Genomic DNA, 111,193 nt, shown 5'->3' with positions numbered 1-111,193 from the left:
CCGACTGATGGTGGCGGCATCTTTGGCAAACCGGGCGAAGGAGAGCCGTTCATCGTACCGATGGCGATCCCCGGCGTGGCTGGTCCGTCCGCGATGGCGGCGCTATTGCTGCTGACCAACACGCAGCCAGGTCGTACTGCCGACTGGGTGATTGCGCTACTGCTGGCATGGCTTGCCACTTCGGTGATCCTGCTCAGCGCCACCTATCTGTTCCGCTGGCTCGGCGAGAGCGTGTTGACTGCACTGGAGCGCGTGATGGGCATGTTGCTGATTGCGTTGTCGGTGCAGATGTTCATGGCTGGCGTGGCGTCGTTCCTGCATCTGGCCGTCTGAACCTGATCGCCTGGAGCGGTGTTTCCACGGCATAGAGAGTCACTAGGCATCGATGTCATCGACCGCTTGTCACATTCGACCCTCACGATGGAGGAAGTCGATTCGAGGACGCGGTCATGCTGAGTATCGAGCAGTCTCTGGTCGAGCGCCTGCCCTGGCTGGCGCAATATCCCGGCATTCGTCGCCCGATGGCAGGTGTGCTCGGGCGACTGGCCGACGAGGATGGTTTCAATCGCGTACTGGATCGGGTCGGCACGGCTACCGGCTTTGATTTCGTCGAGCGCGTGCTGGACGTGCTCGGTACCAGCTATCACGTCAATTCACGCGAACGCGAGCACATTCCGGTGGATGGCCCGCTGCTGGTGGTGGCCAATCACCCCTTGGGTATGCAGGATGCGCTGGCGCTGCTGCAGTTGATCAGCTCGGTACGCACGGACGTGCGTATTCTCGGCAACGACTGGTTGGCAACGGTTCCACAATTGGGCCGGCTGCTGTTGCCGGTGGACGTGTTTGGCAAGGGGACTGCTTCACGTCTGCGTGGCATCTACCGTGCACTGGACAACGGCGAGGCGTTGATCGTGTTCCCGGCGGGCGAGGTATCGCGGGTGCGTGCCGATGGTGTGCGCGACGGGCGTTGGTCGGAGGGTTTTGCGCGGTTGTCGCTGCGCCGCAAAGTGCCGGTCTTGCCAGTCCATGTTGCCGCGCGCAATTCGACAATGTTCTATGGCATGTCGATGCTGGCCAAACCTTTGAGTACGGCGATGCTGCCGCGCGAGGCAGTGGCATCGGGTAGCCGTCGAATCGGTTTCAGCATCGGCGCGCTGATTGCGGCCAGTGAACTCGAGCAGCGCAGCGGGGGTTCGCCGACGCAGGCTGCCAAGCTCATGCGTCGGCATGTTTATCGGGTGGGACGGCATCGTGGCCTGATCTTTGGCGGGCAGGCACCGCTGGCGCATCCGGAACCAGCCGGACAGGTCGCTGCCGAACTGGCAAAGGCTGAGAAACTGACTGATCTCAACGACAGCAAGCAGCTGCTGTTGTTCAAGGGCGCCGTCGACAGCGTGGTATTGCGCGAGATCGGCCGGTTGCGTGAGTTGACTTTCCGCAAGGTCGGTGAGGGCACCGGTGCGCGGCGTGATCTGGATGCCTGCGATCCGCATTACGAGCATCTGGTGTTGTGGGATCCGCAGGCCTTGCGGATTGTTGGCTCCTATCGTTTTGGCCATGGTGGCCGGCTGCTTGCCGAGCACGGCATGGCCGGGCTGTATACCTCAAGCTTGTTCAATTACTCGCCGGCGCTGGAGTCCCGTTTGGCGCAAGGGCTGGAGCTTGGCCGTAGTTTCATCGCACCGGCGTACTGGCGCTCGCGTGCCCTGGACCAGTTGTGGCAGGGCATCGGCCTGTACCTGCAGCGCCATCCAGAGCTGCGTTATTTGTTCGGCCCGGTCAGCATGTCGGTGAGCTTGCCGCGTGAGGCGCGCGAATGGATTGCTGCGGCACATCAGCATTATTTTGGTGCTCCGGGGCTGGCGGCGGCGAGGCAGCCCTTCGTGGTTTCGGCTGAAGTAAGCCGCGGTGTACAGCTGGCACTGGAAGGCCTCGACGCCGCCGCTGGCCTGGGCAAGCTCAAGCATCATCTCGATGCGCTGGGTGTCAGCTTGCCGGTGCTCTATCGGCAGTATGTCGACTTGGTCGAACCCGCGGGCGTGCAATTCCTCGATTTTGGTGAGGATCCGGATTTCTCCGGCTGCGTGGACGGGCTGGTGATGCTCGATCTTGCCGCGCTCAAGCCAGCCAAGCGTGCGCGTTATCTGGGCAAGTCGGTCTGATTGCAGCCGTACTTCGGCAGGTCGGTGCGGTGATTGCCAGCCTCAGTACACGGAGATGGGTGGCGATCTCAGAAAGTGCTATCGGCGAAAGGACTGTCGCGCCCAGCGCTGACCATGATGTACGGGACATCAGGATGAGGACATGGCACTGGTCGTGGCGGTGCGTTATGGCCTGCCGTGGCAAATGGCATAGCCATTCAAGCCAATCGTCGACGACTGGAAATGTTGTAAAATTGTTGTAAGGTAAAACTAAGACAATAGCGGAGAGCTTTCAGCTATATGCCATTCGTGCGTGATTGGCACGGAATAATCACAAGTAATTTCGAAAAATTGACACTTTTGCCCGACTGCCGTGTTGGGTTTTTTTGTGCCCGCAATTTGCGTTTTTTCTTTCGCTTTTTATGAAAGACGTACGCACGAATTTACGATTTCGGCACTGATCAGATTGCTCTAACCCAGTTAACAGTGGCACTTGGAACGCTCCGAATTACCAAAGTTCCCCCTGCGTATGGTTGCTGGACGTGAATAAGCGAATAGGGATGTCCAGTGATTCGGAAGACCACGAAGAAGGCTGCTATGCGATCGGCCGTTGAACCGGTCATTCATTTGTTTGAACTTGCGAGATGGAATCCATAATGAAACGAACCTATCTATCGGCATCAATTGCGCTTGCTTGCTGCATGAGCATCGGTGCAGCCACGGCGCAGAGCGCGCCGGATCAGGCACCCGCGGCTGCCCCCCAGACGTCCGTACAGCGTGCCAGCGCATCGAGCACCTCCAACACAACTACCTCGAACGACACCAAGCGCGTACAGCAGCTGACGGCCGTGCAGGTGCAGGCCCAGTCGTTGTCGCTGGGTGGAGGCTTGATGTCGGTGCAGACCGCGCCCAAGGCAGTTTCCACGATCACCCGTGATGCGATCGAAAAGGCTGCACCGGGCGGCACGTTCGTGCAGATGATCGACAGCATTCCGGGCGTCGATGCTTCCACTGACGACTACACCGGCCTCGCCAACGGCAACTACAGCATCCGCGGCTTCACCAGCGACGAGATCGGTACCACCGTCAATGGCGCACCGATCAACGACAGCGGCAACTACAAGGTCTATTCGACCGAGTACGGCGACGCAGAGAACTATGGCGACATCACCGTGTTGCAGGGCTATCCGGACGTGGATACTCCGATCGGCGGCGCGGCCGGCGGTTCGATCGCCTGGGTCACCCTCGACCCCTCGCATACGGCCGGCGTGGACTTCAGCCAGACGTTTGGCAGCAATGATTACAGCCGCACCTTCTTCCGTCTGAATACCGGCGATACCGGTCCGGTGCGTTCGTGGTTGTCCTATTCCAACAACAGTGCCGACCTGTGGCGTGGTCCCGGCGACCAGAACGTGACCAAGGTGGACGGCAAGTCGCTGTGGACCATCGACGACAATAACTCGATCTCGGCATCATTCCAGTACAACCGCGAGTTCACCGACGAATACCAGAGTCTGACCAAGGCGCAGGCTCAGCAGGATTACAACCAGAGCTACAACCCGACACTGACGGGTAACACGACCACCGACAAGAATTTCTACCTGCTGCACACCAATCCGTTCCGCAGCTGGCTGGTCAGCATGGATGGCGAGTTCAAGCTGAGCGACAACCTGCGTCTCTCGGTGGTGCCTTACTTCCAGTACGGCTTCGGCGGCGGTGGCGGTGGCGCTGTATTCACTGAATCGACGTCGACGGTCAACGAGTATCAATACGCCAACCAGGATCTCAACGGCGACGGGATCATCGGTGGCAAGAACAACAAGGCTCTGGCGTATTCGCTGAATACCTCCTACACGATGCGCCCTGGTGTGATCGCCAAGTTGAATCAGGATTTCGGTGAGAACAACAGTCTCGAATATGGCGTGTGGTGGGAGCGTCCGCGTCAGGAACAAAGTGAGGTGTTCACGCCGACTGATCCGCTCACGGGTGTTCCCTCCGACAACTGGGCCCAGACGGACCTGATCCGCTATCCGAGCGGCGTGATACAGCGGGCCTACGACGAGTACACCACCACTGAAACGCGCAAGGTGTTCGCCACGGACACCTGGACGCCGAATGACCAGTGGACCATCACGGCGGGTGCCTCCTACCTCTGGGTGAACCGCACTGGCTTCGACTATGAGTACCCGGGTTCGGTAAAGGGCTACGACACGGAATACGGCATTGCCGGCGTCAGCGCGACTTTCCACAAGGTGAGCCCGACCGCCGGTGTCAAATATCAGCTGAACGAACAGAACCAGTTCTACTTCGGCTGGGGCAAGACATTCCGCGCACCGATCAATGGCGCCACCCTGCAAAATGACGCCTCGGCAAGTTATCCGGGCCAGACGGCGCCGGCGGCCAACTTCCTCAACAAGCCGGAGACGGCGAGCACGGCGGATCTGGGCTGGCGCTTCTACAACGACACGTTCTCGGCCAGCGTCGACGCCTACGCGTCCAATCTCACCAACAAGCAGATATCCGGCTTCGATGAAGTGAGCTTCGCGACGGTTTACCTGGCCTTGCCCGAAGTGCATATGCGCGGCCTGAATACCGAAGCCAGCTACAAGATCACGCCGAGCTGGACCGTGTATGGCTCCTACGCGTACACCAAGGCGACCCTGGAAGATAACCTCAATTCGGAAGGTGACGGCATCTACGATACCCAGGGCAAGACCCTGCTGAATACGCCGAAGAACATGGGCTTCGTGCGGGTGAGCTACGACCAGGGGCCGTTCTGGGCCAGCCTGGACGAGAAGTATCGTGGTCCGATCTGGGGTGACTGGTCCAATACGCAGCAGGTGGGCGGCTACGCCACGCTCAACCTGAGTGCTGGCTGGAAGTTCCAGGACTTCTCGTCATGGTTCACCAAGCCGTATATCAAGCTCAACATGTTCAACCTTGCCGATCGCCAGGCGCTCACCAACGCGAACAACATCACGGCGTTCCTCGCGGCCAATCCGACCAACATCAAGGACCAGAACGGCACGACCCTGTATGCGGCGGAACCCTACTACTCGCTGCTGGAGGGCCGTACGGTCATGGTGACTTTCGGCGCCTCGTTCTTCTAAGAAACAAAAAGCTCATACCCACGGCAGGCACTGCGTGGCTCATCAGGCCGGCGCCTTCGGGCGCCGGCTTTTTTGCGGGTGCTGCAACCCTTTGACAGAACTGCAAAAAATTACGAGTATGGCAAATACTTACGAATTTGTAATATTCTGCGCGTAACTTTAGGCCGATCTGGCGAAGCCAAGGTAGCCAGGCCTTAGCCAGCTTCTTTCAGGGAAACAAAACAAAAATCATCGTCTTGCAGAGAAATCTGACGGGCGAGTGGTTTCTTTGTCGCCTTGATTCGTTATTTCTTGCGAACCACCATAGGGTCGATGTTCGATGAAAAGTACTATTCGCACAAAGCTTCTGCCGCTGGCCATCGCTGGGCTGCTCGCCTCTTCACCGGTCCTTGCACAAGACACCTCCTCCGCGATCTCCGGTCGTGTGCTGGACGCCAACGGACAGCCGGTTGCCGGTGCCACCGTGCAGATCGTGCACGAGCCGTCAGGCACCACCAAGGTCACCACGACCGACGCCGATGGCCGCTATGCGGCACAGGGCCTGCGCGTGGGTGGCCCGTTCGACGTGACCGTCTCCAAGGACGGCGTGACCAAGGTCGAGCAGAGCAATGTCTACCTGCAACTGGCCCAGGAAACTCCGGTCAATCTGACCGTGAGTGGCGGCACTCAGGCGAAGGATGCGAAAGATCTGACTGGCGTGTCGGTGTCGGCCAATGCACTGGCGCAGACGTTCTCGTCGGACAACAAGGGCATCAGCACCAATGTCTCGCTCGCTGAACTGAACGCCCAGCCGACACCGGGTCGTTCGATCCAGAACATCGTGCGCATGGATCCGCGTGTAGTCATCACTGACCGCGCCCGTGGCGAAATTTCCGCCAACGGCCAGAACAGCCGCTACAACAACATTACCGTCGACTCGATCAGTGCCAACGATCCGTTCGGCCTGAATGCGAACGGCCTGCCGACGCTGGGCACGCCGATCTCGCAGGACACGATCCAGGAATACAACATCTCCACCGCGAACTACGACGTGGCCAACCGCCGCGGCCTGGGTGCCACGGTGAATGCGGTGACCAAGAGCGGCACCAACGATTTCCACGGTTCCGTGTATTACGTGTACCAGAACGACAAGATGATCGGCGACAACCAGACTGGCGCGCCGTACGCCGGATTCGCGCGTCAGTGGACAGGTGGCGCCACCGTTGGTGGTCCGATCATCAAGGACAAGCTGTTCTTCTTCGCCTCGTACGAAAAGAGCACCCAGATTGGTCCTGGCAGTCCATAAGGGCCGGCCGACTCCGGCGCGACCTCACCGATCGCTGGCCTGACTTCTGCGCAGGTGCAGCAGGTGCGTGACGCGGCGGCGACGTATGGCTTGACGGATATCGGCTCGGTCGGCGGCGGCAACTCGAACCTGCTCGACAAACGTTACCTGGCCAAGATCGACTGGAACATCAGCAACGACCACCGCGCCAGCTTCACCTATACCGAGACCAAGGAGACCAAGCCGATCATCACCGGCAGCACGACCAACCTGGTGCTCTCCAGTGGCTGGTACAAGACCGCCGTCGACAACAAGAACTATGCACTGCATTTCTACGATGACTGGTCGGACATGTTCTCCAGCGACACCACGGTGTCGTATTCCGACTTCGTGCAGAATCGAGGCCCCTACACCGGCACCCCGATGCCCGATATCAAGGTTTATCCGGTGGCGTACGGCGGCCCATCGGTGGAATTCGGTACCGAGTACTCCAGCCAGGCCAACGTGCTCAAGGTGAATACCCTGAATGCGGCGTGGGCCGGTACGCTGTTCCTCGGCGATCACACGGTGAAGGGCGGTGTCGATTTCGAGAAGGACAAGTACTACAACCTGTTCGTGCAGAACCTGTTCGGCAGCTACACCTTCGAAGATCTGAAGGGCAGCAAGAATACCGGCCTGCAGAATTTCCTTGCTGGCAACTACTACCAGTATTACTACAACCGTCCGGCCAATGGGCTGGATCTGGCACAAACCGCGGCCGCCTATGACCTGACCCAGTACGGTGTGTTCCTGCAGGACACCTGGCAGGTCAACCATAACTTGTCGCTGCAGTACGGTGTGCGTGTGGACATTCCGCTAATGAGCGACCGGCCGCTGTACAACGCTGCGTTTGCCGCAGCGCCGGGCGTCCCTGGCATGGGCAACAATCCGAACCAGGCCACGGGCGGTTTTGGCCGCACCAACCAGACCACGATCAACGGCAACCGCGTGGTGCAGCCGCGCATGTCGTTCAACTACGCTTTCGACACCGAGCGCATGATGCAGTTGCGTGGCGGCGCCGGCCTGTTCGTATCGAACCCGCCGGGCGTGTGGATCGGCAACATCTTCTCCAACTCGGGCATCACCCAGACGCAGTACAACTGCGGCCCGACGCAGAAGGCGCCGTGCAACGCCAACCTGCCGCCGTTCAGTCCGAACCCGTACGCGCAGAACAACGGACCCACGGGCTCCGGCGCGATGACAGTCAACACGATCTCGCCCGGGTTCCTGATTCCCAGTGCATGGAAGCTCAGCCTGGGCTTCGACAAGGAACTGCCGTGGTGGGGTCTGGTGGCTACCGCCGACTACGAGCACATCATTCAACGCGATGCGATCTGGTATCAGGCGATCAACCTGGGCGCACCCACCGGGCAGTTGCCGGATGGCCGCAACACCTACTACAAGCTGGTCAATGGCGACCCCAAGGCCACCGGCCAGCAGTCGGTCTACAACTCCAATGCGGCCTTCAGCGCAAATACGATCAATTTGGCGGACAGCAACCGCGGCAAGGCCGACAGCCTGACCCTGCAGTTGAAGAAGTCGTTCAGCAACGAGTGGTCCGGAATGGTCGGTTTCACGCTGAGTCGCGCGACCGAAGTGAATCCGGGCACGTCGAGCGTGGCGTCGTCGAACTACAAGTACAACTACGTCGCCAACTCGAACGAGAACGTGGCCAGTGTGTCGAATTACTCCGTGCCCAAGCGGGTGATCGCTGCACTGAACTGGCAGCATCACTTCTTCGGCGATTATGTGACCAGCGCCAGCGCGTTCTTCGATGGCCACTCCGCATATCCGTATAGCTGGTCGTTCGGCAATGATGCCAACGGTGACACCTTCACCAACGATCTGGCCTTCATTCCGAAGCCGGGTCAGGTGGAGTTCCGCCCAGGCACCAATCCGGCGTTGATCCAGGAGTTCTACGACTACATCCAGCACAACGACTACTTGAAGGATCATCAGGGCCAGATTGCCAAGCGCAATGGCGATCGCGCGGGCTGGATCAACCAGCTCGACCTGAGCTTCAGTCAGGAAATCCCGGGTCTCTTCAAGGGCAACAAGGGCCTGATCAAGCTGGATGTCTACAATTTCACCAACCTGCTCAACAAGAACTGGGGCATCGAGAAGCGTGTGGCGTTCCCGGGTGGCCGCGCACTGGCCGATTTCTACGGAGTCGATCCGACGACCGGCAAGTACATCTACAACATCGATTGCGGCGGTGCGGCCACCTGCACCAACTACAGCCAGAACGGTCACTACAGCCCGTTGGCTGTGCCCACCTATATCAACAACGGTGACGATCTGGCCCAGCGCTGGTCCGTGCAGTTGACGGTGAAGTACACCTTCTGATTCATCGGAAGTTAGATACAGCTGCCGGCGCCCTTGTGGGCGCCGGCTTTTTGTGCGCGCTTGACGGTGCTGGAGCGGCGCGTGAAGCTATCCGGTCGGCACACGATTGATGACGGAATATATGCCGCGAACCACGCGGTCAGGAGAATGATTCGGATGAACGATACAAACACCGCCACGCGCGACAAGTCAGCCACCGTCAGCGCGCGCATCTCGCCGGTCGGCGGGCTCGATATCCTTTCCCGCAACGAAGTGGTGCGCCTGCGCGGTGCGAGTGATTCGGGCCTGCATGCGCTGCTGCGCCGCTGCGCGCTGGCGGTGTTGACCTCGGGTAGCGTCAGTGACGATCCACGGGCGATCCTCGAGCAGTACCCGGATTTCGATATCCAGGTGCTGCAGCAGGATCGCGGCATCAAGATCGAACTCAGCCATGCGCCGGCGCAGGCGTTTGTGGATGGCCAGATCATCCGCGGTATCAACGAGTTGCTGGTGGCGGTGGTACGCGACATCGTTTACGTCTCGACCCAGCTGGAACAGATCGGCATCGACCTGGGAGGCTCGGCCGGGCTGACCCAAGGCGTGTTCGAGATCCTGCGCAATGCGCGTATCCTGAAGCCGAACATCGACCCCAACCTGGTGGTGTGCTGGGGCGGCCATTCGATCTCGCGTGAGGAATACGAGTACACCAAGCTGGTCGGTTACCAGCTTGGTCTGCGAGGAATGGATATCTGCACCGGTTGCGGTCCGGGCGCGATGAAGGGCCCCATGAAGGGCGCAACCATCGCACACGCCAAGCAACGCCGACGCAACAACCGTTATATCGGGATCACCGAGCCGGGCATCATCGCCGCAGAATCGCCGAATCCGATCGTCAACCACCTGGTGATCATGCCGGATATCGAGAAGCGGCTCGAGGCGTTCGTGCGCATGGGCCACGGCATCATCGTGTTCCCTGGTGGCGTCGGCACGGCCGAGGAAATCCTGTACCTGCTGGGTATCCTGTTGCATCCGGACAACGCTGGTACGCCGTTCCCATTGATCTTCACTGGCCCGCGGCAATCGGCTGCATATTTCGAGCAGATCGACCGTTTCTTGCGGCTGGCTCTCGGCGACGAAGCGGCGCAGCACTACCAGATCATTGTGGATGATCCGGCTTCGGTGGCGCGGGCGATGGTGAAAGGCATCGACAAGGTGCGCCACAATCGGCTGGACACCAAGGATGCGTTCTTCTTCAACTGGGCATTGCAGATCCCGTTGGTATTCCAGACGCCGTTCCGTCCCACCCACGAGGCCATGCGTGCATTGCAGATCCATCGCGATCGTCCGCGGCATGAACTGGCGGCGGATCTGCGTCGCGCCTTCTCCGGCATCGTCGCGGGCAACGTAAAGGAAGAGGGCGTGCAGGCGATCGAGCAGTCCGGCCCGTTCGAGATCGACGGCGATGCAGACATCATGCGTGCGCTCGACAAACTGCTGCAGGCGTTCGTCGAACAGCACCGCATGAAGCTACCCGGCGGCGCGATGTACGTGCCGTGCTATCGGGTCATCACGAGCTGATAATTCAGCCCGCTGATTCGCCCGCAATGGCTTGACAGCTGGTCGCAGCCCCGACAAACTACGCAGCTCACGCCCGAATAGCTCAGCTGGTTAGAGCACTTGACTGTTAATCAGGGGGTCGCTGGTTCGAGTCCAGCTTCGGGCGCCAGTTATACCAAGGCCTTGCAGCGATGCAGGGCCTTATTTTTGGCCGCTGTATAAATCAATCACCAGCAGGGGTTACCGGGTCTTGGTGACGCTTTTAACGATGCCGTCCAGTGTCGGGAACGAAATCGCAGCCTTTCGCTGATACAGGGCTGCGTCGGGGTGTACGCCGTCTGAAAGCATGGAGCGCCAATTGGGTATCTTCTGAATGGCCGTCCATTGGTCAATTACGACCAGGCCGGCATCTCGCCCTTGCGCCGCAACTCGACCGACGCGGGCATTCCAGAAATAGGCAACGGGGTTCGGTGTCTCGATCACGAAGATTTTGCCGTTTGCCTTGGCGATTGCCGAAAGCCTTGCGTAGCAGTCTGAAATGCCTGCGCCAGGACGAAGCAATACATCATTGATCCCCACATTCATCACAACGATGTCAGCGTTTGAGCGCTTCATTTCGACATCCCAAGCGTCCAGGCCGTGGAATGGCCTGCCTTGCAAAAAATCTAGGCAGCTCAGTCCGCTGACCCCTCGATTCTTGACAACGACATGCTCCCCCGCTTCATCGAACATGCGTTGAAGCTCGCCCGGCTCATTCGTCGGCGACTGCGAATACGCACCATGCAGGAGCGTCTTGCCCCAAGTTGTTGAGTCGCCGTACATGACAATTGTGACGGGCGTTTCGGCGCCAGCGTTTGCACTGAACAATAGCGCGGCGAGCAGAACGTGTGCTTGCCGATGTGGAATTCTCATGCTAATTCGCGGGCAAGCGGGCATGCCATCTTAGTCACCTTTCAGGTTGACGAGGCGCCGGCTACGCCTGCGGAGTGAGTGCCAGCATATCCCTATTACACCATCTGTCCTGCGGCCAGCGCCAAGACAGTTTCGGGGTGAGCTGCATGCACTGGCGATTCGCAGCGATCCAGCGGAATCATTAGGGTGCACGCATGCGCTGCGTTATGGTCAAAGTCCGTCAGATCGTATCGCGGCGAATCGGCTGCGATGCTTCCATCCGGCCTCGTGTACATCTTGGTTCTTAGCTGTATCTGCGCACCCCCATTCCGTATAAATCAACTCGCCAAGTCCTTGATAATCGCGTGCAGATCCAGGCGTTTTTGTGTAAATCGAACTGTCGCAATACGTTGAAATCTCTACTCGGGGGGCGCTGGCTCGAGTCCAGCTTCGGGCGCCAGATTGGCAAAAGCCGGCAGATTGCCGGCTTTTTGCTTTTCTGCGGTGAGGAATCCCGGTCAATTCATTTGCGCACAGTCAGCAGCCTGGCTGGCACTGGCCGGAGCGCCGCGGACGCGGCCGGAGTTGGAGACCACCACGCTGAGCGCCTGCTGTGCGCTGGAGCGCTGGCAGAACACCAGGGTGATGTTGCTGCCGCTTGCACTGCCATCGGGGCGAAAGCGCACGTAGTGCCGTCCACTGCTGCTCTGGATGATCAGTTTGCCGGCGTAACCGCTTCCGCTGTACAGCGGCCCGTGGTCGGGCTGATTGTTGTGATCGGCGTCGTGGCCAAGCAGCCAGCCGCTGTCCCAGCGCGCGGCGTCGATGCAACTGGTGCCGTCGCGGGTCGGGCAGAACACGGTGCTTTTCCCGGTGGTGATCGCGGCTTCGCGTGCGTGCTGCAATGCCGAGATGAAATCCGTTTGGGCGACCTGCAGCTGGTTTCGGCCCAATAGCTGCCGCAGGGGTGGAACGGCCACACAGGTCAGGGCCGTCACGATGACGAGCACCATGATCTGCTCGATCAGGGTCACGCCGCGCTGTTTGTGCTGCAGTCCGGAATTCCTGCGAATCCTCATGGCGTCATCCCTGCGCTGCCCGGGAGTTCCATGCTAGGGCGGTGCTGTGGCGCGGCCAGCAGCCTGGCAGTCGTGCGGATGTCGGGCTCTGCTGACGCCTGCTGTCAGCAGGCCCGATTTAAAATGCGCTGCCGCGCCCACACTTGTAGCCAATGACTGACCGCTTCCAGCTTGTTGCCCCCTACCAGCCTGCTGGCGATCAGCCGCAGGCGATCCAGCGGCTTTCCGAAGGTTTCGAGGCCGGGCTGGCCGCGCAGACCCTGCTTGGCGTCACCGGCTCGGGCAAGACCTACACGATCGCCAACGTGATCGAGCAGGTGCAGCGACCGACCATCGTGATGGCGCCGAACAAGACGCTGGCGGCGCAGCTGTACGGCGAGTTCAAGGAGTTCTTCCCGCACAACGCGGTGGAGTACTTCGTCAGTTACTACGACTACTACCAGCCGGAAGCCTATGTGGTGGCGTCGGATACCTTCATCGAGAAGGACGCCTCGATCAATGAGCACATCGAGCAGATGCGGCTGTCGGCGACCAAGGCCCTACTGTCCCGGCGCGATTCAATCATTGTGGCCACCGTGTCGGCGATCTACGGCCTTGGCAATCCGGAGGACTACCTGTCGCTGCGGCTGATCCTGGCCAAGGGCGAGCGCATCGACCAGCGCAAGCTGATCCATCAACTGACCGAGCTGCAGTACACCCGCAACGAGATGGAGCTGCGCCGCGGCATGTACCGCGTGCGCGGCGAGATCATCGACGTGTTCCCGGCCGAATCGGAGATCGAGGCACTGCGCATCGAGCTGTTCGATGGCGAGGTGGAGAACCTGTCGCTGTTCGATCCGCTCACCGGCGAGACGATCCGCAAGGTGCAGCGCTACACCGTCTACCCGCGTACGCATTACGCCAGCACGCGCGAAAGCGTGCTGAACGCGATCGAGACAGTCAAGGTCGAGCTGAAGCAGCGGCTGGAGCAGCTGTACAAGGACAACAAGCTGGTCGAGGCGCAGCGGCTGGACCAGCGCACGCGCTTCGACATCGAGATGATGGCCGAGGTCGGCTACTGCCAGGGCATCGAAAATTACTCGCGCCACCTGACCCGGCGCGAGCCCGGCGAGCCGCCGCCGACCCTGTTCGACTACCTGCCGTCCGACGGCCTGCTGGTGGTGGACGAGTCCCACGTCACCGTGCCGCAGCTGGGTGCGATGTACAAGGGCGACCGCTCGCGCAAGGAAACCTTGGTGGAATTCGGCTTCCGGCTGCCGTCGGCGATGGACAACCGGCCGCTTCGCTTCGAGGAGTGGGAACAACGCGTGCCGCGCTCGATCTTCATCTCGGCAACCCCGCGCGCCTATGAGCTGGACAAGTCCGGTGAGGCTGTGGTCGAGCTGCTTGTGCGCCCGACCGGCCTGGTCGATCCGGAAGTGGAGGTGCGCCCGGTGCGTACCCAGGTCGATGACCTGCTCAGCGAAGTGCACAAGCGCGTGGCGATCGGCGATCGCGTACTGGTCACTACGCTGACCAAGCGCATGGCGGAGAACCTCACCGAGTACCTGGCCGAGCACGACGTGAAGGTGCGCTACCTGCACTCGGACATCGAGACGGTCGAGCGCAGCGAGATCATCCGTGACCTGCGCCTGGGCGAGTTCGACGTGCTGGTGGGGATCAACCTGCTGCGCGAGGGGCTGGACATGCCCGAGGTGTCGCTGGTGGCGATCCTGGACGCCGACAAGGAAGGTTTCCTGCGTTCCACCGGTTCGCTGATCCAGACCATCGGCCGCGCCGCCCGCAACGTGCGCGGCAAGGCGATCCTGTACGGCGACCAGATCACCCGCTCGATGCAGGCGGCGATGGACGAGACCGCGCGCCGGCGCGAGAAGCAGCTGGCCTGGAACGAGCAGCAGGGTATCGTGCCGACCACCATCGTGCGACGTATCGCCGACATCATGGAAGGCGCGCGCAGCGAGGCGGGCAATCGCCGTGGCAGCAAATCCTCGCGCAGCCGCGCCGTGGCTGAACAAGCGGCCGATTACGCCGGGCTCAACCCGCAGCAGGCCGCCGGCGCGATCAAGAAGCTGGAAGCGCAGATGTACAAGCACGCGCAGAACCTGGAATTCGAGGATGCCGCCCGGTTGCGCGACCAGATCCACCAGCTGCGTGAACAGGCGCTGCGCTAAGCTGGTGGCCACTTGGGTGGGATATTGTCGAGCGTCGGCTACTCCCGTATAATCCGTGGCTCGCTCGGCAAGCCGATGCGAAATGGGCAGTTAGCTCAGCGGTAGAGCACTTCCTTGACATGGAAGGGGTCACAAGTTCGATCCTTGTACCGCCCACCACTTTGTTGCAGTGGCGTAGGCATCAATCCGATACAGGTTGCGACGCGGCTGTAAGCATGAAGTCCAAAAAAAGCCACCCCGAGAGGGGTGGCTTTTTTTGTTGCTGCGACTGCGGTGGGGCGCTTTCACGGCAGGTCATGGCGAGAAACGGAGGCCTCGATCGGCATGGCGGTCGGCGGTGCACCGGTATCCATGGCCGGCGGCCGGCGCCGATTGCCCCGATTCTCAGTGGTGAGAGTGCTTGGACGTCAGGCCGCCGGCAACCGTGTTTCGGACGTGCTGCTGCGTAAATCCCCCAGAAGACCTTCGTTATTCGTCCTCTTCCGGGTCCGGTGCGACATAGTCGGGATCTTCCGAATCACGTGCGTGCGTGATCGCATTGCGTATGCGAAGGTCCAGCCGATCCCAGGCGAGGATCACTTTGCCTGAGTGAACCGCTTTGACGGCCGAGAGTGGTATCACAAAGTCGCCGGCGTTCTCGATATAAATGACCAGCTCCGGCAGGCCGTGGCGAATCTCGCGGACTGAACCGACTCCCTCGTCGCCATCGGAGACGAATACCATGAATCCTTTTTCGATCTGTTCGTGCATGACTGATCCACCTGTAACCGGTTTGTAAACGAATCGCGTCCCGCGCTCACCTGGAAACAAATGATGCAGCTCCTGCCGCGCATGGCGCGAAACCGGGCTGATACCTCCTCCAGAAGCCTTCAACCAGCAAAACGCTTGATCCACGCGACATAGATGTCGACGAAGTCCTGCAGGAATTTCCGTGTACCGTCATTGTTGATCGTGCCGTCGTCGGCAATCAGTTCGTCCTTGAAGTGGATGAATACTTCCGGCTGGCCCCGCACGGGCACGTCGAGATAGGCCAGCACATTGCGCAGGTGTTGCTGTGCCAGCGCGGTACCCCCGGTGCCAATCGAGGCACCGATCACCGCAGCGGGCTTGCCGGCAAACGAGTTGGTGCCCCAGGGGCGCGATGCAATGTCGATGGCGTTCTTCAGCACGCCGGGTATCGAACGGTTGTATTCGGGCGTGACGAACAGCAATCCATCGGCTGACTCGACTTCTTTCTTCAGTCGGGTGGCGACGGCCGGATAGGCACCGTCGAAATCCTGCGAATAAAGCGGCAAGTCGTCGATGCGGACATGGTTGAAGGTGAGTTCGGTCGGCGCAAGCTTTTCCACCGCACGGGCAAGCCGGCCATTGAATGAATCCTTGCGCAGGCTACCGACGAAAACGGCGATCTTCAGCTGACTCATTTCCGATGCTCCCAGGGGTGATGTGGGTTGAACAGAAAGACTTGCCGGGATTGAATGCTGTTTGTCGCAGTTGGCCGTCCAATGTACTGCCGGACCGGGTTAAAGGCGGATGAAATTGCCGCTCCTTCGCGCGGGGCCCGGGCCAGATGTCGCCTGTGCTGCGGCATCGGCCGCCGCAGCATGTACTCTTTGCGATCAACCCCATGGCATCTGTCTTCCGTCCGCCTTCAACCAGTGAATCCACTCCATGCAAGCCATTGAAACCCTGATCGATGGCGCCTTCGAGCGCCGCAACGAGCTGACCCAGACCGAGATCGAGACCCATCTGCGGCCGGCGCTGGGCCAAGTCCTCGACCTGCTCGAATCCGGCGAACGTCGTGTCGCCGAACCGGACGGCCATGGTGGCTGGACGGTGAATCAGTGGATCAAGAAGGCGGTGCTGCTGTATTTCCGCATCAACGACAACCGCGTGGTCGATGGTGGCCCGGCGCAGGCGTTCGACAAGGTGCCGCTGCGCTTCGCCCATGGCAACGATGCCGAGTTGCAGAACCTCGGCGCACGCGTGGTGCCAGGCGCGCTGGTGCGCCGTGGTGCGCATATCGCAAAAGACGCTGTACTGATGCCGAGCTACGTGAACATCGGTGCTTACGTCGGGGCCGGCACGATGGTCGACACCTGGGCCACGGTCGGTTCGTGCGCGCAGATTGGTGCCGGCGTGCATCTGTCCGGCGGCGTCGGCATCGGCGGTGTGCTGGAACCACTGCAGGCGAACCCGACCATCATCGAGGACAACTGCTTCATCGGCGCGCGTTCGGAAGTGGTCGAGGGCGTGGTGGTGGAGCGCGGCAGCGTGATCGGCATGGGCGTGTTCCTCGGCCAGTCCACCCGCATCTACAACCGCGCTACCGGTGAAGTCAGCTACGGTCGCGTGCCGGCTGGCAGCGTGGTGGTATCGGGTAGCCTGCCGGCCAAGGACGGCAGCCACAGCCTGTACGCCGCGATCATCGTCAAGCAGGTCGATGCGAAGACGCGCAGCAAGACCAGCATCAACGAACTGCTGCGGAGCGGCGAATGAATCCCGTCTTGTATGGACTTCCCAACTGCGACACCTGCAAGAAGGCGCGCAACTGGCTGGCCCGTTTCGAGGTGGCGCATGACTTCGTCGATTACCGCGTGAACCCGGTGCCGGCTGCCACGCTAAAGGACTGGGCGGCGAAGCTGGGTGGCTGGGAGAAGCTGGTCAACAAGTCGTCCACGACCTGGCGCAACCTGCTGCCGCAGCGCAAGAACCCCGGCAGCGATCCGGAGTGGACGCTGCTGCTGAAGGAATATTCCGCGCTGATCCGTCGCCCGGTGGTGGTACAGCCCGATGGCTCAGTGAGCGTGGGCTTCACTGACAACGGCTTCAAGAAACTGTTCGGGCGCTGAGATGGCGATGCGGCTTTCCGGAGTCCTGCTGCTGACGGCGATCGCGCTGTGGCTGGCGCTGGTCGCGTTCGGCAACATCACTGACTACGGCAGCAACTGGGTCTTCGTGCAGCACGTGCTGGCGATGGATTCGATCTCCCCAGACGCCAGCATTCATTACCGTGCGATCCACTCGCCGCTGCTGCAACACGTCGCCTATGTGCTGATCATCGCCACCGAAAGCGTGGCCGCGCTGCTGTGCTCGATCGGGGCCTGGCGCATGTGGCGCGCACGTCGCGCACCGGCATCGACATTCCGTCGTGCCAAGCGCTTCGCGATCTACGGGCTGACTGTCGGCCTGATACTGTGGCTTGGCGGTTTCATGGCACTTGGTGGCGAATGGTTCGGCATGTGGATGTCCACCCAGTGGAACGGTCTAGAAAGTGCCTTCCGCTTCGTCGTCGTGTTGCTCGTCGCGCTGGTCTATCTCGGCCAGCACGATGACGAGCGCGACCAGCAATGACGGGCGTTGACATGGGCAACCACCCGGAACGCAGGTTCCGCAGCAACCTGCGCATCGAGCGCGACAACGCCGCGCTGTATGCGCGGCTGGCCGAACTGGCGACCGATCCGCGGCTGAGTCAGGTCTACCGCCGCATTGCCGCGGGTGAGCAGAGCAATGCGCAGTTCTGGGAAACGCGCCTGCGCGGTTTGGGCGAAGCGGTGCCACCGATCCGCATCGGCACGCGCGTGCGTGCGTTGAGCTGGTTTGCGCAGCGCTTCGGTACCGAGTTCGTGATGCCGACGGTGGTGCGGCTGGAACATGCCGACCACGCCGACACGCCGGTGGATCGCAGCGGTCATCGCGACCATTTCATTCCACCGCACGAACTCGGTGTGCATGGTCGCCGGCATCAAACGCAAAGCGGCAATACGTTGCGGGCGGCGGTGCTCGGTGCCAACGACGGACTGGTCTCCAACGTCAGCCTGGTGATGGGCATGGCCGGCGCGGCATCGGGGGATCGTGCCGTGCTGCTGGCCGGTCTGGCTGGTTTGGTGGCCGGTGCCTGTTCGATGGCGTTGGGCGAATGGTTGTCGGTGAACAGCTCGCGCGAGTTCTATCAAGCCCAGATCACCGAGCGGGCCGAGCGACTCGCAGTGGCACCGGAGGATGGTCTGCAGCACATCGCAGGCATCTATCGCGAGAAAGGGCTGGAGCCAGCCGCCGCCGAGCACCTGGCCGAGCATATTGCCGAGACGCCACGGGCGGCGCTGGACATGCTGGTGCGCGAGGATCTGGGCATCGATCCGGGCGAACTCGGTGGCTCCGCGTATGGCGCGGCGATTTCGTCGTTCTGCCTGTTCGCCTGCGGTGCACTGTTTCCGGTGGCGCCGTACTTCTTTCTCGGCGGGCACCTGGCGCTGTTGGCCAGCGCGTGCTCCACCGCCGTCGGGCTGATGCTGATCGGCATCGGCACCTCGTTGTTTACCGGGCGCAGCATGTTGTTCTCGATCGCGCGCCAGTTCGGCATCACTGCGGCCGCCGCGACGATCACCTATACGGTGGGTCACTTGCTGGGCGCGGCGATCGCGGGTTGAAGTGAGGTTTCGCAAGAAGTCGTCGTCAATCTGGCGTCATCCAAGTGGCTGCTTGAGGCAACCAGCAATGTCGTAGCATTTGCATTCCCTCAGCCCAGGAGAAACCCATGAGCGCTTCCTCGATCGTCGTCAGCAGTGTGGCTGAACTGGTTCGTGCTGCTCAGGATCCCGACATACGGCAGATCGTGGTTGATGGTGAGCTCGCCGAGGTGCCGGCGATCCGGCTGTTGCCAGGACAGGTGCTGTTGGGGCAGGGCGATGACGCGGCGCTGATCTTCGCAGCCGGCATTGATGGCCTGCAGTTGAGCACGGACAACGAGGTCCACGGCTTGCACCTCGTTGCCTCGCCGGACCGGCGCGCGATCCACAACGATACGCAGGTGGAAAGTCTCGGTCGGCTGGTGCTGGGTGAAGTGACTACGATCGGTCAGGTCCAGATCCTCGCGCGCGGCAGGGTGCGCAGCGGTCATGTCGAGGTCGCTGGCCTGGACATCGTAACTGCCGATGCGCGTGCGCAGACCGACCGGCCGCAAGGTTTTGGCGTGCATGTGCTGCAGGGTGCGTTCACGCTGTGGAACATGCAGGCCGACGCCACGGTGGTGATCAGTGCACGGTTGGTTGGCTTGTCCGCCGGACGTGCGGCGGCGCCGGTACTCGGCAGCGGCATCTTCGTCAGTGGTGCCGGTTTCGAGGGTGGCCGGCTCACCGTCTCGCTGCTGGAAACCGGCGAGATCCACAGCGATGGTCGCATCGCGCCGGGCACGCCGGACGTAATCACCGGCGGCGTATTCACCGTGTTCAATGCGTTCGTCGATACCGTGCGCAATCTGGGCCCGGTGGTGACTTACGGGCAGAACGACATGGTGCTCGACAACTGGGGTTCGGTGGATCACTGGGTCGCCGAGGAAAAGATCACTTCGTACGGCCCCAGCGGCATCGGCTTCGTCAACTTCGGCCTGGTCAACGAGCTGGAGGTCGAGGCACCGATCGAGACGTTCGGGCAGGGTGCGCGCGGTTTCAACGTTTATGCCGGCACCGTCAATCGTGCGGTGTTCGATCGCATCACCACCCATGCCGATGGAGCAGTCGGCATCCAGATCAGCCAGCCGATCGGCTATCTCAGCGTGCGCCGTGGGCTTGAGACCTTTGGTGGCACCGGCGACTCGCTGGTGAAGGGCGTGGTGTTGAAGCTCTCGGCCATTGCGCTCAGCGTCAAAGCCGGTGGTTCCGCGCGCGAGATCGACATCGACGGCGGCGTTACCACGCATGGCGATGGCGTTGCACCGCTGGAAATGCTCGGTGTGGTGGGACGGCTGAGCGTCGAGGGCGGGGTCAGCGCGAAGCAGGGGCATTGATCATCGCAGGGCGCCTCTTTCGGGCGCCCTTGTTATGCTGGCCGCTGTCAATCCAAAGCGCCTGGCGAGTGTCCATGTCCGAAGTCCTCGATCTCACCTGTGACCTGATCCGTCGTCGTTCGGTGACGCCGGAAGATGCCGGTTGTCTGTCACTGATTGGTGGGCGTCTGCAGCGTGCGGGCTTCCGTATCGAACACCTGTGCTACGGCGAGGTGGACAACCTGTGGGCCACGCATGGCATGGGTAGCCCGACGCTGGCCTTCCTTGGCCATACCGATGTGGTGCCGAGCGGGCCGGAAGCCTCGTGGCAGAGCCCGCCATTCGAGCCGACGATTCGTGATGACCGTCTATACGGCCGCGGTGCCGCCGACATGAAAGGTTCGGTGGCAGCGATGGTGGTGGCGCTGGAGCAGTTCGTCACGACGCATCCCGATCATCGCGGCCGGGTCGGCCTGCTGTTGACCAGCGACGAGGAAGGGCCGACCAATCTGGATGGCGTGCGCAAGGTGGTCGAGCACTTCCGCACTGTTGGCGAACGCATCGACTGGTGCGTGGTCGGCGAGCCGTCGGCGAAGGAAAAGCTGGGTGACCTGATCCGCGTAGGCCGGCGTGGCTCGCTGTCGGGTACTCTCAGCGTGAATGGCGTGCAGGGGCATGTGGCGTATCCGGAGAAGGCGCTGAACCCGATCCACGCGTTTGCACCAGCACTGGCCGAACTGGCGGCCGAGCGCTGGGATGAAGGCAATAGCGATTTCCCGCCCACCTCGTTCCAGGTCTCCAACCTCAACGCGGGCACCGGCGCCAACAACGTGATTCCCGGCGAGCTGAAGGCACTGATCAATTTCCGTTACTGCACGGCCAGTCATGCCGAGGATCTGCGCGCGCGCACCGAGGCGATCCTGCACCGGCACGGTCTGGACTTCGCCCTGGACTGGAACCTGTCCGGCGAACCGTTCCTCACGCCGCCGGGCGGCCTGCTGCGCGAGACAGTGGTCGGTGTGTGCCGCGATCTATGCGGCCTCGATCCCGAGCAAAGCACCGGCGGCGGCACCTCGGATGGCCGCTTCATTGCGCCAATGGGCGCCGAAGTGGTGGAAATCGGCCCGGTCAACGCGACGATCCACAAGGTTGACGAATGCGTTGCGGTGGAAGAGCTGGAACGTTTGCCGGCGATATACCGGGCGGTTTGTGAACGATTGCTGCAGCGTGAGGACTTGCGATAGGCACGTTCCACATTCATATGGCACTGTCCGCTCCTTCTATTGCATTGAGCTGTAAGGCGCGGATCAGGGCATGCCGGAAAGCATCGACGAGAAGGCATCGGAATCCAAGCCGGCATGGCACGTATCGTGGCCTGCGGACGAACTGGAACGCGTGCCCGTGTGCCCGCTCTGTGCCGGCAGCACGCGTGAATTGCTGCTTGGAAACCTGGTGGACAACGCATTCTTCGTTGCGCCGGGACGCTGGACGCTTTACCGCTGCATGAATTGCAGCAGCGCTTATCTGGATCCGCGGCCGAGCGAGGCGAGCATTGGCAAGGCTTACGGGGTTTACTACACCCATACCGTCGACGGACCACGGGACACACGAGGCCAGCCGGGTGCCGTGCGGCACCTGAAGATGGCACTGACAAACGGCTATCTGAATTCGCGTTATGGAACCCAGCGCCAACCGGCCACTTGGCTCGGTATCTGGGTGGCAAAGCTCCTGCCGCTGCGACGACAGAAGCGTGATGCCGAATTTCGTTATCTGCCGAAGCCCGGGCCGGGCCAGCGACTGCTGGATATCGGCTGTGGCAACGGCGACTTCCTGGCCAATGCGCGTGATGCGGGTTGGGAGGTGCTGGGCATCGATACCGATCCCAAGGCGGTGGCTGTCGCGAAACAGCGTGGCCTCGATGTCAGAACGGGCGGCATCGACCTGTTCGCAGGCGGCTCCGGCTGTTTCGATGCGATCACCTTGAGCCATGTGCTGGAGCATCTGCACGACCCAAGGCAGTTCATCCATGCCGTCCATCGCCTGCTGAAACCCAGTGGCGTGATCTTTGTCGATACCCCGAATATCCAAAGCCTCGGCGTCCGGCGCTGGGGCAGGAACTGGCGTGGTCTGGAAACGCCGCGGCACCTGGTGCTTTTCAGTCAGGCGGGCCTGGTCGGGCTTTTGAAGGCTGCCGGGTTCGAGAATATCGAGACGAAACGCCGCACAGCCGTCAGACGATCCATGTATCTGGCCAGCCTGCGGATGCAGATGGGGAAGTCGCCCGACGGATCGGAACCGCGCCGCCTGCCGCTGCTGCTGAGGTTCCGCTTGATGTGGCCGGTTACCCGCGTCCAGGACGATGAATTCCTGACGTTCCTCGCGCGGAAAGGCGGCGTGTGACTTGGTCGTTTAATGAGTCGACATGCGTCTTTGAGCATCCGCAGGACTCACGAAGCGCCAGGTTCCAGCGTCAGGGTGTGCTGTGCTGGTCCCGGCAATAAAGATGTGGGTCGCCCCTTGACCCAGTCGTCATGCCCTGCGCCGAAGTAGGGCGATAACGGGTTGTCGCTCTGGCCACCAGGCATTTCGAGAATGCCTTGCGCTTCGTGGCCCGGTGCCACGTCGAGGCGTTCGGAGGCACCGAAATCGGGGGAGGCGACGCGCGGCATGTTGTTGTCGCCGGGCAATGGTTGTTCGGGCATGTCGATCAAGCGACCGAGCCAGTGAGGCAGTGCGGCGGACAGCGGGTGGTTGATCTGGCTGCGGTTGCGTTCGCCCCAACTGCGTGCGGCGAGCCCGCCGGGTTGCTGGCCAAGATCGTTGGCGACCTGTTTGGCGGCGTCGACGAGCAGGGCATGCCAGTCGTGATATTTCGGATCGAGCAGCTGCGCCGGCTGCGCCTGGATCAGCGCCCAAACCGCCGCTTCGGCACTGTTCTCACTGGGCCAGCTGAAGTCACCGTAGCGATGCTTCACCTGCGCGACGAACGGTGCCAGCGCCGCGTCGCTGACCTGGCTGCGGAACGCGCGTACCAGCCGGTAGTCGACGCTGTCGATGGCGGCGTGGCCCAGCCAGTTTGCACTGAGCTGTCGCAGCTGTCGCAGCGCCGGATCGTGGCTGTCGGCCAGTGTCTGTTGCAGCAGTTGCTGCCAGCGGGTCAACAGTACGGCGCGGTTGTCGAGCTGGATGTCGAGCAGGTCGGCAGGGGCGAAACGGCCATGTGCGCGCAGGTCGTCGCGGATTTGCTGCGCGCGCGCGCCGAGGTCATGGCCACCGTCGCCAAGCAGGGCCAGTGCATCGCCATCGACGGTGCGGTTGTTGGCGGTCCACAGGCGACCTTCGGCCGGATTCTCGATGCGTGGGTACTGCGCGGGCGTGGCCCAGCCCTGCCAGCCAGTACCGGGCTTCGACCAGTCGGATGGCAACAGCGGATCGATGCCGGCGCGCAGCGGGATGCTGTTGCCGGCAATCGTCCAGCCGATCTTGCCGGCACTGTCAGCCACCAGCAGATTCTGCGGTGGCATGCCGAGCCGAGGAGCCACGCTCAATGCGCTGGCTACGTCGTGCATGTGCTCCAGTTGCATCAGCTCGACGTTGTAGCCGCGCGGCTGCGCACCAATCCAGGCCAGCGCCAGTGGCGTGCCGTCGACATCCTTGCCCATGATCGGGCCCCAGCGCGTGTCCTCGACCTTGAGCAAGGTGTCCGGCTTGCCTTTGACCTGGATGTGTTCGTCGTGAGTTTCGAGGCGGGCCCAGCCTTCCGGCACTTTGTAGCGGCTGGGGTCGGCCGGATCGCGCAGCACGCGCACCCAGTCGAGCCAGTCGCCATAGCTGTTGGTGAAGCCCCAGGCGATCTGGCCGTTGGAACCGACGATGACGGCTGGCGTGCCGGGTAGGCTGACGCCGTTGACGTCACGCAAGCCGTTCGGTGCGCCTGGATCGGGGTAACGCAGGCGGGTGCGGAACCAGATGTTCGGCACACGCAGGCCCAGGTGCATGTCGTTGGCGAGGATCGCCGCCCCGCTGTCGGTGAGCGAGCCGGCGACGGCGAAGTTGTTGCTGCCTGGGCGTGGCGCATCGAGTGCCGGCGCCAGCATGGTGGCCACGCTGGCGGATGATCCGGTCGGTGCGAGATGGCGCAGGTCGAACACGTCGGCGTCGGGGATTACCGGTGCATGTGACAGCTCACCGCTCAGTGGTGCTTCCCAGTCCGGATCCGGTGCCAGCAGGAAATCCACCAGCGGGCCGGGCAGCACCGCGCGCATATGCGCGATGCGCAGTTCGCGTTCGTTGCGGCCATCGCTGTTGAGGTCGAGATACATCGCGGCGATTACCAGTGCGCTGTCTTCCGAGCGCCACGGTTGCGGCTTGCTGCCTAGCAGCAGGTATTCCCACGGTTGCACGCGCAGGTCGGCGAGTCCGGCATTGACGCCGTCGCGATAGCGGTCGAGTTGGAGTTTTTCCGCCGCTGGCAGTTGCGCGTAGGCGGCCTCGACGACCGCGCGCAGGCGATGGCGGCGATGGTTGAGATCGAGCTTGAGCGCCGCGGGTCCGACCAGCGCAGACAGTTCGCCGGCGGCCATGCGGCGCATCAGATCCATCTCGAAGTAGCGCTCCTGCGCATGCACGTAGCCGAGCGCGTAGCTGATGTCGGTGCGGTTTTTCCCTTCGATGGTGACTGTGCCCAGCGCGTCACGGCTGATGTTGACAGGTGCCGAGAGGCTCGCTATCCGGCGTACGCCGTTGAGTTGGGCACGGCTGCCGGCTAGCAGGTACCAGCCGGTGAAAAAGGCGGCTAGCAACAGGACCAGCAGGGTGAACAGAAGGGCGCACAGGATGCGCCAGCGCCGAGACCCCTTGGGGTGCATCATCACGGCTTGGCAAACACGGCGAAGATGCCGGCGTACGGCTTGACCATGAAGGCTGGTGCGCCGGAATAACCTTCGCCATCGACATACAGCTGCGAGATGCTGCCATCCAGGTACAAGGCATCACGGCAGCCCAGCTTGTCGCGGAACAGCCGCCCAAAGGTATGGAAATTCACCGGCGCCTCGCTCACCGCAAAGATCACTTCGCTGGTGGTTTTCACGCACACGCCGCTGCGCCACTTCAGGCTGGCTGAGTCATCGACGAATTGTTCGTTGAGCTTGCCGTCGATCAGCAGCATCGGGCCCGATTGGGTTGCCCATTGCACGGATTTGCCGTCGGCCTTGAACGCGGCGCTGGTATGTATCGCGGCGTGGCCGTCCGGATAGATCGCGAACACTCCATTCGGCAGGAGCGAGAAATTGCCGGAAGCAGGGTTGCCATGCGACAGGTTCAATGGCACCACGGTCTTGCCACTTTCCACATACAGGCCGAGCGGCGCGAACTGCTTGTCGTAGATGCCCGCGTTGGTGGCAAACAGCAGTCGCTCACCGCGTGCTTCGCCCCATTGGCGCAACGCCTCGATACTGCCGAATGGCTGGCTGCTTTGCGGGTCGCGCCAGTGCAGGCCCAGCGGCTCACGTTTGATATCCAGGCGCACAACGCGGTAGTTCTGCCCTTCGAACGCCAGCTCGCTGCTGTCCAGTGCCTGCGCCGGCGATGTGCAGCCGAGGATGTTGACCAACAATGCCAACGCCGGCAGCCAGCGCATGAGTCGGTGGCCGGGGAGAAGCTGATGGGGTGCAGGAGCGTGAGCGGGCATCTGTCGATGGTCGCCGGCCAGCCGTGCCGGTGCAAGCCCGGCAGCGGCTGATGTTCAGGCCACGGTCCGGCGTGGATGAGTGACTGCCGCTAAACTTCGATTTTTATCGCGGGCTCCGTCCATGCCGTATACCCCGATCACGGCCACGCTCGGCTACGTGCTCTCGCCCGATCGCAGCGAGGTGCTGATGATCCACCGCAACGCGCGGCCGGATGACCAGCACCTGGGCAAGTACAACGGCCTTGGCGGCAAGATGGAGCCGGGCGAGGACATTGCCGCGTGCATGCGCCGCGAGATCCTGGAGGAGGCGGGCATCACCTGCGAGTCGATGCAGTTGCGCGGCACACTGAACTGGCCTGGTTTCGGCAAGCAGGGCGAGGACTGGCTCGGCTTCATCTTCGTGATCGACCGTTACGCAGGTACTCCGTTTACGGCCAACGCCGAGGGCACGCTGGAATGGGTGCCGCGTGACAGGCTGATCGAGCTGCCGATGTGGGAAGGTGATCGCCACTTCCTGCCACTGGTGTTCGATGCCGATCCGCGGCCGTTCCATGGCGTGATGCCATACAAGGACGGCTGCATGCAGTCGTGGAGCTATACGCGGCTGTAGCGATGCTTGGGTGATGGTGAGCTGCGCTTGGGAAGGAGCTGGCGGGGGGCTTTCCCATTCACGACAATCATTCGAGGGGCGGGCTTCGGTGTCTGGCTAGAATGTCGGGAAACCTTCACAGTTCCTGCGGAACATTACTTTTGCACACCTTGACCGGGAGCCGCTTTGACTATCCTGCCAATGTTTCTGGACGATCAGCACCTGCGGGTGGGTGGCGTCGATTTCCACTGCCACTACCAATGGAATAACGACGACGAGGTGGAACCGGAAGGCTTTCTTCCGGTAGCCAAGTCACGGGATCAGGTTGAGCGCTATCTGCGCCTGCAGAAGAGCATGCCGGCCGAGGTGATCGTGGAGATTGGCATCTATCGGGGCGGTAGCACCGCCCTTCTTCACGCCTTGTTCCAGCCGCGGCGGCTGGTGGCGATCGAGCTGGCTTCCGAGCCGGCGGCAGCGTTGTCGGCGTATATCCACCGCCATGGCCTGGATGAGGTCATTCGCCCTCACTACGGCATCAACCAGGCCGATCGCGACGGCGTGGCGGCGATCATGGCGGCGGAGCTTGCCGGCCGCCCGGTTGATCTGGTCATCGATGATGCATCACACCTGCTGCATGAAACGCGAGCTGCCTTCGAGACCTTGTTTCCGCGGCTGCGTCCGGGTGGTCTCTATGTGATCGAGGACTGGAACGCCGACCATCTGGTCGCCGACCACTTCGACACGATTCTGGCCGATTCTTCAACTCCCGATCATGATGCCTTGGCGCATACGTTGGGGCTGGCAGCCACCATGCAGCCGGTACCCGATCCCCGCCTTGTCCGATTGCCGCTTGAACTGGTGTTGGCTCGGGCGCGCAAGGGCGATGTAATTCGCGAAGTCACCGTGATGGAGAACTGGGTAGTGATACAGCGCGGCGAGCAACCGATCGATCCCAGAGAGTTTCGGTTGTCCGATTTGGTGAAGGATCACTTCGCCAATCTGCGTGCGATCGGTTGAGGGTACGAGGCCACGACAGGTGGCCAAACCGGGCGGACGTAAAGTTGGGATGCGTGTCTTGACCGTTGGAGCTTGTTTTGTGCACAGGAACGGCGTCGCGACCGAAACCGCTTCCACAGAGTGAGTCACACCACGTCGGCGAGCCAGGCAGGACTCGAGAATTTTTCCCGTGCCAGCGTTTCCGCGCGAGCCAGTTCGCCGGGCTGCAACACGTCGTCGTGCAGTTGGTGCAGACGACGGAAGGTGTCGATCATTTTCTCGATTACCGCTTCGCGCGGCAGGCCAGTCTGACTGCGCAATGGGTCGACCCGTTTGGCGGCACTGGTAGTGCCCTTGTCGGACAGCTTCTCGCGGCCTATGCGCAGCACGTCCAGCATCTTCGTGGTGTCGATGTCGTAGGCCATCGTCACGTGATGCAGCACCGCGCCTCCGCGATGTGCCTGCGCCGCGCCGGCGATCTTGCCGCCCGCAGAGGTGATGTCGTTGAGTGGCTGGTACCAGGCCTGGATGCCCAGTTCGCCCAGCGCCTCGATCACCCACGTATCCATGAACGCATACGCTTCCTGGAACGACATGCCAGTGATCAGCGACAGCGGTGCATAAATCGAGTAGGTGATGGTGTTTCCCGGCTCGATGAACATCGCACCGCCGCCGCTGATCCGACGTACGACCTGGATACCGTGACGTTGCACGGCTTCCGCATCAACCTCGTTGCGCAGCGACTGGAAACGGCCGATCACCACTGCCGGCGTGGCCCATTCCCAGATGCGCAGCGTCGGTGCGCGTCGACCGGCACCGACTTCGTGGGTCAGCACGTCGTCCAGCGCCATATGCAGGGTGGGCGATTGCGGGGCGGTGTGGATCAGTTGCCAGTCGTGGTCGCGCCAGTCGGTGCGCATCATGCGTCGGAACCCGGTCGCACGGCGCGGCGCACGGCAACGGCGATCGCCTCCGGTGACACGCCATACATCATCACCTCGGATGAGAGTGCAGCGTGCAACGTGGTGACAAGCGAGGCTTCATCGGCATCCGCTGGCTGACCGGTCAGCACGACATTGATGGTGTGCAGCGCGCTGTCCGGCTCCAGGAAAAAGTCGCCGCTCAGCTGCACGTTCGCGAGATGGCCGTTGTGCAGGTCGAGATCGATCACCACCAGCTTGCCGCCGGGCATCTTGTACTCACCGTGCATCGACCGCTTCCCTACGTTATCAATACCAATAGGGGACTGGACAAGCCGGGCTTCGGATCCCCGATGTTGTTGCCTTGGGTCAGAAGCCGTGACCACCGTGGAAGTTGCCCTGGCCGACGCTGACCGAGAAGCCGATGCCGCCGCTGGGATGCTCGCAATCGCCCAGCGCCTTGGTGACGCTGACCTCGCCGGTCTGGTAGCTGCCACTCACGTGGTTGCCGCCAACTACGCCCATGCCTACGCTGCCATGTACCTGCGCATCGTTGTACTTGGAATCGTCGCAGGCGGGAGCTTCACCAAGCGAGCGGTCGCTGGTGCTGCCACTGGTATCGCCGTAATACACGCCCGGTGCCGGCTTGGCTGCTGCGGCGGTGGAGCTGGAGCTGGCGGGCTGGGCGGTGGTCGAGCTGGAGGCCGGTACGTCGCCGGGCGGAAGCTTGAGATTCAACGGCTTGCTGGCCGTTTGCGCCCATACCGAACTGACCAGCAGGGTGCTTGCCAAGGCAATGATCAGACGTTTCATGTTCATACGTGCTCCGAAGATATGACGTGTCTAACGCGCAATGCTGGGTTGGCGTGCACATCCGTATTTGAAACTACAGGGTGGCAGGAAGTTCCTGCCACCGCTCATCAGGCTGTCGTCTCGATCCGTTCCACCCGGCGCAGGCCGCGTGGCAACAGACCGCCACGGGTTGCGCGGTTGCCACCGTATTCGACCAAGTCTGACCATTTCAGGGTGAGTTTACGCTGACCGGCGTACAGGGTGACTTCACCCTTACCTTCGGCGACGACGGCCACGCCAGCCAAGCGTTCATCGCCACTGGCGAGTTTCGCCTTGGGCACCTCGATCAGCTTGTTGCCCTTGCCCTTGTCCAGCTCCGGCAGCTCGGCCACCGAGAACATCAGCAGATGGCCTTCGGTGGTAACCACCACGATGCGATCCCGGGCTGGATCGGCGCTGATCTGCGGCGCAAGGACATGCGCGCCATCGCTGAGACTGATGATTTGCTTGCCGGCCTTGTTGCGACCGGTGAGTGCCTCGAAGCGGGTGACGAAGCCGTAGCCGAAATCGGTGGCGAGGATCAGCCGGGTATCGTTGTCGCCGGCGATCACCGCATCGAAGCTGGCGCCCGCCGCCGGGCTGAAGCGTCCGGTCAGCGGCTCGCCGTTGCCGCGCGCCGAAGGCAGCGTATGCGCCGGGGTGGAATAGCTGCGACCGGTGGAATCGATAAAGGCTACTTGCTGGGTAGTACGGGCCTTGGCCACCGCGAGCAGGCCGTCGCCTTCGCGATAATTCAGGCCTTCGGCGTCGATGTCGTGACCCTTGGCCGCGCGGGCCCAGCCCTTCTGGCTCAGCACTACGGTAACCGGCTCGCTGACGACCAGCGCGCTCTCGTCCAGTGCCTGCGCCGCTTCGCGCTGCACCAGCGGTGAGCGGCGGTCGTCGCCGAACTTGGCGGCGTCGGCGCGCAGCTCGTCCTTGATCAGGCTCTTCAGCTTGGCCGGCGATTTCAGCAGCACACTGATCTTCGCGCGCTCCTCTTCGAGCTGGTCGCGCTCGGCCGCGATCTTCATCTCTTCCAGCCGCGCCAGCTGGCGCAAGCGGGTTTCCAGGATGTAGTCGGCTTGTTCCTCGCTGAGCTTAAAGCGGGCGATCAGGACGGGCTTGGGCTCGTCCTCGCTGCGCACGATGCGGATCACCTCATCGAGGTTCAGGTAGGCGATGCGCAACGCCTCGAGCAGGTGCAGGCGACGCTCGACCTTGGCCAACCGGTGTTCCAGGCGTCGTGTGACCGTGCTGGTGCGGAAAGCCAGCCATTCGCTGAGGATGCGCTTGAGATCCTTCACCTGCGGCCGGCCATCCAGGCCGATCATGTTGAGGTTGACGCGGAAACTCTTTTCCAGATCCGTCGTCGCGAACAGGTGCTGCATCGTCTCGTCGGCATCGACGCGGTTCGAGCGCGGCACGATGACCAGACGGATCGGATTCTCGTGATCGGATTCGTCGCGCAAGTCCTCGATCATCGGCAGTTTCTTCGCGCGCATTTGCGCGGCGATCTGCTCGAGGATCTTCGACGGGCTTACCTGGTGCGGCAGCGCGGTGATCACTATGTTGCCTTCCTCACGCTGGTACACCGCGCGGGCACGTACCGAGCCGCCGCCGGTCTGGTACATCGCCAGCAGGTCGGCGCGCGGGGTAATGATCTCCGCCTCGGTCGGGTAGTCTGGACCACGCACATGCTCGAACAGGTCGGCCACGGTGGCGTCCGGATCGTCCAGCAGGCGGATGCAGGCGCTGGCCAGTTCGCGCAGGTTGTGCGGTGGGATGTCGGTGGCCATGCCTACCGCGATACCCATCGAACCGTTCAGAAGCACGTGCGGCACACGCGCCGGCAGCCAGCTCGGCTCGTCCATGGTGCCGTCGAAGTTCGGTACCCAGTCCACCGTGCCCTGGCCAAGCTCGCCGAGCAGCGCCTCGGCGATCGGGCTGAGCTTGGACTCGGTGTAACGCATCGCGGCGAAGCTCTTCGGGTCGTCCGGCGAGCCGAAGTTGCCCTGGCCGTCGACCAGCGGATAGCGGTACGAGAATGGCTGCGCCATCAGCACCATTGCTTCGTAACAGGAGCTGTCGCCGTGCGGATGGAACTTGCCGATCACATCGCCGATCGTGCGCGCGGATTTTTTAGGCTTGGCAGTGGCGGCCAGTCCCAGCTCGCTCATCGCGTAGATGATGCGCCGCTGCACTGGCTTGAGGCCGTCGCCCACGAAGGGCAGGGCGCGATCCAGCACCACATACATCGAGTAGTCGAGATAAGCCCGCTCGGCGTATTCCTTGAGCGGGATCTGTTCGTAATTGGCTTGCAAGTTCATGGAGTTACATCAAATGAGTGGTGCGCGGTGCGCGGATAACCGGACGATGGTGCCAGAAAGCGCCGCGTTATTGGCGAACTGCCTCGATGCCCACTTTGCGCAGTTGCGCTTGCACACTGTCCGGCCCGGCCAGATGCCCGGCGCCGACTGCGATGAAGATGGTGCCGGGTTGCTGCAGCATGGCGACAATCTTGCCGGCCCAGGTCTGGTTGCGCTGCACCAGCAGGCGCTGATAAAGCGCGGGTGCCTGCTGGCGCACATCTTCGTCCTCGATTCGCGCGATGGTGGCGGTGTCGCCGTTCTTCCATGCGCTGATCAGTTCGGTGAGTTCCGCAGGTCCCTTGTCGATGTCACGCAGGGTCGAACGCAGGAAGGCCAGCTCGACATCCGGCGGCAGGTCGGCGAAGAAGCGGATCTGCTGCTCGGAGGTCTCCATGCCATTCACCGGCTTGCCGGCCTGAATCATCTGCGCCTTCAGCTGCTTGTCCACGCCATGCGCGGGATCGAGACCGGCCTTCACCAGTGGCGCCACGGCGAGCGTCACACCGGCCAGCCACGGCCGCATGATCTCAAGAGTCTGGGTGCCACCCGGTATGCCCGCGGTCTGCGCGGCCTGCGCCAAGGTTGCGTTTTCGGCGGCGCTGAGTTTGCCCGACAACGGATGGGTGGGATCCAGGCCGTACTGCAGCACCAGCGCCTGCATGGTCGTGGCGTCGTCGTCAGTCAGTTCGATCGTCAGCGAGTCGCTGGCGGCGAGTGCCTTGTCCAGCGTCGGGTAGTGCCAGTCAGTATCATTCGGCAGCAGATGCACGGTGCCGAACAGGTAGATGGTGGTATGCGCGTTATGCACCACCCACAGCGCTGGCTGGGCGAACACAGGGGTCGCCAGCAGCAGGCTGAACAGCGCGACCGCCACGTACTGGCGGATGTGGCGTAGCGGTGACATGCGTCTTCCTCGATGAATGCGACGCGGATGATGGTGGCACACGCGGTGGCCACAGCGACGAAGGATTCAGCGCGGCGCGCGGTACCCTCCCGGCACGCCATCGGGGCTTAGTGTGATCTGCCACAGCTGGTCGCGGCGGCTGCGGAAGACTGCCGTGGAAACGGCCAGGTAATAGCGCCACATGCGCCGGAAGCGCTCGTCGTAGTTCGCCGACAGCGATGGCCATGCTGCTTCGACGTTGGCCTGCCAGGCGGTCAATGTGCGGTCGTAGTCGGTGCCGAAATTGTGCCAGTCCTCGACCACGAACAGATCTTCCAGCGCAGCCGTCACTTGGCTGGCAGCGGGAATCATCGAGTTCGGAAAGATGTACTTGTCGATCCAGGGGTCGGTCTGTGCTGGCGCGCTGTTGCTGCCGATGCAGTGCAGCAGCGACAGGCCGTCGTCCTTCAGGCAACGGCGCACGCATTCGAAATAGGCGCGGTAGTTCTTGCCGCCGACATGCTCGAACATGCCGATCGAGTACACCGCGTCGAAACGTTCGTTGATGTCGTGGTAATCCTGCAGGCGAATCTCGATCGGTAGCCCGGCACACAGCTCGCGGGCGTAGCCGGCCTGCTCCTGCGACACGGTGATGCCGACGCCCTCGATGCCGTAGTGCTCGGCGGCATACTTCAGCGCCTCACCCCAACCGCAGCCGATATCCAGCACGCGCTGGCCGGTCTGCAGCTGCAGCTTGCGACAGACCAGGTCGAGCTTGGCCGCCTGCGCATCGTCGAGATTGTCAGCCTTGGCCCAGTAGCCGCACGAATACACCATCCGCTTGCCGAGCATGGCGTGGAACAGGTCATTGCCGAGGTCGTAATGTACCTTGCCGATCTCGAATGCGCGTTCGCCGCGCTGCAGGTTGATGAAGCGGGCCTTCAGATGGGCGAGCAGGGTGTCAAGCGTTTTCAGTTCCTGATCCAGCCCGGCAGTGAGCAGCCGGGTACACAAGCCAGGCAGGTCATCCGCATCCCACCATCCGTCCATATAGGCCTCGCCCAGGCCTAGTGAGCCGTGCGCGAACACGCGGTTGTACAGGCGCTCGTCATGCACGTGCAGATCGGTCGGCGTATTGCCGTTGATGCGGATGCCGGCCTGTTCGAGCAGTTCACTGGCGCGGTTTTTCAGGTCGTCCTGGCCCATGCCTTGTCTCGCATTGGATGAAGTCGGTATTGGTCAGTGCTTGCTAAGCATGGCAAAGCTTGCCGGCCAGCGTGCATAGGTCGCGTCGACGTCGGCCATGCGCACCAACTGCAGCAGTAGCTCGGCCTGATCCTCGCGCAGCAGGAACTCGATCTTGATCGGCAGGTCGTCGGCCAGTTCGAAGAACTGTTCCTCGTGCAGCACACCATGCCGGCCGAAGCCGGCGATCGCGCGGAACACGGACCCGCCGCCGAGGCCGTGCTCCTTGGCCTGCTCCAGCAGCCACTCGGACAGCAGCATGCCGGCGTGTTTCGCGCGCAGATGGCAATAGAAGGTCAGGTGCACGCCATGTTGCAGGTTTTCCTGATTCATGCGGCCTCTCCGGATTAGTGACGCAGCAGGCTGCGAGTGAGGGTGATGCCGAGCACGGTCATCGCCAGCGAGCCGACCACATGCGCCATTACGTGGCCACTGAACCACAGGTACTGCTGGCGCAGCAGCAGGGTGGTGGATTCGGCTGAAAAGGTGGAGAACGTGGTCAGGCCACCCAGAAAACCGGTGAACACGAACAGTCGCAGTTCCGGCGACAGTGTCTGGAAATGATCGAACAGGCCCATCACACAGCCCATCATCAGGCCGCCGGCCAGATTGGCCGCCAGCGTGCCGAGCGGCAGGGTGGGGAATAGCGGATTGAGCATCACGCCCAACCCCCAGCGCAACCAGCAGCCCAAAACGCCACCGATCCCAACAGCTGCAAATCCGGTAAAGCCCACGAGCGCGTCTCCTGACAGTGAAAGTGTCCGGTTGCCGCGGTGCAGACATGCCTGCCCCGCCGGAAGCCGGTGGTGCAGGCATCATCAACCTCAACGCATGGCGAGAGGTGGTTTGTTCCGGGATGCCGAAAGCTTCCGCGAAACGGGAGGCATGCCATCTCCCGAGCAGTCATCCTAGTCGATCTAGCCGCCCTGTCGTCAAGCACGGCGGCTCGCGATGGCGGCTCTATACTGCACGCCCCCGCCGACACGTACGTCTCGCCATGAACCCAGCCTCCAGCGCCGTACGCCGCAGCCTGCCATGGTTGCTGGCTGGGTTGTCGATGATCGGGCCATTCTCGATCGACGCGGTGTTCCCGTCGTTTCCGTTGATCGGTGCGCGCTTTGCAGTTGACGACACGGCGTTGCAACAGCTGATCAGCGTGTACCTGATCACGTATGCGGCAATGAGCCTGTTCCATGGCGCGATCTCGGACGCGATCGGGCGCAAGCCGGTGATGGTGGCCGGCATGCTGGTATACGCACTCGCTTCGGTGGGCGCCGCGCTGTCGACCTCGTTCGCGATGCTGCTGGCCTGTCGTGGCCTGCAGGGCGTGTGTGCTGGCGCGGGTCTGGTGGTGGGACGGGCGGTGATCCGCGATACGTTCGAGGGCGCCGCCGCGCAGCGGCTGATGTCCAGGGTTATGATGATTTTCTGCGTGGCACCAGTGATCGCGCCGATGGTCGGTGCGTTGCTGCTGCCGCTGGGCGGCTGGCATGGCATCTTCTGGGTGCTGACCGGTTTCACCGCCTTACTGGCGCTGGCCCTTATGGTGTTTCTGGAGGAAAGCCACCCACCGGCACGGCGCAGACCATTTGCGCCACGAACATTGCTGGCCAGCTATCTGTCCTTCAGCCGCGATCGCCCGTTCTGGCCGCTGCTGATTTCCTGCTCGGTCAACTTCGCCGGGCTGTTCCTCTACATCGCCTCGGCACCACGCATCGTGCGTGAGCTGCTGCATTTGTCGGCAGCAGGATTTCCCTGGTTGTTCCTGCCGGTGGTGGCCGGCCTCGTCAGTGGTGCGTGGCTGTCTGGCCGAATGGCCGAGCGGCGCAGCGTGGGCTTTACGGTAAACCTGGGCTATGCGGTGATGTTGTTGGCCTGTGCGCTGCACCTGCTGCTGGCACTGGTGTTTCCCACACCGCGACTGCCGTGGTCGATGTTGCCGTTGATCCTGCATGGCGTCGGTGTGCAACTGGCATTTCCCACGTTGACGCTGTTGTTGCTGGATCGCTTCCCGCACCAGCGCGGCGGCATTTCCTCGGTACAGGCCTTTGCCAGTCTGCTGTTATGCAGTCTGGTTGCTGGTGTGCTGTCGCCGCTACTGTCAGTAAGCATGCTGCATCTTGGGTTGGGCGCATCGACACTGACGGTGATCGGGACGCTGGCATGGGGTTGGTATCGTGCTGTTGCGCGGCGGCCACTGGACCGGATGCCGGTCGACGTGGACCCAGAAATGGCGATACAGGCTGAAATTGCCGAGCCTCATTGAAGCGATCAGAGATGCAGTGGCATCCATGTGTGGGAAATGCAGTCTTTACGTGGTCGTCTGTTGCTTGCCGCCACCGGTCACTGTATCAGGCGGAACCACGGTTTCGAACGACATCAGCACGACGGCACGGGTCAGCGCCTGTGCCAGTGAAGGTGAGCGGTAAGTGGCGTCGGTAAGCCAGCGCTGCCACACGGAATCGTCCACCTTTTCGTTGACGCCGTTACCCAGTGTGCGATCAAACGGCGGCGAGAATTCCTTGTAGAGGCCATACATGAACTCCGCGTAGGAATTGCGCGGTACGCCAGTGCCGGCATCGGTCTCAGGAATGAGGATTTCGTCGCAGGCAAGGCCAGCCGCGATTGCCTTCTGCTGCAGCCATGCCAGCGGTAGTTCAGGCAGCGGATCGGGTTTGCGTCCAGCGCCGTCACAGTCGTTGCCGCCGCCGACGTCGGCATGCGAGCCGATGAACCAGCGCTGCTCGATCTCGATCTGCTCGAGCTTCTTCGAATTGAGTGTTTCGCCCGGTTTCACGCTGTAAGGGTTGCGCGTCCACACGGATGGCGCAAAGTCGGCGCGATGTTCATCCAGCGCCAGCGCCTGGTACGCATACTTGACGATCTTGCTGAGCTCGGTGTCGTGGAACTGATAGCGCGAGCGGGCATACGGGAACCATGAAGCGGTATCGGGAATGCCGAGTGCGCCGACCGTATCCCAGACACCGATGAAGTGGATATCGATTTCAATGGAATGGTGCTTGCGGAAATCCATTGCCGCGGCATCATCGGGTTTGATCGAGGTGTCGCGGTAGAAGTCGTAGGCGCTGGCAATGGCGGCCTTGGTAATCCTGCCATCGGCGTCCGCCTTGAGCAGGCCGCACTTGCGGATCAGTCCGGCGAGACTGCGTGCGGTATAGGCGCCGCGGCTGAATCCGAACAGAAACACATCGTCGCCTGGCAACCACGTCTCGCACAGCCGGCGATAACCCCGCAGTACATTGCCCGACAGGCCGTAACCGAACGCGCCACCAAGCAGGTGAACCCAGCCAGACGCTACGCCGACGCCGGGAATGTAGTTGACGAGCTGCTCTACGCCTGTGCTGTCGCGCAGCGCAATCAGCTGGCGCAAGCGTTCCACATTGGTGTTCGATTCGGCCTTGTTCCAGGTGCCGTCGAACAACAGTACTAGCCTGCGGGTGGCCATGATGCCTTCCAGCGCGATGCCTTGTGGCAACTCTAGGCCGCGGTGATGCCTCGAGGCCAGTGCCATGCTGTTTGGCCCTGTGACCGGGTTGGCAAACTGCATGAACTGCACAAGAAGCTACGCGTTCTATTTTACGCGTTTACGCGGCCTCACCAGATCGCGGTACTGCTGAACGATTGCTGCAGTTCCCTTTCCGGCAACACGACATTGACGGTGGCTTGATCGTGCGTGTTGCATGTTGGCTCCACATCACTCCCAAAGCCGTGGAGTTAATCATGCCGTACAAAGCCATTTCTGACCTGCCTGATTCCGTGCGTGAGCATGTGCCAAAACATGCTCAGGAAATATACAAGGAGGCGTTCAACAGTGCGTGGGCCGAATATGCCGACAAGGGCGTACGGCGCGGAGACGAATCGCGCGAGGAAGCGGCGCATAAGGTCGCCTGGTCCGCGGTGAAAAAGAAATACAGCAAGGGTGTGGATGGCAACTGGCATGCCGAGTAGGTATAGCTGCAGGTAACGCTTCGCTTCAGCTCAGAACAGGCCGCGCGACCTTAGGAATTCCTGCGTCTCCGTCGCATCCTGCTCGAACCAGGCTCTGGTCGAACCCAGCCGGAACGAATAGCCCCAGGCATCCATGTCGGCCATCAGTCGTGCACGTCCCACGCCTGGCAGTTCGTCGGCCAGTACGATCTGCAGATAGCAGGTGGCGTCCTCTTCCTCGATCGAATCGGTGGCGTCGGTATGGACGTCCAGACGTCTTTCCTGTGGTAGCACGATCAGGTGGCAGGCCTCATGCAGTAATGAATGCACTGGCGTGTCGTCGCGCGCATACACGGTGTTACCGATGATGCCGGCTTCTTCGTCTCCCCAGAAACTGCCGGGAATCGGCTCGCCGAGGGTCACATGCCGCAATTGCAGGCCGAAGCGGGCGAGCAGGAGGGCAGCGTCGTCGAAACCGATCTGGTTCATGCGCATGACGGTGCTGGCCGGGTCGCTGGATTCGGGGCGGCTGCTGGTTTCGGGATGCATGCGCGAGCGCGGACAGCGCAGATGAATGAGGTGGGGTGACGCCGGGCGATGCCTGATCGCCCGGCGCGCTGGCGGGCGGCCATGGCCGCCGGAAACTTACGCGGTCTTGGCGGCAGCCTTGCCGTCCGGCAGCGTCACCGAGAGTTCCAGGATCTCGTGGCCGCTGTCGCGTTCGAAATTGATGTTGATCGCATCGAGGTCGACGTGGATGTATTTCTTGATTACTTCGAGCAGCTCATTGCGCATCATCGGCAGGTAGTCCGGTGCACCGCGGGTGGAGCGTTCCTGCGCGACGATAATGCGCAGGCGTTCCCTGGCCACGTTGGCGGTCGCTTCTGGCTTGCGTTTCAGGAAATCAAGAATGCCCATCGTGATCAACCTCCGAACACGCGCTGGAGAAAGCCCTTCTTGGGCACATCGATGAAGCGCAGCGGACGCTCTTCGCCGAGGATGCGAGCTACGGTGTCGCTGTAGGCCTGACCGGCATGTGAATTGGCATCGACGATCACCGGGATGCCGTTATTGGAGGCGGTCAGCACATTTTCCGATTCGGGGATCACCCCGACCACTTCGATGCCGAGGATTTCCTCGACATCCTTGACGCTGAGCATTTCACCGATCGCGACGCGGGCCGGGTTGTAGCGGGTCAGCAGCAGGTGTTGGGTAACCGGGCCTTCGCCGCGCTCGGCACGCCGGGTCTTGCTGGCGAGCAGGCCGAGGATGCGATCGGAATCGCGGACCGAAGACACTTCCGGGTTGACCACCACGACCGCATGGTCGGCGAAGTACATTGCCAGATGCGCGCCTTTCTCGATGCCGGCCGGTGAATCGCATACGACGTAGTCAAAGCCATCCTCGGACAGGCCGTCGAGCACTTTCTCGACACCTTCCTGGGTCAGCGCATCCTTGTCGCGGGTCTGGCTGGCGGCCAGCACATACAGGTTGTCATGGCGCTTGTCCTTGATCAGCGACTGCTTGAGCGTGGCCTCACCGTGCACGACGTTGACGAAGTCGTACACGACGCGGCGCTCGCAGCCCATGATTAGATCGAGATTGCGCAGGCCGACGTCGAAGTCGATGACGGCGACTTTCTTGCCGGCCATCGCCAGGCCGGTGGCGAGCGAGGCACTGGTTGTCGTCTTGCCGACGCCGCCTTTGCCGGAGGTGACAACGATAATCTCAGCAGTCAAGGGCCCATCTCCGTGTAGTTCTTGTTGTAATAATTATGGTTGTAGGTGATCACAGCTTGGCGATCAACAGCTTTTCGCCTTCCAGCCAGCATTGCACGGACTGGCCTTCGAGGTCGTCAGGAATTTGTTCGAACACGCGGTAATGGCCGGCGATGGCCACCAGCTCGGCACGGAAGTCGGATACGAAGATGCGCGCCTTCTCGTCGCCCTGTGCGCCGGCCATGGCGCGACCGCGCAGGCCGCCGTAGATATGGATGTTGCCGTCGGCGATCACTTCAGCACCGTTGGCGATCGCTCCAGTGACGATCAGGTCGCGATCGCGCGCGTAGATCTGTTGGCCTGAACGCACCGAACTGGCGTGGTGCTGGGCACCCTGCATGCTGCCGGGCGCTGGTGCGGACAGGATCGGCTCGCGCTGGATCGGCGCGGATGGTTCGGCACGCACGGGTGGCTCGGCGGCGGCCGGGCTGCCATTGGCTGGCTCATAAGCCGCGCGGAACTTCGCGATCAGCGGCAACCCCATGCGTTTGGCCAGCGCCTCGGTTTCGCTGGTGCCATAGGCCAGCCCCACCGGCAGCATGCCGGCGCTGCGCACCGCTTCGAGCATCGCATCGACCGCGCCGTCGTCCGGCAGGTCAAGCAGGTGGCTCAGGTCCAGCACTACGGCAGCACGGGAAAACATCTGCGGGGCCGCCCGCACCCGACGTTCCAGCTCATCGCACAGTGCAGCGGCATCGACCCGGCGCACACGCACACAGGCGATGCCGACCTGGCCGAAACGCAGGTCACAGGCGTCAGAGGTATCCATCTTTGCATTCATGGGCGCCGCTCTCCGGCGAGGCGGCGCGGGGTGGAATTAAAGACGGAAGAGCGATCGCGCTCGGCCAGCCAGGGTACGTCCGGCAGGCCGCCGTGCTCGAGCCAGGTGTCGCGGACATAGGCGTAGCTGGGCAGGTCCCTGGCCAGCAGGCTGACCTGTGGCCCGTGCTCGCCCATGCGCTGCTGGCCGACTTCCTGGAAGCCGTAGGTGCCGTGGAACAGCACCACTACGTCATCGCGCGGCTCCAGGAATACTTCGCAGGTGAGCAGTGGCACGCGCACTTCGGCGTAGCTGTGCACATCGCAATAGAAGATGCGACCAAGACCGTGGCGATGGTAAGCGTTCGCGATCACGATGCGATCGATATAGACGAACTGCGGGTAATGCGCGGCGAACCAGCAGTAATTGGGGCTGGTGTATTCGCCGCCTTCGCGCAGTGCGATCAGGAAGCCGGCCAAGTGACCGTCGATTTCGGCGACGCGGAAATAGTCAGCGTGCTCGTAGAAATAGCGCAACTGTGTAGCGTCGAGGGCGAGGATGGAGCGACCGGCAGCGTTGTTGAGCGCCAGTACGGCATCCAGGTCGTGCTCGCGCACGTCGCGGATGGCAAGGGCCATTCGTTGCTCCGCAATGATGGATTCGGGGACAAGGTCGACCAGCGGCCTCGCGCAATGGTTCATTATGACATGCGGCCGTTGCCCGTACATCTCGCAATGGCACATGTAAAAGCTTTGTAAAACGACGGCAGGCATGGCTGGCACAACAGCCATGCATGACTTATCGCGCATTGCACGGTGACTAAGCTCGCCTATGATGCCGGGATGCCTTGGGTCAATTTCAGCCATACCCGCTTGCTGCGCTATGCCGGCCTGTTCACGTACTTGTGCGTGGCATTGCCGTTGCTGCCTGGCAGCTGGAGTCTGGCGCGGGTCAGCGCCCTGTGGAGCAACCCGAACATCTCGGGCTGGATCATCTCCTACGTTGTTTTTGGCCTGACCTACCTGATGCTGACCCGGCGCTCGAGCATGACGCGACAGCGCGGCGCCCCACAGTTGATCAAGGTGTTCGGTCTGCTGGTGCTGACCAGTTCGGCGATCGCGATGGGTTGGTTCAGCCAAAGTGGCCTGTCGGCGATGCTGATGCTGGTCATTGCGGTAGTACTGCCGTGGCAGCTGCCCGTCGTTGCCGGGCTGATCTGGATGCTGATGCAGAACCTCATGCTGATCCCGATCATCGCCAATTACATGGGTTGGACGATCGCCACGGCCTTCCTGCAGGTCTGCATGTACCTGGGCATTTCGGCGCTGACCTTCATCACCTCGATGGTGGCGAGCCAGCAGGCCGAGCAGCGCGAGGGGCAGCGTCGGTTGAATTCTGAACTGCGCGCCACCCGCGCGCTGCTGGCCGAGTCCAGCCGGATCGCCGAGCGCATGCGCATCGCGCGCGACCTGCACGACCTGATCGGCCATCACCTGACCGCGCTCAGCCTGAACCTGGAAGTGGCCAGCCACCTCACCAACGAAGCCGCCGGTGCGCATGTGCGCAAGGCGCAGAGTACGGCCAGGCTGCTGCTGGCCGATGTGCGCGAAGTGGTCAGCGAGTTGCGCCAGGATGATGCGATCGACCTGACCCAGGCCTTGCGCAGCCTGACGGAAGGCGTGCCCGGGCTGCACGTGCACGTGATCATGCCGCCGCGTTTCAGCGTGGAGGATCCGCGGCGCGCGCAGGTGTTGTTGCGCTGCGCGCAGGAAATCATCACGAATACCGCCAAGCACGCCGGTGCACGCAACCTGTGGCTCAATTTTGCCTATGCGGATGCCAGCCTGCTCGGTCTGCACGCGCGCGACGACGGCCGTGGCGCCGAGCAGGTTGAGCCGGGCAATGGCCTGTCCGGCATGCGCGAACGGCTGGCCGAGTTCGGCGGCAGCGTGACGCTGGATACTGGCATGAGCCAGGGTTTTGCATTGACCGTGCGCTTGCCGCTGGGCGAACACACCGCGCTGGCGCATGCGCCGACGCGGTTTGAACCGCCGGCACTCAGTGTGTCGTAATGTTGGGTGAGCGCTCCAGCATGCGAGAATGTGTCGTTGCTGGGCGCGACCTATTCCGCCGGTTGCCCGTGCCACCCCATGAACCACGTTTGTCCGAGGATTCGCGATGATCTCCGTTTGTCTCGTCGACGACCAGAATCTGGTGCGCCAGGGCGTTCGTTCGCTGCTGGATCTGGCCGAAGATATCCGCGTGATAGCTGAATGTGCCGATGGCGCGCAGGCGGTGCAGGACATTCCACGGATCAAGCCCGATGTGGTGCTGCTGGACCTGCGCATGCCGAACATGAGCGGGCTGGAAGTGCTGCAGGCGCTGTCGGCGCGCAACGAGCTGCCGCCGACCATCATCCTCACCACGTTCGATGACGACCAGCTGGTGCTGCAGGGCCTCAAGGCCGGTGCGCGCGGTTACCTGCTGAAAGACGTCTCGCTGGAGCAGCTGGTGGAAGCCGTGCGCACGGTGGCCGCAGGCGGCTCGCTGGTGGCGCCGATGGTCACCCAGCGCCTGATGGCGGGGGTGTCGCGGATGCAGAATCATTTCACCAGCCTGGAGCAGCCCGATCCGCTGACCGAGCGCGAGACCGAGATCCTGCGGCTGCTGTCCGGCGGCTACAGCAACAAGGAAATCGCCAATTCGCTCAAGGTGGCCGAGGGGACGGTGAAAAATCACGTTTCCAACATTCTTTCCAAGCTGGGCGTACGCGACCGTACCCGTGCCGTGCTGAAGGCGCTGGAGATGGGGATCGTCTGAGGTGCGCCGCACGCGCTGCGGCAGGGCGCCATTTTTGTTGCGTTGCGTGATGGCGCCATATGGTGTTCGATACCTGTTGTAACCCGTTTTTTGGCCTTCCAGAAGCACGGGCAATCGCGGATAGCGTTCCAGCCCGCGAGCAAGTAACATCCATAGCTTCGGCATTTGCCGACCCCCTGCCACGGCCCTCGGAACGACTCTTCGGGCAGGCGCGTGTGGCGCTTGGGGCGACACTTTAGGTATGGCGTAGAGACGCTCGGAGAACTCTGGAATGATGCGTGTCCTTGAATTTCTTGTTGCCCTGGTCATCGTTGCGGTGATCGGTGTCTTGGCGGCCGTGGTCATGCCCGGCAGCGGTCATGTGGAACGCCAGCTGGTGATCGGCAAGGACTTGCGCCAGGTCTACGACATGCTCGACAACTTCCACCGGCTGCCGGACTACGTCGTGCTGCGCTCGTATGATCCGAAAATGCAGTTCACGTTTTCCGGCAAGGGTTATGGCCCGGGCGCCGAAGTCAGCTGGAGCAGCACCGATCCCAAGGTCGGTGATGGCGGCCTGACCGTCGCCAGCGCCGATCCGGATTTCGACAAGATCGACAGCAACACAAAGAAGGCCAGCATTGTCTGGAATCTGGACAACGGCTGGCGTGGCATGGACAAGCACTTCACGCTGGACCTGGAGCGTCAGGGCAGCCGTGGACAGCTGACCCAGGTGACCTGGTCGTATGACGTGGCCTACGGTTGGAACTTGATCAACCGGTTTTCCAGCATGTACATCCATGGCGATCCCGACGCATTCATTCAGTTCAGCATGAACAAGCTGCAAGATGTGCTGGCTGGCGTGCCGAATATCGACTACAGCACGCTGATTCCGTACATCGTGCAGACCCAGCAGACGCCTGTGCTGCTGGTATCCACCTCGATGGCACGCAAGGACGGTCTGGACGGTCTGGATGACGCTACCAACAAGGCCATCAGCCAGATCCAGGCGGCCGCCAAGAAGCTTGGCGTGAACGTGACCGGTCCGCGCATCCTGTTCACCACCAACTACGGCGACCAGACCTACAGCTTTGACGTGGCGCTACCGATCGACTCGAGCACACTGACCGTCAATGGGCAGAGCGAGCAGCTCACCGCGCCGACGCCGCCTGCGCTGGATGCGTCCGGGGCGCCGGCGGAAGCCAGCACGGCGGCTGATGCTGCCAGTGCCGCAGCCTTGACGCCGGGTAGCCGCGATCGCTTCGGCCGTGTGGTGGTGGATAGTGATGTACGCGCCACGCTGGCGTTTGGTGGTGCGGCACTCAAGGGTGTATGGAACGGTACCTTCGCTGGCGTACCGCAGACGCGCGACGAGCTGAAGGCCTATGCGCAGACCCACGGCTACACGTTCGATGACGTGGTCAACCGGCCTTACGACATCCTGGCCAAGCCGGAAGTGAAGGACGCTGGCGGCAACATCACCAGCTACGCCAAGTACGAAGTCTATCTGCCGATCACCAATGCGCCGACGCAGACGCCGGAGCAGGAGGCGGGAATCCAGCCGCCATCACCCGATACCGGTGCACCGGCGGCTTCCGGCACGGCTCCAGCTCCAGCCGGCACAGCCCCGGCTCCGGCCAGCACGGCAGCAGCACCGGCCGCGGCCGCCAGCGCCGCCCAGTAAGTTGTAGATTGGTTGCAGAATCGAAAGGCCCTTCCATAGCGGAAGGGCCTTTTCTTTATCGGCGGCAGACAGTCCACGGACACACCAACTGCTGCCGAACTTCCAGAGTGTCTTGCGGTACATTGCTGGACGACCTGCGACGCTGCAGCCACGTTTGCCGGCAATTGACGGCGCGTTTCGCCACAACTTTCCACCGGATATGATCGAAACCGACCAGCTCACCCGATGCTATGGCAACCTGACTGCGGTGGATGCGCTGAGTATCCGCGTCGAACCGGGCCAGGTGCTTGGCCTGCTGGGCCCCAACGGTGCCGGCAAGTCCACCGCGATGCGCATGATCGCCGGTTTCCTTGTGCCTACCTCGGGCACGGCACGCGTCTGTGGGTACGACGTCGTGCGCGAGCCGCTGAAGGCGAAACGTGCCCTTGGTTACTTGCCAGAGGGCGCGCCGAGTTATGGCGAGATGACCGTGCGCGAGTTTCTGCAGTTCATCGTCCGCATGCGTGGATTCAACGCGGATGCCGGCTATCGACGCTTCGACGAGGTGATCCATCGGCTGCAGCTGGAGGAAGTGCTGGAACTGTGCATCGAGACTTTGTCGAAAGGCCTGCGCCGGCGCGTGGGGCTGGCCCAGGCGATCCTGCACGACCCGCCGGTGCTGATGCTGGACGAGCCGACCGACGGCCTCGACCCGAACCAGAAGCACGCCGTGCGCCAGCTGATCGACATGATGGCGCGCGAGCGCACGATCCTGATATCCACCCACTTGCTGGAAGAAGTGCACGCACTGTGCAACCGGGTGGTGATCATCGCCCGTGGCAAGTTGATGGCGGATGCCACGCCGGCCGAACTGGAGCAGCGTTCGCGTTACCACGGCGCGGTGTCGTTCAGCGCGCCGGGCAGCGGCATGTCGCAGGAAATGCTGGGGCGCCTGCCGCAGGTGGCGGCGATCGAGGTCGATCCGCTGGATGGTCGCATCACGGTGTTTCCGAAGCCGGGTGAACGGATCCTGGAGCCGGTTGAAACGCTGCTGCGTGAGCAGGGTCTGGAGGTATCGGAGATCCAGCTGGAGCGTGGCCGTCTCGACGAGGTATTCCGTCAGATCACGACTAACGGCGGTACCGGTGCTTTGACGGGGGGGCGGGCATGAGTCCGGTCAACGCCGTGATGCGGCGCGAGTTGCGCAGTTATTTCGTGACGCCGGTGGCGTATGTATTCCTGGTGATTTTCCTGGTGCTGGCTGGCATCCTCACGTTCTATGCGGGCGATTTCTACGAGCGTGGGCAAGCCGACCTGCAACCGTTCTTCGTGATGCACCCCTGGCTATACCTGATCCTGGTGCCGGCGATCACCATGCGCATGTGGGCGGAGGAAGCCAAGGGCGGCACACTTGAACTCTTGCTGACGCTGCCGTTGACCCTATGGCAGGCGATGCTGGGCAAGTTCCTGGCAGCATGGCTGTTCATCGGGCTGGCGCTGGTGCTGACGTTTCCGATCTGGATCACCGTCAACTACCTGGGATCACCGGATAACGGCGTGATCCTGGCTGGCTATCTTGGCAGCTGGCTGATGGCCGGCAGCTTCATTGCAATCGGCGCCTGCCTGTCGGCGTTGACCAGCAGCCAGGTGGTGGCGTTCATCCTCACGGCGGTGGTGTGCGTGCTGCTGCTGCTGGCCGGGCAGCCGCAGGTGCTGGACTTCTTCCAGGGCACGCTGCCGCGCAGGCTGATCAATGGCGTGGCGCACCTGTCCATGCTCCGGCATTTCACGGCGATCGCCCGTGGGGTACTCGATGTACGTGACCTGCTGTATTTCCTGCTCAGCATGATCGGTTGGCTGACCGCTGGCGTGCTGCTGCTTGATCTGAAGCGGACACGCTGAGCCATGATCCGTCAGCAGCTGTTACGCCTGTTTTCCCAATCATTGCGCTTCACCCGGCGCACCATGTTGTATGCCTCGCTGGTGCTGCTGGTAGTGATCTTCGTGCCACTGATCGTGGTCAGCAGCCGCTGGCTGCACGCAACGCGCATCGATCTCACGACCGATCAGCTCTACACGCTGACCCCGGGCACGCTGCACATCGTCGATACGCTGCAGCGGCCGTTGCGACTTACGCTGTATTTCTCCGATCACGCCACCCGCGATCTGCCCCAGCTGCGCAGCTACGAGCAGCGCGTGAACGAGATGTTGCAGGAAATAGTCGCGCGCTCGCATGGTCGCATCCGGCTGCAGGTGATCGATCCGGTGCCATATTCCGACGATGAGGCCAGCGCCGAAGGTGGCGGCTTGACCGCGGCCAATGGCGGCAGCAACGGTGAGCGGGTGTTCTTTGGCCTGGTTGGCAGCGCCATGGCCGGAGGTGCCGACGGGGACTCCACCGAAGATCGTGTGCCGGACAGGACGCTGGCGATCCCGTTCTTCGATCCGGCGCGGGAGGCGTTTCTCGAATACGACATCGCTAAGTTGCTGTACGAACTGAACCAGGTCAACAAGCCGTCAATCGGCGTGATCAGCTCGCTGCCGGTCGCGGGCAATCCGGCGCTTGGCCAGCCAGCATGGACGGTGCTCCAACAGCTCGACCAGCTATTCGACGTGAAAATGCTGGATGCGTCGACGCTGCAGCATGTCGACGACAGCACCAAGGTATTGCTGCTGATCCACCCCAAGCAGCTGTCACTCGATGCGCAATATGCGATCGACCAATACGTGTTGCGTGGTGGCCATCTGGCGGTCTTCGTCGATCCTGATGCGGAGCTCGACACGACTCCGTTCGCCGCTGACAGTGCCACGTTCCCCGATCACAGTTCGGACTTGCCGCGGTTGTTTGCGGCTTGGGGGGTGCTCTATGACCCGCACAAGGTGGTGCTGGACCGCACACTTGCATTGCCGATCGAGCTGGCTGGCAGCAGTTTCAACCATCCGGCGATGCTCGCCCTGGGTGCGCAGGAGCTGAACCGCAACGAGGCCATCACCGCCAGCCTGCAGCGCATCAATGTATCCACCATCGGCTACTTTGACCTTGCGCCGGACGCGCATACGCGACTGGTCCCCTTGCTGCAGAGCAGCGCCGATGCGGAAGTGGTGCCGACCCAGCGGGTGCTGGATGCGAGCAACGATCCAACCACGCTGCTGCAGGGCTACCGGCCGGACAACGCGCACTATGTGCTGGCGGCGCGCCTGCGCGGCACGTTCGGCAGCGCGTTTCCGGAGCGTGCCAGGCAGCCGGGGCACCTGGCCCATTCCGCGCCGAATGCCGAGGTGCTCCTGGTGGCCGATACCGACCTGCTCAGCGACCGGCTGTGGGTGGAGCCGCAGACCCTGCTCGGTCAGACGATGATGCAGGTATTCGCCAACAACGGGGATTTCGTCACCAATCTGGTCGACAACCTCAGCGGCTCTTCGGCGCTGCTGTCGATCCGTGGCCGTTCTACCTCGCAGCATCCCTTCACGCGGGTGCAGGCACTGCGCAACGTCGCCGATCAGAAATTCCTGCAGAAAGAGCAGGAGCTGGAGCAGGAGCTGGCCGAGACCCGGCGCCGCCTGGACGAGTTGCAACCAGCCAAGGGCAGCGCTGGCAGCACCGCCACTGCCGAGCAGCGCCAGGAGATCGAACAGTTCCGTCAGCGCCAGCTCGCGATCAACAAGGAGTTGCGCGACGTGCAGCACCAGCTCAACGCCGAGATCGACGCACTCGGGTTGCGCGTGAAAGTCCTCAACATCGTGCTGGTGCCGATACTGGTGGTGCTGATCGGGCTGCTTTACGGTTGGCGCCGCAGCCGTCACAGCCGCCAGCGCAGATGATCGCGAACTTCATGCGGGGCCGGTGAGCGGCAATCTGCCGCAAGGCATGCTGCGTGTACGGCACTATGCTGGGCGGTCGCAGACGGAATTCGGGTCGAGTCGGGTCACTGGTGTACTGACGTGATGGCAACGTTGTTGAAATGGATGGTGCCGTGGGAGTTTTCGTGGGTGTTCCTCGCGATCTTCCTGTCGACCTGCGTGCTGTACGTGCGCGGCAGCCGGCGCCTGTCAGTGAGCTTCAGTCGCAAGCTGGTGTTCTGGATTGGCATGGCGATCATCTACCTGTCGCTGCAGACCTATCTGGATTACTACGCTGAGCATGAGTTCTTCATGCACCGGATCCAGCAGTTGCTGCTGCATCATCTGGCGCCGTTGCTGATCGTCACCTCCTATCCTGCCAGCGTGCTGCGTGCGGGTTTGCCGCTGGCATGGCGGCTGCGCATGCTGCGGCCGCTGCAGCGATCGTGGCCGTGGCGGCTGATCAGCGGAGTGATCCTGAACCCGGTGGTGGCGACGCTGTTGTTCGTCACGTTCGTGCTGATCTGGCTGATTCCGTCACTGCAGACGCTGGCGATGCTGGACTGGCGGATCTATCGCTTCATGAACTGGACGATGCTGATCAGCGGGTTCGCGTACTGGTCGCTGGTGCTCGATCACCGGCCGCATCCGCCGGGGCGGATGACGGCTGGCCTGCGTGTGCTGTCGCCCGCGGTCACCATGACGCCGCAGATCCTCGCCGGCGCCATCGTGACGTTTTCCAAGGCCGATCTTTATCCGATCTTCGAGATCTGCGGCCGTGCGTTCACTTTCAACGTGCTGACCGGTCAGTTGATCGGCGGCGTGATCACCTGGGTGCCGGCGGCTCTGATCGAGTCGATCGGCGGCCTGATGGCGCTGCGCCAATGGCTGCGGCTGTCGCGCAATGGACGTCTGCCGCGCCGCCCATTGCGTCAACCGACGGTGCGCAAATCGGCAGCGGCGGCCTCGTCCGCAGAGTGAAACGAAGCGATGGAATGCCGGTCAGTGAGTGTCATCGACGGCGTTGGCCGGGCGGGCGAGGAAATCGGTGGCCAGCGTGCTGCCATCGGTGAAGCTGAGCTGCAGCCTGACCGTGTCGCCAGGCTTCACCGGCTTGCTCGCCTTCATCAGCATCAGGTGGTACCCCGCCGGTGCCAGCATCGCGGTGCCATGGGCTGGCACCGCCAGCGAGTCGACCGCGCTCATGCGGCTGGTGCCGCCTTCGTTTGAGCTCTGATGCAGCATGACCTCGGCGTATATGGTGCTGTGTGCGCCATTCAGCGCGACGGCTTGATCACCTTCATTCTGCAATGTCACATAAGCGCCAGCAGGCAGGTCGCCAGGCAGGATGCGGATCCAGGCGTGGCTGGCATGCACATGGTCGGCGGCACTCGCGTGGGCGCCGCCGGCTGCGAGCAGGCCGGCGAGCAGGCATGACAACGTGGGTGACTTCATGGCGTGGCTCCGGTGCTGAGCAGCAGGTGCAGGTCATGCACGATATCGTCCTGCGAGGCCGATGGCGTGGCCAGCACGCGTGCATGGCCGTTGCGGTCGAATATATAGATCGCCGAGCCGTGGCTGACTTCGTAGTTGCCATCGGCCGCACCGGGTTCACGGGTGAACGCCGTGCGGTAGCGCTTGGTCAGCGCTTCGATCGCGTGCGCTGAGCCGGTAAGGCCGACGGCGCGCGGGTCGAACGCATTGACGTAGGCATGCATCACCTGCGGGGTGTCGCGGGTCGGATCGACGCTGACGAACAAAATGCGCGCACCATCAGCCAGCGGCCCCAGCCGCTGCATCACCACATGCAGGTGGGCCATGGTCAGCGGGCAGACGTCCGGGCAATGGGTGTAGCCGAAATACAGCACCACCACCTTGCCGCGATAGTCGGCGCCGGTGACCGCGTTGCCGCGATCATCAGTAAGCCTGAAATCGAGATCCGGCATGTGGCCGCTGACATTGGTCAGTCGCAGCGGCAGCGGTTCGCTGCGCTGGCAGCCGTCCAGCAGCAGGCCGATAGCAAGTAGCAGGAGCAGCAAGGTGATGCGCGGTAGATAGCGGAGCTTCATGCGAGAATCCGAGGTCTTCAACCGATCAAGCATACGACAGCGGCTGCAGTACGGGGTTTGGCCGCCGGAGAATTCACTCATGCTGCGACAACCTGTCAGTACCCGTGTCAGCCTGCTGGTCGGTGCAGCCGGGGCCAGTGCTGTGCTGCTGGGTGCCTTCGGCGCGCATGCCTTGCGCGATGTGCTTGACGCACGCAGCAGCGAGTTGTGGCACACGGCGGTGAATTACCATGTCTGGCATGCGCTGGCCCTGGTGGTCGCGGTCGGGCTTGGCCGCGGTCGCAGCGGCCGCTTTGCGACGGTGTCCTTCGTGCTCGGCATCGTGCTGTTCAGCGGCAGCCTGTACGCGCTGGCGTTGGGCGCACCCCGCTGGACCGGCGTGATCACCCCGTTCGGTGGCCTGGCCTTCATCGGTGGCTGGATCGCACTGGGTCTGTCGCTCCGCGCACGCGTGGATTGATGCCGGCAAGCTCGTCATTCGCCTGTCACGCCGCGGCGTCAGCATGCGGGTGTGAATACCGCCTCGATCCTCCGCACTCATCCATGGCTGGTCACCGCGGGCATGCTGGCGGGTTTGCTCGTGATCGTGCTGGGCGGTTTGGGCCTGGTGCGCCCGCCACTGGTGTCCGGTTCACTGGTGCGCTGGCATGACACCAGCCATGACTGGCTGCTGGTCGCCGACGACCAGGCCAATCAGCTGACCGTCTACGACGCGGTCAATGGACGACCGCTGCAACGACTCGATGCCAAGGTGGTGGGTGATGTCGCCGCGCTGGCGCAACGCGATGGCCGCCTGTTTGTGATCGATGATGACGGCACCCGAAAAGAGCTGAGGCTGCCGCAGCTGCAGCGGGTTGCCGCCAACGTTCCTTGAGGCATCATGGCGCTGCCGGCTGCTCGATAACCCATGTGCTGATATCGCGCAGCACCTTGGCATCCACATGACCAGGTCTTTCGTAGTCGGCGGGTCCCGGTGGCGTGCCGGCAGGCATGAACAGATGACTTAGCCCGGGGTAGTCGTGCATCTGCACGCGCGGATCGTGGGCAAAGGCGACCTTCCAGTGCGCGTAATCGTCGCTTGGGGTGACTTGGTAGTCGCTGTCACCCTGCAGGATCAGCATGGGTGCATGCAGTGTCTTCGCAACGGTAACCGGATCATATGCACGCAAGCTCAACCAGTAATTCATGGGTGCGCCCAGCAGCATACCAGTCGGCGGATGCGCGGGGTCGGCATGGGCGAGCGTGTCGCGGGCAGCAACGATCGGCGCCAGCTTCGTGTCCAGCTCCTGGGCCGGGATCCCCTTCAACCGGCCGATATAACGGCTCTGGCGCAGGATCGTATCCATCCCGAAGTTCACGGGAGCTGCAAGCAGGATGACGCCGGCAAGCCGGGTCTGGCGTTGCGCAATACGTGGCGCCATCAGCCCACCGAGACTGTGGCCGAGTACGAACAACCTATGTGGATCGATCTGCGACTGTTGCCCAAGCAGCTGAAGCGCCGTCACCGCATCATCGGTGACTTCTTCATCGACCGTGATGGGCTTGCCCGCAATCTGCGCGCCATAGGTATGCGTGCGCTTGTCGTAGCGCAGCGAGGCGATGCCTGCGGCGGCCAGCCCTTGGGCGAGATCGCGGAAGGGTTTATTGGGGCCGATGGTCTCATCGCGATCGTTCGGACCTGATCCCGCCACCAGCAACACGGCGGGGAAGGGGCCCTTGCCGGAAGGCAGCGTCAACGTGCCTGGCAATGGGCCCAGCGGCGAAGTTATCTCCATCGAATGCTCGTTAGCTGCAGTGGTATCCATGGCCGCCTGTGTCGTGCTGTCAGATGGCGCTTGTCCCCGCGCGAAGAACAAGCCACTGACCTCGCCAGTGGCATCGCAGCTCACTCGCATCGATAGCCAGCCATTGGCGAAATGCAGCGGTGTTTCGGCCACGGTGGCTGTCCCGTTGGACTGCACCCGGGTTTCCGTAGCGTGATCGTAGGCACCGAATTTTTGCGGCAGCATCTGCTCCCACGTCTGACGCAGCTTGTTTGGATCCAAGGCAGTCCGCATTCGTGCATCGAGGTGTGCAGTAGTGGCGGCATAGTCGTGCTTCTGCAGCGCTTGAAGAATGTCATTTGAGTGTGCGCGGCAGAGCTGTTGCTGCGCGGTATCGGCCTGGGCGGCGGTGGCACCCAGTGCGATGGCTATGCTGAAGAGAGTGCGGCTGAGCATGTTGATCCTCACTTTTAATGGTCATTCGGGCTCGTCGTCGACCACCGCAGTGGACTTGCCCGGCTTCAGCCGACCCGCCTTGCGCAGTGCCTCGCGCAGCACGTATTCGATCTGTGCGTTGACGCTGCGCAGATCGTCGTCGGACCAGCGCTGCATCGCTTCGAGCACGACGGCACTGATCCGCAACGGGTAGGCTTTTTTCTCGACGGCCATGATGCCTTCAGTTGTACAGCGTGCCGGTATTCAGAACCGGCTGGCTGCCGCGCTCGCCACACAGCACTACCAGCAGGTTGCTGACCATGGCTGCCTTGCGTTCTTCGTCGAGTTGCACCACGCCGCGCTTGCTGAGCTGGTCGAGCGCCATTTCGACCATGCTGACGGCGCCTTCGACGATCTTCGTGCGCGCCGCGATGATGGCGCCGGCCTGTTGCCGCTGCAGCATCGCCTGGGCGATTTCCTGGGCGTAGGCGAGATGGCTGATGCGCGCCTCGACCACCTGCACACCGGCCTTGCCGAGACGGGTCTGGATTTCGTCGCGCAGATGCGTGTTGATCACGTCGCCGTGGCTGCGCAGCGACGGGATGCTGTCGTCGTGCGAGTCGTACGGATAGCTCTGCGCCATCTGGCGTAGTGCGGATTCGCTCTGGATGTGCACGTAGTTCTCGTAGTCGTCCACGCAGAACACCGCCTCGGCGGTATCCACCACCTGCCATACCACCACGGCGGCGATCTCGATCGGGTTGCCGTCGCTGTCGTTGACCTTCAGCTTGCTGCTCTCGAAGTTGCGCACGCGCAGCGACAGGCGTTGCTTGGTATAGAACGGATTGGTCCAGCGCAGGCCGGCATCACGCACGGTACCTGCGTACTTGCCGAACAGCTGCAGCACCTGGCCTTCGTTCGGAGCGACCTGGAAGAAGCCCTTGAGCATGAAGGCCTCGATGAACAGCGAAGCGACGGCGCCAACCACATGCGCTCCCGGTGCCGCCGAATCGGCTGTGAACAGCATTGCGATACCGATGCCGGCCAGCACGATGCATAGACCGATGACGGGGATGCCTGCGACGGAAAAGCCATTGTGTTCGTTCATGGTGTTATCTCCCTGAGATTTGAAAATTAGATATCAAATAGATATCAAATACAAGTGCCGTTCTATTGCCGTATGCCGAAGTGGCGTGGAACCCGGATCGGGCGGTCTGATCGGCCTCACGGCCGCATACAATGCCGCTTTGCCCGCCCCGGAGAACCCGATGAAGCCGTTTGGTACGCCCCATTCCGATCATGCCCTGCGCGTCCTGTTGCTCGGTGCCGGCGAACTGGGCAAGGAAGTCGCGATCGAACTGCAACGCTATGCGGTCGAGGTGATCGCGGTGGATCGCTACGCCAATGCGCCGGCGATGCAGATTGCCCACCGCAGCCATGTGATCGACATGCTCGACGGCAAGGCATTACGTGCGTTGATCGAGCTGGAAAAGCCCGATCTGGTGGTGCCGGAGATCGAGGCGATCCATACGCCGACCCTGATCGAACTGGAGAAGGAAGGCCAACGGGTTATTCCGACGGCCCGTGCGGCGTGGCTGACGATGGATCGCGAAGGCATCCGCCGGCTGGCCGCGGAGGAACTGAAGCTGCCGACCTCGCTGTACCGTTTCTGCGATGACGAAGCACAGTATCGCGAGGCGGTTGCCGCGATCGGCTACCCGTTCGTGATCAAGCCGGTGATGAGTTCGTCCGGCAAGGGCCAGAGCGTGGTGCGCAGCGCCGACGAACTTCAGCACGCGTGGGACTATGCACAGTCTGGCGGTCGTGCCGGCAAGGGGCGGGTGATCGTCGAAGGCTTCGTGGATTTCGATTATGAGATCACCATGCTGACGGTGCGGCACACCGGTGGCGTCAGCTTCTGCGCACCGATCGGTCACCGCCAGGAAGATGGCGATTACCGCGAGTCGTGGCAGCCGCAGCCGATGAGTGAAGTTGCGCTGGCCGAAGCACAGCGACAGGCTGCCGCAGTGACCGGGGCGCTGGGTGGCTGGGGCGTGTTCGGCGTGGAGTTTTTCGTCAAGGGCGACGCGGTGATCTTCTCCGAGGTCAGCCCGCGCCCGCACGATACCGGCCTGGTCACGCTGATCTCGCAGGAGCTCTCCGAGTTCGCGCTGCATGCGCGCGCGATCCTCGGCCTGCCGATTCCGGTGATCCACCAATATGGGCCGTCAGCCTCGTGTGCGGTGTTGGTCAAGGGCGACGGTGCCGCGCCGCGCTACCACGGCGTGGCCGAGGCGCTGGCCGAGCCGGATACGCAGCTGCGCATCTTTGGCAAGCCGACCGTTAGTGGTCGTCGGCGCATGGCGGTGACGCTGGCACGCGCCGAGTCGCTGGAAGCGGCAGTGGGCAAGGCGGTACGCGCGGCGGGGCATTTGCGCATCGAGTTGTGAATGTAGGCGATGCGCTAGGCTTGATGAATACGGCAGCTGATCGAGAGGAGAACAAATATGGAATCGAGCGGATTCGCGCACTGGCTGGTCGTGGTAGTTGAACTCTGCACGGCGTTCGCGCTGCTGCTGCTGGCACTGGCGGTGATGGTGGTGCTGGTGACCTGGGTGGTGGATCGCAACCAGACCGGCAACGCGGTGCTGCGCAACTTCCCGGTGATTGGCCACTTCCGTTACTGGTTCCTGCATCTGGGCGAATTCTTCCGCCAGTATCTGTACTCCAGCGACCGCGAGGAGATGCCGTTCAATCGCGCGCAGCGCACCTGGGTGTACCGAGCAGCCAAGGACGTCGACAACACCAACGCGTTCGGCTCCAGCCGTGATTTGCGCGGCGAAGGCGTGCCGTTCTTCGTCAATGCACCGTTTCCGGATCTCGGCGTAGACCACGTCAAGCCGGTACCGGTTACGATCGGCCCATATGCGCGCGAGCCATACAGCCACGCGCCGTTCTTCAACATTTCGGCGATGAGTTTCGGCGCGCTGTCGGCGCCGGCGGTGCGCGCGCTGTCGCGCGGTGCGGCCAAGGCCGGCATCTGGATGGATACCGGTGAGGGCGGCCTGGCGCCGTATCACCTCGAAGGCGGCTGCGACATCATCTTCGAGATCGGCACCGCCAAGTACGGCGTGCGTACGCCTGACGGCAAGCTCGATGACGGCAAGCTGCTGGCGATCTGCGCGCACAAGCAGGTGAAGATGGTCAGCATCAAGCTGGGGCAAGGCGCCAAGCCGGGCATGGGCGGCCTGCTGCCCGGTGCCAAGGTGACCGCCGAGATCGCCGCGATCCGTGGCATCCCGGTGGGCGAAGATTCGCAGAGCCCGAATCGCCACCTCGACATCGGCAACGTGTCGCAATTGATGGACAGCATCACCCACATCCGCGAGCTCACCGGCAAGCCGGTGGGTTTCAAGGCGGTACTCGGTGGCGTGGAATGGATCGGCGAATTGTGCGACGAAATCCATCGGCGCGGCATCGAGAGCGCGCCGGATTTCATCATCGTCGACGGTTCCGAAGGCGGCACCGGCGCGGCGCCGCAGACACTGATGGAAGGTGTCGGTCTGCCGCTGCACGAAGCGCTGCCGGCCCTGCTCGACATGCTGATCGTCAAGGGTCTGCGCGAACGCATCAAGGTGGTCTGCTCGGGCAAGTGCATCACCGCCTACGACGTGGCATGGGCACTGTCGATCGGCGCGGACTTCGTCAATTCGGCGCGCGGCTTCATGTTGGCGCTTGGCTGCATCCAGTCACTGCAGTGCAACCGCAACACCTGCCCCACCGGCATCACCACGCAGAACCCGAAGCTGCAGCGCGGGCTGGTGGTGATGGACAAGAGCGAGCGCGTCTACCACTACGCCATGAACGTGATGAAGGAGGTCGGCATCATTGCGCACAGCTGTGGCGTCAGCGAACCGCGCGAACTCAATCGCGGGCATTGTCGTGTGGTCGGCGATGACGGCTTGTCGATTCCGCTGGAAAAGTTGTTTCCGTATCCTTCGGTGGCCAAGGTGACGGTTACAGCAAACTGATAAGAGCCCAAAGCCATGCGCCAGATGCAGGGCATGGCAACCCGGGCTACGACATCGCTACCCAGCCATCCATCGTGCGTATTTGCAGCGGCCTGAAGCGCCGCTTGTAATCCATCTTCGGATGGCCATCGATCCAGAAGCCGAGATACAGCCATGGCACGCCGCGACGATGGGCGAGTTCGACCTGCTGCAGGATGGCGTAGGTGCCGAGGCTGCGCGCGCTTTCGTCGGGATCGAAGAACGTATAGACGGCTGAAATGCCGTTGATGCAGATGTCGGTGACCGCCACCGCAAGCAGGCGACCATCCTGGTGCAGTTCCATGAACAGCGTGGGGCTCCACGGTGCGGTGAGGAATCGGCGGAAGTCGCTGGCTTCGGCATCATCCATGCCGCCGCCGGCATGGCGGCTCTGCAGGTAGCGTTCGTACAAGCCGTGGCGTTCGAGGTTGTAGCCGGGGATCGATTCGCTGACGACGAGGTCGGCATTGCGTTTCAGGCAGCGGCGCTGCGCGCGGTCCGGTTCGAAGTTCGCCACGTCGATGCGGCATGGCGTGCACGCGCGGCACTGCGGGCAGTGCGGGAAATACAGATGGCCACCGGCGCGGCGGAAGCCCCGTTCCAGCGCAGGCCCGTACAACTGGTCGAGCTGTGGCGCAGCCGGATCGATCACCAGGTTCTGCGCCGTGCGCTCGGCGTAGTAGCCGCACGCATGGGGCAGCGTCTGGAACAGGCGGACTTGGTCGGAGCGGCGCATGCCCCGATTCTATGCCTGCCGGGCGGCCCGGCACCATCGGGTGTTGGAACGCCCTAGACGACGTGCAGGTAGCGCAGTACCACCATGGCGAATGCCGCGAGCACGAGCAGCAGCACGATGCGGCGCACGCGGGCCACCGTGTGCTCGCGCCGCGCGGTCGGAGAGGGATTGCGCGCGGCAGCCAGTTCCTCGCCGTGGCGGATGATTGGCTCGATGCCGATCTCGCGCAACAGGGCACGCGCCTTGGTGTAGTCGTCGGCGCTGGTGATCCACACCTGCGCCCAGCTGTCGCGGTTGTCCTGCCGCTGCGAGTAGCTGAAGCGCTGCCACGTCGGGCGGTTGTAGTTGGATCGGTTGGACACAGAGGCCTCGATGCCGTGTTCAGCCATCAGGGCGACCACACGATCGATGTTTTCTTGGCGGGGTGAGGTATAGATCTGGCGCATATGCGCAGTTTACCCGGCTTGACAGGGCTTGATCCGCAGCACGCCGGTTCGTTTGGCGATCAGGGCTGGCGCAGGCGGATCAGCCCTTCCTGCGCTGTGGAGGCCACCAGCCGGCCATCACGGCTGAAGATCTGCCCGCGTGCCAGGCCGCGGCCACCTTGCGCGGTCGGGCTGTCGAACGAATACAGCAGCCATTCGTCGACGCGGAACGGGCGGTGGAACCACAGCGCATGGTCGAGGCTGGCCATCTGCACGTTGTGGGTGAGGTAGGAAATACCGTGCGGCAGCGTGGCAGTGCCGATCAGGTGGAAGTCCGACGCATACGCGAGCAGAGCGCGATGCAGGATCGCCGAGTCGCTTATCGGTGAGGTCAGCTTGAACCAGATGTGCTGGATTGGCGGCCGCTTGGCCGGGTGGCGCTCGTCGCGCGGCCACACCTGGCGGAATTCGAACGGGCCGTCGATGCCGAGCCAGCGCTGCAGCTTGACTGGCAATCGCGCCAGCTCGTTCGGCGGTAGTGGGTGTAGCGGCTCCACATCCTCCGGCGCCGGCACTTCCGGCATCGAGGTCTGGTGTTCGACGCCTTGCTCGGGGACCTGGAACGAGATCGAGCCATTCAGGATCGGCTGGCCGTGCTGGATCGCCACCACCCGCCGCGAGGAGAATGTGCCGCCATCGCGGGTGCGTTCCACGCTGTACACGATCGGCGCCTCGATATCGCCCGCGCGCAGGAAGTAGGCGTGCAGGGAGTGCGCCTCGCGCAGCGGATCCACCGTTTCCTGGGCTGCAGCCAGCGCCTGCCCAAGCACTTGGCCGCCGAATACGAAGCGGGTTCCGATGTCGCGACTCTGGCCGCGGAACAGGTTGTCTTCCAGCCGCTCGAGATGCAGCAGATCGACCAATTCGGTGACGTGGTTTGGCGACATGGGGGAAGCTCGTTGCGTTGGCGAAGGCGTGATTATACCGGCCGCCGGTCGGGGCCTAGTGCGTACCGATCCGCTTCAGCCCACTCCCTTCCAGCACCTCAGTCCACGGAAACAGCGGGCCGGGATCGAGCTTGCGATGGATTTCATGCGCAGGGTCGTCGCTGGCCGGCATCAGCGCGGTATCCAGATCCTCGTGCCCGGCGATCTGCTGCAGGCTCGGGAAATCCTGGCGCAGCTGGGCCAGCAGGGCGCGCAGCGCGCTGATCTGGGCGGCGGTGTACGGCTCGGTCATCTGTTGATGCCGCGAGTCCCACCAGTGCGGATAGCGGCCCAAGTTGACCAGCTCGATGCCGATCGAGTTCGGGTTGTGGCCGCGCACGTGATTCGCTGCGCGGGTGCCGGGAACATAGCGAAAAACCGCGCCGTCGCGGTCGATGTAGTAGTGGCCACTGTTGCCGCTGCCGTTGTCGTACAGCGCTTTCTCGCCGTATTCGCGGGCGGTGGCCAAGTCCGGCAGCTCGGTGCAGTGGATCACCACCAGTTCGACGGCGCTGGCAGGGCGCTCGGGCAGATGGGTGACGTAAGGCAGCGGCTGGTCGTGAATAGTCGGTGGCATCGGCCAAGTTTCGCACGGGCCAAGGCCGGGCGCATGAGGCCGGTCGGAGAAGGCCGCCTGTTACCATGCCCGCCTTGGCTTTTCGAAGTTTTCATGGAGACCGCCATGCGCGGCCAGATCATTCTCTCGCACGGCTCGGATTCCGGCCCGGACGCCACGAAGGTCAGCATGCTGGCCGCACTGGCCGAATCGCTGGGCTGGCGCACGCAACGACCGGATTACCGTGCCGACGACGCGCGCGGCCATGCCGGCTCGGTGGCGCCACGGATCGCCCGCCTGCGCGCCACTATCGAGGCGCTGGATGTACCGCCGTTGCTGGTGGGTTCCAGCATGGGCGCGTTCGTGTCCGGACTGGCGTCGCTGGATGTACCGGTGGCTGGCCTGCTGCTGCTGGCTACGCCGAGCGAAATTCCCGGCTATGCGCGCGCATTCGACTTGCGCCGTGGCGTGCCCACGCTGCTGATCCATGGCTGGCGTGACGAGGTCTGCCCGCTGGCAGGCGTGCATGCGTTTGCCGGCCAGCGCCGCCTGCCGATGCTGGTGCTGGATGACGACCATCGGCTGGGTGCCTGCATGGACGTGATCGCCGCGCAGTTCCGGCACATGCTTGATCAACGGGCGAACGTCGCATGAGCCACTATTTCGCCACCTGCCCGAAGGGGCTGGAATATCTGTTGCGCGACGAACTGATCGCGATCGGCGCCAGCGACGTCCGTGAGGCGCTGGCCGGCGCGCATTTCTCCGGCACGCTGGAAACTGCCTATCGCGCCTGCCTATGGTCACGGCTGGCCAGCCGCATCCTGTTGCCGCTGGCCGAGTTCGATGCGGCCGATGACGATGCGTTGTATCGCGGCGTGCAGGATATCGACTGGAGCCAGCATCTGGCCGCGCATGCCACCTTCGCGGTGGATGCGGGTACCGCGATGAGCAAGCTCACCCATAGCCAGTTCATCGGCTTGCGGGCGAAGGATGCGGTGGTCGACCAGTTCCGCCAGCGCGACGGCAACCGGCCGGGCATCGACACCGACGAGCCGGACATCCGCATCAACCTGCGTCTGCGCCGCGATCGTGCGACCGTGTCGCTCGATCTGGCCGGTTCGCCGTTGCACCGCAGAGGCTGGCGTGAAGTGCAGGGTGAGGCACCGCTGAAGGAGAACCTCGCCGCTGCGATGCTGCTGCGTGCACGCTGGCCCGAGGTGTATGCCGCCGGCGGTGCGCTGCTTGACCCGATGTGCGGTTCCGGCACCTTGCTGATCGAAGGTGCCTTGATGGCGGCCGACGTGGCGCCGGGCCTGCACCGCGAGTATTTCGGTTTCCTCGGTTGGCAGCAGCACGACATCGCGTTGTGGCGCGGTCTACTGGATGAGGCGAACCAGCGCGCCGAAACGGGCTTGCGCGGCCTGCGCAGCGTGTTCTTCGGCAGCGACGCTGATCCGCGCATGGTGCAGACAGCCAAGCGCAATGCTCAGGAAGCCGGTGTATCCGGTTTCTTTACGCTGGACCGGCAGGATGTGACGCACGCCGCGCCACCGCCCGGCATCGACTACGGCCTGGTCATCACCAATCCACCTTACGGCGAGCGGCTGGGCGAGCGCGCCGAAATGCCGAAGCTCTATCGTGCCGTGGGCGACGCTCTGCGCGCGCGTTTCACCGGCTGGCGTGCTGCCGTGCTGGCCGGCGACGTGGAGCTGGGCCGCGCCATGCAGCTGCATGCGGACAAGCGTTATGCGTTGTACAACGGCGCACTGGAAACCGTGCTGCTGACGTTCGACCTGAGCAAGCGTGATGAAGCACCGCGCGATCCGAAGCCGCTGTCGGCCGGCGCGCAGATGCTGAAGAACCGGCTGGAGAAAAACCTCAAGCACCTGCGCAAGCGATTGACCCGCGAAGGCATCCATTGCTGGCGTGCCTACGATCAGGATCTGCCTGAGTACGCTGCCGCGATCGATGTCTACGGCGACACCGGTGGCGACGATCATCTGCACATCCAGGAATACCGCGCACCGGCCGACGTGCCCGCCGACATCGCGCGGCTGCGGCTGCGCGAAATCGCCCGCGTCGCCGGTGAAGTGCTGGGCGTGCCGCGCGAACGCATCGCGATCAAAACACGCGAGCGCGGCAAGGGCGGCTCCAAGTACGGCCAGCTCGATCAGCGCAACGAGTTCATCGAGGTGGACGAGGGCGGCCTGAAGTTCCTGGTCAACCTCACCGATTACCTCGACACCGGGCTGTTCCTCGATCACCGGCTGGTACGCGCGAAAGTGCGCGAGCTGGCCGATGGAAAGTGTTTCCTCAACCTGTTTGCCTATACCGCCACCGCCAGCGTGCACGCGGCGGCCGGCCGTGCGCTGGAAACCACCAGCGTGGATCTGTCCGCTACGTATCTCGAATGGGCCTCGCGCAATCTCGCGTTGAACGGCTTCAGCGGTTCGAGTCACCGGTTGATGCAGTTCGATGCGCTGGAATTCCTGCAGCGCGACCGTGGGCACTACGGGCTGATCTTTGTCGATCCGCCGACGTTCTCCAACTCCAAGCGTGCCGACGATTTCGACGTGCAGCGCGATCACGTGAAGCTGCTCGATGCCTGCAACGAGCGGCTGACCCGTGACGGCGTGATCGTGTTCTCCAACAACTTCCGTCGCTTCAAGCTCGACCGCGCGGAGCTGGAACAGCGTTATGAGATCGAGGACTGGACCGTGCCCAGCATCCCGTTCGATTTCGCCCGCCGGGCCGACATCCACGGCTGCTGGCTGCTTCGGCGGCGCAAACCTGACGCCGGGATTAACCCGTGGGACACCGCCCGCATTAAAAAATGAACCCTTCAGTCCACATTAAGCGCGGCGAGACGAGCATAGGCATTGTCTTAACGGAGAAGTGCCATGAGCAAACGTTTCAGTAATGCGGGCAAGCTGGCAGTCATCAGTCTGGCAGTCGCGGCAGCAGTGGCCATGCCACTCAGCGCGTCGGCTCGCGGCTGGGGCGGCTATGGTTATCGCGGTGGCTACCATGGTTATTACCATGGCGGTGGCTACTGGAGTGGCGGTCGCTGGATTGCCGGCGCACTTGTTACCGGTGCGGTAGTGGGGCTGGTGGCCAATGCCCTGGCGCCACCGCCGGTGTATTACGCGCCACAGGTGGTTTATGCGCAGCCGGGCGTGGTCTACGCCCAGCCGGGTGTGGTCTATCAGAACGCCCCGCCGGTCGTCTATAACACTGCGCCGCCGGCGCGTTACGTCCGCGACGACGGTTATTACAGCAACTGATCCCGCCACAAGGTGGTAATCAAGAGAGCCCGGCTTGCCGGGCTCTTTTTTTGCTGTGCACCATGGGCTGGGGGAGCGAGTGGCCTTTCGTGTGGGTCGTTCGTGATTGCGATCAAACGTCATCTGCGTATCACACGATTTGAACGATAGGCAGGGCATGCTGCCGGCCATGTTTTTGAACGATCCACGCCGCAAGGCATCCCGTGTTGCGACCATGCTGTCAGCCGTGTCGTGGTGGCATTGATGGCGAAGGGACAGTTGTCTGCGCCATCAAGCATCGCCGTGCGATTCCGGCAGGTGCGGCAGCGAACCCTCGATCTGTGCAGCGGTTTGAGCGCCGAGGATCTGCTGGTGCAGTCGATGCCGGATGCCAGTCCCGGCAAATGGCATCTGGCGCATACCAGCTGGTTCTTCGAGCAGTTCGTACTGGGCTACGACCCAGCCTACCGACCGCGCGAGCCGGCGTGGCACTACCTGTTCAATTCCTATTACGAATCGGTGGGTCCGATGCATGCGCGGCCGCAACGCGGCCTGCTGTCGCGGCCCTCGCTGGATGAAGTCTACGGGTACCGGCATTACGTCGACGACGCGGTAATTGGATTGCTGGCCGGCAATGACGATGCCGAGCTGGCTGCACTGGTCGAACTGGGGCTGCAGCACGAGCAACAGCACCAGGAGCTGCTGCTGACCGACATCAAGCATGCGTTCTGGTGCAATCCGTTGCAGCCAGCGTATCGGGCACTCCCGGCTGCGGCGATGAATGCGAAAGCGGTGCCGCTACGCTTTGTCGATGGACGCGAAGGCATCGTCGAGATCGGTCATCGTGGTGAGGGTTTTGCATTCGACAATGAAACCCCGCGTCACCGCACGCTGCTGTCGCCGCACGCACTGGCCAACCGGCTGGTGACCAATGCCGAGTACGCGGCCTTCGTGTGCGAAGGTGGTTACCGCGAACCCGGCCTGTGGCTCTCCGATGGCTGGGCCATGGTGCAGCGCGAGGGCTGGCAGCATCCGTTGTACTGGCAGGCTGATCTGGCCAGCGAATTCAACTTGGCCGGCGTGCGTGCGCTCGATCCGCATGAACCGGTGTGCCATCTGAGCTATTACGAAGCCGAGGCCTTCGCCCGCTGGGCCGGTGCGCGGCTGCCGACCGAAGCCGAGTGGGAGTCGGCAGCGCAAGGCATGGCAGTTGCTGGCAACCTTCAAGATGAGCAGCGCTTCCAGCCACGTGCGGCGACAGACACTGGCGGTTTGCTGCAGCTGTATGGCGACGTATGGGAATGGACCGCCTCGCCCTATGTCAGCTATCCGGGCTTTCGTCCGCTGCCCGGCTCGCTGGGCGAATACAACGGTAAATTCATGAATGGCCAGTGGGTGCTCCGTGGTGGCTCCTGCGTCACCCCGCGCAGTCACATCCGCGCCAGTTACCGCAATTTTTTTCCACCCCATGCCCGCTGGCAGTTTGCCGGGCTACGACTGGGACAGGACCGATGAGCAGTGTGCAACCTTGTGGCGTCAGCGACGATGATCGTCGCCCGCCGGTAAACGATTTGCTGGAGATCGCCCAGCGTGGGCTCGCGCTCAAGCCCAAGCGGCTGCCGTCGTGGCTGTTCTACGACGAGCGCGGCTCTGCCCTGTTCGAGCAGATCTGCGAGCAGCCAGAGTATTACCTCACCCGCTGCGAAATCGCGCTGATGGCCGAACACGCCGACAACATCGCCGACACCCTCGGCAGTGACGTGCGGCTGGTCGAATACGGCAGCGGCAACGCGCAGAAGACCAGCATGCTGCTGCAGCACTTGCATGCGCCGGTCGCCTATGTGCCGGTGGAAATTTCCCCCGAACCCTTGCGGCAGAGTATCCAGCGCCTGACGGCGGAGTTTCCGCAGCTGCCGCTGCAGCCGCTGTGCGCTGACTTCAGCAAGCCGCTGCGGTTGCCTATCCCGCCGCGCGCGCCGCGGCGCACAGTGGTTTATTTTCCTGGCTCGACCATCGGCAATTTCGAGAACCGCGAAGCAGCGGTGCTGTTACGCAAGATGCGTAACGAGATGGGTGATGCCGGCGGCATCCTGATCGGGGTGGATCTGAAGAAGGATATGACGCTGATCGAGGCTGCCTATAACGATCGCGCTGGGATCACGGCGGCATTCACCCTCAACATGCTGACCCGGCTGAATCGCGAGATCGGCAGCAATTTCGAATTGTCGGCATTTGCGCATCGGGCACACTACAACCCGATGGCCGGGCGCATCGAGACGCATATCGTCAGTCGCCGCGAGCAGCAGGTGAAGGTCGGACGCGTGAACGTGTCGTTCCGCGAAGACGAAGCTATCCAGGTCGAATACAGCTGCAAATATTCGCTGGCCGATTTCGCTGGATTGGCCGCCAAGGCCGGCCTGGCGGTGCTGCGCGTATGGACCGATCCCGCGCGGATGTTCAGCCTGCAGTATCTGGTGCGTGCCAGCGCGGTGGCGCGCTGAGTAGCTTCGTGGGCCGGGGCGTGCCTTGCGGCAGCCCCGGCAGAAGGCGTTACTTGGCGTCGTACAACGCGCGAACGTCGGCGGTCAGGGCAGCCTGGCTGTCGGTGCGTGCGTAGAACATGTGCCCGCCCGGATATTCCTTCACCTGCACGCGGGTGGGGTCACCCATCGCCGGCATCTGGTCGACGATCAGCACCGAGGCCATGAACGGGCAGGACAGGTCGTCCCAGCCGTGGCCGATCAATACGCGTAGGCCGGGGTCGTTGGCGACCGCTTCGCGCAGTTGCGATACCGAGCCCTTGTTGGCGTCGTCGTCCTCATGCCACAACTTGTTCACCTCGTAGCTCAACGCGTTGTAACGACCTTCGTATTTCCAGCCCACCGTCTGGGTGACGAAGTTGACCATCGCGCTGGTGGTCGGCGCGATGATGCCGTTGAGGATCGGGTCGCCGGTCTCCTGGTGCGGTGCATAAGGGAACGGGTCCCATGCGGTGACGTTGGAATCGTAGCGGCTGCCCAGCCGGCCTTCGGCACGGTAGACCTCGCGCAGATAGGCTTGGGTTTCCAATCGGCCACCGGAACGCTTCACGAACAGCGGATCGAGCCCGGTCAGTTCGGTGACCTTGCTCACCACGCGATCGGTTGCCTGCGGATCGGCGCGACCCTTCATCAGGTCGCTGGCATATGCGCTGCGCGTGTAGTCGATGATCGAGCCCATCGCTTCCGGGGTCAGTTTGTGCTCGCGTTCCAGATGAGCAGCGGCGATCGAGGGCAGCGTGAGCATCCACGGCAGCGGCGAGACGTTTTCGTCGTCGGATGCTGCCGGATCGAGATACGGCGACAACAGCACCACGCCGTTCATCGCCACGCCGAGCTGGGTTTGCAGGTAATCGGTGATACGCGGGCCGCGGAAGCCACCATAGCTCTCGCCGACCAGGTATTTGCGCGAGGTCATGCGGCCGTTCTTGACCAGCCAGTCGTAGACGATGCGCGAGAGGTACTTGATGTCGTTGTCGGTGCTGTAGAACTGCTTGGTCGCTTCCTTGTCATCCACCAGCGCACGGCTGAAGCCGGTGCCGACCGGATCGATGAACACCAGGTCGGTGAAGCCCAGCCAGGTGCCGGGGTTGTCGTGCAGCGTCGCTGGATCGGAGGGGTTGTCACCCTCGACGCCGAAGTTCACCTTCTTCGGGCCGATCGCACCGAGGTTCAGGTACACCGACGAAGCGCCAGGGCCGCCGTTGAGCGCGAACGTCACCGGCCGGTCCTTGCCGGCCATGGTGTAGGCAGTGAACACCACCTCGCCGGTGATGTTGCCCTTCTCGTCGCGCACCGGCAGCGAGCCCACGGTGACGGTGTATTTCAATGTCCTGCCATCCACCGTCGCGGATTGCGACACGTGCGCGTCGGCCGGGAATGGTGGCAGGTGAAAGCCGTCTTTGTTGGCCTCGTCCTGTGCCGGCGGCGGCTTGTGAGCGTCGGCCGCCCATGCCGAGGTATTGAATCCGGCAACGATCAGGGTTGCCAGCAGGGCGGTTTGCAGGGACTTGCGCACGGATCGGTTCCTCGCGGGGAAAGATCCAAGCCTAACCGGCTGCGTCGCGCCGGGAGTGTGCAGAAAGGCATGGGTCGCACTGATTCAAACCTGCGTCAGCGCCGCCTGGACGAACTGCTCCAGCTGCGCCGCGTTCAACGCACCAGATTGCCGCGCAACCTCGCGTCCCTGGTGGAACATGATCAGGGTGGGGATGCTGCGGATGTCGAAGCGCTGCGCCAGTTGCGGTTGCGCCTCGGTGTCGAGCTTGGCCAGCCGCAGGCGTGGCTCGAACCTGCTGGTGGCTTGCACGAACACCGGTGCAAAGCCGACGCATGGCCCGCACCACGGTGCCCAGAAATCCACCAGTACCGGGATGTCGCCGCGACCGGTGATCGCGTCAAAATTCGCTGCAGTCATCTCGGCCGGATGCCCGTCGAACAGTGCCTGCTTGCAGCGTCCGCAGGCAGGCTTCTCGCTGACGCGTTCGGCCGGTACACGGTTGAGTGCACCGCAATGCGGACAGGGTATGGTCAGTGGTGTACTCATGGCAGACTCCGGCAAGGGATGGGCATACAGCACCATGATCGACAAGATGGCGGCGGCGGTTCGCAAATCCAAGCCGACTGCAGGTAGTCGAAGCCGTTGAACATGAAGAAACAGTTTCGCAAATTCAGTGCGCCCACCTCAGGCCTGCCATGGCGTGGCCTGATCACGCTCGGCATGTGTTGGACGTTGCCGAACACCTTGCTTGGGCTGCTGTCTGGGCTCATCGGCCTCGCGTTCGGAGCGCGCATGCGCTGGCACAGGTGCGAACTGGCGGTGGTGGTGCGTTGCTGGCCGTGGGGTGCGGGTGGCGCGCTGACCCTCGGCAACGTGATCCTGCATACCGGCGAGCGGCTGGACATCGCTTGCCATACCTATGCGCATCGCGCCGGACGCGGTATCGAACTACCGGTGTCACTGGCCGATCACGAGCGCGCCCATGTCTACCAGTACATGCTGCTCGGTCCACTGTTCCTGCCGCTGTACCTGCTAAGCGGCGGCGTCAGCGTGCGCAATCCGTTCGAGCGTGCCGCGGACCGCTATGCGCAGTCAGGACATGGCTGGTGGCCATGGTCGCGCCATGCGACGCTGTCACAGGAAGATCGGTAGCGTGGCCAGCACCAGCACACCGCCTTATTGCAGCGATTCATGCCGGTGCCGAATAAGTGCCCGCGAGCTGTAGACCAGTACGCCCGAACGGCCGTGCGCCGATCGTCATGCGTGCTCGCGATACGCGCGGCGCAGCAGTTCGTGGAAGTGATGTACTGCGTTCTCGCGCAGCGGATTCAGTCGGCCGGCTTCATACGAACCGGAAGCAAGGCCGCGCTGCACGTCCTGGCACATCGTCACGTCCTCTTGCTGCACCTCGTCGCTGAAGGCGAGGTCCCGCGTGCGGCGCGCTTGTCCGGCAGCACTCGAATCCGGCGCATAGTAGAAGTCGAACTCGACGCGGCAATGATCCACGCCCAATGGCAATACACGGTTGGTCTGCAGGCGTCCGGGCAGGATATTGAGCATCGCGTTCGGATACAGGAAGTAGTACAGCGCCTCGCCGCTGCCATAGAGATCGTCGCCGCTTTCCAGTGGACTGAACTGGAACGAATACCACTCGGCGGTCTCGGTGATATAGCTGCGGTAATCCAGCAGGCTGTTCAGGCCTGGATGGATATGCGGCACGTGGTAACCCTCCAGGTAGTTGTCCACGTACACCTTCCAGTTACATGCCACGTCGTAGCTGGAACGATGATGGAACTCGAAGCCGGCCAGCGAGCGCTCCGGGCCCAGCCGCGCATTGATGCCGGCGACAAAATTCTCGAACGCAGGCGCGTCGCCGGTAGCGACAAACACCAGGCCCTGCCACACCTGTACACGCACCTCCGGCAATCGGATCGTGGCGGGATCGAAGTCCGGTGTACGCCCCATTTCCGGTGCACCACGAAGCATGCCGTCCAGTCCGTAGGTCCAGCCGTGGTAGCGGCAGCGCAGTGAGGTTGCGCCACGGCCATCGCAGCTGGCGATCGGCCCGGCGCGGTGCCGGCACACGTTGTGAAAGGCACGGATCGTGGTTTCGTCGCTGCGCACGACCAGCAGCGGCAATCCGGCAATGGCGGTGACGACATGATCGCCCACGCCGCTGAGCTGCGATTGATGGCACACCAGCTGCCAGCTGCGTGCGAACACCGCCGAAGCATCAAGTACCGGCACCTGCGGATCGGTGTAGTAGCGTGCCGGCAGCGCCAGTGCGTGATCGAGCGGTTGTGTGGCAAGCACGTCGGGAGAAAACAGGTCAGCCATGGGCAACGCTCCGCTCAGATGCGATGCCGGAGTATTGACCGTCGATCAGTCCACGGGAAGGGGTGCTAGGTCGTAGTTAGCAGGTACTCCGACGTGCTCAGCGGAGTTCGATAGCCCATGTCCAGCAACTGGCAGGGCTGAATGATGCTCGATCATCCAGCCCTGCGTCATGCTTTGCCTGCTCGTGCGATCAGCGATCAATGACCGCCGTTGTCGTCATGATCGTTGTGCTCGGCGGGTTTGGCTGCGGGACGTGCCTGCGCTCGCTGCTGTGTCTGAGCAGGGGTTGCCGCACGGTTGCCAGCTGGATACACGCCGGGCGTGGGAGCATGCTCCGGTGGCCTGCCAGCCTGTGCCGGATATCCCGGACTCACCGGCCCCAGATGCCCTGGCCGCTGATACCCAGGATTTCCGTTGGGTCCATGCCATTGACCCGGGCCACCCGGCATCGGCCGCGGCGGTGGGCGGTGCGGCATGGGGCGGTTGTACCAGCTTGCGCGATCGCCATAGAACGGCCGGCCGCGATAGTAGTTGTCCCAGTAGGCACCGATCGAAAAGGCGACGATCGGAATGCCGATCTCCGCGCCGTACTCAGGTAGCAGCACGGGCTGGTCCTGGTAATCGTACTGAATGAAATTGCCGGCGATCCAGCCGCGGCTGCCGTCATTGTCATTGATGACATCGCACCATTCCCAGCCATCGGTGCAGCCCTGCACGTTGACTGCGGTGCCGGCGGGAAGCTGGTCAACGAGCGGGTAACCTGGATCGGGACCGGCACGCAAATTGACGTTGCCGGTGACATAGCCATCCGCCGCATACGCGAGCATGGGGATGGCCAGGGACAGTGCGAGGGCAGACCACACCAGACGTTTCATGCGGACGATCTCCAGCGGTTGGTTGGATTACGCCCGCAGTATATGCGTACGCCTATGTGGCGGTGCCATGGGCGAATCGCTGGCAGGTCATGTCCGGTACAGCGCCGGTATACCGCCGGTACAGCTCAGCCCGTCGTCCGTGCCACGAAGCGCAACGCCACCGAGTTCATGCAATAGCGCAGACCGGTCGGCTGCGGGCCGTCGTCGAACACGTGGCCGAGGTGGCTGTCGCAGCCGGCGCAGCTGATCGCGGTGCGATCCATGCCGAAGCTGCTGTCGTTGCGTTGTACCACGTTGCGTGCCGCGATCGGTTGCCAGAAGCTGGGCCAGCCGGTGCCGGAGTCGAATTCGGTTGCTGCGTCGTACAGTGCGGTAGCGCAGCCAGCACAGCGGAACAGGCCAATCCCGAGCTTTTCATGCGGACCGCTGAAGGCCATTTCGGTACCGTCGCGACGCATCACGTCGAAGGCCGCCGGTGACAGCCGCTGGCGCCATTGCGCTTCGGTCAGCACCAGCTTCGGCACCTGGCGTGGGCCGAGGTCGCGCCCGTTGTCGGCAAAGATTTCCAGCAGCACGTTGCCGGGCTTGCCGACTGGCATGTTGTCAGCGGCGAACAGGCGCGGGATGACCAGGCTGCCGCCGGCCACCAGCAGTGCGCCCCCGGTGAGCGCGGTGCGCAGGAAACGGCGGCGATCCATCGCGAGGGTTTCATCAAGACGTGACATGACAACCTCCTTGGAGATATTTGTGGATGAGAAGGATCAGCCGAACGTGAAGGCGTACGCCTGCACACCGGGATCGAGGAAGGTGATCTGGAACAGCCGTTCGCCGCTGCCGTTGGCTTGCCGCACCAGCTGGTACAGGCGCTGCGCGCTGACGGTGCCGTTGCCGTCGGCGTCGGTATCCATGCCGTGGTCGGCGCCGGGTGCTTTGCCGTCGATGGTGACGCGGAAGCGGATCGGCTTGCCATCGCTGCCCGGGCCGAGCACCAGGTGCAGGTCGCGGCCGCGGAAGCGGTAGACGATGCTGCCACCGGCGTTTTCCAGCTGTGCGCTTTCGCCGTGTACATTCCAGTGGCCATCCAGCGACCATTGATCCGCCGCAAATGTGCTGGGTGCGTGGTAATCCGCGTCGTCGTCACGCGTCACCTTGCCACCGACGAAATTCTGCGCGCGTGTATAGCCGACATAGGTTTCCGGCGAGCGGATGGGGTCGTTCGATGCGGTGGCCTCGACGCCATGATGGTCGTCGCTGACGTAACCATCGGGTAGATCCTTCTGGCCGGCCGCGGTCAGCAGCTGGCGGATGACGTCCTCGCTTTCCTGATAACCGCCTTCGCCAAAGTGGTGGTGACGGATCTGCCCTTGCGCGTCGATGAAGTAATGCGCCGGCCAATATTCGTTGTGGAAGCCCTGCCAGATCGCGTAGTCGTTATCCAGCGCGACCGGGTAGTCGACGCCGAGATCCTTGACCGCCTTGGTGACATTGGCCGGATCCTTCTCGAACGCGAACTCCGGTGCATGCACGCCGATCACTACCAGGCCGTGATCCTTGTACTTGTCGGCCCAGCCACGCACATACGGCAGCGAGCGGATGCAGTTGATGCAGGAGTACGTCCAGAAGTCGACCAACACTACCTTGCCGCGCAGCGATTCGGTCGTCAGCGGTGGACTGTTGATCCATTGTGTGGCGCCAGCCAGCGACGGCATCTGGCCTTCCACCGGCAACGGGTCGCCGGCTTTCAGCACGGGTTCTGGTGCCGGTGCCGGGCGTACGGCATTGATCAGCTTCTGTTCGATGCCACCGGTGCTGGCCAGCGAGACGCGGGTAAGCAGGCCGGTATCAAGCCCCAGCGCGATGCAGGCCACGCCGGCGAGCACCATCACGCCGAGTACGCGGCGCACCCATTCGCCGGCACCCAGCGAGCGCTTCATCAACGCGAACACCTTGCCGCCAATCAATAGCGCCAGCCCAAGCGAGGTCGCCGCGCCACCTGCATAGGTCAGCAGCAACAGGGTGGTCTGTACGCTGGCACCGTTCAGCGCCGCGCCGGTCAGCAGCAGGCCGAGGATCGGCCCGGCGCACGGCGCCCACAGCAAGCCGGTGGCGACACCGAGGCCGGCAGCTGACCAGATCGAATCGCCATCGCCGGCCGAACGCTGCGACAGCCGGTTGCCCAGCGCCACGAAGGGGCGGGTGATCCATTCAGCCAGATGGGTCGACAGCAGGGTCAGGCCGAGGAAGGCCAGCACCACCAGCGCGATGATGCGGCCGTACTGGTTCGCGTGCACGGCCCAGCCTCCACCGAGCGCGGCCAGCGTGGCCACCGCGGCAAACGTGATCGCCATGCCCACCAGCATCGGCAGGCCGTTGCGCATGAACGGCCGGTCGGAGCGGGCAAACACGAACGGCAGCACCGGCAGGATGCAGGGACTGAGGATGGTCAGTACGCCGCCGAGGTAGGCGAGGATCAACACGAGCATGAAAGCGTCATCCGTTGGGAGGTGTATGGCTATTCGCGGACAGTTTGGCTGCGGTTACCTCTGAGGGTGCCGGTAACACGTGCCTCGCGATGAATAAATACGAAGTAACTCCTGCGCGAGATGCAGCGAATGCCTGATTTAAGAGTTCCCGATCTGGAGCGGCCATGCCGCAAGCCTTGACCGCAACCGGCTTCATGAGTCTAGATAGTGGCCTTAGCCCGTGGGCGAGTGCCGGTCAGTCCGTGTCAGTCGATGTTGCCGCAGCCAACGATAGCGAATCGCCCGACCAGCGTCGGGCGGCGTGGATGGCCGCGGCCCAGGCGGGTGACCGGCGTGCCTACGAAAGGGTGCTGGCCGATTCGGTGGCGCTGATTCGCGCAGCGGCACGTCGGCAGGGCGTGGCGCAGGATCATCTCGATGACGTGGTGCAGGAAACCCTGATCACCGTGCATCGCGTGCGCCATACCTACGATCCGACGCGCTCGTACGATGCGTGGCTCAGCGCGATCGCCAGCCGTCGTGCGATCGATGCGCTGCGCAGTCGCGGTCGGCGTGACAGCCGCGAGGTGCATGATGAATTCGCACTGGATCACCACCCCGATGTCGACGATGCCAGCGCTGCCGTAGAAAGCGAGCAACGGGCGCAGCGCCTGCGTGCGGCGATCGCCGAGTTGCCGCCGGGCCAGCGTGAAGCGGTGGAACAGCTTGGCCTGCGCGAGCGCTCGCTGGGCGAAGCAGCCGAACTCACCGGGCGTAACACCGGTGCGTTGAAAGTGAACCTACATCGCGCGCTGAAGGCGCTGCGCGATCGTTTTCATGGAGAATCTTGAACACCATGTCCGACCCGCGATCGCATGAGGCCTTGATCGACCAGCTCGGCACCGAGCTGGTGCCGGTGCGGCGTCTGTTGCCGCCGTGGTTGCGCACCGCCGGCTGGCTGCTGGTCGTGGCGGCGATCGCGGCGGTACTGCTGATGCATTACGGCGCGGACCCGATGTTGCGGCGCTGGGCTGGCACACCTGATCTCGGCTGGGCTGGCATGGGTGCAGTGATTACCGCGATCACGGCGGCGTGGGCTGCTTTTGCCTTGGGCGTGCCCGGGCGCCCGGCGGCCTGGGCGTGGTTGCCACTGCCGGGCGCCTTGCTGTGGATCGGCGCCAGCGGCCTCGGGTGCCTGCGCATACACGTGCGCGATTTGATCGCTCCGGGCACCCAGCTCGCCACCATGCATCAGTCCGCCGACTGCCTGGTCTTCATCATCAGCTTCTCGGTGCCGCTGTCCGCGCTGCTGATCCTGCTGCTGCGCCGTGCCTGTCCGCTGCGGCCGGTGCTCACTGCCGTAATGATCGGGTTGGCCAGCGCTGCCGCCTCGGCCAGCCTGCTGGAGATCTGCCATTCATACGATGCGGCCGCGACTGATCTGCTGACGCACGCGCTGGCGGTGGCCGTGGTGGTCGCCGTCAATGCCGCGATGGGCGGCCGGCTGCTTTCAAGAGCCTGATTTCAGGAGCTTGGCAATTCAGTCGCGGAAGTTGTCGAACTGTAGAGGCAGCTCGACCTCCGCCTTGCGCAGCACCGCCATCGCATCCTGCAGGTCGTCGCGCTTCTTGCCGGTGACGCGCAGCTTGTCGCCGTTGATCTGCGCCTCGACCTTTAGCTTGGCGGCCTTCAACGAAGCGACCAACTTCTTCGCCACCGGCTGCTCGATGCCCTGCTTCACGGTGATCTTCTGCCGCGACCCACCCAGGTTGGTTTCCGGATCGCCGACGTCCAGCGCACGGGTGTCGATCTTCCGTGCGATCAGCCGGGCGCGCAGGATGTCCAGCATCTGCTGCAGCTGGAACTCGCTGGGGGCGCTCTGGGTGATGACGAACTCGTCCAGCGCGAACGACGCGTCCTGACCCTTGAAGTCGAAGCGGGTGGTCAACTCGCGGTTGGCCTGGTCGACTGCATTGGTCAGTTCGTGCTTGTCGACTTCGGAAATCACGTCAAAGGAGGGCATGGTGGCGGCTCGATGGGAAGCGGAGTGGGAAGTGTAAGCGATGCATCTGGGCGATAATGCCGCGCTTCTCTCTCCGTCATCCCGGCTTGCGCCGGGATGACGAGCAAAAGCAAAGCGGCGTAACCATGGTGAGTTCTTGAAAACGGACGTGTTGATCATCGGTGCCGGCGCCGCCGGGCTGATGTGCGCGATCGCCGCGGGCCAGCGTGGGCGCCGCGTGCTGGTGGTCGATCACGCCAACAAGGTCGGCAAGAAGATCCTGATGTCCGGCGGTGGTCGTTGCAATTTCACCAACACCGGCGGGACGCCGGCGAACTACCTCTCGGCCAATCCTCATTTCGCCAAGTCCGCACTGGCGCGCTATACCCCGGCCGATTTCATCGCGCTGGTCGAGAAACACCGCATCGCCTACCACGAGAAGGAGCTCGGCCAGCTGTTCTGCGACGACTCGTCCAAGCAGATCGTGCGCATGCTGCTGGACGAATGCGCTGCCGCCGGCGTCACGGTGGAAGCGAACTGTGGTGTGCGGCGCGTGCGCAAGACTCCGGAGGGTTTCAGCGTGTTCACCGCGCACGGTGAAGTGCATGCCGAGTCGCTGGTGATCGCCAGTGGTGGCCTGTCGATTCCCAGCATGGGCGCCAGCGGTTTCGGTTACGAGCTGGCACGCCAGTTTGGTCATGCCGTGCTGCCCACCCGCGCCGGGCTGGTGCCGCTGACCTTGAGCGGCAAGCATCAGGAGCATTACCAGGACCTGGCCGGAGTAGCGCTGCCAGCAGTGGAAACACGCGTGGGGAAACAGAGTTTCCGTGCCGGCCTGTTGTTCACTCATCGCGGTATCAGCGGTCCAGCCATCCTGCAGGTCTCCTCGTACTGGCAGCCAGGCGACGATCTGCGCATTGATCTGTTGCCAGATATGGACGTCGGCCCTTACCTGGTAGAGCAACGCACGGCGCGGCCGTTGGCTGAGCTGAAAACCGTGCTCGGCGAGGTATTGCCGAAACGACTGGCGCAGCGATTGTGCGAGCAGTGGTTCGAGAGTCGTCCAATGCGTCAGTACCGTGAAGCCGAGCTGGGACAAATCGGTGCGCAGCTCAACGCGTGGCCGATCACCGCCAGCGGCACCGAAGGCTATCGCACCGCCGAAGTCACTCTGGGCGGCGTCGACACCGACGGGCTGTCCTCCAGCACGATGCAGTCGAAGCTGGTGCCAGGGCTATATTTCATCGGCGAAGTGGTCGACGTTACCGGCTGGCTTGGCGGCTATAACTTCCAGTGGGCGTGGGCCTCTGGGCAGGCGGCGGGTGAGGTGGTTTAGTTTTCGCTTTCGCACGTCATGAACGCGGCACATGTTTCACTGCGCCCCAGTCGATGATGAGGGAATCTGTATGAAGGTCGGATTTATTGGTCTCGGTTCGATGGGTGGCGCGATGGCCAGCAACCTGCTGGCGGCTGGGCACACGCTGACCGTGTGGAACCGCTCCGTCGCGGCCACCGAGCCGCTGGCATCGCTAGGTGCAAAAGTCGCTAGCACGGCGGATCGGGCCGCACAGGGCGATGTGCTGTGCAGCATGCTGGCTAATGATCAGGCGGTGCGCGAGGTCTTCCTTGACGGCGGCCTGCTGGATGCGATGGATCCCGGCACCGTGCATGTGAATCACGCGACGATCTCGGTGGCACTGGTGAAGCAGCTCGCAGAGGAACATGCGAAGCGCGGGCTGGAGTATGTGGCCGCACCGGTATTCGGGCGTCCGGACATGGCCGCTGCACCCAGGTTGAATATTCTTGTGGCCGGCAAGCCGGCCGCGGTCGAACGCGTGCGGCCGCTGCTGGAGGCAATGGGCAGCAAGCTATGGCCATTGGGCGATGCGCCGGAACGCGCCAATGTGGCGAAGATTGCCGGCAACTTCATGCTGGCCGCAGCGATCGAGAGCATGGCCGAGGCGACTGCGTTGACCCGTGCGCATGGCGTCAGCGCCGCGGACTTCCTCGAGGTGATGACAAACACCTTGTTCGCCGCACCGGCGTACCAGGGTTACGGCAAATTGATCGCCGAGCAGCGCTTCAAGCCGGCCGGATTTACGTTACCGCTGGGCCTGAAGGATGTCGAGCTTGCGCTGACGGCAGGTTCGGCGGCACGCGTGCCGCTGCCATTCGCCGGCGTGCTGCGCGACAGCCTGCTGGAAGCGCTGGCCATGGGCGATGCGGAGCTGGACTGGTCAGCACTGGCGCTGGTGGCTGCGCGTCGCGCACATCTGGACGAGCGCGTGTAGGCCTCATCCGCACGCGGTGGGCATCACGCTACGCGTGGGTCCCAGTCCAGGGTGCCGTCAATCACGATGTGGCTGCGCCCACCGACCCAGATCGCGGTGCCGTCGATCTGCACGACCAGTCGTGCATCGTGGCCGATCTCGCGTCCCTGGTTGACGTGATAGCCACGGGCCAGCGTGCCCTGCGGTTCGGTGCGCGCGATATAAGCGGCGATCAGGCCGTTGGCGGCGCCGGAGGCGGGATCCTCGACGATGCCGACACCAGCGGGGAGCGCGCGTACGACTAGTTGATACTCGCTACCTGCACTACGCGCGAACGCACACAAGCCCATGCTGTTGCTGGCCTGGGCCAGTGCACCGATTGCTGCATGATCGGGCTGCCAGGCGCGCAGGCAGGCTTCGTCTGCAACCTCAGCCAGCCACCAGCGCCGACCACCGTCGATCAGTGCCGGCGGCAGCGCGCCGAGGCGGATGCCGGCCAGCGCCGCGGGCAGCAACGGATGTGCCGCGGAACCGGTATCCAGTACGCGTTCGCCGGGTGATTGCAGCAGCAGCTCGCGGCTGGCGCCGCTGCCCTCGACGCGGATCGGCAGCACGCCAGCACCGCATTCCTGCCACAACAAGCCATCGCGAGGTTCGGCCAAGCCGCAGGCAAGTGCCGCATGTGCGCTGCCGATGCTGGGATGGCCGGCGAACGGGATTTCCTTGTGCGGAGTGAAGATGCGCACGCGGTAGCTGGCCTTAGGATCGGTCGGTGGAAGCAGGAAGGTGGTCTCGACCAGCGCGGTCCAGCGCGCGAAACGTTGCATCTGCGCGGCGCTCCAGTCATTCGCGCCGATGACTACGCCGAGATGATTGCCGCCGCCGAGGGTGGCTGCAAAGACGTCCAGATGCAGGTAACGAAGCAAGGTCATGATTCCGGGCCGCAGCTGGATGCCGCGTAAAGCCACGAATGATAGCTGCGCACCATCGATTCGTGCAGTGACCGTTCGGTATATCGGCACAGGGACAGGGCATAAGTCCCGTTCTGCGGGGCGCGGTCCCTGTGGAAAGTCGACAAGAACGGGTCAGAACGCCAAGATGCACGTTTTGCCATTACTGCGGAACCGTTTATGCCGATCACACTGGTCATCATCGCGATCACTTGCATCGTTTCGTTCATGGCGTTCAAGAACAGCCGCTTGATGAACGACCTGATCCTGTGGCCGCCAGCGATCACCCGCCAGCGTGAATACCACCGACTGGTGACCTACGGGGTAGTGCATGCGGACTTCTCCCATCTACTGATCAACATGCTCACGCTGTATTTTTTCGGCCAGGCGATGGAGGGGTTTTTCACCAGGGTGCTGGGTACCTTCGGTTTTGCGTTGTTCTATATCGGCGGTCTGGTGATATCTATCCTGCCGACCTACCTGAAGAATCGCGCCAATCCGAACTATCGCAGCCTCGGTGCCTCGGGTGCGGTGTCGGCGGTGCTGTTTTCTTTCATCCTGCTGGCGCCGTGGGCGACTATCAATGTCTTCTTCGCGATTCCCATTCCAGCGATCATCTATGCGGTGCTGTACACCGGCTACTCGATCTACATGGACCGGCGCGGGCAGGGCAACATCAATCACAGCGCGCATCTGTGGGGAGCAGCGTACGGGGTGGTTTTTACCCTGCTAGTGGACCAGCGGGTACTGCCGCATTTCCTCAATGCACTGATGCAGCCAAGCTTTCGATGATGAAGTCCAAGGTGAACACGAGCGCACGCTCATGACGGAGACATCACGCCGTCGATGATGATCTGTGGCATCGGGGCGAGCATACTGGCCTCGATACCCTTGATCACCGCAGGAGAACGAACGCATGGCTATGACCCGCAAGTCGGTTGCGAAAAAGTCCGCGGCAAAGAAGGCCCCCGCCAAAAAGACGGCCGCCAAGAAGGCATCTGTGAGGAAGGCGCCTGCACGTGGCGCAGCCAAGACAGCGCCACGCAAGCAGGCCGTGAAGAAGGTTGCCGCCAAAAAATCAGCGACGAAGAAGCCGGCACGGAAGAAACCGGTTGCCAAGAAAGCTGTTGCCAAGAAGGTCGCTGCGAAGAAAGTGGCGACAAAGAAAGCCGCGACCCGGAAGCCGGCAGCAAAGAAAGCCATTGCCAAGAAGGCTGGCGGCCGCAAGATCACCACCAAGAAGGTGGCTACGAAAAAACCGGCCACCCGAAAGGTTGCCAAGCGCCCGGTCAGCAGGGCCGTCGCCAAACCGGTAGCAGCCAAGCCGACGAGCAAGCCGGTTGTCGCTGCGAAAAAGCCGGCTCCACGCAAGCGCCCGGTGGTCGAGGCGCCGATCAAGCACATCAGCCCCGAAGAAGCCGTAGCGCATATCCAGGCACTCCTCGAGGCCAAGCAGGAGCGGGTGCGGCAAGGGCCGAGCTGGCCGGGCGCTAGTCCGACACACCCGGACTCGAATGGTGCAGAAATGCACCTTGCTGATGCAGTCGTCGAGCGGGGCGATGGCCGCGTGCTGGCCCCCCAGCGCGGTGAGCAGAGCAAGCGCAAGGATTGAGTCATGTTGTGGCCCATCCGCGGCACATGGCTGGCAGGTAAATGACGGTCGGCCATGTGTCGAAAACTCAGTACGCATTCAAGCAGCACGGTGCAGTATGGTGCCGTCACTCCCGGTGGAGACGGATCATGAAACGCCTGTTGGCTGGTCTTGCACTGATGGTCGCTGCGGCGACGCTGTCAGGTTGTTACTACGATCCGGGGTATGTGCGCAGCGTCGGTTATGGTGGCGCCTACTACACGCAGGCTGCGCCGGTTTATGACAACGGCTACTACGCAGCCCCGGGTTACTACGACGGCGGTTACTACGGCTATTACGGTTACAACGGCTACGGTTACTATGGCTGCTGCTACGGGCCGGGTGTGAACATCTGGTACGGCGGCCCAGGCTATTACCGTGGTGGGTATGGCTATCGCGGTTACCGTGGCTCGGGTGGCCACTGGCAAGGTGCGCATGGCGCGACCCGAGGCAGTGCCTCCCATGGCAGCGGTGGCGGCAGTCATACTGGTCACTAGTCAAGCCTGATGCTTCAGGCACAATCGCGGCATGCCCCGATTTCGATTCGCGCCGCGATCCATCCGTTATTCAAGGCTCATCGTCATCGCGACGGTGGGCCTTGTGCTTTGTGCCTGCGGCAGCCTGCGTTACTACGCACAGGCCGCGCATGGGCAGGGCGAGCTGGTCGTTCATCGGCGTGCGGTGAGTGCCGTCGTCAGCGATCCAGCCACGGACCCCAAACTCGCCACCCGTCTGCAACTGGCGCAGCAGGCGCGCCGGTTCGCCTCGCAGCGGCTAGTCTTGCCAGACAACCGCAGTTACACCGGTTACGTCGACCTGCACCGGCGATATGTAGTGTGGAACGTGTTTGCCGCACCGCAGTTCTCGGTGGAGGCGTTGCCGCAATGCTTCCCGATCGCAGGTTGTGTCGCCTATCGCGGCTGGTTCAAGGAGGCCGATGCGAAGGCTGATGCCGCGCGGCTGCAGGCTCGCGGCGACGATGTCTGGATCGGCGGTGTGCCGGCGTACTCCACGCTTGGCTGGTTTGCCGATCCTATCCTCAGCAGCATGCTCGATTGGGACGACGACGAACTCGACAGCACGATCTTCCACGAGCTGGCACACCAGCTGATCTACGTGAAGGACGACACTGCATTCAATGAATCCTTCGCTACCTTCGTGCAGACCGAGGGCTTGCGCGAGTGGCGGCAGTCTCGCGGCCTGCCGCCGCAGGACGATCGCGCGCAGGCGATGGATGATGGTTTCACCCAGCTCGTGCTGGACCTGCGCGAGCGCCTGAAGACCCTGTATGCCAGCGGCGTGGCCGAATCTGCGATGGCCGCTGGCAAGCAGCACGAGATCGAGGCGTTCCGCACGCGTTATGCGCAATGGCGCGATCGCGATTGGCCGAACGAGCACGGCTACGATGCCTGGGTGGCGCAGCCGATCAACAATGCACGGCTGTTGCCGTTCGGTCTGTACGACCAGTGGACACCAGCATTCGCCGTACTTTTTCAGCGCGCTGGACAGCAATGGCCGGTGTTCTATGCCAAGGTGCGTGCGCTGGCGCGTCAATCTGCAGACGCGCGCGACAAGGAGTTGCAACGCCTGTTGGATGAACGGAGCGGCTCAGTGAGCAACTGAGGCTGGCGCCTTGCGCCCCGCCATATGCCGCAGATACGCCAGCACGGCATCGAGATCGGCATCGGACAGTGCCTGGTTGTCGAAGCCCTGCATCTTGGCCTGCGGCCACTGCCGCAGTGACTGCGGATTGCGGATGTAGGCGCGCAGCAGGTCCGCGCGCAGGTATTCGGTGGGGTTGAGCGGGATATTCAGATCGGGCCCGAGTTTCGCGTCGCCCTCGCCATTGAGCGTATGGCAGGCGAAGCAGGTGTGTTGGAACACGATGAAGCCGTGCCGCACGTCGCTGCTCGCAGGCAGCGAGGGATCCGGCAGGATGGCCGGGAAGCGCTCGGCCACGCTGTCCAGCTTGCGGATCGTCGCGAGTTGGTACGGCCATTGCTCCGGGCCGACATGGGCGGCCTGCGGTTGCGTCCACACCACGTAGAACGGTCCGGCGTGGCCGTGGTCCTTGCTCAGGCTGGGCCAGGGCCGGGCTGGATCCTCGATCGCCAGCCATGCTTCGCTGCCGTACTGGTTCAGCAGCAGCGCTGCTGGAATTTCAGCGGCAAAGCCATCGCTGCCGACGAACTGCAGATGGTCGCTGCTGGTGATGCCCTTGAGCAGCGCAAGCAGCGGAACGGCGCGATAATGCATCATGCGTCCGAACGCGACATCCCCAGGCACGTTGATCGTGCGCAGGTCGTGGCGTTTGAGCAGGGTTTCAGTGTCATAGATGGCGACACCATGGCCAAGGTCGACCTTCAGTTCGGCAGCGGCTGCCGACAGGATCATGCATAGCGCCAACAGGCAAAGGATGGTCTGCTTCATGGCGAACTCCGGCATGGATGTAAAGAAATTGTAGAGTCAGTATGGTCATGCGGCCCGGGTTATGTGTGGCCACCGCACTCCGGAAGCCTGTCGATAAGCTGAACAAATTCGGCATGCACGTTGAACTCACATCGGTGTGACCACACTAAGCCCATGTATCGCCGTGAGGCGACAGGAAGTGGCACAGTTCAACGTGTTGCTGAGGGGCCGGTCTTTCCTCCCCTGGAGGCCGCCTGACAAACCTCATCAGTCCTCCCCTGGCTGATGGGGTTTATTTTTGCGCGAAACAAAAGTGTCGTTCGCGTGCGATGTGCTTCGACATGGATAATGCTCCGCGTGCACATCCTCTCCCGCATGAGCAACTGATGATCATCGACTCGCTGCTCGATACCGACCTGTACAAGTTCTCGATGATGCAGGTGGTGCTGCACCAGTATCCGGCCGCGCAAGTCGAATACCGCTTCAAGTGTCGGAACCCGGGCATCGACCTGGTGCCATACATCGACGAGATCCGCGCCGAGCTGGCCGCGTTGTGCCAGCTGCGTTTCAAGGTGGATGAGCTCGAGTATCTGCGCACCTGGCGCTTCATCAAGAGCGACTTCGTCGATTTTCTCGGCTTGTTCCAGCTCAACGAGAAATACGTGGAGATCACTCCGGCCGCAGCTGCCAATGGTGAGATTGAAATCCGCATCTGTGGGCCATGGCTGCATACGATCCTGTTTGAAGTGCCGTTGCTGGCGATCGTCAACGAGGTGTATTTCCGGCATACCAGCGCTGGCCTCGATCTCGCCGAAGGGCGCCAGCGACTGCACGCGAAGATTGCCTTGTTGCGCGACACACCGGATTACGCCGGCTGCCGCATTGCCGACTACGGCACACGCCGGCGTTACTCGCGGGTATGGCAAGAAGAGGTGGTGACCGCGCTGCGCGACGGACTCGGCGCGCAGTTGGCCGGTACCAGCAATGTATGGTTGGCGCGAAAACTCAACCTGGTCCCGCTGGGTACGCTGGCGCATGAATACCTGCAGGCACATCAGGCACTGGGCCCGCGTCTGCGCGATTCGCAAGTAGCGGCGCTGGAGGCATGGGCAAAGGAGTACCGCGGCGATCTTGGTATTGCACTGTCGGATGTCTACGGACTCAACGCATTCCTGCGCGATTTCGACATGTACTTCTGCAAGCTGTTCGACGGTACCCGGCACGATTCGGGCGATCCGTTCGAATGGGGTGAGAAAGTGCTGGCACATTACCGCGCGAACCGGGTCGATCCGCACAGCAAGGTATTGGTGTTCAGCGACGGACTGGATATCCCGAAGGTGATGCAGCTGTACGCACACTTCCGCGATCGTTGCCTGCTGGCGTTCGGCGTAGGCACCAACCTGACCAATGACGTGGGTCCGACACCGCTCAACATCGTGATCAAGATGATCCGCTGCAATGGTCAGCCGGTGGCCAAGCTGAGCGACTCACCAGGCAAGAACATGTGCGAGGACCCGGCGTATGTGGCCTACCTGCGTCAGGTATTCGAGATACCCGCAACGCAGGGCTAAGTGGTCAGAACGCCGGCAGCACAGCCCCGTGGTACTTCTGCTCGATGAAGGCCTTCACCTCGGGGCTGTTCAGCGCCTTGGCCAGCTTCTGCACGCGCGGGTCGTTCTGGTTGTCCGGGCGACCGACGAGGTAGTTCACGTAGGGCGAGTTCTTGTCCTCGATCAGCAACGCATCCTTGGTCGGGTTGAGGCCAGCGGCTAGTGCGTAGTTGGTATTGATCAGGGCCAGATCCACTTCGTCCAGCGTGCGCGGCAGCATGGCTGCTTCCAGCTCGCGGAACTGCAGGTGCTTCGGATTCGCGGTGATGTCCTTCAGCGTGGACAGTTCGTTGGTGGGATCCTTCAGCGTGATCAGTCCATGCTTGGCCAACAGCAGCAGTGCGCGGCTGTTGTTGCTCGGATCGTTCGGGATGGTCACGCTGGCGCCGTCAGGTAGCTGGTCGATGCTCTTGAACTTGCGCGAATACGCGCCGAACGGTTCGATGTGTACCCCGGTGATGATGGTGAGGTGGGTGCCGCGCTCGCGGTTGAACGCGTCCAGATACGGCTTGGTCTGGAAGTAGTTGAGGTCGATGTTCTTCTCGGCGACCTGGGTGTTCGGCTGCACGTAGTCGGCGAATACCTTGATCTGCAGGTTCACCCCTTCCTTCGCCAGGAGGGGTTGAATCTGCTTGAGGATCTCCGCATGCGGTACCGCAGTCGCGGCCACAGTCAGCGTGTTTTCGTCCTCCTTGGGTGCGGAGCAGCCCACGAGGAGCAGCAAGGCCAGCGTGGCGGCGAGGGTGACGAGCAGCAGTTTCATCGGGCATGTTCTCTTGTGCGTCGCACAATAATAAGCCGTCTATACTGCCAAACACAAACATGAGGCCGGCATTGCCTGTAACGCGTCACGCCTTCGGCCTGGCGTAGCCCGCCAGCAAGAGCAGGGCCAGGATGGCGGCGACGGCGGCGAGCAGCAAGCTCATGTTGGCGATCCTCATAGGCGGCCAATGAAGGTAGGCCGCCTGTGCCGCCAAACACAAATAACCAAATCAGCGTTGCTTATAACGCGTCACGATGCGGTCGCCGATCATCTGCAGCAGTTGCACCAGCACGATCAGCAGCGCCACGGTGACCAGCATGTAGTCGGATTTGTAGCTGAGATAACCGTAACGGTAAGCCAGGTCGCCCAGTCCGCCGGAACCGATGGCGCCTCCCATGGCGGTGTAGCCGACCAGGGCGATCGCGGTGACGGTGATGCCGGCGAAGATGCCGCCGCGCGCCTCCGGCAGCAGCACATGGCGCACGATCTGCCAGAGGCTGGCGCCCATCGCCTGGCTGGCCTCGATCACGCCCTGTTGTACTTCGCGTAGCGCGGTCTCCACCAGGCGCGCAAAGAACGGCGCCGCACCGATCACCAGCGGCGGGATCGCGCCGCGGATGCCGAGCTTGGTGCCGACCAGGAAGTAGGTGACCGGCATCAGCACAATCATCAGGATGATGAACGGCACCGAGCGCAGGATATTCACCAGCAGCGAGGTGATCGCATACAGCTTGGGCATCGGTCGCAACTGGCCGTTGCCGGTGAGATAAAGCAACACACCGAGCGGCAGGCCGATCAGTACGGTGAGCAGCAGTGAGCCGCCGAGCATCAGCAGGGTATCGATGCAGGCGCGGCCAAGTTCGCCCCAGTCGTCGATGTTTGGAAACAGTGTCTGCAGCAGGTTCATCGGTGCAACTCCTCGATCTCGATGCCGGCCTCGCGCAACGCGGTCAGCGCGGCATCCACGTGTTCGCCCTGCATCGCCAGGGTGAGCTGGCCGTACGGCAGATCCTTGATGCGATCGATGCGCCCGGCGAGGATGTTGAAGTCGATCCCGGTCTCGCGGGCCACGCGGCCCAGCGCGGGCGTCAGCGTGGTATCGCCGCGAAAGCTCAGCCGCAGGATGCGCCCAGGTACCTGGGTGAATGGCGCCAGCTCGCTGGCCGCCTCTTCCGGCAACGCCTCGTTGACGAAGCGCCTGGTGGTGGCGTGTTTCGGATGAAGAAACACGTCTGCCACTGCGCCTCGCTCCACGATCACGCCAGCATCCAGCACCGCCACGCGATCACAGACGCGGCGCACCACGTCCATCTCGTGGGTGATCAGCACGATGGTGAGTTTCAATTCGCGATTGATCTCGGCCAGCAATTCCAGCACCGAGGCCGTGGTCTGCGGATCGAGCGCGCTGGTTGCCTCGTCGCACAGCAGGATCGATGGCCGGTTGGCGAGTGCGCGGGCAATACCGACGCGCTGCTTCTGGCCACCGGAAAGCTGTGATGGGTACTTGTCGGCGTGCGCGGTAAGGCCGACTCGTGCCAGCAGCTCGTCGACGCGCTGGCGCAGCGCATCGGCATCGCGCTCGCCGGCCAGTCGCAGCGGAAACGCGACATTGTCTGCCACCGTCTGCGAGGCGAGCAGATTGAAATGCTGGAAAATCATGCCGATCTTTCGACGCTGGGCACGCAGTGCCGGTTCGGCCAGCGCGGTCATCTCGATGTCGTTGATGAAGATGCTGCCGCCGCTGGGTCGCTCGAGCAGGTTGATCAGCCGTATAAGCGTCGATTTGCCGGCGCCGGACAGGCCGATGATGCCGAATACCTCGCCATCGGCGATGTCGAGGTTGAACGGCTGCAGCGCGGGAATGTCCTGGCCGTCGACGCGGTAGGACTTGTGGACATCGACAAAGCGGATCACGACGGGCCCTGGACTGCTGGCGAAAGCGCCATTCTATGCCACGAGCCTCACGTGCAATGGCGTAGACTGCTGGATTGGTCCAATCAGTCGGAGCACGGTCATGCCCAGCGTCTACGATTTCACTGTCCGCGATATCGACGGCAACCCGCGTTCGCTGGCCGAATGGCGCGGCAAGACCTTGCTGATCGTCAATGTCGCCTCGAAATGCGGCTTCACCCCGCAGTACAAGGGACTGGAGACGCTATGGCAGGATCAGCGCGACCGCGGGCTGGTGGTGCTGGGCTTTCCGTGTGACCAATTCGGTCATCAGGAGCCCGGTGACGAGGCCGAGATCAGGGATTTCTGCAGTACCCACTTCGACGTGACGTTTCCGATGTTTTCCAAGATCGCCGTGAACGGCGAGCATGCGGATCCGCTCTATCAGTGGCTGAAGAGCGAAGGCAAGGGCATTCTCGGCAGCGAGTCGATCAAGTGGAATTTCACCAAGTTCCTGGTCGATGCGGAAGGTCAGGTGGTGAAGCGCTATGCGTCCACGGATACACCGGAGAAGATCGGCAAGGACACGTTGGCACGCCTGGGCGGCTGACACTGGACCGCGGCTGTGCTCAATTGCGGCCGCGATAGTTCGCCAGCAAAACCGCGATGGCATCAAGGTCGCGGCTGGCGTGGGGTTCGTCCGTCGCCGGTTCGTAGTTGTTGAGCATGATCGCGAACGCCAGCCGTTCGCCGGTCGCCGTGGTGACATAGCCGGCCATGCAGTGCACGTAGGTCATGCTGCCGGTCTTCGCGTGAACGTTGTTCTCGGCGGCCGTCTGGCGCATGCGGCCGATCAGGGTGCCATCCACGCCGGCGATTGGCAGCGCCTCCCGCAGCGCCGTGGCATAGGGTTGCGCAGCCAGGTAGCTGAGCAGGTGCACCAGCGCATCCGGCGTGACGAGGTCGCGGCGTGAGAGCCCGGTACCTTCGCCGATCAGGCTGGATGATGATGGAATGCCGACCTGCGGCAGCCACTGCTGCAACGCCTTGATGCCATAGCTCTCGGTGTTGGTGAAGCCAGGGGCTGGCGAGGGATCGTTGGCCTGCTCATGCGCACCAACACTCAACAGCAGATTCTGCAGGTACAGGTTCTGCGATCGCTTTAGGCCACGTTGCAGGATATCCAGCAGCGGCGGCGAGAATACTTCGCCCAGTGTGTCGGTGTGAGCCAGCAGGCTGGCATCGTCCTGCGGCCAGTGGATTACCTGCAACTTGCCGCTGACGCGAATACCCCGACGGGCCAGCGCCTGTCGCAGTTGTTGGCCTGCCTGCAAGGCCGGATCCAGCATGGCCAGCTTGAAATGCTGTGGCGGTGTGCGCGCCGGCATGCTGCCGAAGGCGTAGAGCGTGCCTGTCCCCGGCGCCCGATAAAGATTGATGTCGCCTGGCGTGCGCGGCAGGGTCGTGATGATCTGACCGAGCAGTGGCGGCCGGGCATCGTCAGGGTCAAAATTCAGGCCGGCCGGAAAGCCTGCCGTGGTGGCCGGGCTCACCGTGATATCGACGGTGTTTTCCTGCACGCTGAGCGCGGAAGAAGGCACCGCAAACCAGCTTTGCAAGTCACCGGCTTCCCAGCCGGTACCGAACGAAGGGCCCGTGAAGTAGCAATCGTCGGCGATCAGGTCGCCATGTATCAGCCGTACACCACGTGTCGCCAGCTGGGTAGCCAGTTGATCGGCCCAGTCGGCGCTGCTGGTGGTCCCCAGGGTGGGGTCGCCCATGCCGTACAGGATCAGCGGGCCATCCAGACGTCCATCGTGCAGGCGTCCGCTGGCGAGCAGTCGCGTGGAGATGCGGTAATCCGCACCCAGCGTGGACAGGCTCAGTGCGGCGGTGAAAAGTTTGGCGGTGGATGCCGGTTGCAGAAGCTGGTTGGCGTGGTACGCGTATAGCGTGCGACCGCTGTCGAGGGAAACGACCGAGATACCCCAGCTGGCCGCGCTGAAGCGGGGTTGTTCGATGTGCGCATCGATCTGCGCCGTCAGCGCTGCGGCCGTGGCGGCCCCGGCAACTGGTGGTGGAGTCTGTGCCGCCGCGGGCGGCATGACGAGCCAACAGGCACTGGCCAGCAGCAGGCATGCAGCGAGGTGGTGGCGCAAGCGTCTTGGCAATGGACTCATGGCCACAGTATCGCCAATCCCGCCACCCCCTGCAGCCCAGTGGGTTCTCGCGGTTCTGGTAAACTTGCGGCTTCGTGTCGGCACCTGGCCGGCGGACTTGAACCTATTCGTGAGACGCTCATGCAGATTGCCCAGAATTCCGTTGCCGCCTTTCATTACACGCTGACCGACGACCAGGGTCAGGTCATCGACAGCTCCGACGGGCGTGAACCGCTGACCTACCTGCATGGCAGCGGGCAGATCGTGCCTGGCCTGGAGAAGCAGATGGAAGGTCGCGCGGTCGGTGACAAGTTCACCGTCGACGTGGCGCCCGAGGAGGGCTACGGCGTGCATCACGCCGAGCTGATGCAGGAAGTGCCGCGCGAGGCGTTCCAGGGCGTCGATGACATTCAGCCCGGCATGCAGTTCCAGGGCCGCGGCCCGCAAGGTGAGATCAACGTCACGGTGACCAAAGTCGAGGACGGCAAGGTGTTCATCGACGGCAATCATCCGCTGGCCGGCCAGACCCTGCATTTCGCGGTCGAAGTGACCGACGTGCGCGCTGCCAGCGAAGAAGAGCTGGCGCACGGTCACGTGCATGGCGCCGGTGGTCATCACCACTGATTGCCGACGCCATGCATGGACGCTGGCATATTGCGATTGTGGGTTACGGCGCCGCCGGTCAGGCGGCGTCGCTGTTTCTGGCGGAACAAGGTCATCGGCTGAGCGTGTTCGAACAGGCCACGGCGCCTGGCCCAATTGGCGCCGGTTTCCTGCTGCAGCCGACCGGGCTCGGCGTGCTTGCTCGGCTTGGTCTGCACGAGCAGGCACTGGCACAAGGCCAACGGATCGGACGGCTGTATGGCTGCAATCTACGTGGCCGCTGTGTGATGGACATGCGCTATGCCGACCGCGCGGCCGACTGCTTCGGCCTCGGGCTGACCCGCGGCAGCCTGTTCACCTTGTTGCGGAATGCTTATGCGGATGCCGCGCAGATCCATACCGGTGTGTCCATTGAAGCCATCGAAGCGCAGGGTCGCTACTTGCGCGACGGCACCGGCCAGCGCCATGGCCCGTTCGACCTGGTCGTGGTCGCCGACGGCGCGCACTCGCGGTTGCGTGCATCGATGCCGCAACTGATAAGGCGCCAGCAGACATACCCATGGGGCGCGATGTGGTGCCTGTTGCCGGCGGAGGAATGGCCGCATCACGACGTATTGCAGCAGCGTTATGGCGGCACTCGCGAGATGATCGGGCTGTTGCCGGTCGGGCGACGGCCCGATCGCGACGGTCGCTGGCTCACCTTCTATTTCAGTCTGCCAGGCGACCAGGTGGATGCGTTCGATGACGCGGCACTGATGAATTTGCGCGAGCGAGTGACTGTGCTATGGCCCGAAGCGACGTCACTTCTTGCATCGATTCACGCGCCTCAGCAACTGCAGCGGGCACGCTATCGCGACGTGGTGCTGCGCATGCCGGTGCACGGACGCGCGCTATTCATTGGCGACGCGGCGCATGCAATGAGCCCCCAATTGGGGCAGGGTGTAAACATGGCGCTACTGGATGCTCAGGCGCTGGCCGATGCGCTGGCAGCCACTGACGACATCGAGGTAGCGCTGCGCCTGTATCCACGCGCACGTCGGCACCACGTGGCCGTGTACCAACGGCTCAGCCGTTGGCTGACGCCGCTATTCCAATCTGAACGCGATGACCTGGCACGGTTGCGCGACCTCGGTTTCGGGCCACTTGGCCGGATGCCGTTGGCCAAGGGACAGATGCTGAAGATTCTTGCCGGCATGAAAACAGGATGGTGGCACTGACCCGTCGCGCTCAATACCAGTCGAGCAGCGAGATGCCGACGCCGAGGTAAGTGGCGTTGTGGTTGTAATCGATCATGCTTTCGCCGTAGCCCTTGAAGGCTTCCATATAACCGCGCAGGTTGCCGATCAACGGGAAGCTCCAGGTGAACTGGGCGGCGCCATGACTTTCGCTCCCACCACGTAGCGAATGGCGCAGCATCAGCCCGAACTCCTGGCCATTCCATTCGTGGATGATCTGCATGTCGCCACGACCCATGTAATTGCTGATGTCGGGATTGTTGTCGTCAGCGCGCGACTCAGGAATGCGCCACCACGGACGCAGCATCACGGTCCAGCCGTCACGCTCGAAGCCGATATCGGCCATTACCCGGTTCCAGCTGCGTGAAAGTGGGTCGGACTGGCCGTTGGACTGATGGTCCAAGCCAATGCCGAGCAACCGCCCGTCCCAGCCGAACACCTGATAGTTGGTGTCGAACATCAGGATCGCCTCGGGCTCGTAATTGGTTTCGCGGAACGGGCGCGAGGCCTCCGAGTTGTAGACCTGCCAGTGCGAATCCTGCGTATAAGCCACCCACAAGTCGCCGGCATCGCCGAACACGCCCTGCCACACCTTGGTTTTCAGGCTGAGCTGGAATTTCGCCTCAACATTGTCCAGTGGTTGCGGTGAGGTCACAGTGTTGACCGGATTGGGGCTGTGCGGCTCATCGTTCTGGTTGCTGGTGGCGAATACCGGCATCACATAGACCGGTTTGTAGCCGCGCACATTGAACGTGCCGAGCTTGCTCTCCGGCGACAGTTCCCAACGACTGTCGAGCAGGGACAGTGGCTGGGCCACCTCGTTGTTGCCCTGTGCTGCCGTAGTCGACGTGCCGGTGTGCTCACGACCGAAGATGCTTGGTGTGACGGTTTCCCGGTCGACCCGCTTCTGTGCGGCGGGCAGGTTTACGCGACCTGTCGCGTGGTCGTAGCAAGCCAGCCGCTGCGCGTCGCTCTCGATCGCCGTGCAGGCGCGGATGTCGCTCGGATCGGGATTTTGCGCATGACCAGGCATGGCCAGCAGGATGGCTGCCCACGCCAGCGGCACGGCAAGATGATGAGGCTTCATCTGGCGAATGCTCCAGATCAGAACCATGCAAGACCGATCAAGTCGGGTGGGTATGCAGAGGATATCCGGTGCAAGAGTGCCTGTCCGGCCAAAGAAAGCCGGCCACCTGTGCGGTGACCGGCTTGGTGCAAGGGCGACCTTTCTTACTTACTGAAGCTGCTTGACCCACTCGTCGTACTGGGCCTTGCTGACGCGCCTGCCGTTGTGGCTGGCATTGAGGAAGTCATTGGCCAGCGGTAGATAGGCGGCTGCCTGATCCTCGGTGATCCATTTGCCGCCACCGGACAATTGTTCAAAGGGGGGTGCGGGATCGATCATGGGTGCGGGTGCTGCTGCGCTGTGCACGACGACCTGGCCTTGCGGCGTCGGATAGGCTGCTCTCTCAGTCGGTGCGGGACTTGACATCGGTGCAGGCGGCGGAGGCGGAGGCGGGGGTGGTGCGTCCTGGGCGATCAGCGTGCTGGCGAACAACAATGCAGCGGCGGTGAGGGCGGATAGAAGTGGCTTGCGAGATTTCATCTTCGATACTCCATGCCAGAATACTTGCGGGAAAAACATTGGTGAGGACATCCGCTGCCGATTCAGCGCAAAGATTTCCGCTGTCGGTTGCCGGACTCGGGGGTTACGCTAACAAGGACTTTGTAAATGCCGGCTCAATATCTTGGTCATGATGGTGTGAAGCTGCCGTGTCGTTGCACGCAGCTTCAGGTAAGCGCCACATGATGAGCCTGGCGCAGGCGCGTTTGCTGCAATTGTCGGCGCAAGGTTTGCTGCAGCCGTTGCGTCGCCGGCCACGGCGCAGTGACATCGTGACGACGATCGAGCGCATGCGGCTGCTGCAGATCGACACCATCCATGTCGTCGCGCGCAGCCCTTATCTGGTATTGCATAGCCGCCTCGGCGATTACCCGATGGCGTGGCTGGATGAGGCGCTGGCGCAGGGTCAGCTGGCCGAATGCTGGGCGCACGAGGCGTGCTTCGTCGGTGCGGCCGACGTCGGCCTGCACCGCGACTGGCTGGATCAACGCGGGAATCACTGGGCGCATCGGCATGCCCAGCGCATGCATCGCGAACAACGCGCCGACATGGACGCGCTGCTGGATGGCATTCGTGCCTCCGGCCCAGCGCGTGCGGTGGATTTTTCCCGCAAGGGCGGCAGCGAAGGAATCGCGAAGACGGGCTGGTGGGAGTGGAAGCCGGAGAAGCGCTGGCTGGAGGCATGGTTCGCGCTGGGTGAACTGATGGTGGCGCGGCGCGAAAATTTCCAGCGTGTCTACGATCTGGCCGCGAACGTACTTGCCAGGCTTGACCCACCATTCGATACCACGGCCGACAAACTCTCCGCGGTGCATTTGCGGCAACGTTTTATCCTCGACAGCGTGCGTGCGCTGGGCGTGACGCAGGCCGACTGGATCGCGGATTACTACCGGCTGAAACCGGCGGTTGCCGAGTCGGAACTGGCACCGCTGCTGGCCCGTGGGGAGCTGCTGAGCGTGCCGGTGCAGGGCTGGAAAGTCCCAGGCTATGTCCATTGTGACCATGCCGATGTGCTGAAGAAGGCGCTGCAAGGTCGCCTGCGCGCCACCCATACCACCCTGCTGTCACCGTTCGACCCGTTGGTATGGGACCGGGCGCGGGCGCGGGCGATGTTCGATTTCGAATACACCATCGAGTGCTACACGCCGGCCGCGAAGCGTCACTATGGCTATTTCGTTTTACCCATCCTGCATCGTGGCCGGTTGGTTGGCCGACTGGATGCCAAGGCCCACCGGGGCGATGGCGTGTTCGAAGTCAAGGCGCTGTTCCTGGAATCAGGAGTGATACCGGAACCGCCGTTGGTGCAGGCCGTGGCCGCGGCAATTGCCGCTACCGCGCACTGGCACGGTACGCCCGAAGTCAAATTGGGGCGCACACAGCCGGCAACCGTGGCGAAAGCCTTGCGCGTAGCCTGGCGCGAGATGGGTTAGGTGACGTCAGGGCGTGCTGCTGGCCGGAGCCGGGCTCACCGCGCACGACTTCCCGTGCAGGGCCTCACGCAATGAGGTAGCCAGGCCATTGCAGCGGGCGGCCAGTTCCGGGCGGATATCCGGATTCTGCGAATCGGCCAGCAGGCTGGTGCGCATGGCCTGATAACGGGCCGGCAATTGATCCGGTGTGAAGATACCCGCCGCGCGATGGCAGGCCATATAGCTGGCCAGATAGTCGTCACAGGCCGGAATGCCGGTCCGGTCTGGCAGGTTCATATTCTGGACGCTGACATGGCCATGAGTGGTCGCCACGTGGTGCTGAACCTGGCCGCTGCCAGTAGCTGTGGCCGTCGGAGTCGAAGCAGTAGTAGTCGCGGGAGAGGTGGCGGCTTTCGGCGTGGTCTTGGCCGCGGGTTGATGGGCGCAACCCGCCAGCAGCAGGGTGGCGATCACGGCGGCCAGGGTCAGACGGGGCAGGGTGGACATGATCGGCTCTCCTTGGTAACGGGTCTTGCCGGCAGCGTCGAAATGAGCCAGCGGCATCAGGCTGATGGACTTATTCACACTAAACCGGGTTGGAGGTAAAGAAAATCTGAATTTGTCATCAGTTGGCATAATCCGCGGGAACGGATTCATTTGCGCGGCACTGCACAATTGCATATCTGTCAGGTTCTGCCGCTATTCTGCCGCTATGATTTGACTACTGTGTTTGCCGGGGTCAGCAGAGTTTTGTGGCCCGATGCAGCCGATCCGCGATCTGCCTCATCGTTCACCCCAGGGTTGTTTCCTCGCATACCAGTAAGCCGGCCTGCTGCATTTGTACAGGTCGAGTCTATATAAACCCAGTGGAGTGATTTTCATGTCTGATCGTCAGATCGGTACCGTCAAGTGGTTCAACGATGCCAAGGGCTTTGGTTTCATTGCCCGTGACAACGGCCCCGACGTTTTCGTGCATTTCCGTGCGATCACCGGCTCGGGCTTCAAGAGCCTGCAGGAAGGCCAGCAGGTTTCCTTCAAGGTGGTGCAGGGCCAGAAAGGCCTGCAGGCCGATGAAGTGTCCGCCGCCTGATTGCCGCCATGGGTGCAAGGGAAACCGGGCAGTAATGTCCGGTTTTTTCTTGCCCGGATAATGGCCGTGACAGCCGGCTTGACAAATCACTTGCGTGCTGAAAATCCGTTATGCTTGGGGCACTGTGTCTGCTCGGCCACGTGCGTGCCCGGTACGGGGTTTCCTGAATCCCTATCGTTACACCCGACCCGCTGCATGCTCAGTAAGCCGTCGGCCCGAGGGGGCCGGTTTGTCTCAGCGTCTGGATTTGGATCGGAGTGAGTCATGTCGGATCGTGAAGTAGGTACAGTCAAGTGGTTCAATGACGCCAAGGGTTTCGGCTTTATCAGCCGGGAAAATGGCCCTGACGTGTTTGTGCATTTCCGTGCCATCACTGGCACGGGGTTCAAGAGCCTCCAGGAAGGCCAGAAGGTCAGCTTCAAGGTCGTCGACGGCCAGAAGGGCCTGCAGGCCGAAGACGTTTCGGCCGCCTGATTGCCGCGACCAGATTGGTTAAAGGCCGGCGCAAGCCGGCCTTTTTTTGTGATGGTCACGCCAATTCGCTAGCCTGTCGGAATGTCGAATCATTCTGTTGAAAATGCAGCCAGCCCCATGCCGCCGATAACCGTCATGCAGGCCAGGCAGGCGGTATTTCCCATTTCGGTGGGAGAGGGCGTCAGCTTTGAGTTGCTGTGCGTCCATCCCGCCGGTGCATGGCACGAGCTGTTGTATTGGTTGCCGGCGCTGGGTGTGCCCGCCAGGCATTACCTGCCACTGGCTGAGGCGCTGGCGGAGCAGGGCATCGCGGTGGCGATCCACGAGTGGCGTGGCATCGGTTCCAGCAACCAGCGGGCCGGCCGGCAACAGGACTGGGCCTATCGGGAATTGCTTGTCGATGACGTGCCTGCCGGTCTGGCTGCGGTGCGGCGCGAGCTGCCACATGCCCGCTGCTGGATCGGTGGCCACAGCCTCGGCGGCCAGTTGTCCACGGTCTATGCCGGCCTGCATCCGGAGCAACTGGCCGGATTGGTGCTGGTGGCAACCGGATCACCGTACTGGCGTCGCTTCCGCTATGGCCGGCTGATTGTCATGGCCTATGTGCTCGCGCCACTGCTGGCCAACCTGTGTGGCTACCTGCCGGGACGGCGGATCGGTTTCGGTGGCAACGAAGCGCGCGGCGTGATCCGCGACTGGGCGCGTACTGGTCGCAGCGGCCGCTACGCCGCCGATCACATGGGCGACCTGGAGGCGGGCATGGCCGCGCTGGAACGGCCCGTGCTGGCGTTGCGTCTGCAGGAAGACTGGCTCAGTCCGGCGGCCTCGCTGGACTGGCTGCTCGGCAAGCTGCCGCTTGCGCGGCATGAGGTTGCCGTGGTGACTTCGCAGGAACTGCGCGGTCCGGCCGATCACTTCGGCTGGATGAAGACACCACGACCGGTCGCTACCCGCATTGGGCAATGGCTGGCAAGGCAGGAAAGCCGGCGCTCTTGAAGCCAGCGTGGTTGCCATCATCTCGTCTGGATGTTTCAAGCAAGGCGCCATCATGAGTCTGTTCACCCCGTTCACCCAGCGCAGTCTGGTCTTGCGCAACCGCATCGTCATTGCACCGATGTGCCAGTACTCGGCCATCGATGGTCTGCCGGATGATTGGCATCTGGTGCATCTGGGAAGCCGTGCCGCAGGTGGTGCCGCGCTGGTGATTTCCGAGGCAACCGCGGTATCGGCCGAGGGGCGCATTTCGCCCGGTGATACCGGGTTGTGGAACGAGGCGCAGCGCGTTGCCTGGCAGCCGATCACCCGTTTCATCCGTGGGCAGGGCGCGATCGCCGGCGTGCAGCTAGCCCATGCCGGGCGCAAGGCGAGGGCGCAGCGGCCATGGGAGGGCGGCGGCCCGCTGCCGGTCGGGCAGGGTGACTGGACGACCGTTGCACCCTCGGCGCTGCCATTCGACCAGGGCTGGCACACGCCGCAGGCGCTGGATGCCGATGGTTTGCGCAAGGTGATCGCCGATTTCCGCGCGGCAGCCGAACGTGCATTGATGGCCGGCTTCCAGTTGGTCGAGCTCCATGCCGCGCATGGTTACCTGCTGCACCAGTTCCTGTCGCCGCTAAGCAATCGACGCAGCGACGAATATGGCGGCAGCTTCGAGAACCGCACGCGACTGGTGTGCGAAGTGATCGCTGCGGTGCGTGAGGTATGGCCGGCGGAACTGCCGCTGTGGCTGCGCATCTCGGCGACCGACTGGGCCGAGGGCGGCTGGGATATCGAGCAGAGCGTGCAGCTGGCGCAACAGGTGAAGGCGCTGGGCGTGGACCTGATCGACGTGTCCAGCGGCGGCCTGGTACCGCATGTGAAGATTCCCCTGGCGCCCGGATATCAGGTGCCGTTCGCCGCGCGCATTCGTCGCGAAGCGCATATCGCCACCGGCGCGGTCGGGCTGATCACCAAGGCGGAACAGGCTGAGGCGATCATTGCCAACGGCGACGCCGATGTCGTGCTGATTGCCCGCGAGAGCCTGCGTGACCCGTATTTCCCACGCCGCGCAGCCCACCTGCTGGATGCGCAAGTCGAAGCTCCGGTGCAGTATCGGCGTGCCTGGTAAACATCCAAGGAGAACGTGATGGAAGCAAATCCGACCCTGATTGAAGGCCGCCTGCATGATCTTGGCGACGGCTTTACCGTGCGGCGGATGTTGCCGGTGTTGCAGGCGCGCCATGTCGGGCCGCTGGTGTTCTTCGATCACATGGGCCCGGCGACTTTTGCGCCCGGCAATGGCATGGACGTGCGGCCGCATCCGCATATCGGACTGGCTACGGTGAGCTGGCTGTTCGAAGGGGCGATCCGCCACCGTGACAGCATCGGCAGCGTGGCCGACATCCGTCCCGGCGAAGTGAACTGGATGACCGCCGGACGCGGCATCGTGCATTCAGAGCGCACACCACCGGACGAGCGTCGCGATGGGCAAGCCCTGCATGGCGTGCAGATCTGGGTGGCGCTGCCGCAGGCCGACGCCGAGATCGCACCGGAATTCCATCACCACGATCGCGCGGTATTGCCGACGATTCGTCAGCCGGGCATGGAGGCGGTGTTGATTGCCGGCAGCGCGTATGGACAGCAGTCACCGGTCAAGGTATTCGCGCCGATGTTCCTGCTTGAGGTGCAACTGGCTGCCGGCGCCGAACTGGCGTTGCCGCAGGAGCATGTCGAGCGTGGTGTTTTCGTCGTCGACGGTGCGGTTCGCTGGGGTGAGCTCGATCTTGCCACCGAGCAGATGGCCGTGCAGACCGGGCCATTTGCGCCATCGTTACGCGCAAGCGGGGACAGCAAGCTGCTGCTGTTCGGTGGTGCGCCGCTGGATGGCGAGCGCCATCTGTGGTGGAACTTCGTCGCCAGCACGAAAGAGCGCATCGAACAGGCCAAGGACGACTGGCAGGCGCAGCGCATGGGCAAGGTGGTAGGCGACGAGGACGAATTCATTCCGTTGCCTTGACCGGTGCCGCCGGTTGCATCGAAAGCTTGGCCGGGTCACGCTGTCCGGGTCGATCCGTCACGGGGTTAGCGCATGTCCGGTTTCAGCAATTTCAGCGAGTTCTATCCCTACTACCTGACCGAACACAGCAACCGCAGCTGCCGTCGCATGCACTTCATCGGCAGCACCTTGGTGATCGTGGTGCTGCTGGTGGCGCTGCTGACCGGCCAGCTCAGCTGGCTATGGTTGATGCCCGTAGTCGGTTACGGTTGCGCCTGGGTGGGCCATTACGTTTTCGAAAAGAACCGTCCGGCCACGTTCAAGCATCCGCTGTACAGCCTGCTCGGCGACTGGGTGATGTACGGACAGATGCTGCGCGGGAAAGTCAGCTTCTGACCGCGGAATGCGTCAGCGGTATTTCTGGTGACAGCTTTTGCAGGTGTCGTCGATCGGCTTGATCGCTACAGCGAGCGCCGCGCAATCCGCAGGCGCGGCCTGCAACGCTTGCTGCACGTGCGCCTGCAACTGGTTGGCATCGTCAGTAAAGTCTTTTTCGGTCACGCCAAACACCGGCACGATATCGGTTGCGGTGGACTGCAGGCGCTGCAGGTGATGTTCGATGCTGACCGCTTCGCACTGCTTCGCCTTCAGCGCCTGGCCCAGTTCACCCATGTGGTAGCCCATGGTGTGCATCACTGCCTTCGGCATCGGATTGCGCGCACTCAACGTACTCATGACGTTGACGGTGCCAATCACGCCAATCACCAGGCCCAGCAGAAGCAACAGAGCGACGCGCATCGATTCGTTTCCGCAGGTGACAAAGAAGGCGGCAAGAATAACCCGCGCCGATGCGTTGCATCCGCGCAGGCGCGATAATGGCGCTTACACCGCAACAGGATCATCCCGTGACATTCGCAGACAACCCCAAGTGCACGCGTAGCATGTCGACATGAACGAGGTGGAATTTCCAGCCGAACGCTTCGCTGGCGTCGAACGCCTGTACGGTATCGGCAGCGTAGCCACGCTGGCGCAGGCGCATGTCTGCGTGATCGGCATCGGCGGCGTCGGTTCGTGGGCGGCCGAGGCACTGGCGCGCAGCGGGGTCGGCCGGCTCACCCTGATCGATGCCGACGAAGTCTGCGTGTCCAACACCAACCGCCAGCTGCATGCGCTGGATGGCGAGTTCGGCAAGTCCAAGGTCGGGGTGATCGCCGCGCGGGCGAAGGCGATCAACCCGGCGATCCAGCTGGAGCCGATCGAACGCTTCCTCACACCATCCACACTGGATGAACTGCTCGATCGCGGCTACGACGTGGTGCTCGATGCCTGCGATGCATTCCGCGTAAAGCTCGAGACGATCGCCTGGTGCCGTCGGCGCAAGCTGCCGATCGTCAGTGTCGGTTCGGCCGGCGGGCGTACCGATTCCACACAGATCCGCGTGCGCGACCTGTCGCGCACCGAACACGACGCGATGTTCAGCCTGATCCGCAAGAAGCTCCGCACCGACTTCAACTTTCCGCGCAATCCGGACCGCTACTTCGGCGTGTCGGCGGTGTACTCATTGCAGAACGTGCAGTACCCGCAGCCTGATGGCACCGTCTGCGGCAACCGGCCACCCGGTGGCGATGCGTTGAATCTGGCTTGCGGCGGAGGCCTGGGCGCGGCCACGCATGTCACCGGCGCGTTTGCGTTCGCGGCAGTCGGCAAGGTGCTGGAGAAGTTGCTGGGGAAGGGCGAGAAGTGAGTGGAGAGAAGTGAGAAGTGAGTAAGAGCCGGGCTTTCTCTCTTTTCTCACTTCTCTCCACTCACTCCTGATCTTCGGTCACCAACCCATGTAATGCCCACCATTGATCGCCAGGTTCGCACCGGTGATCCAGCTCGCCTGATCACCGGCAAAGAACGCCACGGCGTGCGCGATTTCATCGGGGCGACCCAGGCGGCCGACCGGGATCTGCGCCACGATCTTCTCGCGCACTTCCTCCGGCACCGCCATCACCATGTCGGTGCCGACATAGCCGGGCGAGACGGTGTTCACGGTGATGCCGAACTTCGCGTTCTCCTGCGCCAGCGAAATCGTGAAGCCGTGCATGCCGGCCTTTGCGGCGGCGTAGTTGGCCTGGCCGTACTGGCCCTTCTGGCCGTTGATCGAGCTGATCTGCACGATGCGGCCCCACTTGCGCGCGCGCATGCCGTCAATCACCGGGCGGGTGACGTTGAAGCAGGCGTTCAAGTTGGTGCTGATCACGTCCGTCCACTGCTGGTAGTTCATCTTGTGGAAGGTGCTGTCGCGGGTGATGCCGGCGTTGTTGACCAGGATGTCGATCGGGCCGCATTTTTCCTCGATGGCGCGGATCATCGCGTCGCAACCGGTCGGGTCGGTGACGTCGCCCTGCACCATGCACACCTCGATCCCATCCTTCGCCATCGCGTCGTGCCATGCCTCGGCCTTGGCCTGATCGCGGTAGTTGGTGGCGACCCGGTGCCCCTGGCTGGCGAGGTAGCGGATGATCGCGCTGCCGATGCCGCCGGTGCCGCCCGTGACCAATGCCGTGCGCTGTGTCATGTCCATGATCTCCTGTGAGGTAAAGCAGAGGGCTGTGGGTCCGGGATCATGGCATCGGATTGCTGCAATCCGATGCCATGGAGAGCCGGGTTGTTCATGCTTTATAGCGTTTCAGGCGACAGAGTGACCGCTGCATTGCGGCAAAAGTGCCGGATCGAAATTCGCCAGCGCATGCGCCAGCAAATCCGGCACCTCCATCGCGGCCATCGGCACCGGCACCGACAAGAAGGCCAGGGCCTGTCGCAACGCCGGTAAAGGGGCTGCCGGATCGACCGGATAAGCCTGGTCGGACTTCGACAGCTTGTAGCCCTCGGCATCCAGCACCAGCGGCAGATGCAGATATCTGGGCGTCGGCACGGCCAGGCAGCGCTGCAGCCAGATCTGCCGCGCGGTGGAATCTAGCAGGTCGCTGCCGCGTACCACGTCGGTGATTCCCTGGAATGCGTCGTCCACCACGCAGGCCAGCTGGTACGAATAGAAACCTTCGGCCCGGCGTATCACGAAATCCCCAACGCTCTCGCGCAGGTTCTCACGTTGCGGCCCCAGCAGCGCGTCATCGAAAGTCACCTCGATATCCGGCACGTGCAGGCGCCACGCGGGCAGCCGATCCGGGTCGGCGGCAGCCACACACTGCCCGTCGCGATGGATGCCGCCAGCGGCAGCCAGTTCGCTGCGGCTGCACCAGCAGGGAAATACCCGGCCCGCTGTGCGCAACTGTTCGAACGCTGCGTCATACGCCGCGATGCGTTGCGACTGGAACAGCGGCGCTACGTCGGGGTCGACGCCAAAGGCCGGCAACGCAGCGAGGATACTGGCCGCTGAGCCGGCCACTTCGCGCGGCGGGTCGATATCCTCCATCCGCAGCAACCACTGGCCGCCGGCATGCCGTGCGCACAGCCAGCTGCCCACCGCAGCCACCAGCGAGCCGAAATGCAGGTGCCCGGTGGGCGAGGGGGCAAAGCGGCCGCGATAGGTCATGCGGCCATTTTAGGGCACACCTGGCGGCCGTAAGGCGCCGTGGACCCTTGAAACTGTGCATCCGCGCCCCGAATTTTCACCTGCGCGCCAAGCGTGCATCCACCTTCATGACTGCCAAAGAGAGACAGCCATGCGTCGCATCGCATTGTTCATCGGTACCAACCTCGCCGTCCTGCTCCTGCTGAGCATCGTCTGCCATTTGTTTGGCATCGACCAGATGGCGGCCAGCCGCGGCTATGGCGGCATGGGTGGCCTGCTGGCCTTCGCCGCGGTATTCGGCATGGGCGGTGCCTTCATTTCGCTGGCCATCTCCAAGTGGATGGCCAAGATGTCCACCGGCGCGCGGGTGATCACCCAGCCGCAGAACGAGACCGAGCGCTGGCTGGTCGATACCGTGCGTCGTCACGCCCAGAACGCCGGCATCGGCATGCCTGAGGTGGCGATCTACGACGCCCCGGAAATGAACGCGTTCGCCACCGGCATGACGAAGAACAGCTCGCTGGTCGCGGTCAGCTCCGGCCTGCTGCAGCAGATGGATCGCGAGCAGATCACTGCCGTGCTGGGTCACGAGATTGGCCATGTGGCGAACGGCGATATGGTGACGCTGACCTTGATCCAGGGCGTGCTGAACACGCTGGTGATCCTCGCCGCGCGCATCGTCGGCCGCGCGGTCGACAGCTGGATGTCCGGCGGCCGCGACGACAATCGTGGCGGTGGTGGCATCGGCTACTTCGTGGTGGTGATGGTGCTGCAGGTGGTATTCGGCCTGTTCGCCTCGATGATCGTCGCTGCGTTCTCGCGCTGGCGCGAATTCCGCGCCGACGCCGCGGGCGCCAAGTTCGCCGGTCGCGGCGCGATGATCTCCGCACTGCAACGGCTGCAGGCCAACCACGGCGAAAGCACCCTGCCGAACACCATTGCCGCGTTCGGCATCTCAGGCCCGCTGGCGGACGGCTTCAGGAAACTGTTCATGAGCCATCCGCCGTTGGACGAGCGCATCGCGGCGCTTCAGAACGCCGGATAGGCACGGTTGCACCGTAAACTCCCCAATCCGTCATTCCGGCGCAGGCCGGAATCGCACATTCGATACGACCACGTAAGGCGCGAATGCGATTCCGGCCTGCGCCGGAATGACGATCTAAAAACATCAACGCATCAACGGAACATCGACTCATGACCGCACCCGCCGAAACCCGCAAATTCGAAGCCGAAGTCGCCCAGGTGCTGCACCTGGTCACGCATTCGCTGTACTCGCACAAGGAAATCTTCCTGCGCGAGCTGATCTCCAACGCCTCCGATGCCTGCGACAAGCTGCGCTTCGAGTCGATCGCCAAGCCCGAGCTGATGGCCGGCGACAGCGAGCTGCATATCGACGTGAGCTGGGATCTGGACGCGCGCACCGTCACCATCCGCGACAACGGCGTCGGCATGAACCGCGACGAGGTGGTGGCGAACATCGGCACCATCGCCAGCTCCGGCACCAAGCGCTTCCTCGAGGCGATGTCGGGTGAGCAAAAGGCCGACGCGCGGCTGATTGGCCAGTTCGGCGTGGGCTTCTATTCCGCTTTCGTGGTGGCCGACAAGGTCACCGTGATCACCCGCCGCGCCGATGCGCCGGCGAGCGACGGCGTGAAGTGGGAGAGTGACGGCAAGGGCGAGTATTCGCTGGAGCAGGTCGAGCAGGCCGAGCGCGGCACCGCGGTGATCCTGCATCTGAAGGCCGACGAGGACGAGTTCCTCAAGCGCTGGCAGCTGCGTTCGCTGATCACCAAGTACTCCGACCACGTCGCCTTCCCGATCCGCATGCCGGTGGAGAAGGACGGCAAGTCGACCGACGAATGGGAAACCATCAACGCCGCCTCGGCGCTGTGGACCAAGCCGAAATCGGAGATCAGCGACGAGGACTACCAGAGCTTCTACAAGTCGCTCGGCCACGATTTCAACGACGCGCTGGCCTGGACCCACAACCGCGTCGAGGGCAGCCAGAGCTTCACCACCTTGCTGTACATCCCGTCGCAGCCACCGTTCGACCTGATGATGGGCGGCCGCGACGAGCGCAAGGGATTGAAGCTGTACATCAAGCGCGTCTTCATCATGGACGCAGCCGAGGAACTGCTGCCGAACTACCTGCGCTTCGTGCGCGGCGTGGTCGATGCGGATGATCTGCCGCTCAACGTGAGCCGCGAGATCCTGCAGCAGAACCGCCAGCTCGAGCGCATCAAGTCCGCCTGCGTGAAGCGCGTGCTCGACCTGATCGAAAAGCTGGCCAAGGACGAGCCGGAAAAATTCGCCATCTTCTACAAGGCGTTCGGCAACACGCTCAAGGAAGGCATCAGCGAGGATGCGAACAACCGCGAGCGCATCGCCAAACTGCTGCGCTTCGCCTCCACGAAAGGTGACGGCAGCGCGCAGACCGTCTCGTTCGACGACTACATCGGCCGCATGCCGGTGGGCCAGGACAGCATCTGGTTCATCACCGCCGACAGCTACGCCGCCGCGCTGGGCAGCCCGCAGCTGGAAGCGTTCAAGGCCAAGGGCATCGAAGTGCTGCTGATGTCCGACCGCATCGACGAATGGATGCTCGGCTCCTTGAGCGAATACAGCGGCAAGAAACTGCAGAACGTCGCCAAGGGCGAACTGCCGCTGGACGAGGCCGACAAGAAGAAGCAGGAGGAGTCGGCGAAGGAGGCCGAGCCGCTGGTCAAGAAACTCAAGGACCTGCTCGGCGATCGCGTCGGCGACGTGCGCGTCTCCGCCCGCCTCACCGATTCACCGTCGTGCCTCGCGCTGAGCGACTACGAGATGGCCCCACACCTGGCTCGCCTGCTGCGCGAAGCCGGCCACGACATGCCGGACAACAAGCCGACGCTGGAGATCAATCCGCAGCATGCGTTGCTGAAGCGTGTCGAGGCGGAAGCTGATGAATCGAAGGCGAAGGATCTGGCCACGCTGTTGCTGGAGCAGGCGGAGATCGCAGCCGGGGCGCAGTTGCCGGATCCGTCGGCGTTCGTACAAAGGATGAATCGGGTGTTATTGGGGTGAGGCGCAGCGCGCGTTGCTGATATGAGAAGGCCGCCGACTAGGCGGCCTTTTTTTTCGCCATCCACTACTACTCGTCATTCCGGCGAAGGCCGGAATCGCTTTTGTGCCTTCGCCATATCTAGAGCGGCGGGCCATCCTGGGCCGTGCTCGATGTATCTACTGGTTATCTAGCGAAAAATTTCCCCATGCGCTTCGTGATATCACGGAGAACCGTTGCAACGGTGTCCCTGTCGCCAGGATGAAACTTCGAGCAGAATGCACGATCCGCATCGGCGATGCATCGGAGGTCGACATGTCCGCGAACGCAGCAATCTTCCGTCAGTTGCATGGTGGCCCGCAGCCATTGCGGCTGCCCAATGCCTGGGACGCCGGCAGTGCCAGATTGTTCGAAAGCCTGGGTGCCACGGCCATCGCCACCACCAGCGCGGGATTGGCCTGGGCGCTTGGCTACGCGGATGGGGGAAAACTGCCGGTGGACGCCGCGATCCATGCCGCGGCCGGCATCGCGCGGGTCCTCACGGTGCCGTTGTCGGTCGACATGGAAAACGGTTATGCCGATGATGCCGCGACGGTAGGCGAGACGATCCGGCGGCTGCTCGATGTCGGCGTCGCCGGCATCAATATCGAGGATGGCGCCTACGCGCCGGCCACGCTTGCCGCGAAAATCGAAGCGATCAGGAACATCGCCGCAAAGGCCGGTTCGGACATCTTCGTGAATGCACGCACTGACGTGTACCTGGCCAACCTGGTCGATGCCTCGCAGCGGGTCGACGAAACGCTGTCGCGCGGCGCGATCTATCGCGCGGCCGGTGCCGATGGCTTGTTTGTTCCGGGTCTGCACGAACCGGCGGAGATCCAGGCCATCGTGGCGAAGGTAGGCCTGCCGCTCAACGTGATGGCGTGGCCAGGCCTGATGCCGGTCCACGAGCTGGGTCAGCTCGGCGTGCGACGCTTCAGCGCAGGCTCCGGTATTTCGCAGATGCTGTGGGGCCACGCGGAAACATTGGCGCGGGATTTTCTCGATAGCGGGCGCTCCGAGTCGCTGGCCAAAGGCGCCATGCCGTACGTCCGGATCCAGGCCTTGTTCGCCGAAACGTAAGCGACAAAGCACTCGCAGGAATCCTACCTGCCCGTCACCCCAGCGTAGGCTGGGGTCCAGTGTCTTCAGCTCCATGCTCACTGTTACATCGGCGCTCACAGGCAAGAGCTTTCGTGCGCCTTTGGCGCCCTACAAGCTGGGGATGACCAGGCTCTGTAAGGACTTACTTAAGCTGCGCTAGCGCGACAAGCTCTTGGACAATGATCCGAAAGTTCGATATGAGTTTATCTATGTCTTGACGTTGTGCGATGAATCGGCGGCTGTGGGCACACATATCCCCGACATCCTTGAGCTTGAGAAGTGCAGCCTTGGAATTTTTTCTGAGATTCCAGGATTTCTCGGCAGCCAGTGCACTTATTAAGTCCTTCAGGTAGAAATGGGAAGTTGACCACCATTCGATACCCGGTTCTTCGCGCATACCGAGATGAGGTTCCTATGACTCGTACAGTTGCTGACAAACGCACCACCTTTCGCGCCCTGCACCAGCAAGGCTGTTTCGTGCTGCCCAATCCCTGGGATGTGGGCAGTGCACGGATGTTGCAGCATCTGGGCTTTGCAGCGCTGGCCTCGACTAGTTCGGGTTATGCCTGGTCAACAGGTCGCCCCGACTACGCGGTGACGCTCACGGATGTGCTACAGCATCTGGCTTATCTGTGCGAAGCGGTTGACCTGCCGGTGAACGCCGATTTCGAGTCCGGTTTTGCATCCGATCCCGAAGGGGTAGCGGTCAATGTCGGGCTCGCCGTGCAGGCGGGTGTGGCTGGCCTCTCGATTGAGGATCGCGATATCGAGGCTCCGTTCGGCCTCTACGACAGTGCCTTTGCGGCGGAACGCATCCGTGCTGCCCGTGCAGCGATCGACCGGTCGGGCGAGGACGTCATATTGGTGGCTCGTACCGAGGGCCTGCTGCACGATGCCGATGCCATCACGCCGGCCATCGACAAGCTGGTTGCCTTTGCCATGGCGGGGGCCGATTGCCTCTATGCACCGGGCGTACGCGACAAGGCCCATATCGCGACGATGGTCCGTGCGGTGGCACCCAAGCCGCTCAATGTCCTGGTCATGGACACCGGATGGAGCGTTGCCGAACTGGCCGATCTCGGCGTGCGACGCATCAGTATTGGCGGTGCGTTGGCACGGGCTGCCTGGGGCGCGGCATTTATGGCTGCCGAACAGATGAGGACCGGTTCGTTTAAGGGTCTGGCCAATGGAACGCCCGGCAGGCAACTGAACGATATTTTCGCCAGCTTCGCTTGAAGCTCTGCCGCGATTCTTTGTAAAGCGAAGTGGGTCACGGCCACATACGATCGTATGTGGCCATGAAGTTGAATGGCTCCAATCCGTTGCCGCGCCTTTATTTCTTGCCGACTTCCGCAGCGTGTTCGGCGGGGCCGTCCGATAGATAGGTTTTGGCCAGACGCGCAATGCGCTGCGCTTCGATCCCGATCTCACGCAGTTGGCCTGTCGGCGAAGCGATCAGGCCACAGAAAAAGAGCCCTGGCTCCGACGTGGTCTGGCCCGAGGCGAGTGGCATGCCTTTGGCATCGAATACGCCATGTGCTTCCGGCAACAGCTTGCGCAGGTCAGGGCGAAAGCCGGTCGCGAGAATGACGCCATCGAACTTCTCTTCGGGTGAGCCGGTGAAGATCACGCCATCGCGGGTGAATCGCTCGATGTCGCCGCGTATCTTGATCGTACCGTCCCTGATCCGTGCCAACGTACCCACATCGAGCAATGGCACACGGCGGTCCTCCTCGATCATGCGGCGTGGTCCCTTGCTGGCAATCTTCAGTCCGAGATTCCTGACGGGGCCGACGGCAAGCCGGATGGCGGGTGCATTGATGAAATCAGCCACGCGCGCGGGCAGGTGCGCTTCTGCGATTGCCCAGGTCAGGATCGGAAGACCAAGCAATTCGCGCGGCAGGATCTGCACCGGGCCACGCACGGCCAGGGTCACGTCGACGTTGGCTTCGGCCAGGTCGAGCGCAATCTCACCGCCTGAATTTCCGAATCCGACCACGAGGACGCGCTTGCCCGCAAAGGCCGCGGGATTTGCATAGCTGGTGCTGTGGATGACGACCCCCTGATAGACGTCCGATCCGGGCCATGTCGGCCGATGGGGGAAGTCGGCCCAGCCGGTCGCGATGACGACGACAGGCGCTATGAAGGATTTCTGCGCGGTGTCGACACGCCACGTCCTACCGTCGCGGCGAACGTTTCGCACCACGCTGCCGAAGATCGGCTCAAGGCCGAAGTGTGCTGCGTAGCCTTCGAGATATTCGATGACTTGCGCGCGCGATGGGTATCTCGGATAGGTACGCGGCATGGCCATGCCGGGCAACGCGGAGTGTCCACGATCCGTGTGCAGATGCAGCCGGTCGTAGTGGTGCCGCCATACCGAAGCGACTGCATCGGCCTTTTCCAGTATCACTACCCTGAGGCCGAACCGACGCATGGTCGCGGCGCAGGCCAGACCTGCAGGACCCGCGCCGACAACGATCGCGTCTGCATTCACCATCGGTTCCCGTCCGCTCCAGAGTCCACACGCGGCAACTGCGGATGCGACGCACCTTACCCCTGGCTCATTCTGCAGTCCATTACCGAGGCAATGGCGCAGCCGTCCGAAACTGGGATCAGAGTGCACTCCAGGTCACGAATTGCGCCATGATGGCGTCGCTGAAAATCGCCTGCAGGGACGGATATGAGGCGCCGATGACCGAGGCAACTTGCGAAGAATGAGGAGGCTTGATTATCTGACCATGGCATCGCGCTTAGTCGGCTGCGCTGCCGGCGTATACCCATCGTCCAGCGTATGGATGAAGGCAATGATGTCCAGCATGTCCAGTTTGCTCAGCGGTGGCTTGTCGCCGGCGTGGAGATCGAACGGAGCATCCTTGATGTCCACGTTGCCCTGCAATGTTTTCGGGATGTCGTTGTACAGCACGAGCTTGCCACTGGCATCACGCGGATAGATTTTTTCGGGTTGAACGCTGCGCAGATTGTAGAAGTCCAGCACCTGCTGCAGGGTGTGATACACGCCATTGTGGAAAAACACCGAACGTCGGTCGGCATTGCGCAGGGTCGGGGTCAGGAACATGCCGCAGTATTGCGTCTGCTGCGCCAGATCCTTGCGGACGGGGCCGCACAGGCCGAGGTCGAAGAACTTCGGATCTTTGTTGAGCGGCAGGTGCGGGTTGCGTGGCACACCAAGTGCCTCGTATTGGGTATCGGTGAATAGCGGCGGCAGGCCGTCGCGGCTTGGCTGGCTCAAATGACAGGCGGCGCAATTGCCTTTTTGCGGATCGTTGAAGAGCTGCATGCCGCGCGCTTCGGCCGGGGTGAGCTTTGCGTTGCCCTGCAGCCATGCATCGTACTTGCTGGTGAAGGCGTGAAAGGACGGGTCTTCGATCTGGTAGCGAACGATGGCAAACATGGCCTCGGACACCAGTCGATCCGGATCGTTGAAGATGGTCGGGCCGAACAGCTGGACGAACCTCTGGCGGTAATCGGCATGGGTCAATTCGCTGGCGATCATGGTCACGCTGTCGTTGGCCATTTCCATCGGATCAAGCGCGGGCAGAAAGGCCTGCCGTTGCAGCGAGTCGGCGCGACCGTCCCAGAACAATCCGCCCTGAGGCACCATGGCTGTCGGTTGCATGGTGCCGGCCGATTTTTGCATCTTGGGATCGCTGCCGGCCGAGGCCGCCACCGTATTGAGATTGACGGGCGCATCATCCGGGCCGGTATCCGGGCCGGTATCCGGGCCTATGCTGAAAGGTTGTTGCCGGTAGAGATAGGCCAGCGACGGAGGTGGCCGGTCGCCGAAGCTTTTCAGATCCCGGCCGCCCGGCTGGACGGTCAGTTTGTTGGGCGGGTTGTAAGCGTATTTTGGGCTATGGCAGGACGCGCAGGATTGCCGCCCCGAGGCCGATAGCGAACGATCGAAAAACAGCAGCTTGCCCAGTTGCGCCACCGCACTTAGCGACCCCGCTGGTGGAAGGTTCAACTGGACAGGATGAGGGTTGACGCCATCCACAGCAGTCGTTGCGGCAACAGTTTGCGCAACGGCATGACCGGTTAGTCCACAGGCGAGCAGGCAACCTGAAACAAGAACGAAAGCGGCCTTCAGCAGATGAATGTTGCTGCGGGATACAGGGCGTTCGGATGATCGGGCAACAAATGGCAAGAGCAGTAATCCGGTAGCTTCAATACGGTTGACGGGAGCGAACCAGCATGGGTTCCCTCATCGATGAGGGCGACGATATTTGGATAAGTACCAAGCGGCCGCGGGAGCATCCCTGCCCAGTCAACCTGAGCAGGGATGCAGTCCTTCCGACTTACAGGGCTTTATTTGAAAGCACCGCGACCTGGGCGCTTTGCTGCGGGCGGGGATCGATCGGCGTTGGGACCTTGGTACCCAGGAGAGGGTCCAGGAAGAGCGGGCGTGCAAGATCGAACTGGTTACGATTGAAATCGAACATGCTCATGATGCTTCCGGCTGTCGCGTCGTTCGAACCTTGGCCGATGCGCTCGCCACCGAGCCAGTTGTCCTCGATAAAGCGCACCACCGAGGACTGCGTGATACGGGTATCGTCGACGTAATTGACGCGCGCGTAGGGCGATATGACCAGGAATGGAACGCGCGTGCCGGGTCCACAGCGTCCATTGACGACGCCACCATTCACGCCGATGCCTGGCTGGGCATTGGTGCTGTTGCAGATGCCGTGGCCATTGAGCTGATCTGCGCCAGTTACCGAACCCTGCGGCGTGGTTGAGTCGAACGAAGACGTGGTGGGCGATGCATAGCGATGGTCGTACCAGCCATCGGAATCGTCGTAGGTGATGATGACCGCCGTATCCTTCCAGTCGGGCTGCTTCTCCAGGAAGTTGATGACCTTGACGACGAATTCCTGTTCATCCAGAGGATCCGAATTGCCCGGGTGTGCATCGTCCACCGCCGGCGCTTTCAGATAGCTCACCGACGGGAAGTTGCCCGCTGACACGGCGCTGAAGAAATCGTTGACGTCGTACTCGTGATGGACCGGCGTGCCGCCGCTGTCCTTCGGGTCGGTATAGCCGATCTTGGCGATCGAGCTGGGACGCGCATGGGTCGAGTTCGCTGTGGATGCGAAGTACTGGAACCAGTTGTGATGGGGGGTATAGTCGGTCTTGGTCGCCCCCAGCACGCTTGAATAGGTGCTGCGTGCGCAGCCCGTGGTTCCATTGCTGTTGGTGGCGGTCAGGTCGAAACCACCCATGAATCCGCCCCAGGTCAAATTGTTGGCGTTCAGCAGATCGCCGATGTTCTTCGAGGTCATCCGGGCCGTGCTGGAGACCGACGAGCAGCTATCGTAGGCCGGATCGGTGTCGCCTATCAGAGTCAAACCGCCCTGGGTATCGGGAATGGTCGATGCGGAACCAACGACTGCCTGGGCACCGTTGGTGGTACCGGAGACCACCTCCAACGCGCCCGGTGTAGAGGGCCCGTAGGTATCGGTATATGCATTGTCATTCAGCGCAAAATGCTGGGCGTAGTTCCACATCGCGGTCACGGTGTTGCCGTCGAAATAAGCCATGACCAGACCGTGGGTGCCAAAGGTGCCGGCGCTGCTGACGGTGTTGTTGCCGGTGTAGGCGGGGAACAAATCCGACGCGCCGTTATCGTAGGCCAGCTGTTCCGGCGTGTAGGAGTGGTTTTGGCCTTCGGTATTGGCCTGCGTGCGATCCAGTCGGAACGGATTGACCGCGTTGACGCCGTTGAGCGGATTGAG

Annotated in this window: 110 protein-coding genes, 2 tRNA genes and 1 riboswitch (2 of these 113 only partly in view); of the genes, 61 read left to right on the top strand and 51 right to left on the bottom strand. The window is 62.7% G+C overall.

Annotation, left to right across the window (positions count from 1 at the left end):
• The 7 genes from GSQ75_RS14800 to GSQ75_RS14775 form a co-directional block, all read left to right on the top strand.
• Positions 1-333, top strand: partial view of a YhgN family NAAT transporter gene (locus GSQ75_RS14800; RefSeq protein ID WP_158755795.1) — the 3' portion only. Its footprint begins 267 nt before the window's first position; only the last 333 of its 600 coding nucleotides appear in the window; its start codon lies off the left edge, out of view; the stop codon is at positions 331-333.
• A 116-nt stretch (positions 334-449) separates the two neighbouring features.
• On the top strand, positions 450-2,162 hold the full coding sequence (locus tag GSQ75_RS14795; protein ID WP_158755612.1) for a GNAT family N-acyltransferase: 1,713 nt from the start codon (positions 450-452) through the stop codon (positions 2,160-2,162).
• 680 nt (positions 2,163-2,842) lie between these two features.
• Positions 2,843-5,251, top strand: a complete 2,409-nt coding sequence (locus GSQ75_RS14790) for a TonB-dependent receptor (RefSeq protein ID WP_254058595.1) — start codon at positions 2,843-2,845, stop codon at positions 5,249-5,251.
• A 319-nt stretch (positions 5,252-5,570) separates the two neighbouring features.
• Positions 5,571-6,536 carry a carboxypeptidase-like regulatory domain-containing protein gene (locus GSQ75_RS19225; protein WP_254058594.1) on the top strand — a complete coding sequence of 322 codons (966 nt, stop codon included), beginning with the start codon at positions 5,571-5,573 and terminating at the stop codon, positions 6,534-6,536.
• A gap of 63 nt (positions 6,537-6,599) precedes the next feature.
• A complete protein-coding gene (locus GSQ75_RS14785) occupies positions 6,600-8,900 on the top strand; it encodes a hypothetical protein (protein ID WP_254058593.1) in 2,301 nt (766 codons plus the stop codon).
• A 156-nt stretch (positions 8,901-9,056) separates the two neighbouring features.
• Positions 9,057-10,457, top strand: coding sequence for a nucleotide 5'-monophosphate nucleosidase PpnN (gene ppnN / locus GSQ75_RS14780; RefSeq protein WP_158755610.1), 1,401 nt, complete (start codon positions 9,057-9,059; stop codon positions 10,455-10,457).
• A gap of 71 nt (positions 10,458-10,528) precedes the next feature.
• Positions 10,529-10,605 (top strand) — tRNA-Asn (locus GSQ75_RS14775).
• A 71-nt stretch (positions 10,606-10,676) separates the two neighbouring features.
• On the opposite strand, the gene GSQ75_RS14770 is transcribed toward GSQ75_RS14775, so the two are convergent.
• Complete coding sequence (locus GSQ75_RS14770; protein ID WP_158755609.1) at positions 10,677-11,348, bottom strand: SGNH/GDSL hydrolase family protein; 672 nt, start codon at positions 11,346-11,348, stop codon at positions 10,677-10,679.
• 497 nt (positions 11,349-11,845) lie between these two features.
• Positions 11,846-12,406, bottom strand: coding sequence for a GspH/FimT family pseudopilin (locus GSQ75_RS14765; protein WP_254058592.1), 561 nt, complete (start codon positions 12,404-12,406; stop codon positions 11,846-11,848).
• A 152-nt stretch (positions 12,407-12,558) separates the two neighbouring features.
• On the opposite strand from GSQ75_RS14765, the gene uvrB reads away from it, so the two are divergent.
• Positions 12,559-14,577, top strand: coding sequence for an excinuclease ABC subunit UvrB (gene uvrB / locus GSQ75_RS14760; RefSeq protein ID WP_158755608.1), 2,019 nt, complete (start codon positions 12,559-12,561; stop codon positions 14,575-14,577).
• A gap of 84 nt (positions 14,578-14,661) precedes the next feature.
• A tRNA-Val gene (locus GSQ75_RS14755) sits at positions 14,662-14,736 on the top strand.
• Positions 14,737-15,045: 309 nt separating this feature from the next.
• Here the strand turns inward: GSQ75_RS14755 and GSQ75_RS14750 are convergent.
• On the bottom strand, positions 15,046-15,327 hold the full coding sequence (locus tag GSQ75_RS14750; RefSeq protein ID WP_158755607.1) for a hypothetical protein: 282 nt from the start codon (positions 15,325-15,327) through the stop codon (positions 15,046-15,048).
• 119 nt (positions 15,328-15,446) lie between these two features.
• The gene (locus GSQ75_RS14745) at positions 15,447-16,001 is read right to left on the bottom strand and encodes an NAD(P)H-dependent oxidoreductase (RefSeq protein ID WP_158755606.1); all 555 of its coding nucleotides are present in this window, start codon (positions 15,999-16,001) and stop codon (positions 15,447-15,449) included.
• A 247-nt stretch (positions 16,002-16,248) separates the two neighbouring features.
• On the opposite strand from GSQ75_RS14745, the gene dapD reads away from it, so the two are divergent.
• The 7 genes from dapD (at position 16,249) to GSQ75_RS14710 (ending at position 22,741) form a co-directional block, all read left to right on the top strand.
• Positions 16,249-17,076 (top strand): 2,3,4,5-tetrahydropyridine-2,6-dicarboxylate N-succinyltransferase, encoded by an 828-nt coding sequence (dapD, locus tag GSQ75_RS14740; protein WP_158755605.1) that lies wholly within the window; start codon positions 16,249-16,251, stop codon positions 17,074-17,076.
• The gene (locus GSQ75_RS14735) at positions 17,073-17,429 is read left to right on the top strand and encodes a Spx/MgsR family RNA polymerase-binding regulatory protein (protein WP_158755604.1); all 357 of its coding nucleotides are present in this window, start codon (positions 17,073-17,075) and stop codon (positions 17,427-17,429) included. Before dapD ends, GSQ75_RS14735 begins: the two co-directional genes overlap by 4 nt.
• A 1-nt stretch (position 17,430) precedes the next feature.
• Complete coding sequence (locus tag GSQ75_RS14730; RefSeq protein WP_158755603.1) at positions 17,431-17,931, top strand: DUF2165 domain-containing protein; 501 nt, start codon at positions 17,431-17,433, stop codon at positions 17,929-17,931.
• Between the two features lie 11 nt (positions 17,932-17,942).
• Positions 17,943-19,007: a VIT1/CCC1 transporter family protein gene (locus GSQ75_RS14725; RefSeq protein ID WP_158755602.1), complete on the top strand. Its 1,065-nt coding sequence runs from the start codon at positions 17,943-17,945 to the stop codon at positions 19,005-19,007.
• 107 nt (positions 19,008-19,114) lie between these two features.
• Positions 19,115-20,362: a hypothetical protein gene (locus GSQ75_RS14720; RefSeq protein ID WP_158755601.1), complete on the top strand. Its 1,248-nt coding sequence runs from the start codon at positions 19,115-19,117 to the stop codon at positions 20,360-20,362.
• A gap of 74 nt (positions 20,363-20,436) precedes the next feature.
• Positions 20,437-21,585 carry a succinyl-diaminopimelate desuccinylase gene (gene dapE, locus GSQ75_RS14715; protein WP_158755600.1) on the top strand — a complete coding sequence of 383 codons (1,149 nt, stop codon included), beginning with the start codon at positions 20,437-20,439 and terminating at the stop codon, positions 21,583-21,585.
• A gap of 70 nt (positions 21,586-21,655) precedes the next feature.
• A complete protein-coding gene (locus GSQ75_RS14710) occupies positions 21,656-22,741 on the top strand; it encodes a class I SAM-dependent methyltransferase (RefSeq protein WP_158755599.1) in 1,086 nt (361 codons plus the stop codon).
• A gap of 47 nt (positions 22,742-22,788) precedes the next feature.
• Here the strand turns inward: GSQ75_RS14710 and GSQ75_RS14705 are convergent, their stop codons facing one another.
• Both GSQ75_RS14705 and GSQ75_RS14700 read right to left on the bottom strand, forming a co-directional pair.
• Positions 22,789-25,212 carry a penicillin acylase family protein gene (locus GSQ75_RS14705; RefSeq protein ID WP_254058591.1) on the bottom strand — a complete coding sequence of 808 codons (2,424 nt, stop codon included), beginning with the start codon at positions 25,210-25,212 and terminating at the stop codon, positions 22,789-22,791.
• Positions 25,212-25,979, bottom strand: a complete 768-nt coding sequence (locus GSQ75_RS14700; RefSeq protein WP_174236738.1) for a phosphodiester glycosidase family protein — start codon at positions 25,977-25,979, stop codon at positions 25,212-25,214. Before GSQ75_RS14700 ends, GSQ75_RS14705 begins: the two co-directional genes overlap by 1 nt.
• Positions 25,980-26,151: 172 nt before the next feature.
• On the opposite strand from GSQ75_RS14700, the gene GSQ75_RS14695 reads away from it, so the two are divergent.
• Positions 26,152-26,640 (top strand): 8-oxo-dGTP diphosphatase, encoded by a 489-nt coding sequence (locus GSQ75_RS14695; protein ID WP_158755597.1) that lies wholly within the window; start codon positions 26,152-26,154, stop codon positions 26,638-26,640.
• Positions 26,641-26,805: 165 nt separating this feature from the next.
• The gene (locus GSQ75_RS14690; protein WP_158755596.1) at positions 26,806-27,636 is read left to right on the top strand and encodes a class I SAM-dependent methyltransferase; all 831 of its coding nucleotides are present in this window, start codon (positions 26,806-26,808) and stop codon (positions 27,634-27,636) included.
• 125 nt (positions 27,637-27,761) lie between these two features.
• On the opposite strand, the gene GSQ75_RS14685 is transcribed toward GSQ75_RS14690, so the two are convergent.
• From GSQ75_RS14685 to crcB, 8 genes are all read right to left on the bottom strand, one after another.
• A complete protein-coding gene (locus GSQ75_RS14685) occupies positions 27,762-28,538 on the bottom strand; it encodes a biotin/lipoate A/B protein ligase family protein (RefSeq protein WP_158755595.1) in 777 nt (258 codons plus the stop codon).
• Positions 28,535-28,825: a biotin--protein ligase gene (locus tag GSQ75_RS14680; protein ID WP_158755594.1), complete on the bottom strand. Its 291-nt coding sequence runs from the start codon at positions 28,823-28,825 to the stop codon at positions 28,535-28,537. The genes GSQ75_RS14685 and GSQ75_RS14680 overlap by 4 nt, the downstream gene beginning before the upstream one ends.
• 79 nt (positions 28,826-28,904) lie before the next feature.
• Positions 28,905-29,348, bottom strand: coding sequence for a hypothetical protein (locus tag GSQ75_RS14675; protein ID WP_343160924.1), 444 nt, complete (start codon positions 29,346-29,348; stop codon positions 28,905-28,907).
• 107 nt (positions 29,349-29,455) lie between these two features.
• Positions 29,456-31,696 (bottom strand): DNA topoisomerase IV subunit A, encoded by a 2,241-nt coding sequence (parC, locus tag GSQ75_RS14670; RefSeq protein ID WP_158755592.1) that lies wholly within the window; start codon positions 31,694-31,696, stop codon positions 29,456-29,458.
• A gap of 67 nt (positions 31,697-31,763) precedes the next feature.
• A complete protein-coding gene (locus tag GSQ75_RS14665) occupies positions 31,764-32,642 on the bottom strand; it encodes a TraB/GumN family protein (RefSeq protein ID WP_158755591.1) in 879 nt (292 codons plus the stop codon).
• 66 nt (positions 32,643-32,708) lie between these two features.
• Positions 32,709-33,827 (bottom strand): cyclopropane fatty acyl phospholipid synthase, encoded by a 1,119-nt coding sequence (gene cfa, locus GSQ75_RS14660; RefSeq protein WP_158755590.1) that lies wholly within the window; start codon positions 33,825-33,827, stop codon positions 32,709-32,711.
• Positions 33,828-33,860: 33 nt separating this feature from the next.
• Positions 33,861-34,199, bottom strand: a complete 339-nt coding sequence (locus GSQ75_RS14655) for a DUF190 domain-containing protein (protein ID WP_158755589.1) — start codon at positions 34,197-34,199, stop codon at positions 33,861-33,863.
• A 14-nt stretch (positions 34,200-34,213) separates the two neighbouring features.
• The gene (gene crcB / locus GSQ75_RS14650) at positions 34,214-34,600 is read right to left on the bottom strand and encodes a fluoride efflux transporter CrcB (protein ID WP_158755588.1); all 387 of its coding nucleotides are present in this window, start codon (positions 34,598-34,600) and stop codon (positions 34,214-34,216) included.
• Positions 34,601-34,668: 68 nt separating this feature from the next.
• Positions 34,669-34,771, bottom strand: a riboswitch (Fluoride riboswitch).
• 92 nt (positions 34,772-34,863) lie between these two features.
• Here crcB and GSQ75_RS14645 point away from each other — a divergent pair.
• Complete coding sequence (locus tag GSQ75_RS14645; RefSeq protein ID WP_158755587.1) at positions 34,864-36,132, top strand: multidrug effflux MFS transporter; 1,269 nt, start codon at positions 34,864-34,866, stop codon at positions 36,130-36,132.
• Between the two features lie 45 nt (positions 36,133-36,177).
• Here the strand turns inward: GSQ75_RS14645 and GSQ75_RS14640 are convergent, their stop codons facing one another.
• On the bottom strand, positions 36,178-37,332 hold the full coding sequence (locus tag GSQ75_RS14640) for a DUF2235 domain-containing protein (RefSeq protein ID WP_158755586.1): 1,155 nt from the start codon (positions 37,330-37,332) through the stop codon (positions 36,178-36,180).
• 275 nt (positions 37,333-37,607) lie between these two features.
• Between GSQ75_RS14640 and GSQ75_RS14635 the strand changes: the two genes are divergently transcribed.
• Complete coding sequence (locus tag GSQ75_RS14635) at positions 37,608-37,835, top strand: ChaB family protein (RefSeq protein WP_158755585.1); 228 nt, start codon at positions 37,608-37,610, stop codon at positions 37,833-37,835.
• A gap of 30 nt (positions 37,836-37,865) precedes the next feature.
• On the opposite strand, the gene GSQ75_RS14630 is transcribed toward GSQ75_RS14635, so the two are convergent.
• The 5 genes from GSQ75_RS14630 to GSQ75_RS14610 form a co-directional block, all read right to left on the bottom strand.
• Positions 37,866-38,363 carry a hypothetical protein gene (locus tag GSQ75_RS14630; RefSeq protein WP_158755584.1) on the bottom strand — a complete coding sequence of 166 codons (498 nt, stop codon included), beginning with the start codon at positions 38,361-38,363 and terminating at the stop codon, positions 37,866-37,868.
• A 96-nt stretch (positions 38,364-38,459) separates the two neighbouring features.
• On the bottom strand, positions 38,460-38,732 hold the full coding sequence (gene minE / locus GSQ75_RS14625) for a cell division topological specificity factor MinE (protein WP_077518830.1): 273 nt from the start codon (positions 38,730-38,732) through the stop codon (positions 38,460-38,462).
• 5 nt (positions 38,733-38,737) lie between these two features.
• A complete protein-coding gene (minD, locus tag GSQ75_RS14620; protein ID WP_072761835.1) occupies positions 38,738-39,553 on the bottom strand; it encodes a septum site-determining protein MinD in 816 nt (271 codons plus the stop codon).
• 49 nt (positions 39,554-39,602) lie between these two features.
• Entirely contained in the window at positions 39,603-40,373 is a 771-nt protein-coding gene (gene minC / locus GSQ75_RS14615) for a septum site-determining protein MinC (RefSeq protein WP_158755583.1), read from the bottom strand.
• On the bottom strand, positions 40,370-40,990 hold the full coding sequence (locus GSQ75_RS14610; RefSeq protein WP_158755582.1) for a GNAT family N-acetyltransferase: 621 nt from the start codon (positions 40,988-40,990) through the stop codon (positions 40,370-40,372). The genes minC and GSQ75_RS14610 overlap by 4 nt, the downstream gene beginning before the upstream one ends.
• 204 nt (positions 40,991-41,194) lie before the next feature.
• Here GSQ75_RS14610 and GSQ75_RS14605 point away from each other — a divergent pair, with 204 nt between their 5' ends.
• The 7 genes from GSQ75_RS14605 (at position 41,195) to GSQ75_RS14575 (ending at position 49,635) form a co-directional block, all read left to right on the top strand.
• Entirely contained in the window at positions 41,195-42,424 is a 1,230-nt protein-coding gene (locus GSQ75_RS14605) for a sensor histidine kinase (RefSeq protein ID WP_158755792.1), read from the top strand.
• A gap of 106 nt (positions 42,425-42,530) precedes the next feature.
• Positions 42,531-43,172 (top strand): response regulator transcription factor, encoded by a 642-nt coding sequence (locus tag GSQ75_RS14600; RefSeq protein ID WP_077518833.1) that lies wholly within the window; start codon positions 42,531-42,533, stop codon positions 43,170-43,172.
• A 271-nt stretch (positions 43,173-43,443) separates the two neighbouring features.
• On the top strand, positions 43,444-44,835 hold the full coding sequence (locus tag GSQ75_RS14595; RefSeq protein WP_158755581.1) for a polyketide cyclase: 1,392 nt from the start codon (positions 43,444-43,446) through the stop codon (positions 44,833-44,835).
• A 199-nt stretch (positions 44,836-45,034) separates the two neighbouring features.
• Entirely contained in the window at positions 45,035-45,985 is a 951-nt protein-coding gene (locus GSQ75_RS14590; RefSeq protein WP_158755580.1) for an ABC transporter ATP-binding protein, read from the top strand.
• Positions 45,982-46,716: an ABC transporter permease subunit gene (locus GSQ75_RS14585; protein WP_158755579.1), complete on the top strand. Its 735-nt coding sequence runs from the start codon at positions 45,982-45,984 to the stop codon at positions 46,714-46,716. Before GSQ75_RS14590 ends, GSQ75_RS14585 begins: the two co-directional genes overlap by 4 nt.
• Positions 46,717-46,719: 3 nt before the next feature.
• Positions 46,720-48,636: a Gldg family protein gene (locus GSQ75_RS14580; protein ID WP_158755578.1), complete on the top strand. Its 1,917-nt coding sequence runs from the start codon at positions 46,720-46,722 to the stop codon at positions 48,634-48,636.
• Positions 48,637-48,756: 120 nt separating this feature from the next.
• Entirely contained in the window at positions 48,757-49,635 is an 879-nt protein-coding gene (locus tag GSQ75_RS14575; RefSeq protein WP_158755577.1) for a cytochrome c oxidase assembly protein, read from the top strand.
• 21 nt (positions 49,636-49,656) lie between these two features.
• Here GSQ75_RS14575 and GSQ75_RS14570 read toward each other — a convergent pair whose 3' ends face one another.
• Positions 49,657-50,109 (bottom strand): copper chaperone PCu(A)C, encoded by a 453-nt coding sequence (locus GSQ75_RS14570; protein WP_158755576.1) that lies wholly within the window; start codon positions 50,107-50,109, stop codon positions 49,657-49,659.
• A complete protein-coding gene (locus GSQ75_RS14565) occupies positions 50,106-50,723 on the bottom strand; it encodes an SCO family protein (RefSeq protein ID WP_158755575.1) in 618 nt (205 codons plus the stop codon). The genes GSQ75_RS14570 and GSQ75_RS14565 overlap by 4 nt, the downstream gene beginning before the upstream one ends.
• Before the next feature lie 79 nt (positions 50,724-50,802).
• Here GSQ75_RS14565 and GSQ75_RS14560 point away from each other — a divergent pair, with 79 nt between their 5' ends.
• Both GSQ75_RS14560 and GSQ75_RS14555 read left to right on the top strand, forming a co-directional pair.
• On the top strand, positions 50,803-51,183 hold the full coding sequence (locus GSQ75_RS14560; RefSeq protein ID WP_174236737.1) for a DUF423 domain-containing protein: 381 nt from the start codon (positions 50,803-50,805) through the stop codon (positions 51,181-51,183).
• A gap of 51 nt (positions 51,184-51,234) precedes the next feature.
• Positions 51,235-51,597 (top strand): hypothetical protein, encoded by a 363-nt coding sequence (locus tag GSQ75_RS14555; RefSeq protein WP_158755574.1) that lies wholly within the window; start codon positions 51,235-51,237, stop codon positions 51,595-51,597.
• 4 nt (positions 51,598-51,601) lie between these two features.
• Here GSQ75_RS14555 and GSQ75_RS14550 read toward each other — a convergent pair whose 3' ends face one another.
• Genes GSQ75_RS14550 through GSQ75_RS14540 form a run of 3 tightly spaced genes read right to left on the bottom strand, consistent with a single transcriptional unit; the run spans position 51,602 to position 54,029 of the window.
• Complete coding sequence (locus GSQ75_RS14550) at positions 51,602-52,942, bottom strand: alpha/beta fold hydrolase (protein WP_158755573.1); 1,341 nt, start codon at positions 52,940-52,942, stop codon at positions 51,602-51,604.
• Positions 52,943-52,963: 21 nt separating this feature from the next.
• The gene (locus tag GSQ75_RS14545; RefSeq protein WP_158755572.1) at positions 52,964-53,155 is read right to left on the bottom strand and encodes an Arc family DNA binding domain-containing protein; all 192 of its coding nucleotides are present in this window, start codon (positions 53,153-53,155) and stop codon (positions 52,964-52,966) included.
• A gap of 7 nt (positions 53,156-53,162) precedes the next feature.
• Positions 53,163-54,029: an SPFH domain-containing protein gene (locus GSQ75_RS14540; RefSeq protein ID WP_158755571.1), complete on the bottom strand. Its 867-nt coding sequence runs from the start codon at positions 54,027-54,029 to the stop codon at positions 53,163-53,165.
• A gap of 160 nt (positions 54,030-54,189) precedes the next feature.
• Here GSQ75_RS14540 and purT point away from each other — a divergent pair, with 160 nt between their 5' ends.
• Positions 54,190-55,371, top strand: a complete 1,182-nt coding sequence (gene purT, locus GSQ75_RS14535; protein ID WP_158755570.1) for a formate-dependent phosphoribosylglycinamide formyltransferase — start codon at positions 54,190-54,192, stop codon at positions 55,369-55,371.
• A gap of 57 nt (positions 55,372-55,428) precedes the next feature.
• Positions 55,429-56,952, top strand: coding sequence for an FMN-binding glutamate synthase family protein (locus GSQ75_RS14530; protein WP_158755569.1), 1,524 nt, complete (start codon positions 55,429-55,431; stop codon positions 56,950-56,952).
• Positions 56,953-56,998: 46 nt separating this feature from the next.
• On the opposite strand, the gene GSQ75_RS14525 is transcribed toward GSQ75_RS14530, so the two are convergent.
• From GSQ75_RS14525 to GSQ75_RS14510, 4 genes are read right to left on the bottom strand one after another with little or no spacing between them, the layout of a single operon-like run.
• Complete coding sequence (locus GSQ75_RS14525; protein ID WP_158755568.1) at positions 56,999-57,706, bottom strand: arginyltransferase; 708 nt, start codon at positions 57,704-57,706, stop codon at positions 56,999-57,001.
• Positions 57,707-57,759: 53 nt separating this feature from the next.
• Positions 57,760-58,152 carry a hypothetical protein gene (locus GSQ75_RS14520; RefSeq protein WP_158755567.1) on the bottom strand — a complete coding sequence of 131 codons (393 nt, stop codon included), beginning with the start codon at positions 58,150-58,152 and terminating at the stop codon, positions 57,760-57,762.
• 59 nt (positions 58,153-58,211) lie between these two features.
• Entirely contained in the window at positions 58,212-59,078 is an 867-nt protein-coding gene (locus GSQ75_RS14515; RefSeq protein WP_158755566.1) for an acyl-CoA thioesterase II, read from the bottom strand.
• 55 nt (positions 59,079-59,133) lie between these two features.
• A complete protein-coding gene (locus GSQ75_RS14510) occupies positions 59,134-59,694 on the bottom strand; it encodes an N-acetylmuramoyl-L-alanine amidase (protein WP_158755565.1) in 561 nt (186 codons plus the stop codon).
• A gap of 105 nt (positions 59,695-59,799) precedes the next feature.
• Between GSQ75_RS14510 and GSQ75_RS14505 the strand changes: the two genes are divergently transcribed.
• From GSQ75_RS14505 to egtD, 5 genes are all read left to right on the top strand, one after another.
• Entirely contained in the window at positions 59,800-60,327 is a 528-nt protein-coding gene (locus GSQ75_RS14505; protein WP_158755564.1) for an alpha/beta hydrolase, read from the top strand.
• Positions 60,324-62,510: a bifunctional 23S rRNA (guanine(2069)-N(7))-methyltransferase RlmK/23S rRNA (guanine(2445)-N(2))-methyltransferase RlmL gene (gene rlmKL, locus GSQ75_RS14500; RefSeq protein WP_158755563.1), complete on the top strand. Its 2,187-nt coding sequence runs from the start codon at positions 60,324-60,326 to the stop codon at positions 62,508-62,510. Before GSQ75_RS14505 ends, rlmKL begins: the two co-directional genes overlap by 4 nt.
• Positions 62,511-62,573: 63 nt before the next feature.
• Positions 62,574-62,957, top strand: coding sequence for a hypothetical protein (locus tag GSQ75_RS14495; RefSeq protein WP_158755562.1), 384 nt, complete (start codon positions 62,574-62,576; stop codon positions 62,955-62,957).
• 243 nt (positions 62,958-63,200) lie between these two features.
• Entirely contained in the window at positions 63,201-64,451 is a 1,251-nt protein-coding gene (egtB, locus tag GSQ75_RS14490; protein ID WP_158755561.1) for an ergothioneine biosynthesis protein EgtB, read from the top strand.
• The gene (gene egtD / locus GSQ75_RS14485) at positions 64,448-65,437 is read left to right on the top strand and encodes an L-histidine N(alpha)-methyltransferase (RefSeq protein WP_158755560.1); all 990 of its coding nucleotides are present in this window, start codon (positions 64,448-64,450) and stop codon (positions 65,435-65,437) included. The genes egtB and egtD overlap by 4 nt, the downstream gene beginning before the upstream one ends.
• 49 nt (positions 65,438-65,486) lie before the next feature.
• Here the strand turns inward: egtD and GSQ75_RS14480 are convergent, their stop codons facing one another.
• Together GSQ75_RS14480 and trxC are read right to left on the bottom strand one after the other, a co-directional pair.
• The gene (locus GSQ75_RS14480) at positions 65,487-66,992 is read right to left on the bottom strand and encodes a peptidase S10 (RefSeq protein WP_158755559.1); all 1,506 of its coding nucleotides are present in this window, start codon (positions 66,990-66,992) and stop codon (positions 65,487-65,489) included.
• Positions 66,993-67,076: 84 nt separating this feature from the next.
• Positions 67,077-67,520 (bottom strand): thioredoxin TrxC, encoded by a 444-nt coding sequence (gene trxC / locus GSQ75_RS14475; protein WP_158755558.1) that lies wholly within the window; start codon positions 67,518-67,520, stop codon positions 67,077-67,079.
• 174 nt (positions 67,521-67,694) lie between these two features.
• Between trxC and GSQ75_RS14470 the strand changes: the two genes are divergently transcribed.
• Positions 67,695-68,126 carry a hypothetical protein gene (locus tag GSQ75_RS14470; RefSeq protein WP_158755790.1) on the top strand — a complete coding sequence of 144 codons (432 nt, stop codon included), beginning with the start codon at positions 67,695-67,697 and terminating at the stop codon, positions 68,124-68,126.
• A 105-nt stretch (positions 68,127-68,231) separates the two neighbouring features.
• Here GSQ75_RS14470 and GSQ75_RS14465 read toward each other — a convergent pair whose 3' ends face one another.
• The 4 genes from GSQ75_RS14465 to GSQ75_RS14450 form a co-directional block, all read right to left on the bottom strand.
• On the bottom strand, positions 68,232-69,311 hold the full coding sequence (locus GSQ75_RS14465) for an aromatic ring-hydroxylating dioxygenase subunit alpha (protein ID WP_158755557.1): 1,080 nt from the start codon (positions 69,309-69,311) through the stop codon (positions 68,232-68,234).
• 197 nt (positions 69,312-69,508) lie between these two features.
• Entirely contained in the window at positions 69,509-70,186 is a 678-nt protein-coding gene (locus GSQ75_RS14460; protein ID WP_158755556.1) for an SH3 domain-containing protein, read from the bottom strand.
• A 125-nt stretch (positions 70,187-70,311) separates the two neighbouring features.
• Positions 70,312-70,911 (bottom strand): peptide-methionine (R)-S-oxide reductase MsrB, encoded by a 600-nt coding sequence (gene msrB / locus GSQ75_RS14455; protein WP_158755555.1) that lies wholly within the window; start codon positions 70,909-70,911, stop codon positions 70,312-70,314.
• A 36-nt stretch (positions 70,912-70,947) separates the two neighbouring features.
• Positions 70,948-72,669, bottom strand: coding sequence for a cytochrome c biogenesis protein DipZ (locus GSQ75_RS14450; protein WP_158755554.1), 1,722 nt, complete (start codon positions 72,667-72,669; stop codon positions 70,948-70,950).
• A gap of 164 nt (positions 72,670-72,833) precedes the next feature.
• Between GSQ75_RS14450 and GSQ75_RS14445 the strand changes: the two genes are divergently transcribed.
• Complete coding sequence (locus tag GSQ75_RS14445) at positions 72,834-73,499, top strand: sigma-70 family RNA polymerase sigma factor (RefSeq protein ID WP_158755553.1); 666 nt, start codon at positions 72,834-72,836, stop codon at positions 73,497-73,499.
• A gap of 5 nt (positions 73,500-73,504) precedes the next feature.
• Positions 73,505-74,170 carry an NrsF family protein gene (locus tag GSQ75_RS14440; protein WP_158755552.1) on the top strand — a complete coding sequence of 222 codons (666 nt, stop codon included), beginning with the start codon at positions 73,505-73,507 and terminating at the stop codon, positions 74,168-74,170.
• Between the two features lie 18 nt (positions 74,171-74,188).
• Here the strand turns inward: GSQ75_RS14440 and GSQ75_RS14435 are convergent, their stop codons facing one another.
• The gene (locus GSQ75_RS14435; protein WP_158755551.1) at positions 74,189-74,671 is read right to left on the bottom strand and encodes a YajQ family cyclic di-GMP-binding protein; all 483 of its coding nucleotides are present in this window, start codon (positions 74,669-74,671) and stop codon (positions 74,189-74,191) included.
• Between the two features lie 136 nt (positions 74,672-74,807).
• Between GSQ75_RS14435 and GSQ75_RS14430 the strand changes: the two genes are divergently transcribed.
• Together GSQ75_RS14430 and GSQ75_RS14425 are read left to right on the top strand one after the other, a co-directional pair.
• Entirely contained in the window at positions 74,808-75,986 is a 1,179-nt protein-coding gene (locus GSQ75_RS14430; protein ID WP_158755550.1) for an NAD(P)/FAD-dependent oxidoreductase, read from the top strand.
• A 70-nt stretch (positions 75,987-76,056) separates the two neighbouring features.
• A complete protein-coding gene (locus tag GSQ75_RS14425; RefSeq protein ID WP_158755549.1) occupies positions 76,057-76,941 on the top strand; it encodes an NAD(P)-dependent oxidoreductase in 885 nt (294 codons plus the stop codon).
• A gap of 23 nt (positions 76,942-76,964) precedes the next feature.
• Here the strand turns inward: GSQ75_RS14425 and GSQ75_RS14420 are convergent, their stop codons facing one another.
• Positions 76,965-77,852 (bottom strand): PhzF family phenazine biosynthesis protein, encoded by an 888-nt coding sequence (locus tag GSQ75_RS14420; RefSeq protein WP_158755548.1) that lies wholly within the window; start codon positions 77,850-77,852, stop codon positions 76,965-76,967.
• A 198-nt stretch (positions 77,853-78,050) separates the two neighbouring features.
• On the opposite strand from GSQ75_RS14420, the gene GSQ75_RS14415 reads away from it, so the two are divergent.
• The 4 genes from GSQ75_RS14415 to GSQ75_RS14400 all read left to right on the top strand — a co-directional run bounded on the left by GSQ75_RS14415 (position 78,051) and on the right by GSQ75_RS14400 (position 81,123).
• Positions 78,051-78,662: a rhomboid family intramembrane serine protease gene (locus GSQ75_RS14415; RefSeq protein WP_158755547.1), complete on the top strand. Its 612-nt coding sequence runs from the start codon at positions 78,051-78,053 to the stop codon at positions 78,660-78,662.
• Between the two features lie 124 nt (positions 78,663-78,786).
• Entirely contained in the window at positions 78,787-79,482 is a 696-nt protein-coding gene (locus tag GSQ75_RS14410; protein ID WP_158755546.1) for a histone H1-like repetitive region-containing protein, read from the top strand.
• A 128-nt stretch (positions 79,483-79,610) separates the two neighbouring features.
• The gene (locus GSQ75_RS14405; RefSeq protein ID WP_254058590.1) at positions 79,611-79,997 is read left to right on the top strand and encodes a hypothetical protein; all 387 of its coding nucleotides are present in this window, start codon (positions 79,611-79,613) and stop codon (positions 79,995-79,997) included.
• A gap of 94 nt (positions 79,998-80,091) precedes the next feature.
• Positions 80,092-81,123, top strand: coding sequence for an aminopeptidase (locus tag GSQ75_RS14400; RefSeq protein ID WP_158755789.1), 1,032 nt, complete (start codon positions 80,092-80,094; stop codon positions 81,121-81,123).
• On the opposite strand, the gene GSQ75_RS14395 is transcribed toward GSQ75_RS14400, so the two are convergent.
• On the bottom strand, positions 81,109-81,930 hold the full coding sequence (locus GSQ75_RS14395; RefSeq protein ID WP_158755545.1) for a cytochrome c: 822 nt from the start codon (positions 81,928-81,930) through the stop codon (positions 81,109-81,111). The genes GSQ75_RS14400 and GSQ75_RS14395 overlap by 15 nt on opposite strands.
• Before the next feature lie 365 nt (positions 81,931-82,295).
• Here GSQ75_RS14395 and pncB point away from each other — a divergent pair, with 365 nt between their 5' ends.
• Complete coding sequence (pncB, locus tag GSQ75_RS14390) at positions 82,296-83,480, top strand: nicotinate phosphoribosyltransferase (protein WP_158755544.1); 1,185 nt, start codon at positions 82,296-82,298, stop codon at positions 83,478-83,480.
• A 4-nt stretch (positions 83,481-83,484) separates the two neighbouring features.
• Here pncB and GSQ75_RS14385 read toward each other — a convergent pair whose 3' ends face one another.
• The 3 genes from GSQ75_RS14385 to GSQ75_RS14375 all read right to left on the bottom strand — a co-directional run bounded on the left by GSQ75_RS14385 (position 83,485) and on the right by GSQ75_RS14375 (position 86,196).
• Complete coding sequence (locus tag GSQ75_RS14385; RefSeq protein WP_158755543.1) at positions 83,485-84,282, bottom strand: MetQ/NlpA family ABC transporter substrate-binding protein; 798 nt, start codon at positions 84,280-84,282, stop codon at positions 83,485-83,487.
• Between the two features lie 229 nt (positions 84,283-84,511).
• A complete protein-coding gene (locus GSQ75_RS14380; RefSeq protein ID WP_158755542.1) occupies positions 84,512-85,189 on the bottom strand; it encodes a methionine ABC transporter permease in 678 nt (225 codons plus the stop codon).
• Positions 85,186-86,196, bottom strand: a complete 1,011-nt coding sequence (locus GSQ75_RS14375; protein ID WP_158755541.1) for a methionine ABC transporter ATP-binding protein — start codon at positions 86,194-86,196, stop codon at positions 85,186-85,188. Before GSQ75_RS14375 ends, GSQ75_RS14380 begins: the two co-directional genes overlap by 4 nt.
• A 100-nt stretch (positions 86,197-86,296) precedes the next feature.
• On the opposite strand from GSQ75_RS14375, the gene GSQ75_RS14370 reads away from it, so the two are divergent.
• Complete coding sequence (locus GSQ75_RS14370) at positions 86,297-86,782, top strand: glutathione peroxidase (RefSeq protein WP_158755540.1); 486 nt, start codon at positions 86,297-86,299, stop codon at positions 86,780-86,782.
• A gap of 19 nt (positions 86,783-86,801) precedes the next feature.
• Here GSQ75_RS14370 and dacB read toward each other — a convergent pair whose 3' ends face one another.
• Complete coding sequence (dacB, locus tag GSQ75_RS14365; RefSeq protein ID WP_254058589.1) at positions 86,802-88,352, bottom strand: D-alanyl-D-alanine carboxypeptidase/D-alanyl-D-alanine-endopeptidase; 1,551 nt, start codon at positions 88,350-88,352, stop codon at positions 86,802-86,804.
• Between the two features lie 120 nt (positions 88,353-88,472).
• Here dacB and GSQ75_RS14360 point away from each other — a divergent pair, with 120 nt between their 5' ends.
• Together GSQ75_RS14360 and GSQ75_RS14355 are read left to right on the top strand one after the other, a co-directional pair.
• A complete protein-coding gene (locus GSQ75_RS14360; protein ID WP_158755539.1) occupies positions 88,473-88,955 on the top strand; it encodes a peptidylprolyl isomerase in 483 nt (160 codons plus the stop codon).
• A gap of 11 nt (positions 88,956-88,966) precedes the next feature.
• Positions 88,967-90,151, top strand: coding sequence for an NAD(P)/FAD-dependent oxidoreductase (locus GSQ75_RS14355; protein WP_158755538.1), 1,185 nt, complete (start codon positions 88,967-88,969; stop codon positions 90,149-90,151).
• 10 nt (positions 90,152-90,161) lie between these two features.
• On the opposite strand, the gene GSQ75_RS14350 is transcribed toward GSQ75_RS14355, so the two are convergent.
• Entirely contained in the window at positions 90,162-91,202 is a 1,041-nt protein-coding gene (locus GSQ75_RS14350; protein WP_254058608.1) for a phospholipase A, read from the bottom strand.
• Positions 91,203-91,403: 201 nt separating this feature from the next.
• Positions 91,404-91,775, bottom strand: coding sequence for a hypothetical protein (locus GSQ75_RS14345; protein WP_158755536.1), 372 nt, complete (start codon positions 91,773-91,775; stop codon positions 91,404-91,406).
• Positions 91,776-91,975: 200 nt separating this feature from the next.
• On the opposite strand from GSQ75_RS14345, the gene GSQ75_RS14340 reads away from it, so the two are divergent.
• A complete protein-coding gene (locus GSQ75_RS14340; RefSeq protein ID WP_158755535.1) occupies positions 91,976-93,223 on the top strand; it encodes a crosslink repair DNA glycosylase YcaQ family protein in 1,248 nt (415 codons plus the stop codon).
• A gap of 6 nt (positions 93,224-93,229) precedes the next feature.
• On the opposite strand, the gene GSQ75_RS14335 is transcribed toward GSQ75_RS14340, so the two are convergent.
• On the bottom strand, positions 93,230-93,709 hold the full coding sequence (locus tag GSQ75_RS14335; RefSeq protein WP_158755534.1) for a hypothetical protein: 480 nt from the start codon (positions 93,707-93,709) through the stop codon (positions 93,230-93,232).
• A gap of 373 nt (positions 93,710-94,082) precedes the next feature.
• Here GSQ75_RS14335 and GSQ75_RS14330 point away from each other — a divergent pair, with 373 nt between their 5' ends.
• The 6 genes from GSQ75_RS14330 (at position 94,083) to GSQ75_RS14305 (ending at position 98,136) form a co-directional block, all read left to right on the top strand.
• Positions 94,083-94,292 carry a cold-shock protein gene (locus GSQ75_RS14330; RefSeq protein ID WP_158755533.1) on the top strand — a complete coding sequence of 70 codons (210 nt, stop codon included), beginning with the start codon at positions 94,083-94,085 and terminating at the stop codon, positions 94,290-94,292.
• Positions 94,293-94,556: 264 nt separating this feature from the next.
• The gene (locus GSQ75_RS14325) at positions 94,557-94,766 is read left to right on the top strand and encodes a cold-shock protein (RefSeq protein ID WP_158755532.1); all 210 of its coding nucleotides are present in this window, start codon (positions 94,557-94,559) and stop codon (positions 94,764-94,766) included.
• 117 nt (positions 94,767-94,883) lie between these two features.
• Positions 94,884-95,762, top strand: coding sequence for an alpha/beta fold hydrolase (locus GSQ75_RS14320; protein ID WP_254058588.1), 879 nt, complete (start codon positions 94,884-94,886; stop codon positions 95,760-95,762).
• Between the two features lie 52 nt (positions 95,763-95,814).
• On the top strand, positions 95,815-96,873 hold the full coding sequence (locus tag GSQ75_RS14315; protein WP_158755530.1) for an NADH:flavin oxidoreductase/NADH oxidase: 1,059 nt from the start codon (positions 95,815-95,817) through the stop codon (positions 96,871-96,873).
• Between the two features lie 18 nt (positions 96,874-96,891).
• The gene (locus tag GSQ75_RS14310) at positions 96,892-97,761 is read left to right on the top strand and encodes a pirin family protein (protein ID WP_158755529.1); all 870 of its coding nucleotides are present in this window, start codon (positions 96,892-96,894) and stop codon (positions 97,759-97,761) included.
• Between the two features lie 72 nt (positions 97,762-97,833).
• Positions 97,834-98,136 carry a DUF962 domain-containing protein gene (locus GSQ75_RS14305; protein WP_158755528.1) on the top strand — a complete coding sequence of 101 codons (303 nt, stop codon included), beginning with the start codon at positions 97,834-97,836 and terminating at the stop codon, positions 98,134-98,136.
• Between the two features lie 12 nt (positions 98,137-98,148).
• Here the strand turns inward: GSQ75_RS14305 and GSQ75_RS14300 are convergent, their stop codons facing one another.
• Complete coding sequence (locus GSQ75_RS14300; protein WP_158755527.1) at positions 98,149-98,538, bottom strand: cytochrome c; 390 nt, start codon at positions 98,536-98,538, stop codon at positions 98,149-98,151.
• Between the two features lie 151 nt (positions 98,539-98,689).
• Between GSQ75_RS14300 and GSQ75_RS14295 the strand changes: the two genes are divergently transcribed.
• A complete protein-coding gene (locus GSQ75_RS14295; RefSeq protein WP_158755526.1) occupies positions 98,690-99,484 on the top strand; it encodes a tRNA threonylcarbamoyladenosine dehydratase in 795 nt (264 codons plus the stop codon).
• 78 nt (positions 99,485-99,562) lie between these two features.
• Here the strand turns inward: GSQ75_RS14295 and phbB are convergent, their stop codons facing one another.
• Both phbB and gluQRS read right to left on the bottom strand, forming a co-directional pair.
• On the bottom strand, positions 99,563-100,303 hold the full coding sequence (phbB, locus tag GSQ75_RS14290; RefSeq protein ID WP_158755525.1) for an acetoacetyl-CoA reductase: 741 nt from the start codon (positions 100,301-100,303) through the stop codon (positions 99,563-99,565).
• 111 nt (positions 100,304-100,414) lie between these two features.
• Positions 100,415-101,281 carry a tRNA glutamyl-Q(34) synthetase GluQRS gene (gene gluQRS / locus GSQ75_RS14285; RefSeq protein WP_158755524.1) on the bottom strand — a complete coding sequence of 289 codons (867 nt, stop codon included), beginning with the start codon at positions 101,279-101,281 and terminating at the stop codon, positions 100,415-100,417.
• A gap of 130 nt (positions 101,282-101,411) precedes the next feature.
• Here gluQRS and htpX point away from each other — a divergent pair, with 130 nt between their 5' ends.
• The 4 genes from htpX (at position 101,412) to GSQ75_RS14265 (ending at position 106,679) form a co-directional block, all read left to right on the top strand.
• On the top strand, positions 101,412-102,305 hold the full coding sequence (gene htpX / locus GSQ75_RS14280) for a protease HtpX (RefSeq protein ID WP_158755523.1): 894 nt from the start codon (positions 101,412-101,414) through the stop codon (positions 102,303-102,305).
• 149 nt (positions 102,306-102,454) lie between these two features.
• Complete coding sequence (htpG, locus tag GSQ75_RS14275) at positions 102,455-104,323, top strand: molecular chaperone HtpG (RefSeq protein WP_158755522.1); 1,869 nt, start codon at positions 102,455-102,457, stop codon at positions 104,321-104,323.
• 292 nt (positions 104,324-104,615) lie between these two features.
• Positions 104,616-105,422 carry an isocitrate lyase/phosphoenolpyruvate mutase family protein gene (locus GSQ75_RS14270; protein ID WP_158755521.1) on the top strand — a complete coding sequence of 269 codons (807 nt, stop codon included), beginning with the start codon at positions 104,616-104,618 and terminating at the stop codon, positions 105,420-105,422.
• Positions 105,423-105,806: 384 nt separating this feature from the next.
• Entirely contained in the window at positions 105,807-106,679 is an 873-nt protein-coding gene (locus GSQ75_RS14265) for an isocitrate lyase/phosphoenolpyruvate mutase family protein (RefSeq protein WP_254058587.1), read from the top strand.
• Between the two features lie 97 nt (positions 106,680-106,776).
• Here the strand turns inward: GSQ75_RS14265 and GSQ75_RS14260 are convergent, their stop codons facing one another.
• The 3 genes from GSQ75_RS14260 to GSQ75_RS14250 all read right to left on the bottom strand — a co-directional run.
• Positions 106,777-107,940 carry an NAD(P)/FAD-dependent oxidoreductase gene (locus GSQ75_RS14260; protein WP_158755520.1) on the bottom strand — a complete coding sequence of 388 codons (1,164 nt, stop codon included), beginning with the start codon at positions 107,938-107,940 and terminating at the stop codon, positions 106,777-106,779.
• 231 nt (positions 107,941-108,171) lie between these two features.
• Positions 108,172-109,428 carry a cytochrome c peroxidase gene (locus GSQ75_RS14255; protein ID WP_254058586.1) on the bottom strand — a complete coding sequence of 419 codons (1,257 nt, stop codon included), beginning with the start codon at positions 109,426-109,428 and terminating at the stop codon, positions 108,172-108,174.
• Positions 109,429-109,759: 331 nt separating this feature from the next.
• On the bottom strand, positions 109,760-111,193 hold the 3' portion of the coding sequence (locus GSQ75_RS14250) for an alkaline phosphatase family protein (RefSeq protein WP_158755519.1). Its footprint extends 351 nt past the window's final position; 1,434 of the gene's 1,785 nt are visible here — the last part of the coding sequence; its start codon lies beyond the right edge, outside the window; it ends in the stop codon at positions 109,760-109,762.

Source organism: Dyella sp. S184 (assembly GCF_009766065.1).
Taxonomy (GTDB): domain Bacteria; phylum Pseudomonadota; class Gammaproteobacteria; order Xanthomonadales; family Rhodanobacteraceae; genus Rhodanobacter.
This window is presented reverse-complemented; position numbering and strand designations above follow the sequence as displayed.

Excerpts from the sequence above, each read along its gene's own strand:
- GSQ75_RS14795 (WP_158755612.1), top strand. The coding sequence starts at position 450 with ATGCTGAGTATCGAGCAGTCTCTGGTCGAGCGCCTGCCCTGGCTGGCG.
- GSQ75_RS14790 (WP_254058595.1), top strand. The coding sequence starts at position 2,843 with ATGAGCATCGGTGCAGCCACGGCGCAGAGCGCGCCGGATCAGGCACCC.
- GSQ75_RS19225 (WP_254058594.1), top strand. The coding sequence starts at position 5,571 with ATGAAAAGTACTATTCGCACAAAGCTTCTGCCGCTGGCCATCGCTGGG.
- ppnN (WP_158755610.1), top strand. The coding sequence starts at position 9,057 with ATGAACGATACAAACACCGCCACGCGCGACAAGTCAGCCACCGTCAGC.
- GSQ75_RS14770 (WP_158755609.1), bottom strand. The coding sequence starts at position 11,348 with ATGAGAATTCCACATCGGCAAGCACACGTTCTGCTCGCCGCGCTATTG.
- GSQ75_RS14765 (WP_254058592.1), bottom strand. The coding sequence starts at position 12,406 with ATGAGGATTCGCAGGAATTCCGGACTGCAGCACAAACAGCGCGGCGTG.
- uvrB (WP_158755608.1), top strand. The coding sequence starts at position 12,559 with ATGACTGACCGCTTCCAGCTTGTTGCCCCCTACCAGCCTGCTGGCGAT.
- GSQ75_RS14750 (WP_158755607.1), bottom strand. The coding sequence starts at position 15,327 with ATGCACGAACAGATCGAAAAAGGATTCATGGTATTCGTCTCCGATGGC.
- GSQ75_RS14745 (WP_158755606.1), bottom strand. The coding sequence starts at position 16,001 with ATGAGTCAGCTGAAGATCGCCGTTTTCGTCGGTAGCCTGCGCAAGGAT.
- dapD (WP_158755605.1), top strand. The coding sequence starts at position 16,249 with ATGCAAGCCATTGAAACCCTGATCGATGGCGCCTTCGAGCGCCGCAAC.
- GSQ75_RS14735 (WP_158755604.1), top strand. The coding sequence starts at position 17,073 with ATGAATCCCGTCTTGTATGGACTTCCCAACTGCGACACCTGCAAGAAG.
- GSQ75_RS14730 (WP_158755603.1), top strand. The coding sequence starts at position 17,431 with ATGGCGATGCGGCTTTCCGGAGTCCTGCTGCTGACGGCGATCGCGCTG.
- GSQ75_RS14725 (WP_158755602.1), top strand. The coding sequence starts at position 17,943 with ATGGGCAACCACCCGGAACGCAGGTTCCGCAGCAACCTGCGCATCGAG.
- GSQ75_RS14720 (WP_158755601.1), top strand. The coding sequence starts at position 19,115 with ATGAGCGCTTCCTCGATCGTCGTCAGCAGTGTGGCTGAACTGGTTCGT.
- dapE (WP_158755600.1), top strand. The coding sequence starts at position 20,437 with ATGTCCGAAGTCCTCGATCTCACCTGTGACCTGATCCGTCGTCGTTCG.
- GSQ75_RS14710 (WP_158755599.1), top strand. The coding sequence starts at position 21,656 with ATGCCGGAAAGCATCGACGAGAAGGCATCGGAATCCAAGCCGGCATGG.
- GSQ75_RS14705 (WP_254058591.1), bottom strand. The coding sequence starts at position 25,212 with ATGATGCACCCCAAGGGGTCTCGGCGCTGGCGCATCCTGTGCGCCCTT.
- GSQ75_RS14700 (WP_174236738.1), bottom strand. The coding sequence starts at position 25,979 with ATGCGCTGGCTGCCGGCGTTGGCATTGTTGGTCAACATCCTCGGCTGC.
- GSQ75_RS14695 (WP_158755597.1), top strand. The coding sequence starts at position 26,152 with ATGCCGTATACCCCGATCACGGCCACGCTCGGCTACGTGCTCTCGCCC.
- GSQ75_RS14685 (WP_158755595.1), bottom strand. The coding sequence starts at position 28,538 with ATGATGCGCACCGACTGGCGCGACCACGACTGGCAACTGATCCACACC.
- GSQ75_RS14680 (WP_158755594.1), bottom strand. The coding sequence starts at position 28,825 with ATGCACGGTGAGTACAAGATGCCCGGCGGCAAGCTGGTGGTGATCGAT.
- GSQ75_RS14675 (WP_343160924.1), bottom strand. The coding sequence starts at position 29,348 with ATGAAACGTCTGATCATTGCCTTGGCAAGCACCCTGCTGGTCAGTTCG.
- parC (WP_158755592.1), bottom strand. The coding sequence starts at position 31,696 with ATGAACTTGCAAGCCAATTACGAACAGATCCCGCTCAAGGAATACGCC.
- GSQ75_RS14665 (WP_158755591.1), bottom strand. The coding sequence starts at position 32,642 with ATGTCACCGCTACGCCACATCCGCCAGTACGTGGCGGTCGCGCTGTTC.
- cfa (WP_158755590.1), bottom strand. The coding sequence starts at position 33,827 with ATGGGCCAGGACGACCTGAAAAACCGCGCCAGTGAACTGCTCGAACAG.
- GSQ75_RS14655 (WP_158755589.1), bottom strand. The coding sequence starts at position 34,199 with ATGAATCAGGAAAACCTGCAACATGGCGTGCACCTGACCTTCTATTGC.
- GSQ75_RS14645 (WP_158755587.1), top strand. The coding sequence starts at position 34,864 with ATGAACCCAGCCTCCAGCGCCGTACGCCGCAGCCTGCCATGGTTGCTG.
- GSQ75_RS14640 (WP_158755586.1), bottom strand. The coding sequence starts at position 37,332 with ATGGCCACCCGCAGGCTAGTACTGTTGTTCGACGGCACCTGGAACAAG.
- GSQ75_RS14635 (WP_158755585.1), top strand. The coding sequence starts at position 37,608 with ATGCCGTACAAAGCCATTTCTGACCTGCCTGATTCCGTGCGTGAGCAT.
- GSQ75_RS14630 (WP_158755584.1), bottom strand. The coding sequence starts at position 38,363 with ATGCATCCCGAAACCAGCAGCCGCCCCGAATCCAGCGACCCGGCCAGC.
- minE (WP_077518830.1), bottom strand. The coding sequence starts at position 38,732 with ATGGGCATTCTTGATTTCCTGAAACGCAAGCCAGAAGCGACCGCCAAC.
- minC (WP_158755583.1), bottom strand. The coding sequence starts at position 40,373 with ATGAATGCAAAGATGGATACCTCTGACGCCTGTGACCTGCGTTTCGGC.
- GSQ75_RS14610 (WP_158755582.1), bottom strand. The coding sequence starts at position 40,990 with ATGGCCCTTGCCATCCGCGACGTGCGCGAGCACGACCTGGATGCCGTA.
- GSQ75_RS14605 (WP_158755792.1), top strand. The coding sequence starts at position 41,195 with ATGCCTTGGGTCAATTTCAGCCATACCCGCTTGCTGCGCTATGCCGGC.
- GSQ75_RS14600 (WP_077518833.1), top strand. The coding sequence starts at position 42,531 with ATGATCTCCGTTTGTCTCGTCGACGACCAGAATCTGGTGCGCCAGGGC.
- GSQ75_RS14595 (WP_158755581.1), top strand. The coding sequence starts at position 43,444 with ATGATGCGTGTCCTTGAATTTCTTGTTGCCCTGGTCATCGTTGCGGTG.
- GSQ75_RS14590 (WP_158755580.1), top strand. The coding sequence starts at position 45,035 with ATGATCGAAACCGACCAGCTCACCCGATGCTATGGCAACCTGACTGCG.
- GSQ75_RS14585 (WP_158755579.1), top strand. The coding sequence starts at position 45,982 with ATGAGTCCGGTCAACGCCGTGATGCGGCGCGAGTTGCGCAGTTATTTC.
- GSQ75_RS14580 (WP_158755578.1), top strand. The coding sequence starts at position 46,720 with ATGATCCGTCAGCAGCTGTTACGCCTGTTTTCCCAATCATTGCGCTTC.
- GSQ75_RS14570 (WP_158755576.1), bottom strand. The coding sequence starts at position 50,109 with ATGAAGTCACCCACGTTGTCATGCCTGCTCGCCGGCCTGCTCGCAGCC.
- GSQ75_RS14565 (WP_158755575.1), bottom strand. The coding sequence starts at position 50,723 with ATGAAGCTCCGCTATCTACCGCGCATCACCTTGCTGCTCCTGCTACTT.
- GSQ75_RS14560 (WP_174236737.1), top strand. The coding sequence starts at position 50,803 with ATGCTGCGACAACCTGTCAGTACCCGTGTCAGCCTGCTGGTCGGTGCA.
- GSQ75_RS14550 (WP_158755573.1), bottom strand. The coding sequence starts at position 52,942 with ATGCTCAGCCGCACTCTCTTCAGCATAGCCATCGCACTGGGTGCCACC.
- GSQ75_RS14545 (WP_158755572.1), bottom strand. The coding sequence starts at position 53,155 with ATGGCCGTCGAGAAAAAAGCCTACCCGTTGCGGATCAGTGCCGTCGTG.
- GSQ75_RS14540 (WP_158755571.1), bottom strand. The coding sequence starts at position 54,029 with ATGAACGAACACAATGGCTTTTCCGTCGCAGGCATCCCCGTCATCGGT.
- purT (WP_158755570.1), top strand. The coding sequence starts at position 54,190 with ATGAAGCCGTTTGGTACGCCCCATTCCGATCATGCCCTGCGCGTCCTG.
- GSQ75_RS14530 (WP_158755569.1), top strand. The coding sequence starts at position 55,429 with ATGGAATCGAGCGGATTCGCGCACTGGCTGGTCGTGGTAGTTGAACTC.
- GSQ75_RS14525 (WP_158755568.1), bottom strand. The coding sequence starts at position 57,706 with ATGCGCCGCTCCGACCAAGTCCGCCTGTTCCAGACGCTGCCCCATGCG.
- GSQ75_RS14520 (WP_158755567.1), bottom strand. The coding sequence starts at position 58,152 with ATGCGCCAGATCTATACCTCACCCCGCCAAGAAAACATCGATCGTGTG.
- GSQ75_RS14515 (WP_158755566.1), bottom strand. The coding sequence starts at position 59,078 with ATGTCGCCAAACCACGTCACCGAATTGGTCGATCTGCTGCATCTCGAG.
- GSQ75_RS14510 (WP_158755565.1), bottom strand. The coding sequence starts at position 59,694 with ATGCCACCGACTATTCACGACCAGCCGCTGCCTTACGTCACCCATCTG.
- GSQ75_RS14505 (WP_158755564.1), top strand. The coding sequence starts at position 59,800 with ATGCGCGGCCAGATCATTCTCTCGCACGGCTCGGATTCCGGCCCGGAC.
- rlmKL (WP_158755563.1), top strand. The coding sequence starts at position 60,324 with ATGAGCCACTATTTCGCCACCTGCCCGAAGGGGCTGGAATATCTGTTG.
- GSQ75_RS14495 (WP_158755562.1), top strand. The coding sequence starts at position 62,574 with ATGAGCAAACGTTTCAGTAATGCGGGCAAGCTGGCAGTCATCAGTCTG.
- egtB (WP_158755561.1), top strand. The coding sequence starts at position 63,201 with ATGGCGAAGGGACAGTTGTCTGCGCCATCAAGCATCGCCGTGCGATTC.
- egtD (WP_158755560.1), top strand. The coding sequence starts at position 64,448 with ATGAGCAGTGTGCAACCTTGTGGCGTCAGCGACGATGATCGTCGCCCG.
- trxC (WP_158755558.1), bottom strand. The coding sequence starts at position 67,520 with ATGAGTACACCACTGACCATACCCTGTCCGCATTGCGGTGCACTCAAC.
- GSQ75_RS14470 (WP_158755790.1), top strand. The coding sequence starts at position 67,695 with ATGTGTTGGACGTTGCCGAACACCTTGCTTGGGCTGCTGTCTGGGCTC.
- GSQ75_RS14465 (WP_158755557.1), bottom strand. The coding sequence starts at position 69,311 with ATGGCTGACCTGTTTTCTCCCGACGTGCTTGCCACACAACCGCTCGAT.
- GSQ75_RS14460 (WP_158755556.1), bottom strand. The coding sequence starts at position 70,186 with ATGAAACGTCTGGTGTGGTCTGCCCTCGCACTGTCCCTGGCCATCCCC.
- msrB (WP_158755555.1), bottom strand. The coding sequence starts at position 70,911 with ATGTCACGTCTTGATGAAACCCTCGCGATGGATCGCCGCCGTTTCCTG.
- GSQ75_RS14450 (WP_158755554.1), bottom strand. The coding sequence starts at position 72,669 with ATGCTCGTGTTGATCCTCGCCTACCTCGGCGGCGTACTGACCATCCTC.
- GSQ75_RS14445 (WP_158755553.1), top strand. The coding sequence starts at position 72,834 with ATGCCGCAAGCCTTGACCGCAACCGGCTTCATGAGTCTAGATAGTGGC.
- GSQ75_RS14440 (WP_158755552.1), top strand. The coding sequence starts at position 73,505 with ATGTCCGACCCGCGATCGCATGAGGCCTTGATCGACCAGCTCGGCACC.
- GSQ75_RS14435 (WP_158755551.1), bottom strand. The coding sequence starts at position 74,671 with ATGCCCTCCTTTGACGTGATTTCCGAAGTCGACAAGCACGAACTGACC.
- GSQ75_RS14425 (WP_158755549.1), top strand. The coding sequence starts at position 76,057 with ATGAAGGTCGGATTTATTGGTCTCGGTTCGATGGGTGGCGCGATGGCC.
- GSQ75_RS14420 (WP_158755548.1), bottom strand. The coding sequence starts at position 77,852 with ATGACCTTGCTTCGTTACCTGCATCTGGACGTCTTTGCAGCCACCCTC.
- GSQ75_RS14415 (WP_158755547.1), top strand. The coding sequence starts at position 78,051 with ATGCCGATCACACTGGTCATCATCGCGATCACTTGCATCGTTTCGTTC.
- GSQ75_RS14410 (WP_158755546.1), top strand. The coding sequence starts at position 78,787 with ATGGCTATGACCCGCAAGTCGGTTGCGAAAAAGTCCGCGGCAAAGAAG.
- GSQ75_RS14405 (WP_254058590.1), top strand. The coding sequence starts at position 79,611 with ATGAAACGCCTGTTGGCTGGTCTTGCACTGATGGTCGCTGCGGCGACG.
- GSQ75_RS14395 (WP_158755545.1), bottom strand. The coding sequence starts at position 81,930 with ATGAAGCAGACCATCCTTTGCCTGTTGGCGCTATGCATGATCCTGTCG.
- pncB (WP_158755544.1), top strand. The coding sequence starts at position 82,296 with ATGATCATCGACTCGCTGCTCGATACCGACCTGTACAAGTTCTCGATG.
- GSQ75_RS14385 (WP_158755543.1), bottom strand. The coding sequence starts at position 84,282 with ATGAAACTGCTGCTCGTCACCCTCGCCGCCACGCTGGCCTTGCTGCTC.
- GSQ75_RS14380 (WP_158755542.1), bottom strand. The coding sequence starts at position 85,189 with ATGAACCTGCTGCAGACACTGTTTCCAAACATCGACGACTGGGGCGAA.
- GSQ75_RS14370 (WP_158755540.1), top strand. The coding sequence starts at position 86,297 with ATGCCCAGCGTCTACGATTTCACTGTCCGCGATATCGACGGCAACCCG.
- dacB (WP_254058589.1), bottom strand. The coding sequence starts at position 88,352 with ATGAGTCCATTGCCAAGACGCTTGCGCCACCACCTCGCTGCATGCCTG.
- GSQ75_RS14360 (WP_158755539.1), top strand. The coding sequence starts at position 88,473 with ATGCAGATTGCCCAGAATTCCGTTGCCGCCTTTCATTACACGCTGACC.
- GSQ75_RS14355 (WP_158755538.1), top strand. The coding sequence starts at position 88,967 with ATGCATGGACGCTGGCATATTGCGATTGTGGGTTACGGCGCCGCCGGT.
- GSQ75_RS14350 (WP_254058608.1), bottom strand. The coding sequence starts at position 91,202 with ATGCCTGGTCATGCGCAAAATCCCGATCCGAGCGACATCCGCGCCTGC.
- GSQ75_RS14345 (WP_158755536.1), bottom strand. The coding sequence starts at position 91,775 with ATGAAATCTCGCAAGCCACTTCTATCCGCCCTCACCGCCGCTGCATTG.
- GSQ75_RS14340 (WP_158755535.1), top strand. The coding sequence starts at position 91,976 with ATGATGAGCCTGGCGCAGGCGCGTTTGCTGCAATTGTCGGCGCAAGGT.
- GSQ75_RS14335 (WP_158755534.1), bottom strand. The coding sequence starts at position 93,709 with ATGTCCACCCTGCCCCGTCTGACCCTGGCCGCCGTGATCGCCACCCTG.
- GSQ75_RS14330 (WP_158755533.1), top strand. The coding sequence starts at position 94,083 with ATGTCTGATCGTCAGATCGGTACCGTCAAGTGGTTCAACGATGCCAAG.
- GSQ75_RS14325 (WP_158755532.1), top strand. The coding sequence starts at position 94,557 with ATGTCGGATCGTGAAGTAGGTACAGTCAAGTGGTTCAATGACGCCAAG.
- GSQ75_RS14320 (WP_254058588.1), top strand. The coding sequence starts at position 94,884 with ATGCCGCCGATAACCGTCATGCAGGCCAGGCAGGCGGTATTTCCCATT.
- GSQ75_RS14315 (WP_158755530.1), top strand. The coding sequence starts at position 95,815 with ATGAGTCTGTTCACCCCGTTCACCCAGCGCAGTCTGGTCTTGCGCAAC.
- GSQ75_RS14310 (WP_158755529.1), top strand. The coding sequence starts at position 96,892 with ATGGAAGCAAATCCGACCCTGATTGAAGGCCGCCTGCATGATCTTGGC.
- GSQ75_RS14305 (WP_158755528.1), top strand. The coding sequence starts at position 97,834 with ATGTCCGGTTTCAGCAATTTCAGCGAGTTCTATCCCTACTACCTGACC.
- GSQ75_RS14300 (WP_158755527.1), bottom strand. The coding sequence starts at position 98,538 with ATGCGCGTCGCTCTGTTGCTTCTGCTGGGCCTGGTGATTGGCGTGATT.
- GSQ75_RS14295 (WP_158755526.1), top strand. The coding sequence starts at position 98,690 with ATGAACGAGGTGGAATTTCCAGCCGAACGCTTCGCTGGCGTCGAACGC.
- phbB (WP_158755525.1), bottom strand. The coding sequence starts at position 100,303 with ATGACACAGCGCACGGCATTGGTCACGGGCGGCACCGGCGGCATCGGC.
- gluQRS (WP_158755524.1), bottom strand. The coding sequence starts at position 101,281 with ATGACCTATCGCGGCCGCTTTGCCCCCTCGCCCACCGGGCACCTGCAT.
- htpX (WP_158755523.1), top strand. The coding sequence starts at position 101,412 with ATGCGTCGCATCGCATTGTTCATCGGTACCAACCTCGCCGTCCTGCTC.
- htpG (WP_158755522.1), top strand. The coding sequence starts at position 102,455 with ATGACCGCACCCGCCGAAACCCGCAAATTCGAAGCCGAAGTCGCCCAG.
- GSQ75_RS14270 (WP_158755521.1), top strand. The coding sequence starts at position 104,616 with ATGTCCGCGAACGCAGCAATCTTCCGTCAGTTGCATGGTGGCCCGCAG.
- GSQ75_RS14260 (WP_158755520.1), bottom strand. The coding sequence starts at position 107,940 with ATGGTGAATGCAGACGCGATCGTTGTCGGCGCGGGTCCTGCAGGTCTG.